The organism is Micromonospora sp. DT15 (genome assembly GCF_049841475.1).
Classification (GTDB): domain Bacteria; phylum Actinomycetota; class Actinomycetes; order Mycobacteriales; family Micromonosporaceae; genus Micromonospora.
The window spans coordinates 366601-480358 of record NZ_JBNCKJ010000004.1; the positions used below are offsets into that span (position 1 = coordinate 366601).

Genomic DNA, 113758 nt, shown 5'->3' on the forward strand with positions numbered 1-113758 from the left:
CCGGCGGCGGGGGGGGGGGCCTCTGTCCGCGGGACGGCGCCGCGGCGGGGGGGCCCCCCCCCCGGCCCCGCGACGCGTTCCGTCAGCGGGTTGCCGGCATGGTGGCGAACTCGCCGGCTAGCTCCGACTCGACGATCGTCGCGGCGGACGGCCGGCGACCGGCCGACGCCCGCCGGGCGGACGGGACGGCGAGGGCCGCGAGCGCGGCGGCCAGGGCGATCGCCGTGAGGACGAGAAACCCCGTCGTGAAGCCGGCCTCCCGGGGCAGACCGTTGGCCTGCGGGTGGGCGGTGATCACACCGCTGACCACTGCCGCGCCGATCGCGCCGCCGATGGTGCGGATGTTGGCGTTCATGCCGGTCGCCACGCCGGTCTGGCTGGCGGGCACGCTGGCGACGATCAGGTTGGCCATCGAGGCGAAGGCCAGGCCGATGCCGAGGCCGACCAGGCCGCCGGCGATGGCGACCTCCCAGCGGGTGTCGTGCGCGGTGGCGAGCATCGCGGCGGCGGCCACGTTGAGGGTGGCACCGGTGGTGAGCTGCGCCTTGGCGCTGAAGACGGCCTGCAGGCGGCCGGCCACGATGCCGGCGACGAACATCGCGACGAGCATCGGCAGCATGAGCAGACCAGCCTGGCTGATGCTGGCGCCGAAGCCGTAGCCGGCGACGGTGGGGGTCTGCACGAACTGGGGAAGGAACGCGTACACGGAGAACATCGACGCGCCGTAGAGCAGGGCAACCAGGTTGGTGGTCCAAACGCCGGGCAGGCGCATCATCCGCATGTCGATCAGCGGGTTGGCCGAGCGCACCTCGGTGACCAGCCAGCCGAACAGGAGCACCACGGCGAGCGCCAGCAGACCGAGCACCCGGGCGGAGGTCCAGCCCCACGCCGCGCCCTGGCTGATCGGCAGCAGCAACGCGACAAGCCAGCCGGAGAGCAGCAGTGTGGCGCGCCAGTCGATGCGACCGGGGGTGCGGACCGGCGACTCGGGCACGAACAGGTGCGCGGCCACGGCGGTCAGTCCGACCACGATCATCGGGATCCAGAACAGCCAGCGGTAGTCCAGGGTGCTGACGATCGGGCCGGCCAGCACGATGCCCAGGCCGCCGCCGACGGCGACGATGGCCGAGATGGCGGCCACCGCTGTGGAGACCCGGGCAGCCGGGAACTCGTCGCGGATGATGCCGAAGGACAGCGGGAAGACGGCCCCGCCGATGCCCTGCACGACCCGGGCGAGAATGAGGACGCTGATGTTCGGCGCGATGGCGGCCAGCAGGCAGCCGAGGGCGAGGGCGGCGAGCGAGACGACAAGCATCCGCTCCTTGCCGACCATGTCGCCGACGCGTCCGAGGATCGGCGTGAAGATCGACGCGCTGAGCAGGTAGGCGGTCAGGACCCAGGTCACTGTGTTCTGGGTGGTGTGCAGGTCCTGCTGGATGGTCGGCAGCACCGGGGTGATCAGCGACTGGAGCATCGCGAAGAACCCGGCGCCGGCCGCGAGCACGGTGAAGGTGAGCCGACGCGAGCTGCGCCGGGAGGTCACTGCCACGAGAGAAAACTCCCTGATTACGTACGGGAATGAAGGCTTGTCGCCCGTCGTCCGTGACGGGGTGGTCTGTCGGGGTCCGGGCGATCGGGGTGGCCAGGCGGCGATCGGGCGGGTCCCGAGGTAGAGTAACCGGAGGCAGGCCTCCGGGATTCCGGAGGGGTGCCTCCGCTAAGCTAGCGGAGGGCGTCCTCCGGATGCAAGCAGAGTGAGGTGACGCACGTCATGACCAGCCCGGGGCAGGCGCCCGAGGTCTTCGCCCAGCGGCCCAAGCGGGCCGACGCGCGGCGTAACTACGACGCCCTGATAGCGGCTGCGCGCGAGGCGTTCGCCGAGAACGGCGCCGCCGCCTCCCTGGAGGACGTGGCCCGCCGGGCCGGCGTGGGCATCGGCACGCTCTACCGCAACTTCCCGACCCGCCGGCACCTGTTCGAGGCCGTCTACGTCGAGGAGGTCCGGGCGCTGTGTCACTCCGCCGAGGGTCTGGCCGAGCTGCCACCCTGGGACGCGCTCGTCGCCTGGCTGCACCGCTTCGTCGCGTACGTCGCCACCAAGCGGGCGCTCGCCGAGCAACTGCTGCACGACTCCGAGATCTTCACCAGCTGCCGGGCGGAGATCTTCTCCGCCGGTGAGCCGCTGATGCGTCGCGCGCAGGTCGCCGGTGTGGTTCGTGACGACATCGGCTTCGACGACGTGGTGCGGCTGATCAGTGGCCTGACCATGGCCCAGTTCCCGTCACCCGAGCAGCGTGACCGGGTGCTCGGCGTGGCCCTGGACGGGCTGCGCCCGCCCGCCACACCGCGCTGACGCTCTGTCCGACCGCGCGGCGCTGACGCCTGACCCGAGCACGCCGCGCTGACGCCCCGCCGGATCGGGCGGCGCTGACCGCCCGCCCCGCCGATCAGCGGTCGACCAGCAGCAGCCACTCGTCGTCGAGGCGCTCCACTGTCGTGCCCTCCGGCCAGCGGTGGCCACTGTCGGCCACCGCCCGGGCCTGCTCGACCTGCGGTGGCCGGCTGAACTCGGTGTCACGGAAGCTGACCATGCTGTGGAACCGGGCCCGGCCGAAGTTCGCGGCGTCGACGAAGCGGGCCCTGTCGAACAGCGCCTCCGCGCCGAACACCGTCCAGCGGAACAGCGCCATGTTCGTGAAGCGGACGGCGTGGAAGCTTGCCGACCGGCCGAACTCGGTGTGCTCCATCGACAGGGCGCCCTCGAAGACGGCCTCCCGGAACGAGGTGACGTCCTCGAAGCGGGTCGCGTCGAAGCTGGTCGGCTGGCCGAAGGTCACCCGGCGGAACGAGGTCGGGCCGGTGAAGCCGGCTCGCCGGCAGGACAGACCGCCGGGAAAGGCGGCACCGTCGAAGCTGGCCTCGCCGCCGACGCGAATGCCGTCGAGGACGACCTCGCCGCCGGCCACGAGCCCGTCGAAGACCACCTCGTCGAAGGTCGCCGCACCGAACAGCAGCCGCCCCCGCGACGTCGCGCCCGCGAAGGTGGTCGTACCGGTGAACACCGCATCGCTGAAGGTCGCGTCGACGAGCGTGCAACCGGCGGCGTCGAAGTCGACGAGCGTGGCGCCGGCCAGGTCGAGCGTCAGCTCCGGCCAGTGGGCCGCGTCGTCCGCGCGCAGGTGCCGGGTCAGCACGCGCTGCGCGCTGCGCCGGACCTCCGTCTCGCGCGGCTCGGCGTCAGGCGCCGGCATCCGCAGGTACGCGCACAGCACCGCTGCGATGGTCGGGCGCTGCCCCGGGTTGTCCTGGCCGAGGCGTTCCAGCGCGTGCAGGCCGCCGAGGCGTACCGCCGCGCTGTCGTTGCCGAGCAGCTCGACCGCCCGGGTGTAGAGCTCGGTCAGTCTACGCTCCGCCGCGTCGTGCTCGGCGGCCCCGGACTGCCGGTCCTGGTGGCGCTGCGCGGCCTCGGCCACCGCTTCGGCGTGTGCCTGCACCCGGTCCCGGTGCACCTGGTCGCGTGCGGCGACGCTCTCCTCGTGCCGTTGCGCGCGTTCGGCGATCCACTGGCGGCGGGCGGCGAGCAGCAGTGCGAGCCCTCCGCCGGTGCCGGCGACGACGGTCAGGCCGGTGCGGATCGCGTCGATGCGCAGCGTGGCGCGGGTGTCCGGTTGGCTGGCCCGGTCGGCCTCGCTGAGCAGCAGGTCCAGCACCAGCCAGCCCAGGGCGATGGCGACCAGCAGGCCAACCAGGACCAGCCACCACGGCATTACCCGCAGCTCGCGCTCGGTGGGTTCATCGACAGCCACGGCGACAGCATGCCAGCGACCGGCAACGTCCGATATGGAGCGGAGCGGTATGACCGTTTACGCCCCCGCCGGAACAACGGGTTACCGGCGCGTAACAAGTCATTGACGTTTCTAAATTGTTGCGGGCATGATCGTCGCACGGTCGACCGGACACCCCCACCCACCTGCCCGGTTCGCCGGGTGCCTCCCCCCGGAGGTGCAGCCATGCTGCTCCGAAAGACCGCCCTCGTCCTGGCCCTCGCCACCGCCGCGCTTCTCGCGTCCACCGCCACGGCGACCGCCGCCCCCGCTTCCACCACCGCCACCAGCACGACGCCCTTCGCCGCCGCGGCGGCCAACCCCGTGATCGTGGTCGGCGGGCTCAGCGGCGTCGCCGTCGCGTACGAGCCGATCGCCGCCCGGCTGCGCGCCGACGGCTACCGCGCCTTCATCTACCAACTACCCGGGCTGGGCCTCGGTGACATCCCCACCTCGGCGCGCGCGTTCGCCAACTACGTCGACCAGGTACGCGCCACCACCGGTGCGGCAAGCGTGGACGTCGTCGCCCACTCCGAAGGGGGCCTGGTCAGCAGGTACTACCTCAAGCGGCTCGGCGGCACCGCCACCGTCGGTCGCTACGTCAGCCTGGGCACACCCCAGTACGGCACGTACGTCGCCAACATCGTGGCGTTCCTGGGCCTGGGCAGTTGCGCCGGCGTCGTGGCCTGCCAGCAGATGACAATCGGCTCGGCATTCCTCGCCGACCTCAACGCCGGCGACGACACCCCGGGCGCGGTGCGCTACACCACCATCCGCACCCTCCAGGACGAGTTGGTCCGCCCGACCGGAAACGCCGCCGTCAACGACGGCGCGACGAACGTGCTGATCCAGTCGTACTGCCCGCTGCGGGTGGTGGGGCACCTCGGTCTGGTGCTCGACGGCACCGCGTACACCATCGTGCGCGGCGCCCTGGTCGACGGCTCGGTGCGACCCAACTGCCTCGCGCTCTGACCCGCTCCGGTGCGGCGGTCCCGAAGGGGACCGCCGCACCGCACCCGCGACGCGGAGTGTCGGGTGCGCGACGATCCCCGGAAACGGTGTGGCAGACATCAGATGCCCTCGATAGCCTGCTCCGGCTGTCCATTCCCGACAGTGGACGACGCCCGCCGAGAAGGAGCAGCGCTCATGACCGAGCCGCCCACAGTGCCGCCGGAGAACACCCCGCCGACCGTGCCGCAGCTCGACGTCCGGGCCGCCCAACCGCCGTCGGCCGACACCCCGCCACCCACCGGCGGGTTCGCCGACCGCCCACCGGGCTACCCGAGCGCGCTGGTCTGGCTGCGTGCCGGGATCCTGCGGGACTGGCGCGGCGTGCTCGGCGCGTTCCTCGCCACCTGGTTCTACCTGCCGGTCGCGCTGCTCCTGGCGTTCTGGGGCGGTCTCACGTTCGGCGTCGTCGGGCTCTTCGCCGTCGGGACCGGCGCCGACGACCAGGTGCCCCAGGTGCTGCGCGACGTCCCGCTCATCGGCCCCCTGGTCGAGGCGTTCCTGACCCGCTCCGGCGGGATGCTCGGCGGCGTCGCCGGCTTCGCCATCGGCTTCCTGGTCGGCTTCCTCGCCGTGCTGGCCCTGCCCTGGATGGGCGTTGCCGACGAGCCCTTCGCGCTGCTCACCGGCCTGATCGGCACTGTCGTCGCGGCGGCGCTGATCGGGGTCCTCTACACGCTCTACCGGGTGCTGCTCGAACCCCGCCTGCTGGTCGTCTCTGGTGCGCGGCAGCCCAGCCGCCGTGAGTACGCGCGGCTTCGCCCCGTGCTCGACGACTGCGCCCGACGGCTCGGCCTGCCCAGCGTGCCCCGGCTGCTCATGGAGGACGACCCGGTCCTGAGCAACGCCCGCACGTACGCCCGGCACGTGGTGGTCACCACCGCCGTGCTGGCCGAACCGGACGACGAGGTGGCCGCGCTGCTCAGCCACGAACTGGTGCACTGGCGCACCGGGGACGAGATCACCAGCGCCTTCGTCCGCGGTGTCGGCCTGCCACTGACCCTCGCGCACGCCCTGCCGACCTGGCTGATGCGGACGTTCCCCCATCCGGGCACCAACTTCGTGGTCTTCGTGCTCTTCTGGCCGGTGCTGCTCACCATGCGGTACGTGGTGCTGCCGCTGCACGCCCGCGACGTGCGCGCGGCCGAGTACCGGGCCGACCTCGGCGCCGTGCTCACCGGGCACGCCGACGGGCTGCGGCGCATTCTGGAACGGCGGCTGTCCTTCGAGACCGGCCGCAGCGGCTGGGACGAGGCGGTCTGCGCCACCCACCCGCCGCACGAGCTGCGGCTCGACGCGTTGGAGCGGGCCTCGGTGGCCGGTACGCCCGCCGGCGCGACCGAGCCCGTCACCGTCGACCGGCTGTTCAACGACTCCGGCCCGGTCGGCACCCGCCGCACGTTGCTGCTGGTCGGCGCCGTCACCCTGGTCGCCTGCCTCGGCACCAGCGGCCTCGGCGTGGTGCAGTGGGCGTTCTTCCGCCCCCAGGCGGCGATCGACGGCTACTTTTCCGCGCTCGCCGACCGGGACAGCGAGGCCGCCCTCGGTTACCTGACCGACCAGGGCAACGGCACCGACCGCGACCTTCTCGCCAAACTGCTGCGCGGCAAGGGCTACCAACCACCGACCGACGTCGAGATCAGCTCGTTGGAGCGCGACGGCGACACCGCCACCGCCACCGTGGCGTACCGGCTGGGTGACGCGCGCCAGAGCAGCACCCTCACCCTGCGCCGCGAGGACGAGACCACCGCTGGCCTCTTCCACGGCTGGCGGTTGAGCGGTGGGCCCACCCCGCTCAACGCCGCGATCGCCGACCCCGGGGTGCGGCTCAACGGGGTGGAGCTGCCGGTCGCCACCGAAGGCCCGCCGCTGGTGCTGCTGCCCGGCGGCTACACCGCGACCGGCCCGTCCAGCGCGCTCAGCGAGACGCCGGGCGAGACAGTGCTGGTGGGCCCGGGGGAGACCGCCGCCACCCTGCAACTGGCGCCGGTGCTCAAGCCGGCGGCGATCGAAGCGGTCGAGGCCCGGGTACGCGCCTGGTTGGACGAGTGCGCGAAGCAGACCGTGGCCGCACCACCCGGCTGCCCGTTCCGCTACTACGGCGGCACCACGCAGAAGGTCACCTGGAAGATCCTGGAGTACCCGAAAATCGCCGTCGAACTGACCGGCCCGAGCACCGCCCGGGTGTCCACCCCGGTGGAGACCCAGGGCAGAGTGCAGGTCAGCGGCACCACCACGTACTTCGGCAGCAGCTCACCGTTCACCGACGACGACGCCCTGACCGTCACGGGCGTCGCCGCCGCCGACGGGGACGACGTCACCTTCCGACCCTCCGACAACTGACCGGGAGACAGACCGTGACCGACAGCGACGCCGCAGCCCGGCTGCCCGTCCGGCTGACCATCAACCCCCGGCAGCGGCAGTCTCCCTCGGTCGATCTGCTGACCTGGATCCACCGCCGCCCCGAATACCGGCCGGTGGTGCGCACGGCCGGCGGCGGCGGGGGCCGGCCGGGCTTCAGCGACGCGGTGATCATCGCGGTGCTGGCCCAGGGGCTGCTTCCGGGGCTGTTCAACCTGTTGCAGTCCTGGGTCGACCAGCAGCGCACCGAGGCCAGCATCCGGATCCAGGCCGGGGACACCGAAGTGGAATTGCAGGTGAGCGGGCGCACCGACTCGGCGCGGCTGCTGGCCCAGGCGACGGAGGCACTTCGCGCCGCCCGGGAGCCAGGCTCGGAGCCCGGCTCGGATGCCGCCGGCTGAACCGACGGCGTCCCGCTGCCCGGACGCCCCGGGCTGCCCCGGCACCGTCCCTCGGTCCGGACGCCGCCGGCTGACCCGGCGGCGTCCGGACCGGTTGGTCAGCTCGCCTTGGCGAGTGCCTCGAACTCGTCGTCGGTGAGCCGCACGTCGGCCGCGGCCACGTTCTCCTCCAGGTGCGCCACCGAGGACGTGCCGGGGATCGGCAGCATCACCGGCGAGCGGCGCAGCAGCCAGGCCAGCGCGAGCTGGGCGGGCGACGCGCCGTGCGCGTTGGAGATGGCGTCCAGTGGGCCGCCCGGGCGGGCCAGCTCACCGGTCGCGATCGGGAACCACGGGATGAACGCGAGGTCGTTGCGTTCGCAGAACTCCAGCACGTCCTCGGCGCTGCGGTTGGCGAGGTTGTACAGGTTCTGCACCGACGCGATAGTGGTGATCGCCTGGGACTCCTCGATCTGCGCGACGCTGACCTCGGACAGCCCGATGTGCTGGATCTTGCCTTCCTCCCGCAGCAGCGCCAGCTCGCCGAGCTGATCGGCGAGCGGCACCTTCGGGTCGATCCGGTGCAGCTGGTACAGCGGGATGCTGTCCAGGCCGAGGTGACGCAGGCTCAGCTCGCACTGCTGGCGCAGGTACTCCGGGCGGCCCAGCGCACGCCAGTCGCCGGGGCCGGAGCGGCTCAGCCCGGCCTTGGTCGCGATCACCAGGTCATCGGCGTACGGGTGCAGCGCCTCCCGGATCAACATCTCCGAGACGAACGGCCCGTACGAGTCGGCGGTGTCGATGAACGTCACGCCCAGCTCGACCGCACGGCGCAGCACGCGAACCGCCTCGGCCGGGTCCTTCGGGTCACCCCAGACACCCGGGCCGGTGATCTGCATGGCCCCGTAGCCGAGCCGGTTGACTGTGACATCGCCACCGATCCGGTACGTGCCGGACGCCTTCGCGGGCTGCTCACTGATATTTGTCGCCATTGCCCGATCCCCAATCGTCTCTTCGTGGCGGGCCTGGACAGCGCGGGCGTGAAGAGCCCACCCGCCACCGATGGATCATCCCCCGGAACCCTGCCGCCATGCCGCCAGTCGGCCGAGTGTGGGCGCGGACACGCCGTCAGCGCGCCGAAGCGAGTTGCCGGGAAGCGCCCGGTACGACCGGGGTGTCCGTGCGACGCTGGCCGGAGCCGGTGCGTTCCGGCGCGACGGCGGAGGGAGCACCCATGGGAGTGCCGCAGGTCAACTTCGCGCTCGACACGTACGAGTGCATCGTGATCTATCCCGGCGCGGCCGGGCGGGCCCTGCCCCCGGAGACCGTGCAACGGTTGCAGGCCGAGCACGCCGAACACATGCAGGCGTTGCAGCGACGCGGCATCGTCCTGGTCGCCGGCTCGGTGGACGGGCCGGCGCGCGAGCCGGATCCGCCGATCGGCTTCGGTCTGGCCCGTACCGGCAGCGTCGAGGATGTCCGCAGCGTGCTGGAGGCCGACCCGGCGGTGCAGGCCGGGCTGTACCGGGTGGAGGTGCTGACCTTCCTCTGCCCGGCCGGTTCCCTGGAGTTCCCGCTGGTCAAGGCGGACAGCTGAGCCGCCGGTCCATCGGTGGCTGTCGTGATGGCGACGGCGCTCGACCGCCTGCCGGTGCTACGGTCGCGCCCAGCGCGGGCCGCCGCCGGGGCGTACCCGGTGTCGTGGGTCGGCCCCGGTCGAGGAGTCGCCATGATCTCCGCCGCCACCCCCGATGTCGCGTCGGCCGCCGCCCGACTGCGTGCCCTGCTCGGCGACCGGCTGCACGAGCCGGGCGATCCCGGTTACGCCGTCACCACCCAGCTCTGGAACGGCGCTGTGGCCCGCACACCCGCGCTGGTCGCCGCAATTCGGGACTCCGACGAGGTGGCCGAGGCGGTCTGCATCGCCACCCGGTGCCACCTGCCCCTCTCGGTCCGCTCCGGAGGCCACGACTGGGCCGGCCGGGCGCTGCGCGACGGCGCTCTGGCGCTCGATCTGACCGGGCTGCGCGCCGTCCGGGTCGACCCGAACGCGGCCACTGTGACCATCGGCGGCGGCGTCACGGCGGCCGAGCTGCTCGCCGCCGCCCGCGAGTACGACCTGGTGGTCCCCACCGGCGTGGTCGGCGCCGTGGGGATGGCCGGGCTCACCCTCGCCGGCGGGTACGGCCCGCTGTGCGGCAGGTTCGGTCTGGCCCTGGACAACCTGCTCGGCGCGGAGGTGGTTCTCGCCGACGGCCGCCGGGTCACCGCCGACTCCCGGCACGACGCCGAGCTGTACTGGGCGTTGCGGGGCGGCGGTGGCAACCTCGGCATCGTCACCGAGCTGCGCTTCCGCGCGCACCGGCTGCCCGGCGTGCTGGCCGGGATGATCATGTTCGCGCTCTCCGAGGCGCCGGCCGTGCTGCGCGGCTATGGCGCGCTGGTCGCCGAGGCTCCGGACGAGCTGACCGTGATGGCCGGCTTCCTGCCCGGCCCGGCCGGCGAGCCGGTGATCTTCGTCTGCCCGTTCTACAGCGGCTCCGACCTGGACGCCGGGGCGCCGTGGATGGACCGGCTGCGCGCGCTGGGCACCCCGCTGGTCGACCAGATCGGCCCGATGCCGTACGCGGACGCGCTGCGGATGTTCGACGGTGGGATGGTCGACGGCAACCACTACCTGCTGCGGACCCGGTGGTTGCCCGCGCTCACCGACGGCGCTGTGGACACGCTCGTCGACGCGGCCCGGCAGGTCACCTCGCCGTTCTCCGCGCTGGCCGTGCACCACTTCCACGGCGCGGCCACCCGGGTCCGATCCGCCGACACGGCGTTCGGGCTGCGGGCCGATCACCTGATGGCCGAGATCATCGCGGTGTGGGCGCCCGGCGCCGACGCCGGTCCGCACCGCGAGTGGGCCGAGCGGACCTCCGCGGCGCTCGCCCCGCACGCCCTGCCCGGCGGTTACCCCAACCTGCTCGCCCCGGAGGAGACCGACCGGGTCCGGCTCGCCTACGGCGCGAACTGGGCACGGCTGCGCCGGGCCAAGCGCCGCTACGACCCCCGCCACCTGCTGCACGCGGTGCCCACCCTGCCACCCCCGGAGCACCCCGAATGAGCAGCCGCCCGCGGTATCCCGAGGTACCCGGAACGAGCCGCCGCCTGCCCTCCCCGGGGCACCCGGAATGAGCCGCCGCCGGGAGCACCCCGACAGCGCACGCCGACGGAGGCGTACGATTCCCGGCGCGCGGTCGCTGATGCCCGTCGCCACAACGTTCCCGGTGCGGTTCCGCCCGCCGGCCCGACGCGCGCCGCGCGTCGTTGGACAACTGTTCCGCTGCCTGCAAGGGGTCGGCCCCGAGTCCGACCTGAAGGAGAGACTAGCCTGATGGGCGTGACACGCCGCGTAAAGATCGTCTGCACTCTGGGTCCCGCCACCTCGTCCCCGGAGCGCATCCGGGGTCTTGTCGAGGCCGGCATGAACGTGGCGAGGCTCAACTTCAGCCACGGCAGTCACGCCGACCACGAGGCGGTCTACCGACTGGTCCGGGAGGCGTCGGAGGCAACGGGAAAGCCGGTCGCCGTCCTCGCCGACCTGCAGGGCCCCAAGATCCGGCTCGGTCGGTTCGCCGACGGCCCCCACGAGTGGCGCACCGGTGACACCGTCGTCATCACCGGCGACGACGTCCTCGGCACCAAGGAGCGGGTCTCCTGCACCTACCGCAAGCTGCCGCAGGAGGTGAAGCCCGGTGACCGCCTGCTGATCGACGACGGTCGGGTCGCCGTCGAGGTCACCGACGTCACCGGCAACGACATCCGCTGCCTCGTCACCGAGGGCGGCCCGGTCTCCAACAACAAGGGCGTGTCGCTGCCCAACGTGGCGGTCAGCGTGCCCGCCATGTCGGACAAGGACGCCGAGGACCTGCGCTTCTCCCTCGGTCTCGGTGTCGACCTGGTGGCGCTCTCCTTCGTCCGCTCGGCCGAGGACATCAAGCTCGTGCACGGGATCATGGCCGAGGAAGGCGTGTTCCGGCCGGTGCTCGCCAAGGTGGAGAAGCCGGAGGCGGTCGAGCACCTGGAGGCCATCGTGCTAGCCTTCGACGGCGTCATGGTCGCCCGCGGTGACCTCGGTGTCGAGATGCCGCTGGACGAGGTCCCGCTGGTGCAGAAGCGCGCCGTGCAGCTGTGCCGGGAGAACGCCAAGCCCGTCATCGTGGCCACCCAGATGCTCGACTCCATGATCGAGAACTCCCGCCCCACCCGCGCGGAGGCCTCCGACGTCGCCAACGCGGTGCTCGACGGCGCGGACGCGGTCATGCTCTCCGGCGAGACCAGCGTCGGCAAGTATCCGGTGCTCACCGTCAGCACCATGGCCAAGATCGTGACGACCACCGAAGCCGGTTCCATCGGGGTGCCGCGCCTTCAGCACGACCCGCGTACCCACGGTGGCGCCCTCACGGTGGCCGCCTCGTCGATCGCCCGGGCCATCAACGCCAAGGCGCTCGTCGCGTTCTCGCAGACCGGCGACACCGTGCGACGGCTGTCCCGCCTGCACTGCGACCTGCCGCTGCTGGCCTTCACGCCGGTCCCCGAGGTGCGCGACCAGCTCGCCCTCACCTGGGGCGTGGAGACCTTCCTGATGCCGTTCGTGCAGCACACCGACGACATGTTCCGCCAGGTCGACCAGGCGCTGCTCGGCCTCGACCGGGCCAACCCCGGTGACTACGTGGTCATCGTGGCGGGTAGCCCGCCCGGCACTCCCGGTTCGACCAACACGCTGCGCGTACACCAGCTCGGCTCGCTGGTCGACGCCGCGTCGGCTCGGGCCCTGCAGTGAGCGACGGTCGGGTCGCGGTCGGCCAGGCGGCGGTTGACCAGCTGCTGGAGGTGCTGGACCTCGACCCGACCGGCGAGATGACCTTCCGGGGGATGAGCCCCCAGGTCGGCCCACAACGGGTGTACGGCGGCCAGGTCGCCGGTCAGGCACTGGTCGCCGCCGGCCGCACCGTCGACCCGGAGCGGTTCGTGCACTCGCTGCACGGCTACTTCGTCCGCCCCGGCGACCCGGTCGAACCGATCGCGTACGAGGTGGAGAACATCCGCGACGGCCGGTCCTTCTCGGTCCGCCGCGCGGTGGCCCTCCAGCACGGCAAGCCGATCTTCTTCATGTCGGCGTCGTTCCAGCGGGCCGAGGAGGGCTTGGACCACCAGGCCCCGGCCCCGCTGGACGTACCCCCGCCGCAGGACGTGCCGACGATGACCGACCGGCTCTCCCGCTACCCGGAGCGGCTGGGCATCTGGGGCCAGATCCCACGACCGATCGACGTGCGCTACGTGGGTGAGCCCGGCTGGGTCCGCCCCGGCGACCGGCCCGCCGACCCGCACCAGCGCGTCTGGATGCGCATCGACGGCAAACTGCCCGACGACCCCCTGCTGCACGCCTGCGCGCTCACCTACGCCTCGGACCTCACCCTGCTGGACTCGGTGCTCTCCGCGCACGGCGAGGTGTGGGGGCCGGGCGGGTTGGTCGGCGCGAGCCTGGACCACGCGCTGTGGTTCCACCGGCCGTTCCGGGCCGACGAGTGGTTCCTCTACGACTGCCTGAGCCCGTCGGCGTCCGGGGCGCGCGGGCTGGCCACCGGCCGGATGTTCACCACGGACGGCCGGCAGATCGCCAGCGCCGTCCAGGAGGGTCTGCTGCGCCGCGTCGGCGCCTGACGCTGTCGCTCGGCCTCGCCGGGTGGTTGTCGCTCAATCCCGTCGCTCGTCCCCGCCAGGCAACTGGCGGGGATGACGTGGTTCAGGCCTGATAGATGGCCTCGCCGGCGATCTCGATCTGCACCGTCTTGCCGACCAGCACCCCGCCGCTCTCCAGGACGACATTCCAGAGCAGACCGTAGTCCTCACGGTTCATCTCGGCCGTCGCGCTGAATCCGAAGATGTTCTGCCCGTACGGATCCTGACGGGCACCACCAAAATTCACCACCAGGTCGACGGGCCGGGTGATCCCCTTCACTGTCAACTCACCGGTGAGGACGAATCGTCCGGGAATGCCGTCGGACTGCGGCGGAACAATGTGACTTCGGCCTCGCCCGCCCAACCGATGGTTGCGCAGGCGCGCCCACTGGAATATAGGGTCCTCGTTGCCCTGCCACTTAATGCCGGTGCTTCGATATTCGAGGGTGGGAAAACGCTCCACGTCGAGGAAGTCGGCACTCTTCAGATGCGTGTCCCGGTCGACACTTCCGGTGGTGATGCTGGCCGACATGATGGTGGCCGTCACCGAGGAGAGCAGCGGGTCCTCCGCCACGAAGATCTCCGCCGTGGCCTCGGCGAACTCGCCGCGCACCGGGCTGACCATCATGTGCCGGGACAGAAAACCGATCCGCTTGTGCGCCTGATCGAGAAGATAGGTGCCGGCCACCGGGATGGTCATGCCGTCCCAGGTGCGTGTGGCGATATCGGTCATCGTGTTGCCTTCCCCCCGAGCGCACCCGGGTGTTTATCAATATGTTGCTGGCGGCCGGGTAAACGGCCAGACATTCGTACTCACGCCCAGCATAGGGACGCTCCGGAACGGCATTTCCGCCGCCACCGCACGGTGGATCATGACGGACTTCAGCAGTCCCGACCGGCGGCCGTCCAACGGTCTCGGCCGGGTTCCAGCGGCGCTACTTCCCATCGATGCGTGGCCGATCGGCCGAGGGTCGCCCGCCCGCCCGGTTGACCAGCGACTAACCTTGCCGACATGCGCCTCTCCGCTCGGGTCGACTACGCCCTCCGCGCGGCCGCCGAACTCGCCGCGACGGCCAGCGGCCCCGGGCGCGGCCGGCCGGTGACGGCCGACCAGATCGCCCGCGCCCAGGAGATCCCGCCGAAGTTCCTGGAGAGCATCCTTCTCCAACTGCGCCGGGGCGGCATCGTGCACGCGCAGCGTGGCCCGGAGGGCGGCTACTGGCTGGCCCGCCCCGCCGAGGAGATCTCCCTCGCCGAGGTCATCCGGGTGATCGACGGGCCCCTCGCCCACGTACGCGGGCAACGCCCCGAGCAGCTCGGCTACCACGGCCCGGCACAGGCCCTCCAGGAAGTCTGGATCGCGCTACGGGCAAGCGAGCGGGAGATCCTGGAACTGGTCAGCGTCGCTGACGTCGCCGCCGGCAACCTGCCCGCGCGGGTCACCGAGCTGGCCGCCGACCCGCGCGCCTGGATCTGAGCGCCGGCTCGCCTCACGGCCACACGTCCGCGTCCCATCCACCGATCGGGGGCTTGACCCTGGCTGCCCCATCCCGCATTGTCGACCAAGTCGATAGGAGATGCCGAAAAGTCTGGGGGCGCTCGTGCGCAAGCTGTTGGTCCTCGCTCTGGTCGGGCTCGTCGCGCAACTGATCGATGGTTCGCTCGGCATGGCATACGGCTTGACCTCGTCCACTCTGCTGCTGGTCGCCGGGGTCGCCCCGGCCGCCGCCTCGGCCTCGGTGCACCTGGCCGAGATCGGCACCACGCTCGCCGCAGGGGTAGCGCACTGGCGGTTCGGCAACGTCGACTGGCGGGTGGTGACCCGCATCGCCCTACCCGGCGCTGTCGGCGCCTTCGCCGGAGCCACCCTGCTCAGCTCCATCTCCACCGAAGCCGCCGCACCGTGGATGGCCGGCATCCTCTTCACGCTCGGCGCGTACCTCCTGATCCGCTTCGCCCGACCACTGCGCACCGACCGGGTCGGCGGACGGCTCCGCGGTCGTTTCCTCGGCCCCCTGGGCCTGGTCGCCGGCTTCGTCGACGCGACCGGCGGCGGCGGATGGGGCCCGGTGGCCACCCCCGCGCTGCTGGTCTCCGGCCGCATGGAACCCCGCAAGGTGATCGGTTCCGTGGACACCGCCGAGTTCGTCGTGGCCGGCGCGGCCAGCATCGGCTTCCTGATCGGGCTGGGCTCGGAGGGATTCCTGCTCCCCACCGTCGCCGCACTGCTCATCGGCGGCCTCATCGCCGCCCCGCTGGCCGCCTGGCTGGTGCGAATCGTGCCCGCCCAACTGCTCGGCGCGGCAGTCGGCGGCGTGATCGTGCTGACCAACGCCCGCACCCTGATCCGCTCCGCCGAACTGGACGGTCCGGCCCGCCCCGCCCTGTACGCCCTGCTGGCCGCCGGCTGGCTGGCCGCCCTGGTGTTGGCCGTCCGTGCCCTACGCCGTACCCGCCGCGCCCGCGCCGAAGCCGCCGCCGCTCCCGCCGCCGCTCCCGCCATCGCTGTCGGTGTTCCCGCCGAGGCCTCCGACGCTGCATCCGTCGGCGAGGTCCCTGCCGATCTGGCCGCAACGGGTACGCCCACCCCACGCTGAACCGCGCGTTGCGCCCGTCCACCCGCCGATGCCGGCTCGAACGTCGTCATCGGCGCGACTGACTCACCAAGATCGCGCAACATCCTGGATGTAGTGGCATCCCAGCTCGTCGTGGCCACTACATCCAGGATCGAGCGTGACCTTGACGGCGGTGGGCGCCCTAAATCCCCGGCCCCGGTTGGTCGGGCACGGTGTTCGTCCCCAAGATCCGCACAACATCAGGGATGTTGCTGCCTCTCGCGCGGCGGAGGCAGCAACATCAGCGAAGTTGCGCAGACCTTGGCGTGGGCGCGCGGCGTGGGCGCGGGCGGGGGAGCGCGTGGGGCGAGGGCGGGTCAGGGGTGAGCAGGGTGGTGGCAGTCTCGGAGAGCAAAGTCCAGGCTTCGTCGGTGTGCGCTTCGGTGGTCTGGGGCGAGCCGACCGCCAGCCGCAGCGTGTAGCGGCCGGCGACCCGGGTGTGCGTCAGGTGCACGCGTCCCGTGGCGTTCACCGAGGCCAGCAACGCCGCGTTGGTGTCGTCGTCGGCCAGCAGTCGGAAGCAGACCAGTGAGAACGGGTGCGCCGCGACCACCTCGAACCGGTCGTCGGCGCGGACTCGCTCGGCGAACCGTTCGGCCAGCGCCATCCCGGAGCGGATGTGTGCCCGCAGGCCTTCGGCGCCGTACCAGCGCAGCACGAACCACAGCTTGAGGGACCGGAACCGCCGGCCGAGCGGAACCTGCCAGTCCCGGTAGTCGATCACCGCGCCGGATTCGGAGGCCGCGTTGCGCAGGAACTCCGGCAGTACGGTCAGCGCCTCGATCAGTTCGGCCCGGTCGGCCACCCAGAACGCGTCGCAGTCGAAGCCGGTGAGCAGCCACTTGTGCGGGTCGAAGCAGTAGGAGTCGGCGTACTCCAGGCCGGCGTGCGTCCACCGTAGTTCGGGGCAGACGGCGGCGGCGCCCGCGTACGCGGCGTCCACGTGCAGCCAGATCCCGTACTCGGCGCAGATGGCTCCGATTTCCGGCAGCGGGTCGATGGCGGTGGTGGAGGTGGTGCCGATGGTCGCCACCACGATGGCCGGCACGTCACCGGCGACCAGGTCGGCTTCGATGGCGGCCCGCAACGCGCCTGGCAGCATCGCCTCGGTGTCCGGGTCCACCTCGACCGACCGGGTTCCGTCGCTGCCCAGCCCGGCGATCCGCACCGCCTTCTCGATGGACGAGTGCCCGTGGATGGAGGTGTAGGCGCGGTAGCGCCGGTCGATGCCGGTGTGCCGCCAGCGTCCGCCGCTGGCCCGGTGCAGTGCGGCCAGGGTGGCGACCAGCGTCGCTGAGGACGCCGAGTCCTGGATGACCCCACCGCCGGCGCCGGTGGAGCGGAACCGCTGTGGCAGGTCCATCAGGTGGGCCAGCCAGTCCATCATCACCGTTTCCAGCTCGGTGCAGGCCGGGCTGGAGGCCCAGAGCATGCCCTGTACGCCAAGCCCGGAGCTGACCAGGTCGCCGAGCACGCTCGGGCCGGAGGTGTTGGCAGGGAAGTAGCCGAAGAAGCCCGGGTGCTGCCAGTGGGTCAGCCCTGGTACGACGATCGAGTCAAGGTCGGCGAGGATCGCCTCGACCGGTTCGCCGCCGGTGGTGGGGGGCTCGCTGGGCAGGGCAGCGGCCACTGTGCCCGGGGGGTCGGCCGGGGCGACCGGTCGTTGCTCCACTGTCGCCCAGTAGTCGGCGATCCAGTCGACGACGGCGTGGCCGGCGCGACGGAACTCGTCGGGATCCATGTGCGGCGCCATCTGATCAGTTGATCATGCTGGCGTGCTCGAAACAAGGGGTCTGCCGGATCGATGCTCATAACACATGACATCCGCCATCGCCACTCCCCTGTAACGCCGACATCGATATGCCCGGGCGGTTGACCTTGCAGAAAGTTCACGCTAGGTTCGGTGTCCAAGAAGGTTTGTTTCATGGAAGGAAGGCAATAGCTAATGGCGAAAAATCGGGGGATTGCTCGGCTGGTGACGGCGGGGTTCTTGACGACTGCGGCGGTGGCTGCTGCGTCACTTTTCGGCGCTGGCCCGGCGCTGGCCGGCAACTGTTCAATCGCGGGCTGTGGCGTCGTGCGCAATGATTCTGCACACCCGGTGTCTATCGCGGACTGGTGCGACGGGACTGGCTCCTGCGGCAAGACTTACCTGCTCAAGCCAGGTGAAGTGTCCACCAAGTACAAGAAGGACACTGACACGTTCGCTTTGCAGTGCACCGGCAACTACTACCGTTACACCGGTGACTTGCTGCAGACTTCGGCCGCCTACAAATGGATCCGGATCTCCGATGGCAACTCCGCGCGCATCGTCAATCAGAACTGCTGACTAACGCGATTTAGAAGATGCCCGGCTCGACGGATGAAGTGTCCGAGGGCCGGGCTTTGCGTGTGCTCTGATCAGATATGCTGATGTGGCGGTCGACAATTCTGGTCGACTTCCTGGCACTGTAGTCGACTCTCTGTGCGGTGGGCTGGGTCCCATGCTCGTCCGTGTCGATTCCTCAGGACGCCCCTCGTCCCGCCAACGGCAGTCGCCACGTGCAACGATGTGACAGGCATCGATGTTGCGTCTCGGAAAGCGCTTGCCATACGATGCGCGGTGAGTCGGATCCGTGAGTTCCAGGGCGTTCCACCCCGATCAGATCGCCGTCCGCCGTCGTCGCGGTTGGTTGGTCCACTGTGCTTCCCGGGCAGGGCCGGTGGGTCGTGGCGATCATCACCGGATCCCCGGAGGCAGCGCATGCACCCGTCCAGACATCGGCTGATCCTGCTCGCGGCCACGACGGCGGCCACCGTCGTGGCCGGCACCCTCGGCGCGGTCGTCGCCTCGGCCGCCGCCGTCGGCTGCCGGGTCGACTATCAGATCACCAACCAGTGGCAGGGCGGCTTCGGCGCCAACGTCACAGTCACCAACCTCGGCGACCCGGTCAACGGGTGGGCCGTCACCTGGTCGTACGCCGCGGGCCAGCAGGTCACCCAGGCGTGGAACGCCGCCGTCACCCAGTCCGGCGCCCAGGTGACCGCGCGCAATGTCGACCACAACACCGCCATCGCCACGAACGGCAGCGCGTCGTTCGGCTTCAACGGTTCGTGGACCGGCAGTAACCCGGTGCCGGGCAGCTTCGCGCTCAACGGCGCCACCTGCACCGGAGCCCCACCCACCGACGAGCCGACCACGCCGCCACCGACCACCCCACCCCCGACCACGCCGCCACCCACCACGCCGCCACCCACCACCCCACCCCCGACCACGCCTCCGCCGTCGGCCGGCGTGGTGCAGATGGAGAAGCTGGACCGAGGGCTGGTCAGCGTCCGCTCCGGCAGCGGCAACCTGGTCTCCTGGCGGCTGCTCGGCACCGAGACCACCGGGGTGGAGTTCAACCTCTACCGGGGAGCCACCAAGGTCAACGCCACCCCGATCACCGGTGCCACCAACTACCTCGACAGCGGTGCGGCGGCCGGCTCGGCGTACACGGTGCGGGCTGTGGTGGGCGGCGTCGAGCAGGCGGCGTCGGCGCCGGCGTTGCAGTTCGGCGCGGGCTACCTGGACGTGCCGTTGCAGGTCCCGGCCGGGGGCACCACCCCGAGCGGGGAGAGCTACTCGTACAGCGCCAACGACGCCTCGGTGGGTGACCTCAACGGCGACGGCAGCTACGAGATCGTGCTCAAGTGGGACCCGTCGAACGCCAAGGACAACTCCCAGTCCGGCTACACCGGCAACGTCTACGTCGACGCGTACACGCTCACCGGCACCCGGTTGTGGCGCATCGACCTGGGCCGCAACATCCGGGCCGGCGCCCACTACACCCAGTTCCAGGTGTACGACTACGACGGCGACGGCCGTGCCGAGGTGGCCATGAAGACCGCCGACGGCACCCGCTCCGGCACCGGTCAGCTCATCGGCTCGTCGTCGGCGGACTACCGCAACTCCAGCGGCTACGTGCTCAGTGGCCCGGAGTACCTGACCATGTTCAACGGGCAGACCGGCGCGATCGCCTCCACCGTCAGCTACGACCCGCCGCGCGGCACCGTGTCGTCCTGGGGCGACTCGTACGGCAACCGGGTGGACCGGTTCCTCGCCGGCACGGCGTACCTGGACGGGCAGCGCCCCTCGCTGATCATGGCCCGGGGTTACTACACGCGCGCGGTGATCGCCGCCTGGGACTTCCGCAACGGCGCGCTGACCAAGCGCTGGACGTTCGACTCGAACTCCTCCGGCAACGGCGCCGCCGCGGGTCAGGGCAACCACCAGCTCTCGGTGGCCGACGTCGACGCCGACGGTCGCCAGGAGATCGTGTACGGGGCCGCCACCATCGACGACAACGGCCGGCTGCTCCACTCGACCGGCAACGGTCACGGCGACGCCATGCACGTGGGGGACCTTGACCCGGGCCGCGCCGGCCTGGAGGTGTTCAAGGTCGACGAGGACGCCAGCAAGCCCAGCTCGTACTTCGCCGACGCCCGTACCGGTCAGGTCCTCTGGTCCACGCCCGCGTCCGGCGACAACGGCCGGGGCGTCTCCGCGGACATCTGGGCCGGCAGCCCCGGTGCGGAGTCGTGGTCGTCAGCGGTCGCCGGACTGGCCAACACCAGGGGGCAGAACGTGGGACGCAAACCGTCCTCGGCCAACTTCCTCGCCTGGTGGGACGGCGACCCGGTGCGGGAACTGCTCGACGGCACGAAGATCGACAAGTACGGCACCGGCGGCGAGACCCGGCTGCTCGACGGCAGCGGGGTGGCGTCCAACAACGGCACCAAGTCCACGCCGGCGCTCTCCGGCGACATCCTGGGCGACTGGCGCGAGGAGGTGATCTGGCGGACCACCGACAGTCGGGCGCTGCGCATCTACAGCACACCCACCCCGACCAGCACCCGGATCTACACCCTGATGCACGACCCGCAGTATCGGGTGGCGATCGCGTGGCAGAACACCGCCTACAACCAACCGCCGCACCCGGGGTTCTTCATCGGCAACGGAATGAACACGCCACCCACGCCGGACATTCACCTACGTTGATGAGAAGCCCTGGCGGTCCCGAGCGGGGTCGCCTAGGGTGGCAGGCACCGGGCCGCAGCCGCGGAATCCGCTCAGCTCCGGCCCGGTGCGCCACACCGCGGCATTCCCAACCCGTCCCGACCGGGAATGCCGTACCACCACCGGAACCAACATTAGGCACCGTCCGGGTCGGCGGGGTGACGCTGACGTGAAGATCGTGTTTCACGCGCCCTGGCGTAGACCGCCCGCCACCTGCTCGGCGATCAATTCGTACGACCGCACCCGGTCCTGCACGTCGTACACCAGCGTGGTCAGCATCAGCTCGTCCGCGCCGGTGCGCTCCACCAGGTCGGTCAGCTGCCGACGCACCGTCTCCGGCGAGCCCATCGCCTGACCGTCACGGCGCGACACGACGAACTCCCGCTCGATCTCCGAGTACGGGTAGGCCGCCGCCTCGTCGGGCGTGGACAGCGGCTCCGGCCGCCCGGAGCGCAACTTCAAGAACGACAGCGCGCTCGGCCCGGCCAACCACTCGGCCCGCTCGTCGGTCTCCGCGCACACCGCGTTGACCGCCACCATCGCGTACGGCTTGTCCAGCCACTGCGACGGCCGGAAGTTCTGCCGGTACAGGGCCAACGCCGGCAGGGTGTTCTGGGAGCTGAAGTGGTGCGCGAAGGAGAACGGCAGACCGAGCAGACCGGCGAGCTGGGCGCTGAAACCGCTGGAGCCCAACAGCCACACGGCCGGCTGCTCACCACGACCCGGCGTGGCGATGATCTGCCCCGGCTTCTCCCCGCTGAAGTAGTTCATCAGGTCCGTCAGCTCGCGCGGGAAACCCTCCGCCGACAGGCCCTCCATGGTGCGCCGCAACGCCAGCGCGGTCACCTGGTCGGTTCCCGGCGCCCGCCCGATGCCCAGGTCGATCCGACCCGGGTGCAACGCCTCCAGTGTGCCGAACTGCTCGGCCACCACCAGCGGCGCGTGGTTGGGCAGCATCACCCCACCCGAGCCCAGCCGGATCGTCGAGGTGTTCGCCGCCAGGTGCGCCAGCAGCACCGCGGGGGCGGAGCTGGCGATCGCCGGCATGTTGTGGTGCTCGGCCACCCAGAACCGGTGGTAGCCCAACTCCTCGGTGCGGCGGGCCAGCTCGGTGGTGGCCTGCAGCGCCGCGCCAGCGGTGGTGCCCTTGGCGACCGGGGCAAGATCAAGAACAGACAACGGTACGGTGATCACACGGTCAGCCAACCCGCCACCGACCGGCTTTGTTCCACCATGCGGGTTTTCGTCGGCCACCTCACCTACCGCTCAGCCCATCCCGCGCGCCTGCTCGAAGATCAGACTGGTCTGCGTGTGCTGCACCACCGGGTCCACCGCCAGATGGTCCAGCACGAAGTCCCGCAACGCGTCACCGGACGCCGCCCGGACATGCAGCACGTAATCCTCCGCGCCGGCCACGTGGAACACCGACACCACCCCCGGCAGCCGCACCGACCGCGCCCGGAACCCGTCCACCGCCGCCCGCTCGTGCGCTGTCAACCGCACCGACACCAACGCCTGCAACGGCAGACCGAGCGCCGCCGGATCCACCTCGGCGTGAAAACCACGGATCGCGCCGCGCTCACGCAGCGCCCGGGTACGCGTCAGGCACGTCGACGGCGCCACACCCACCCGCTCGGCGAGGGCATTGTTCGGCAGTCGACCGTCCGCCGCCAACTCGGTCAGGATCGCGCGGTCCACCTCGTCCACCGCCGAATACGGCCGCAGATCATTCGGTTCAAGGGGCATGACACCATCCTCGCCCGAACCCAACGCGGAAACCAACCCGATTCGCAGAATGATATGCCAATCTATTGCCTACCAGGCGGCAGATATTCGACGCTACCGACCATGACACCGATGGACACCCGGGCCGTACACGCCGGCCGCGACGACCTCCGCACCCTCGGCGTGCACGTACCACCCATCGACCTGTCAACCACCAACCCGCTGCCCTCCGTCGACGACGGCGGCACCGCGTACGAACAACTCGCCACCGGCGGCACGCTCCCCGCCGACGGCAGCGCCGTCTACCAACGGCTCTGGAACCCCACCGTCGCCCGCTTCGAAACCGCCCTCGCCGAGCTGGAAGGCACCACCCAGGCCGTTGCCTTCGCCAGCGGAATGGCCGCCCTCACCGCCACCCTGCTCGCCGCCACCCGCGACGACCGCCGCCACGTCGTCGCCGTCCGACCCCTCTACGGCGGCACCGACCACGTCCTCGCCACCGGCCTGCTCGGCACCACCGTCACCTGGACGCGCCCCGACGAGGTCGCCACCGCCATCCGCCCCGACACCGCACTGGTCATCGTCGAGACACCCGCCAACCCCACCCTCGACCTGGTCGACATCGCCGCCCTCGCCGCCGCGGCCGGCCACATCCCACTGCTTGTCGACAACACCGTCGCCACCCCCGTACTGCAACAACCCGCCCGGCACGGCGCCACCCTCGTCCTGCACAGCGCCACCAAGAGCATCGGCGGACACGGCGACGTCCTCGCCGGCGTCGTCGCCTGCGACGACACCTGGGCCGTGCGCCTACGCCAGGTCCGCGCGGTCACCGGCGCGATCCTGCACCCCCTCGGCGGCTACCTGCTGCACCGCGGCCTGCAAACCCTGCCGCTGCGGGTCCGCGCCCAACAGGCAACCGCCGAGAAACTCGCCGGCTGGCTCGCCGACCACCCCGCCGTACACCGGGTGCACCACCCCTCGGTGGACGACCCGGCGGCGCTGGTCGGGCGGCAGATGTCCGGACCCGGCAGCCTGCTCGCCTTCGAGGTACGCGGCGGCGCGCCCGCTGCCGCCGCCGTCGCCGGTGCCTGCCGGCTCATCACCCACGCGGTATCCCTCGGCGGCGTCGACACCCTCATCCAGCACCCCGCCTCCCTCACCCACCGGCCGGTCGAAGGCGACGCCAAACCCGCCGCCGCGCTGCTGCGCCTCTCGGTCGGCCTCGAAGACCCCGAAGACCTGCGCGCCGACCTGGCCCAGGCCCTCGACACGATCGCCTGACCGTCAGCGCAGCTCGCGGTTGCCCAACACCCGCACCGGCGAACCCTGCCGAGCCACCCGCAACATCGCCCGACCGATCCCGTCGGTGGTGGTGACCTGGTTCGGCAGCAACCGACGCAGCACCGGAAACAGCGGGCGGGTGACCGCATACCCGAGCCGGTACCACCGCGTCTTCGACACCGCCCCGTACGTCGGCTGGATGAACCCCGGCCGCGCCGCGTAACCGTTGGGCAGCAGATCCATGATCGCGTTCTCGGCACGCCCCTTGACCCGCGCCCACATCACCCGACCCTGACCCGACGAGTCGGTCCCCTGCCCCGAGACGTAGACGAATGTGACCTGCGGGCTCACCTCGGCCAACAACCGTGCCGCAGCGAGGGGGTAGTCGTAGCTGACCCGGGTGTACGCGGCCTCGTCCAGACCCAGTGACGACACTCCGAGGCAGTAGAAACACGCGTCGACACCTGTCAACTCGGCCCGCACCGCGTCCAACTCGCCCACGTCCGCGACCGTCAGCTCCCGCAGCTTCGGGTCCCGCGTACCAGTCGGCCGCCGACCCACAGTCAGCACCTCGCGCACGTCATCGGCGAGCAGGCACTCGCGCAACACACCCTGACCGACCATCCCGGTCGCACCGAACACAACCACCCGCATCAGATCGCACCCCTGTCGCCGCCACCGCCACCGGCCGTCCGGAGGCGCGTCAGCCAGGCTGCCACCTGCGGCGTGATGTGCGCGGTGCCGGTCAGGACTTGGGACCGACGTGCCGGTCCAACGTGGTGACTGCGTCGCGCCGCGCCACCGACAGCGAGTTGCGTCGGTTCATCCGCCAGGTGACGCCGAGCAGGTCGAGGCTCCACTGGCAGAGCCGCATGATGTCGGCCGACTCGTTGACGAACATGTAGCGCGGGTAGATGTAAAGCCGGTCTCTCGTCGTGACCCGGTTGGCGACGCGGCAGCCGTCGGAGTGGAACAGCCCGCGCAGGAAGTCGCCGGGGTGCTGTTCGAGGATCGGTCGCTGCCAGTCGGCGAGGACGATGGGTCGCTCGTGCTTCTTGCCGGGACCGTGCTGCGGGAGGAGGCAGGGCCAGTGCACCCCACTGCTTTCGACCGAGACGCAGCCCTGCTTGGTGATCCTTTGAACGCGCGCGGCGAGCACCGCGAGCATGGCGGCCTCGCACGCGTCAATGAGATCCGGATACGTGGCCGTACAAGCAATCCGCAGCACCGGGACCTTCGGTGAGACGGCCAGATGACCGTCGCCCAGGTAGAGACCGAGCAGGTAGGCGTAGGCGGCGGGGTCGGTCGGATTCTCGACATCCGACCGGCACCGGAAGCACCGAAGCTCCGTGCCGCGCTTCACCGGTTCCGGTCGATCGACACACCAGTGCCAGACGGTCGCGTACGGCAGCGAGAGCGTGCGAGCTACTGCGTGGATGTTGTGTCCGCGAGCGTGGAGGGCGCGGGCCTGTGCCCGCATCTGCGGTGGATGCACGCCCACATCGTCGAACACGTGTATGACAAAGTGCCGGGAGCGGGATTCGAACCCGCAAGCCCTTTCGGGCAGAAGTGTTTGAGACTTCCGTGTATGCCGTTCCACCATCCCGGCGGGTGGCGCCTACTGTACCCGACTACTCTCATGCGGGAGCATGGGTGGTAGCCGTGCAGTGATCGATGGTGGGGGTAGGGCTGGTGGCTGAGACGCCGACGGATGCCGAGCGTAGGCGCGTACTGATCGCCGAGGACGAGGCGCTGATCCGGCTGGACCTCGCCGAGATGCTCGTCGAAGAGGGTTACGAGGTGGTGGGGGAGGCCGGTGACGGCGAGACAGCCGTACGCCTCGCCGAGGAGCTGAAGCCCGACCTCGTCATCCTCGACATCAAGATGCCGATCATGGATGGGCTGGCCGCCGCCGAGCGCATCGCCGGCGCCCGGATCGCCCCGGTGATCATCCTGACCGCGTTCAGCCAGCGCGATCTGGTGGAGCGGGCGCGGGCGGCGGGCGCGATGGCGTACCTCGTGAAGCCCTTCCAGAAGAGCGACCTGGTCCCGGCGGTGGAGATCGCGCTGTCGCGTTACTCGGAGGTCGCGGCCCTGGAGGCGGAGGTCGCGAGCCTGACCGACCGCCTGGAGATCCGTAAGTCGGTGGAGCGCGCCAAGGGCGCGCTGATGACCACGTACGGGATGACCGAGCCGCAGGCGTTCAAGTGGATCCAGCGCACGGCGATGGACCACCGGATGACCATGAAAGAGGTTGCCGAGCGGATCCTCGCGGAGACCGCCGGCGGCGAGGTGACTCTGCCGGCACCCTGACCGGCATCGACCCGTGTCGAGGCGGATGGGGGCAGCGCTCGGCGTTCTCGCCGTGTTGGTGGCGGCCTGTGGGTCCTCGGCCTGTCCCGACTGTCCGGAGCCGTTGCCGGTCCGGCCGGCCTGGCAGTCGGTGGTCCTGCCGGACGCGCCGGGTGTGCTGGGTCGACCGGTGCTGCGCGACGCCACGGCCTGTGCGGGCCGGTGGTACGTGGTCGGGGGTGTGGTCGATCCGGCCGGGGAGACCCACCCGGCCGCCTGGACCAGCCCGGACGCCAGTTCCTGGGTGCCGCTGCCGCTGGCGTCGGTGACGTTCTACGGCCGACAGCACGTGCTCTCCGCGGCGGCCTGCCGGGACGGACGGTTGGCGGCGGTCGGGGCGAAGAACGGGGGTGCGCACGGCAATCCCCGCACCGGCACCTGGAGGCAGGCGTCGGACGGCACGCTGCAGGAGGTGGACGCGCCCTTCGAGCGGTACGCCGGGCCGCGGGCGGTCAACGTGGCCCGGTTGGCGGCGGGGCCGCGGGGCTGGTTGATCGCCGGTAGTCGGATCGACGGTGCGGCGGTCTGGATCTCCCCGGACGCGGCCGCGTTCGCGCTGGTGGAGGGCGCGCCGGAGCTGGCTGGTGACGAGCGGGGGCGGACGGCGGCGTACGACGCGGTCGCCGTGCCGTCGGGTTGGCTGATGGTGGGTTCGTTGCTGCCGCCCGGGGGTACGGCGCTGGTGCCGCTGGCCTGGTCGTCGGCGGACGGCCGGAGTTGGCGACGGGCTGCCCTGCCGGTGGTGGATGGGCGGGGGCAGGCGCAACGGGTGGCAGTGGCTGGCGGCGTACCGGTGGCGGTCGGGCCGGTGCGGGCTGGATTCGGCAGTTGGCGGCTGACGGCGCAGGGCTGGCGGCCGGCGGGCGGGTTCGGGGCGGTCGGACCAGGTGTGGCGTCGGCGGCCGGGCTGGTGGCCGTCGGGCAGAGGTTGGTGGCGGTGACGAGGGACGGGGACCGTCACGCACTGTGGCTCTCGGTCGATATGGGCGAGTCGTGGCGGGCGGTGAGCATGCCGCGGTCCGTACCGGACAGCGGAGATACTGCGGTCTCGGTGACCTCGACTGGAGATCGACTGCTGTTGGTGACCGACGATGGTAAAACGTCGCGTGCCTGGTGGGCCGGGGTGTCGGACCTTGATCGGTAGCTGATGGAAGCCCTTTGGCCGGCGCCGACGAAACGAAGGTGAAAAAGCTTCACAACCGAAGGTTCTTACAGGGATCGTTTCCAATCCGCCACGGCGTGTAACGGTTCGGTCAACCCGCTCGCTTGGGGCTTACGTCACAGCTCCACGGTGGGATAACGTCCGGCCCCAGACCGGCGACGACGGTCTGGTTCGTCCGCCCCCGCAAGGGCCAATAGCCAGCGGGTGGTTCGGACCATGGGACGAGGAGGGTTCGGGCCTTGAGGCAAAAGCTCGCGCGCGTTATCGGTGGGGTCGCCATGGTGGCGCTCGTCGCCGGCGGAACCGCATGCTCCAGTGGCGACGATTCGGCAGGCGGCGGCGGTGACGCCTGCGGCAGCAAGATCGCGTTCTTCGGCGCGCTGACCGGCAGCTCGGCCGCGCTCGGCATCAACGAAAACAACGGTGTCAAGCTCGCCGTCGACAAGTACAACAAGGAAAACGCCGACTGCAAGGTCGAGCTGGCCGCCCTGGACTCGCAGGGCAGCCCCGACCAGGCGCCTGGTCTGGCGCAGAAGGCGATCGACGACACCAAGATCCTTGGCATCGTCGGCCCGGCGTACTCGGGTGAGTCCGAGGCGGCCGGCCCGCTGTTCAACGAGGCCGGCCTGGTGACCATCACCCCGTCCGCGACCCGGCCCAGCCTGGCCGACCAGAAGTGGAAGACCTTCTTCCGCGCGGTCGGCAACGACTTCAGCCAGGGCCCGGCGGCCGGCAACTACATTAAGAACGTGATGAAGGCCGACAAGGTCTACGTCATCGACGACCAGTCCGCGTACGGCGCCGGCCTGGCCGACGAGGTCAAGAAGGTCCTCGGCTCGACGGTCGTCGGCTCGGACAAGGTCCAGGGCGAGGGCAAGCAGGTCGAGTTCTCCGGTGTGGTCACCAAGGTCAAGGCCGCCAACGTGAAGGCGATCTTCTACGGCGGTTACTACCAGGAGGCCGGCCTGATCCGTAAGCAGCTCACCGCTGCCGGGGTCACCGCGCCGCTGGTCGCCGGCGACGGCGTCAACGACGGTGCGTACATCACCTCCGCCGGTCAGGCGGCAGCCGAGGGCACCATCCTCACCTGCCCGTGCCAGCCGGCCGCCGAGGCCCGGGGCACGTTCGTGCAGGAGTTCAAGGCGCTCCACGGCACCGACCCGGGCACCTACAGCGACACCGCCTACGACGCGGCGAACATCCTGCTGGCCGGCATCAAGGCTGGCAAGACCACCCGTGAGGGCCTGCTGGAGTTCGTGAAGGGCTACAGCGGCGAGGGTGTCGCGGCGAGCTACAAGTTCACCGAGACCGGCGAGCTGGACCCGGCACAGGTCAAGGTCTGGGCCTTCAAGGTCACGGGCGGCAAGGTTGTCCCGGACCAGGAGATCCCCAAGTCCTGATGTTGGTCGCTGCTACGGCGATTGAGTTGTGATCGCGGGTGCGGCCGGGAGCTGCTCGCTCCCGGCCGCGCCCCATTTTTCTCTCCAGACCTGATGGAGCGTCCCTCCCTTGGACTTCAATGGACTGTTCTCCAACTTCGGAGAACTCACCACGACCGGCCTGACCCAGGGCGCGATCTACGCCCTGGTCGCGCTCGGCTACACGCTGGTCTACGGCGTGCTGAGACTCATCAACTTCGCTCACTCCGAGGTCTTCATCGCCGGCGCGTTCGCGGCGATCTGGACCTGGAACGGCTTTGGACTCGACCAGAACTCACAGGTCAGCGGGATCGGCTCGATCCTGTTCTACCTGCTGGTGGCGATGATCGTCGCCGCCATCGCTTCGGCGGGCACCGCGACGGTGATCGAGCGGGTGGCGTACCGGCCGTTGCGTAAGCGCAACGCCCCGCCGCTGGCCTTCCTGATCACCGCGATCGGCGCCTCGATTGCGATTTCCGAGGCCTTCGGCATCTGGACCCGCCGACTGCCGGAGGGCGCGCCCAGCCTGGTGAGCAGCAAGCCGCTGTTCCACCTCTTCGGCGTGCCGATCGACTCGGTGCAGCTGCTGACGATTGGCGCGGCGCTGCTGATGATGGTCCTGCTGGACCTCTTCATCAACCGCAGCCGTACCGGTCGGGGTATCCGGGCCGTGGCCCAGGACGCCAACACCGCCGCGCTGATGGGTGTGAACAAGGACCGGATCATCCTGATGGTCTTCATCACCGGTGGTGCCATGGCCGGCGTGGCCGGTCTGCTGTACGACGTGCGGATCCAGACCCTGACCTACAGCGTCGGCTTCCTGCTGGGCCTCAAGGCCTTCACCGCCGCGGTGCTGGGTGGTATCGGCAACCTGCGCGGCGCGCTGATCGGTGGCCTGCTGCTGGGCGTGGTGGAGAACTACGCCGCCGGTCTGTTCGGCAGTCAGTGGAAGGACTTCGCTGCCTTCGCGGTGTTGGTGGTGCTGCTGATGTTCCGGCCGACCGGTCTGCTGGGCGAATCGCTGGGGAGGGCACGGGCATGACGACCGTCCTGGAGAGGGTGCGTTCCGGCCGCGAGGCGGCCGGAGAACGGTGGCGTGGCGCGCCGCGCTGGGTGCGCTGGGCGCTGCTGGTCGCGGTGATCGCGTTCTTCTACGCGCTGCCGAACAGGGAGTTCTACCAGTATCTCGGGCCGATCCCGACCCCCGGTGCGAACTTCACGCAGGTGCTGTTCACCGTCTCGATCTACGTGCTGCTGGCCGTCGGGTTGAACATCGTGGTCGGTTTCGCCGGCCTGCTCGACCTGGGCTACTTCGGCTTCTTCGCCGTCGGCGCGTACACCGTCGCGGTGCTGACGTCGCCGAGCAGCAACCTCAAGACGCTCTGGCCGTGGCTGCTCGTGGTGCCGCTGGCGATCGGGCTGACCATGCTCTCGGGTGTGATGCTCGGTACGCCGACGCTGCGTCTGCGCGGTGACTACCTGGCGATCGTGACGCTCGGCTTCGCCGAGATGATCCGGATCGCCGCGGTGAGCTCGGAGTTCCTCAAGGGACAGCGGGGCTTCAACCAGATCCCGCACCCGCCCGGCAAGTACGCCGACGGCAAGCCGTTCTTCGGCGTGTTGGACGCCCGGCCGTACTACTGGCTGGTGCTCACGCTGATCATCCTGGTGGTGATCGGTGTGCGGAACCTGACGCACAGTCGGGTCGGTCGGGCCTGGATCTCGATCCGGGAGGACGAGGACGCCGCGCAGCTGATGGGTGTGCCGACGTTCAAGTTCAAGCTCTGGGCGTTCGCCTCGGGTGCCGCGATCGCCGGCCTGGCCGGCGCGCTCTTCGCGGGTAAGCAGAACTTCGTCAACTCGCAGAACTTCGAGCTGCTCAACTCGATCATCATCCTGGCGGCGGTGATCTTCGGTGGTTCGGGCAACATCGTGGGCGCGATCGTCGGTGGTGGCCTGGTGGCGTACATGATCGAGCGGTTCCGCGGCATCGAGCTGTTCGGCGTGGAGCTGTACGAGTACCGGTTCCTGATCTTCGGTCTGGTCCTCGTGGTGATGATGATCTTCCGGCCGGAAGGCCTGATTCCGAACCGACGACGGGCGGCGGAGTTCAAAGACCGTCGCAAGGAGGTGATCGTCGGTGAGTGACACCGATCAGACGCCGGCTGTTCCGGCGCAGGCCGGCGCGCCGGCGGTGGAGGCGGTCCCCAACCGGGAGCCGCTGCTGGAGGTCGACGACGTCACGCTGCGCTTCGGCGGCGTGGTCGCGCTCGACAACGTCAACTTCACCCTCTACAAGGGGGAGATCCTCGGGCTGATCGGCCCGAACGGCGCTGGCAAGACCACCTGCTTCAACGCGATGACCGGCATCTACCAGCCCACCAAGGGTGAGATCCGGTTCCGTGGCGGCAAGATCAGCGGGAAGAAGCGCCACCAGATCACCCAGATGGGTATGGCCCGGACGTTCCAGAACATCCGCCTGTTCCCGGAGATGACCGCCCTGGAGAACGTCCAGGTCGGCGCGGACGCGCACCACAAGACCAGCGTGATCTCCGCTCTGTTCCGGTTGCCTCGGCACCGGCGCGAGGAGCGTGAGGGACGGGAGAAGGCCGAGCGGCTGCTGGAGTTCGTCGGCATCCGGCACCGGCTGCACGAGTTCGCCCGCAACCTCTCCTACGGGGAGCAGCGGCGGCTGGAGATCGCCCGGGCGCTGGCCACCGATCCGGTGCTGCTCTGCCTGGACGAGCCGGCAGCCGGCTTCAACCCGGCGGAGAAGGAGGAGCTGCTCCAGCTCATCCGGCAGGTCCGGGACACCGGCGTGACCGTGCTGCTGATCGAGCACGACATGCGCCTGGTCATGGGCGTCACTGACCGGATCGTCGTGCTGGAGTTCGGAAAGAAGATCGCCGAAGGGCTGCCCGCCGAGGTGCGGGACAACCCGAAGGTGGTCGCGGCGTACCTGGGGGTGCCGGACGATGTTGCTTGAGATCGACGATGTGAGCCTGCTCTACGGGCGGATCCAGGCGTTGCACGGCATCAGCCTGACCGTGGCCGAGGGTGAGATCGTCGCGCTGATCGGCGCCAACGGCGCCGGGAAGTCGACCACCATGCGGGCTATCTCCGGGATTCGGCCGATCGCCACCGGCAGCATCCGCTTCGAGGGTGAGGACATCTCCAAGCTCCGAGCCGACCTGCGAGTCCGGCGAGGGCTCTGCCAGGCGCCCGAGGGTCGGGGGATCTTCCCCGGCATGTCGGTGCTCGAGAATCTGGACATGGGGGCGTACACCCGGCGCGACCGCGCCGGGATCGCCGAGGACCTGGCCCGGGTGCTCGACCTCTTCCCCCGGCTGGCGGAGCGACGTAAGCAGGCCGGCGGTACCCTGTCCGGCGGCGAGCAGCAGATGCTGGCCGTCGGCAGGGCGTTGATGAGCCGGCCCAAGCTGCTGTTGCTCGACGAGCCCTCGATGGGGTTGGCGCCGATGCTGATCCAGCAGATCTTCGACATCATCAAGGAGATCAACGAGCAGGGCACCACCGTCCTGCTGGTGGAGCAGAACGCGCAGCAGGCGCTGGCCCGAGCGCACCGGGCGTACGTGCTCGAGACCGGCAGGATCGTCAAGACCGGAACCGGTGCCGAGCTGCTGCACGACCCGGCGGTCAAAGAGGCATACCTCGGCGTGGCCTGAGCGGCCGTCACACCCCTCACGCAAGGAGTGCAGAAATGTTCATTACCAACGGTGCCCGGCGGGCGGCGCTCGGCGCCGCCAGTGCGGCGCTGATCGCCCTCTCGCTGACGGCGTGTGGGGAGAAGGAGAACAGCGGCTCACCCGGTGCCGGCCCGACCGTCACGGCGGCGGCCGACTCGGCGCTGGCCGGGAAGGTGCCCGACGCCATCAAGTCCGACGGTGTGATCAAGGTCGGCACCGACTCGACGTACGCCCCGGCGGAGTTCCTCGACGCCGACGGCAAGACGGTGGTCGGCTTCGACGTCGAGCTGTTCAACGCGGTGGCGCAGAAGCTCGGTCTCAAGGCCGAGTACGAGTCGTCGCCGTTCGACGCGATCCTGCCCGGTGTCGACTCCGGCAAGTACGAGATCGGCGTGTCGTCGTTCACGATCAACGCCGAGCGTCTCAAGAGCGTCAACATGGTGAGCTACTTCTCCGCCGGCACTCAGTGGGTGACCAAGGCCGGCAACGCGGCCAAGATCGACATTGACAACGCCTGCGGCAAGAAGATCGCCGTGCAGACCGGCACCGTGCAGTTCGACGACATCACCGCCCGGTCGAAGAAGTGCACCACCGGCGGCAAGCCGGCGATCGCCATCGACCAGTACCAGGCGCAGAGCGACGCCACGGCCGCCGTGTTCAGCGGCAAGAACGACGCCATGCTGGCCGACTCGCCGGTCGGGGCGTACGCGGTGAAGCAGAGCAACGGCTCGCTGGAGCTGATCGGCGACATCTACGAGTCCGCCCCGTACGGCTACGCCGTCAAGAAGGACCAGACCGCCTTCGCCGAGGTGCTCAAGGAAGCCGTCCAAGCGGTCATCGCTGACGGCTCGTACCAGACCGCGTTGAAGAAGTGGGGCGTCGAGGGTGGCGCCATCACCTCTTCGGCGCTGAACCCCGCCAACTGACGCATGTCGTCGGAAACGGACACAACCGAACGGGCGCGGCCGGAACCCATCCAGGCCGTGCCCGTCCGGCATCCCGGGCGTTGGGTAGCGGTCGCCGTGATCGGGGTGCTGGTGGCCATGTTCGTCCACCTGCTGGTGACGAACAAGGCGTTCAACTGGGCTTTCATGGTCGACGAGATGTTCCGGCCGCCGATCATGGAGGGTCTGCGCGGCACGCTCGCGCTGACCGTGCTCGCGATGCTGATCGGCGTCAGTCTCGGCGTTGTCGTCGCCATCATGCGGTTGTCGGAGAACCCGATCCTGCGGGGCGTCTCCTGGGCGTACACCTGGTTCTTCCGGGCCGTGCCCCGGCTGGTGCTGGCGATCCTCTTCGGCAACCTCGGCATCCTCTGGGCCCGGATCGAGTTCGGCCTCCCGTTCGATCGGCAGATCGGCGCGCTCTTCGGCGTCGACGACTTCGAGGCACGTCTGTTCGGCTTCTCCGCGCTGGAGATCCTCACGGGATTCGTCGCCGGCATGCTGGCGCTCGGGCTCTCCGAGGCGGCGTACATGGCCGAGATCGTCCGGGCCGGGATCCAGTCGGTGGACGAGGGGCAGACCGAGGCGGCGCAGGCGCTGGGCCTGAGCCGTACCCAGATCCTGCGCCGGATCGTGCTGCCGCAGGCGATGCGGGTGATCATCCCGCCGACCGGCAACGAGACCATCGCGATGCTCAAGGACACCTCGCTGGTGGCCTTCGTGCCGGTCTCCACCGAGCTGTTCTTCCAGCTCAAGGCCGTGGGTAACCGGACCTTCCAGGTCTTCCCGATGTACGTGGCGGCCTGCCTGTGGTACCTGCTGCTGACCAGCGTGCTGCTCGTCGGGCAGTACTACCTGGAGCGACACTTCTCCAAGGGGTTCGGCAGGAGCGCCCAAGCCAAGATCAGACTGCGCGGGATCACCGCTGAGGCCGGCGGCAGCGCGAGCGAGGCGGGTCGGTTATGACGCAGGTGACGACATCGGCGGAGGCCGCGGAGACGGCCGCCGACGGCGTGATGGTCCGCGCCGAGCAGGTGCACAAGTCGTTCGGGCCGGTGGAGGTGCTCAAGGGCATCGACCTGGAGGTCCGCAGCGGCGAGGTCTGTTGTCTGCTCGGGCCCTCCGGCTCGGGCAAGTCGACGTTCCTGCGCTGCATCAACCATCTGGAGAAGATCAACGCTGGCCGGATCCGGGTGGACGGCGACCTGATCGGCTACCGGGAACGCGGTGGCAAGCTGCACGAGATGCGGGAGAAGGAGATCGCCGCCCAGCGCCGCGCGATCGGCATGGTGTTCCAGCGGTTCAACCTCTTTCCGCACATGACCGCCCTGCAGAACGTCGCCGAGGCGCCGGTGCTGTTGGGCCGGGAGCGCAAGGCCGCCGCCCGGGAGCGGGCCGCCGCGCTGCTCGAGCGGGTCGGGCTCGGCGACAAGCTGGGCAACTACCCTGGGCAGCTCTCCGGCGGGCAGCAGCAGCGCGTCGCCATCGCCCGGGCGTTGGCGATGCAGCCGAAGCTGATGCTCTTCGACGAGCCCACCAGCGCGCTGGACCCGGAGCTGGTCGGCGAGGTGCTCGACGTGATGAAGGACCTTGCCCGCGACGGCATGACGATGATCGTGGTGACCCATGAGATCGGCTTCGCCCGGGAGGTCGGGGACTCGCTGGTGTTCATGGACGACGGTGTGGTGGTGGAGTCCGGCGCGCCGCGCGAGGTGATCGCCAACCCCCGGCACGACCGGACGAAGGCATTCCTGGCCAAGGTGCTCTGAGTCGGTGCCCGGCGTGGCCGTTCCGTTCGGCCGCGCCGGGCGTCGTGCCGGTGTCCCGTCCTGTCGTAGCGGCGGACTAGAGTCGCTGCCGTGACAGCTACGACGCCGCGCCTGCTTCTCGTTGACGGACATTCCATGGCATATCGGGCGTTTTTCGCCCTGCCCGTGGAAAACTTCTCCACCACGACGGGGCAGCCGACCAACGCGGTGTACGGGTTCACCTCAATGCTGATCAACGTGTTGCGCGACGAGCAGCCCACCCACATCGTGGTGGCCTTCGACGTCTCCCGCCACTCCTTCCGCACCGACAAGTACGCGGAGTACAAGGCCGGCCGCAGCGAGACCCCGACCGACTTCAAGGGCCAGGTCAGCCTGGTCAAGGAGGTCCTGGCAGCCCTGCAGATCCCCGTGGTGGAGAAAGAGGGCTTCGAAGCCGACGACGTCATCGCCACCCTCGCCTGCCAAGCCCGCGACCAGGGCATGTCGGTGCTGATCAGCAGCGGTGACCGCGACGCGTTCCAGCTGGTCGACGATCAGATCACCGTCCTCTACCCGCGCAAGGGCGTCTCCGACCTGGCCCGGATGGACCCCGCGGCGATCGAGGCGAAGTACGGCGTTACGCCACAGCAGTACCGGGACCTCGCCGCGCTGGTCGGCGAGACCAGTGACAACCTGCCCGGCATCCCGGGCGTCGGCCCGAAGACCGCCGCCAAGTGGATCACCACGTACGGCGGGGTGGAGGGCGTCATCGCCCGGGCCGACGAGATCAAGGGCAAGGCCGGCGACAGCCTGCGGGAGCGGCTCGCCGACGTGATCCGCAACTACGAGATCAACCGCCTCGTCTCCGACCTGGATCTGCCGCTACGCCCGGAGGACAGCCGCTGGACAGGTTGGGACCGGGAGGCGGTGCACCAGGTCTTCGACACCCTGGAGTTCCGCATCCTGCGCGACCGCCTCTACCAATATCTGGAGGCGGTCGAGCCGGAGGCCGAGTCCGGCTTCGACCTCACCGGCGAGGTGCTCACCGAGCCCGGCGCGCTGGCCGGGTGGCTGACCACGCACGTCCCGACCGGCACCCCGGTCGGGCTGGCGGTCAAACTCGACACCGGCCCCAACCGCCGGCACACCGCCTCGATCACCGGTCTCGCGCTGGCCACCGCCGGCGGCGCGGCGGCCTGGGTCGACCCGGCAAGGCTCGACCCGACCGACGAGGGCGCCCTGGGCAGCTGGTTGGCCGACGAGCAGCGCCCCAAGGTGCTGCACGACAGCAAGCCGGCTGTGCTGGCCTGCGCCGCACACGGCTGGCATCTCGCCGGCATCGTCCGGGACACCCAGATCGCCGCGTACCTGGCCCGCCCCGATCAGCGGTCCTACGACCTGACCGACCTGGCGCTGCGCTACCTGCACCGGGAGCTGCGGGTGGACGTCCCGGAGTCCGGCCAGCTCACCCTCGACGGCCTCGGGGACGAAGGGGTGGTCGAGCAGAACCTGATGCTCCAGGCCCGCGCCACCCTCGACCTGGCCGACGCGATCGACGCCGAGCTGTCCCGCGACGGCGAGCAGTCGGCCCGGCTGATGGCCGGCGTGGAGCTGCCGCTGATGCGGGTGCTGGCCACCATGGAGAGCACCGGCATCGCCGCCGACACCGACTATCTCTCCGAGCTGGAGGCCCACTTCGCCGCCGAGGTGAAGGCCGCCGCGCAGGGCGCGTACGAGGCGGTGGGTCGGGAGTTCAACCTCGGCTCGCCCAAGCAGCTGCAGGAGATCCTCTTCACCGAACTGGGTCTGCCGAAGACCAAGAAGATCAAGACGGGCTACACCACCGACGCCGACGCTCTGCAGTGGCTCTACGCGCAGCAGCCGCACCCGGTGCTGGCCCACCTGCTGCGTCACCGCGACGTTGCCAAGCTCAAGTCGACAGTCGACGGGCTGCTGAAGTCGGTCTCCGACGACGGCCGGATCCACACCACCTTCAACCAGACCGTGGCGGCCACCGGTCGGCTCTCCTCCACCGAGCCCAACCTGCAGAACATCCCGATCCGCACCGAGGAGGGCCGTCGGATCCGTCGGGCCTTCGTGGTGGGAGACGGCTACGAGTCTCTGCTCACCGCCGACTACAGCCAGATCGAGATGCGCATCATGGCGCACCTCAGCTCGGACGACGCGCTGATCGACGCGTTCAACTCCGGCGCCGACTTCCACGCCGCCACCGCCTCGTCGGTCTTCGGGGTGCCGCTCGGCGAGGTCACCCCCGACCAGCGCCGCAAGATCAAGGCCATGAACTACGGCCTGGCGTACGGCCTGAGCGCCTTCGGCCTGTCCCAACAGCTCAGCATCAGCACCGAAGAGGCGCGCGGGCTGATGGAGAACTACTTCGCCGGCTTCGGTGGGGTGCGCGACTACCTCCAGCAGGTGGTCGCCCGGGCCCGCCAGGACGGCTACACCTCCACCATCCTCGGCCGACGTCGCTACCTGCCCGACCTGGTCAGCGACAACCGGCAGCGCCGTGACATCGCGGAGCGGATGGCGCTCAACGCCCCCATCCAGGGCTCCGCCGCCGACATCATCAAGGTGGCGATGCTGCACGTCGACACCGCGCTCCGCGAGGCTGGGCTGGGCTCACGGATGCTGTTGCAGGTGCACGACGAGTTGGTCTTCGAGGTCGCGCCGGGTGAGCGGGAGGCGTTGGAGGCCCTGGTCCGGCGGGAGATGGGCGAGGCTCACCCGTTGTCGGTGCCGCTGGAGGTGTCGGTCGGTCTGGGCCGGGACTGGAACAGCGCCGATCACTGATCTTTGTGCTGGCGGTGGTGGGGGTTGCGGTGCGGGGTTCCGGGGCAGCCCGACCCACTCCGGGCGGTCAGGCTTGATCCCTGCGTGGGTCGGGCTGCCCCGGAACCCCTGACCTGGTCGCGGCAGCTGGCGTGGTTGGCACTCGCCGACGGGCGCTATTTCACGATCTGCGCAAGTCGGGGACAGTGCGATCGTGGCGTTCTGAGCGACCAACGCCACCGACGTTGCGCTGATCGTGCGACGCGCTGACCGGCTACTTCATGGGGTCGTGGCCCCAGTTCATGAGCGACCAGCGCCACTTGGTGTCGCGGACGTTGCCGGAGGGGCGCTGCGCCATGTGCCGGCGTACGTAGCCGACGACCTTGCGCATGTGCTTGTAGTCGCCCTCGGACAGATCGCCGCGTTTGCGACGGAGCAAGTTGATGATCTTCCGGCCGGACTCGTGCCCGACGGACTCGCCACCACCCGCACGACCGCCCTTGTGCCAGCCGACCTGCTTCGACTCGTCGGTCTCCAGCCACGTGGACAGCTCGCCGGGCTTCATGTTCACCGCCTGGGTGAACTCCCGGTAGGTGTCCCGGCCCTCGTCACTCTTACTCATGGCGCAGCGCCCCGGGGCGGTGGGCCACGTCGCGGCCCGTGCCGTCACTGCGGACCCGGTACTGCGGGTCGTCGGGGGCCGCGTTCACCGCCCGCCCGCTGACCCTGGTCCGCTCGGTGATCGTCTCCTGCACCACGCCGTACGCGCGGCTGCCGTGGGCCGACCAGGAGACATGGTCGCCCTTGTGAAATCTCGGTTCGGCCATGGTCCTCGGCTACCCGACCCGGCTGGGGTGAAACGGCTACGGCGTGATCTCGGCGACCGGCAGCTTGATGTCGAACGGCTCAGCCAACTCGATCACGTCGGCACCGTCGGCGACCAGCTCGTACTGCCGCTCACCGCCCGGCCCCACCCGATCGCCGATCCGGTACGCGTACACGTGCACCGGGTCCTGCTCGATTCGCCAGTAGAACGGGATGCCCGCGGCGGCGTACTCACCCGGTTTCGCGAACCGGTCGATCCGTCGCGTTCCCGGCGAGACGATTTCCACGGCGAGCAGGACGTCTGACGGCCGCAGGATGGATTGGACGGACTTCACGCCGGCACGGTGCAACAGCACGTCGGGCTGCCGGCTCGTGTTGTGGCTGAGCCTGACACCGATGGCCTGGGCGGCGCCCAGGTGTCGCGGCGCGCGGTTGTGCAACCAGAGCCAAAGCAGGCTGGAAATGTTCTGATGGCCCAGGGTTGGGGAGGGTGTCACCTGGATAACTCCGTCGACGAGTTCGACGCGGGGGGCGTCGTCCGGCAAGGTGAGCAGGTCCTCCAGCGTGTAGTCGGCACGCTGCTGCCGCATCGGATCCGGACACCAGGGGCCAGGTGATGTCGGGACGGGCTCGGCGCTCATGGGCACGAGCCTACCGGCGGTCGATGGCTCGCACGGCGGACAACGGGTGCGGCGCTCAGTCGGCGGGCTTCTCGGTGACGAAGATGGCGGTGCCGGGGAAGAGTCGTCCGCGCAGCGGGCTCCACTGCCCCCAGATCCCCTCGTGTCCCTCCGGCCACTCCGGCTCCACCAGGTCCAACAGCCGGAACCCGGCACCGACCAGCTCACGGATCCGGTCACCGAGTGTGCGGTGCTGCTCGACGTAGGTGGCCACGCCGGTCTCGTCCTGCTCGACGTACGGGGAGCGGTCGAAGTACGAGTGCACGGCCGTCAGGCCGCCCTCGCCGGGGTCGTCGAGGAAGATCCACCGCATCGGGTGGGTCACCGAGAACACCCACCGGCCACCCGGGCGCAGCACCCGGTACACCTCGGCGAGCAGCGCCGCCGAGTCGTCCACGAACGGGATCGCGCCGAACGCGGTACAGGCGACGTCGAACGACCGGTCGGCGAACGGCAGGGCGAGCGCGTCGGCCTGCACCAGCGGTACGCGTACCCCGGTGCGGTCGGCGGCCTCGGCGGCGTGCCGCAACATGCCGGCGGACAGGTCGAAGGCGACCGGCCGGGCGCCCTGGGTGGCGAGCCAGCGGGCGGCGGCCGCGGCGCCGGCGCCCACCTCCAGCACCCGCCGCCCCGACACGTCGCCGAGCAGCCGGGCGTCGGCCTCGCGCAGGCCCTCGGGGCACCACACGAAGTCCACGTCGCCGAGGAACGCACCGTGTTCGGCCTGGTAGTCGTCGGCGTCGGTGTCCCACCAGCCGCGGTTGGCGCGCCGGGCCTCGGCGTCACCCACCCGGCGCCGGGTAACCCGGCTGTCGTCATCCACGCGCTCACGCTAGGCCCCACCCAGCCCATTGGGCACGGCGGCGCGTCCAGGATCTGCGCGACTCCTCGCGCGCTGGGCTTGATCGACCCGGCTTCGGTGACGTCGCGGTGTCCGAGCCGCTTCAACCGTGCCGGCGGGCCGCAGCGATACCCGGGGAGCCGGGGCGACCAAGCGCGGCCCGTGGTGCGCGCCGACGGGGCGGGAGGGGCTGCTGTGACGCAGGAGACAGCAGCGGTGTTTTCCGGGCGATTGTTCGGCTTTCGCAGGTCATCGCACGAAGAGAACCCGGGAGGGCTTGCACGCTGTGGTAATGCGCACGGTAGGCTAGACGATGCGCTCGCGGATCGCGTTGCCTCGGCAGGGAGCAGGTGCGCGGTCGACGGAGCCACATCATGATCTCACTAGGCGATCGTTCGGTGTGCCCGGCGACGGATCCGCTGGCGCGAACAGGTCACTGCGACACACCAGCCTGCTGTGACAACCCACCGACCGGAGCAACCGCCCACATGACGAGCAGCATCGAGGCCCCCTCGAGCGCCACCCGGGTCACCCACGACGATCTCGGTTCCGAGGAGGCATTCCTCGCCGCGATCGACGAGACCATCAAGTACTTCAACGACGGCGACATTGTCGAAGGCACCGTCGTCAAGGTCGATCGGGACGAGGTCCTGCTCGACATCGGCTACAAGACCGAGGGTGTCATCCCCTCTCGGGAGTTGTCGATCAAGCACGACGTGGACCCCGCCGAGGTTGTGACGGTTGGCGACCACATCGAGGCCCTGGTCCTCCAGAAGGAGGACAAGGAGGGTCGTCTGATCCTCTCCAAGAAGCGGGCACAGTACGAGCGGGCCTGGGGCACGATCGAGAAGATCAAGGACGAGGACGGCGTCGTCCGCGGTTCGGTCATCGAGGTGGTCAAGGGCGGCCTCATCCTCGACATCGGGCTGCGCGGCTTCCTGCCCGCGTCCCTGGTCGAGATGCGTCGTGTGCGCGACCTGCAGCCGTACGTCGGGCGGGAGCTCGAAGCCAAGATCATCGAGCTGGACAAGAACCGCAACAACGTGGTCCTGTCCCGCCGGGCCTGGCTGGAGCAGACGCAGTCCGAGGTGCGCACCGAGTTCCTCAACAAGCTGCAGAAGGGCCAGGTCCGCAAGGGCGTCGTGTCCTCGATCGTCAACTTCGGCGCCTTCGTGGACCTGGGCGGCGTCGACGGTCTGGTGCACGTCTCCGAGCTGTCCTGGAAGCACATCGACCACCCGTCCGAGGTCGTCGAGGTCGGCCAGGAGGTCGAGGTCGAGGTCCTGGACGTCGACCTGGACCGCGAGCGGGTCTCGCTGTCGCTGAAGGCGACCCAGGAAGACCCGTGGCGGCAGTTCGCCCGCACCCACGCGATCCAGCAGATCGTGCCGGGTAAGGTCACCAAGCTGGTTCCGTTCGGTGCGTTCGTCCGCGTGGACGACGGCATCGAGGGTCTGGTCCACATCTCCGAGCTGGCCGAGCGCCACGTGGAGATCCCGGAGCAGGTCGTCCAGGTTGGCTCCGAGGTCATGGTCAAGGTCATCGACATCGACCTGGAGCGTCGCCGGATCTCGCTGTCGCTCAAGCAGGCCAACGAGGGCTTCGTCGAGGGCGAGGAGCACTTCGACCCGACCCTCTACGGCATGGCCGCGACGTACGACACCGAGGGCAACTACATCTACCCCGAGGGCTTCGACCCGGAGACGGGCGAGTGGCTCGAGGGGTACGACAAGCAGCGCGAGACCTGGGAGAACCAGTACGCCGAGGCTCGTCTGCGCTGGGAGGCCCACACCAAGCAGGTGCAGACCTCTCGGGCCGCCGACGCCGAGGCTGCCGCCAACCCGACTCCGGCCGTTCCGGCCGCTGCCGGCGGCGGTGGCGGTGGCACCACCTCCTCGTCCAGCCCGGCCCCGAGCCGGCAGGCCGAGGAGCCGGCCGGCACGCTGGCCACCGACGAGGCGCTCGCCGCACTGCGGGAGAAGCTCGCCGGCGGTAAGTGACCCGCTGAACGACGACGGGCCCCGTCCCCGCGATCTCCGGATCGCTGGGGGCGGGGCCCTCGCCGTATCCGCGGTACGCCCCGCCGCCCGCCCGACCGCCCCGCCGACCGCCCGGCCGCCCCGCCGACCGCCCGGCCGCCCCGCCGACCGCCCGGCCGCCCCGCCGACCGCCCGCCCGCTCGCTGGCCCGCCCGCTCGCTGGCCCGCCCGCTCGCTGGCCCGCCCGCTCGCTGGCCCGCCCGCTCGCTGGCCCGCCAGCTCGCCAAGATCGTGCTCGATCCATGATGTAGGGGCCTCCCGACCGCCGTAGACCACTACATCCTGGTTCGAGCACGATCTTGGCGGTCGTGGGCGTCCCGAACCCCGCTCCCGGTGTCTCCGAGGGCGGGGTTCGTCGTCCTGATCCGCGCAACAACATCAGGGCTGTTGCTGTCTCGCGCGCGTCGGAGGCAGCAACATCCCTGATGTTGCGGTGATCTTGGCGCGGGCGCGGGCGCGGGCGCGGGCGCGGGCGCGGGCGCGGGCGCGGGCGCGGGCGTGGGGCGCGGGGGAAGGGTGCGGGCGCGGGCAGGGGTGAGGGTGTGGGGTGCGGGCGTGGGGTGGGAAATGCGGGACGCGGGTGCGGTGCGTAGGTGGCCCGTGTGGGTGCGGCGGGGGCCGGTCGAAGCGGGCGCGGGCGGAGTCCCGGGGTGGGGTGGTGGCCAGGTCGCCGGGCTGTGGGTGGGTTGGCGGCGGGCTTGTCGATCCGGTTGACTGTGCGGGTGCTGAGGGTGGGGTTGACCGGCGGGATCGGGTCAGGAAAGAGCTCGGTGGCCGCGCGGCTCGTCGAGCGGGGCGCGGTGCTGATTGACGCCGACCGGGTGGCCCGGGAGGTGGTGGCGCCGGGTACGGACGGGCTGGCCGAGATCGTCGCCGCCTTCTCCGACGCGGTGGTGGACGCCGACGGCGCACTGGACCGTGCCGCACTGGGAGCGGTGGTGTTCGCTGACGAGACCGCCCGTCGTCGGCTGGAGGCGATCACCCACCCCCGGGTCCGGGCCCGCACCGCGGAACTGGCCGCCGCGGCGGCACCCGACGCGATAGTCGTCAACGACGTACCGCTGCTGGTCGAGGTGGGTCTCGCGCCGACGTACCACCTGGTGGTCGTGGTGCAGACGGCCGTGGCGACCCGACTGCAGCGGCTGGCGCGTGACCGGGGGATGGGTCGCGCGGAGGCCGAGCGGAGGATCGCCGCCCAGGCCGACGACGCCCGCCGCCGGGCGGCGGCGGACGTGGTGCTGACCAACGACGGGAGCCTGACGGCGCTGCACGACGCCGTCGACCTGCTCTGGGAGCAGCGGTTGGTGCCCTACGAGGACAATCTGCGCCAGCGGCGGGTGGTCGCGCCCGACGAGGCCGAGTTGGCCTGGGCCGACGCGAGCTGGCCGGAGCAGTACGCGCGGCTGGCCGCCCGGATCCAGCACGCGCTCGGCTCGAGTGCCCTCCGGATCGATCACATCGGTTCGACGGCGGTTCCCGGCCTGGCCACGCAGAACGTCATCGACGTGCAGGTGGCGGTCGCCAGCCTCGCCGACGCCGACGGGCCGTTGGCCGATCGGCTGGCGAGCGCCGGGTTCCCACGGGTGCCGGGGCAGTGGTGGGACGATCCGCGTCCGGCCGGCAGGGGCCGCTGGGAGAAGCGGTTGCACGGTAGTGCGGACCCGGCCCGCCCCGTTCGTCTGCACGTGCGGGTGGCGGATTCGCCGGGTTGGCGGTACGCGCTGTTGATGCGCGACCACCTGCGTGCCGACCCGGATCAGCGAGCCACGTATCTGCTGCTCAAGCGGGATCTCATCGACGCGGCCCCGGTGGCCGGCGATTCCGGGACGGGCCGCAACCCGTGGTTCGACGAGGAGTACCTGCGGGCCGAGCAGTGGGCCGCGCAAACCGGCTGGCGTCCCTGAGGAATCGGTCAGCGGGCACCGGGCCGAGGGGCCGAAGGTCGAGGGGCCGGGGGCCGAGGGTTGGCAGCCAGTCGGGGCACGACGGCGGGCTGGAGATCCAGGTGTGCCCACGCGCCGGAGTCGGTCTGCAACTCGAGCCGGCGGAGCGACCCGTCCCGGTCGAGCCAGTAACGCAGCCGCGCGTCGGCCGGGCCCGACTCGATGACGTCCACTGTTCGTCCGGCAATGACGTCCTCGCGTACCCGCACGGCCACGCCCCGCTGCCCGACCGACCCGGCGGCTATCGCGGCGTCGACCAGCACACTCAGGTCGTCTCGGGCGGACCGGGAGACGCGCCACCCCCCGGTCGGGGGCGGAAGCGGCGGCCGGGCCGGGGCCTCCGCGGTGCCGCCGCCACCGTCGGCCGCGGGCAGGTCCGCCCGGGCCAGGCCGGCGGCGTCGCGGCGCAGCAGGGTCCGGCGATCCGGTACGCCCAGGTCGGCGACCGCGAGGTACGCGCTGCGCGCGGTCCAGCTCAACCAGCCAGCGCCCCGCAGATTCGTCTCAGTGCCCATCGGTGCGGTCAGCGTCACGGTGGCACCGCCGTGGGCGCGGAGCCGGGTCGGCAGCCGGTCGAGCCGACGTTGCTCGGCGTCGGTCAGCGCGCGGGGCAGACCGGGGCGACCGCCGAGCGCGTCCACCGGTCGTAGTGTCGGCCGGTCCTCGCGGTTGAAGATCATGGTGACCGGCCCGGTGCCGGGCAGCACGGTTACCAGCTTGTGCAGGCGGGCGTCCTGATCGAGCCAGTACCGGGTCTGTCCGTCCGGGGCGGGCGTCGCGGCGCTGGGGGTGCCGATGGTCGTGCTGGCGGCTGGCGTGCCGCTGGGCAGTGGTGCCTGTATGACGTCCAGTGGGCCGGCCGGGACGGCCTCGCGGGCGATCCAGCGCGGCCCGTCGGACGGTGCCGTCCGGGTCGTGGTGTCGGGGCGGTCGGCGGCGAGATCGAGGAGCAGGTCGAGCACCGGTGTCAGGTGCGCCCCGGGTGCCGGTCGGTGCAGCTGCCACCGGTCCGTAGGGGGCATCAGTGGTGGTGCGGCGGGAGTGGGCACCGCCGCCGGATCGGGCCGGATCACCAGCACCGGACCGCTCTTCTGCAACAGCCCGCGTTCGGCACCCGCTCCCGGCCCGCCCACGTCGAGGTAGAGCAGTGACCGGGACCAGTCCACCCAGCCCACCAGTTCGAGGCGGGCGGCGCCGGTACCGGCCGTGACCCGTACGCCGGCGCGCAGGTCCCGCAGGTTGGTGACCCGCACGGCGGCCAGCCGCTCACCTTCCGCCAGGGTCAGCGGCCGGGCCGGCTCGGGCGGGTCGGGCGCCCAGCTCAACAGCCCGAGCACCAGCGCCGTCGCGGACGTCACCGCCGTCAGACCGAGCAACAGCAGCACCGTACGCCGACGACGGCCGGCCGAGGGCGGCCCGGCGGTGTCTGTGGTGTCCGGGGTGTCGCCGCTGCGGGTGGTCTCGCGGTTCTCCGCGAGGCTTCGCTCGGCGGCGGCCCGCCGCGTGTCGTTGGTCCTGTGGCCGGCGGTGGCTCGGGGCGCGCCGCCAGCGGACCGGTCGGCTGTGGGCCTGTTACCGGTGTCGGTGGTTCGGCTGGCCGTGGACGTGTTCCTGGCGTCGTCGGTTCGCCCGGCCGCCGGAGTGTTGCCGGCCGGGCCGGTGCGGTGCCGCCCGCTGCCGCCGACCGCGCCCTTGCCGCTGGCCGTGACCTTGCCGGTGCTTGGGCTCTTGCCGGTGCTCGGGCCGCTGCCGCTGCCGCTGCCGCTGCCACTGGCCGGGCCCTTGCCGGTGCTCGGGTCGTCGGGCGAGGGTGTGGCGGTGCGGGCGGTGTCGGGCGCCGGGGTCGGAGAGGTGTCCACGGAGATGAAACGGGCGGGGAGGCGCCGGGGTGACGAGCAGGGGCGCTCGCGGCGGCCGGTCTGCGCCTCGAGCGCGACCACACGGGTGCGCACGCCGGACGAGCCGGGTGCTGCGACCGCAGTGCCGGGGGCGACCGGCCGTGATGTTGGCCTGGCCACCGGCCCGGTCGGCCGCCGCGAGCGGCCTACATGAAGAGGGTAGTCCCGGTGACATGGGCCACACAATGGGAATATTGAAGCCGATCACGTACCTGGCGTGACGGCCGTTCCTGTCGGACCTCCGGCGTACCGTTGATGGCATGGCGCTCGACATTCCCCGGCTGGACAGCCGCTTCCAGGTCGTCAGTGACTTCCAGCCGGCCGGCGACCAACCAGCGGCCATCGATGATCTTGAGCGCCGGGTTCGGCGCGGCGACCGCAACACGGTGCTGCTCGGCGCGACCGGCACCGGCAAGAGCGCCACCACGGCGTGGCTGATCGAGCGGCTGCAACGCCCCACCCTGGTGCTCGCCCCGAACAAGACGCTCTGCGCACAGCTGGCCAAGGAGTTCAGCGAGCTGCTGCCGCACAACGCGGTCGAATACTTCGTCTCGTACTACGACTACTACCAGCCCGAGGCGTACATCCCGCAGACCGACACCTACATCGAGAAGGACTCCTCGATCAACGAGGAGGTGGAGCGGCTACGGCACTCGGCGACGATGTCGCTGCTCACCCGCCGCGACGTGATCGTGGTGGCGACCGTCTCGGCGATCTACGGCCTGGGCACCCCGGAGGAGTACCTCAACCGGGCGGTGAAGGTGCAGATCGGGCAGGAGCTCGACCGCGACCAGTTGCTGCGCCGGCTGGTCGACATCCAGTACACCCGCAACGACATGGCCTTCCAGCGGGGCACCTTCCGGGTTCGCGGCGACACGCTGGAGATCATCCCGGCGTACGAGGAGCTGGCGATCCGGATCGAGCTGTTCGGTGACGAGGTGGAGAAGCTCTACTACCTCAACCCGTTGACCGGTGACGTGGTCCGCGAGGTCGACCAGCTGGTGATCTTCCCGGCCACCCACTACGCGGCCGGCCCGGAGCGGATGGAACGGGCGATCCGTGACATTGAGGTCGAGCTGGCCGAGCGCCTCGCCGAGCTGGAGCGGCAGGGCAAGCTGCTGGAGGCGCAGCGGCTGCGGATGCGCACCACCTACGACATCGAGATGATGCGGCAGGTGGGCTTCTGCTCCGGCATCGAGAACTACTCGATGCACATGGACGGGCGGCTGCCCGGCAGCCCGCCGCACGCCCTGCTCGACTACTTCCCCGACGACTTCCTCACGGTGGTCGACGAGTCGCACGTGACCATTCCGCAGATCGGCGGCATGTACGAGGGCGACGCGTCCCGCAAGCGGATGCTCATCGACCACGGCTTCCGGCTGCCCAGCGCTGCCGACAACCGGCCGCTGCGCTTCGACGAGTTCCTGGAGCGGGTCGGCCAGATGGTCTACCTCTCCGCGACCCCCGGCACCTGGGAGATGGAGCAGGCTCAGGGCGAGTTCGTCGAGCAGGTGATCCGACCCACCGGTCTGGTCGACCCGGAGGTCGTGATCAAGCCGACCAAGGGCCAGATCGACGACCTGATGCACGAGATCAAGCTGCGGACCGACCGGGACGAGCGGGTGCTGGTCACCACGCTGACCAAGAAGATGGCCGAGGACCTGTCCGACTACCTCCTGGAGAACGGCATCCGGGTGCGTTACCTGCACTCGGAGGTCGACACGTTGCGCCGGGTGGAGCTGCTGCGTGAGCTTCGCAAGGGTGACTACGACGTGCTCGTCGGCATCAACCTGCTCCGCGAAGGTCTGGACCTGCCCGAGGTGTCGCTGGTGGCGATCCTCGACGCCGACAAGGAAGGCTTCCTGCGCAGCGGCCGGTCGCTGATCCAGACCATCGGGCGGGCCGCCCGTAACGTCTCCGGCCAGGTGCACATGTACGCCGACAAGATCACCCCGTCGATGGCGGCGGCGATCGACGAGACCGATCGGCGTCGGGCCAAGCAGATCGCGCACAACGAGGCGCACGGCATCAGCCCGGAGCCGCTGCGTAAGAAGATCCACGACATCCTGGACGACATCTACCGCGAGGCGGAGGACACCGAAAACTCCCGGGTCGGCGGCGCGGTGCGTCAGCTTTCCCGAGGCAAGGCGCCGGTCAAGGAGACCCGCAGCCGTAGCCGGTCCGCCGCGACCGTCACCTCACGGGAGGGGATGGCCCGCGCCGACCTCGCCCAGCTCATCCAGGAGCTCAACGACCAGATGCTGGCTGCCGCCCGCGAGCTCCAGTTCGAGTTGGCGGCCCGGATCCGCGACGAGGTCTCCGACCTGAAGAAGGAGCTGCGCGGCATGGACGCCGCCGGCGTGAAGTGACGGCCACCCGGTCGGCCCCGCCCAGCGCACCGCTCGGGCTCGGCCGACCGGGGCACGCGAAGGGCGGGCACTGTTGACGGCGGTGGCGCAGATCGGCGAGATGGTCTTCGGGCTGCCCGACGCCAGCCTGCGTCCGTTCGTCGACAGGTACGTGGGCTACCGGGAACGGGCGGACGTGCCACTGGTCCGCCGGGAGTCGGCGGGCGTCTTCGTGGTGCTGATACTGGGTTGGGGCGCTCCGCTGGACGTGACCGACCGCCGTAGCGCCGAGCGTGGTGTCACCGCTGTCGACTCGTTCGTGGCCGGCACTTTCGACAGTTGGTGCACCACGCGCACCGTGGGCGTGGGGGAGGGCGTCCAGTTGCTGCTCGCCCCCCTGGCCGCCCGCCGGCTTCTCGATCTGCCCCTGGGTGAGCTGACCAATCGGGCCGTCGGCGTCGGGCAGCTCCCGGGCCGTTGGCTGGATCGGCTGCGCGACCGGCTCGCCGAGGCCAGCGGCTGGTCGGAGCGGTTCGACCTCCTCGACCGGGTGCTCGCCGCCCGGCTGTCGGCGTCCCCGCCGGTGGACCCGCGGCTCGACTGGGCGTGGCGGTGGCTGGCCGCCAGCGGTGGGCGGGGGAGCGTCGGTGTGCTCGCCGACGAGTTGGGCTGGAGCCGCCGGCACCTCGCGTCCCGATTCCGGCAGGAGGTCGGGCTGCCGCCCAAGATGGCCGCCCGGCTGCTGCGTTTCCAGCAGGCTCAGGCCGCGTCGACCCAGGCCGGCGAGGCCGGGCGGGGAGTCGACTGGGCCGCCGTGGCGGCGGGCTGCGGTTACTACGACCAGTCCCACCTGATTCGGGACTTCCACGAGTTCGCGGGGGCCACGCCGGCCGCGCTGCTCTCCGGCCGCTGACGGCCGCCGGCCGACCCGAGCCGGTTCGGCGACCCGCCGAGGTCACATTCGTCCAATCCGGAGCCGCGCCACCGGCCGCAGAATCGGGTCATGCGAACCATCTATCCGATCTTCCGTTATCCCGATCCCCGCGCCGCGATCGACTGGCTCGGTGCCGCCTTCGGTTTCCGGGTGCACGCCGTGCACGAGGCACCGGACGGTGCGGTCGCGCACGCCGAGCTGGTCCTCGACACTGGCATGATCATGCTGAGTGGTCGGGCCGACGCCCCGCCCCGGCCGGCCGACGACGGCTGGTCGGTCTACGTGGCCGTGCCGGACGTCGACGCCCACTGCGCCCAGGCCCGCGCGGCCGGCGCCGAGATCATCCGCGAGCCGTTCGACACCGACTACGGCTCCCGTGACTACGCGGCCCGCGATCTGGCCGGTTACGTCTGGTCCTTCGGCACCTACCGACCCTGAGTCCGGCCACGCCGATCGGGGACGGACGGCCCGCCGGGACCAGCCTTCGCGACCCGCAACCGCGCTGACCTGCGGAAACGATCTGCTCCGGCGAGCCGGTCCGGCCAGCGGCGTCGAATACCCTGATTGCGGTGCGCGAGCGAGCTATTGCACTGGGTGATCGTCCTGCGTAGTCTCCCTCGGTGGGGAGGCCGGGATGCCGCTGCCAACAAGTCCTGTCATTCGACGTGCACGTCTCGGCGCAGAGCTGCGCCAACTCCGTCGGCGCGAGTCGCTGACCCTGGAGCAGGTCTGCGACCGGCTGGGCTGGGCCTCGACGTCGAAGCTGTCCCGCATCGAGCTGGGTCAGAGTCGCCCGGACCTCGCCGACGTGCTCGACCTGCTGGACGTCTACAAGGTGCCCACGCCCGCGCGGGAGGCGCTGATCGTCATCGCCCGGGACGCGGCGACCAGCCGAGGCTGGTGGAAGACGCTGGGCGAGATGAGCGAACGGCAGCGCACCTACGCCGAGTTGGAGGCGGGCGCCGCCGACATCGTCGAGTACCAGCCATCGGTGGTGCCGGGGCTGCTCCAGACGCCCGCGTACGCCCGGGTGTTGGTCAGCGCCGGCGTCCAGCTCACGCCGGACGTCGATGTGGAGGCCGAGGTGCGCGCGCGGGCACTGCGGCAGGAGGTGCTTCGGCGGGCCTACCCGCCGCGCTACACGGCGGTGCTCGCCGAGGCCGTCTGCGACCCGGGTGACCTGCCGGTGGCGGTCTGGCGTGAACAGTTGCGTCACCTGGTCGCCGTGACCGGCCTGTCCCACGTGACGGTGCGGTTGTTGCCACGCGGAGCGGCCGGTGGCGGGCTGCATCCGCTCACACCGTATTCCTGCTACGCCTTTCCCGACCCGGCGGACCCGCGCACTGTCATGCTCGAGGCGTTGACCACCGACGTCCGGTTGGCCACCGTGCTCGACGTCGACCGCTACGAGCGGATGACAGCGGCGCTGCTGGCCGCGGCGCTGTCACCGGAGGAGACGGTCACCGTGCTGGCCCGCCGTGTCGGCGAGTGAGGGTTGCTTGTGCCGACGGTGACGCGCCGCGCGGCCACCGGACCCGGCGCCCCCGAGCCCGTCGGGGCCGGCGGCCGGCGCGTGCGCCCGGCACGATAACCGCGGGGTACGACAGCTCGGCTCAGGCCGGTACGTCGAGGAAGTGTTCGACAATGGGCGGTCCCGCGAAGTGCGGCCCGATCAGCGCCCGCCACGCGTCGAACCGTTCGGTGGCCCGGAAGTTGTTCTCGTGCGCCTCGACCGAGTCCCATTCGACGAGCAGCACGAACCGGGTCGGTGACTCGATTCCTCGGGTCATCCGCACGGACCGGCAGCCGGTCGCTCCGGCGAGCACCGGGTGACCCTCGGCGTACGCGGCGGCGAATGCGTCCTCGTGTCCGGGTAGTACGTCGATCAACGCGACCTCAAGCACCATGTCGGACAGCCTCCCACGGCGGTCGGGCCGGTCGGTGTCGCGGGTCCGTGCCGGACCACTGCCTGGACTCCGCCTCGGCTCGACAGAGGGCGTTGACACGGACCCTAGGGTGGCCTCGTGATCATCGACTGGCTCACCGGCACCGCGTTTCGGGTGGCCGGGACGGGCACCACCTGGGCGGAGCTGCTGGGGTTCGGGACCGGTGTGCTCAACGTGTGGTTGGTGGCCCGGCAGAAGATCGCCAACTGGCCGATCGGCATCGCCAACGTGCTGCTGCTCATGGTGCTGTTCTGGACCGCCGGGCTGTACGCCGACGCGGGGCTCCAGGTCGTCTACGTCGCGCTCGGCTGCTACGGCTGGTGGCACTGGCTGTTCGGGGGCGAGCGGCGTACCCGGCTCACTGTCAGCCGGACGGGGCGGCGGGAGTGGCTGGGGCTGGCCGCCGCCGGGCTGCTGCTCACCGGGGCGCTCTGGGTCCTGCTGGACCGGGCCACCGACTCGACAGTGCCGCTGCCGGACGCGTTGACCACGGCGCTGTCCCTGCTGGCGACGTACGGGCAGACCCGAAAGCGGGTGGAGAGCTGGTGGCTCTGGATCGCCGCCGACCTGATCTACATCCCGCTGTACGCGTACAAGGGGCTGCACCTGACGGCCGTGCTCTACCTCGTCTTCCTCGCCCTGTGCATGCTCGGGTTGCGGGCCTGGCGCGCCGATCTGCGTGGGGCCGACCGGCCGAGCGCGGTTCCGCCGGGCCCGGCCCCGGTCACCGCGTGAACCCCGCGACATCCGGCCGGCCGCCGGCACCACGCGGGCCGGCACGTCGGTCCACCGCCGAGTTCGGGCACGGGATGGTGGTGGGCAAGTTCTATCCGCCGCACGCCGGGCACCACGCGCTGATCCGGGCCGCCGCCGCCCGCTGCGCCGAGGTGACCGTCGTCGTGGCGCCCTCGCGTCGGGAGTCCATTCCGCTTCCGCTGCGCCTCGACTGGCTGCGCGAGGTGCACGCGGACACGCCGTGGGTCCGCGTCGTCGGCCGGTACGACGACCACCCGGTGGACTACGCCGATCCGGCGGTCTGGGACGCGCACTGCGCGGTGTTCCGCGAGGCGGTCGGGTCGGTGTCGGTGGACGCGGTCTTCTCCTCCGAGGCGTACGGCGTCGAGCTGGCGCGCCGCTTCCACGCCGTACCCGTGTCGGTTGATCCGGACCGGCGGACCGTGCCGGTGTCCGGGACGGCCGTGCGCGCGGACCCGGCGGGTCACTGGCGGTGGCTGAGCCCGCCGGTGCGGGCGTGGTTCGCCCGGCGGGTGGTGCTGGTCGGGGCCGAGTCGACCGGGACCACGACGATGGCGGCGGCGCTCGCCGGGCACTACGGCACGTCCTGGGTGCCGGAGTACGGCCGGGAGTTGACCGCTCGCAAGCTGGCCCGGCTGCGGGAACGAGCGCCGGAGGCGACCGTCTTCGACGTCACCTGGGACCGGGACGACTTCCGCGCGGTGGTGCGCGAGCAGCAGGCGGCCGAGGACGCGGCGGCCCGGACGAGCGGGCCGCTGCTGGTTTGCGACACCGACGCGCGGGCGACGGCGGTGTGGGAGGAGCGCTACCTGGGCAGCGCTTCCGAGGAGGTACGGGTGGCGGCCCGCAGGCCGGCGCTGTATCTGCTGACGGATCACCGGGGGGTGCCGTTCACGGATGACGGGCTGCGCGACGGTGAGCACCTGCGGGCCTGGATGACCGAGCGTTTCCGGGCCGAGCTGGCCGGGTGTGGCGTGCCGGTGGTGGAGTTGACCGGGCCGCACGCCGACCGGTTGGCCGCGGCGGTGCGGGCCTGCGACGACCTGCTCGCTGCCGGCTGGTCGCTCGCCGACCCGATCGCCGCACCCGACGTGCACTAGCCTCCTAGGAAGCCCTAGCGGGTGTGCGGTGGGACGCATCGAGTGGTGTCTGGCGCCACCGGGTGCCCGGGGTGTGATCACGGGGCGTGGTGGGCAACAATGGTCATTGAGGAGGGGAGTATTCCCCCGCAACGGAGTCGTCAGCACGGTCGATCGCCGGAACCACGGCGCCCGACCCGGCCCCGTAGGTCGCCGCCCCCAGGGGCGGCGGCGGAAGAGACCTCCGACAGTCACCAGAGTGAGCGACAGCGGCACGCCGGCTCCCGCAGGGGCGTACGGTGTGCCCGACGCCGCGTGTCTGCCGGAGGAATGAACGTTGGACGTGTCCGGATTGGTGTGGGCGGGGACGCTTGTCGCACTGACTGCGGTCCTGCTCGTCGATCTGTTGATCATCGGTCGGCGCCCGCACGAGCCGAGTGTGCGGGAGTCGAGCCTCTGGGTCGCCTTCTACGTCGGCCTCGCCCTGCTCTTCGGTGTGGGTGTCTGGCTGACCTCGGGGGCCAGCGCGGCCGGCCAGTTCTACACCGGCTGGCTCACCGAGTACAGCCTCTCGGTGGACAACCTCTTCGTCTTCGTGATCATCATGGCGCGCTTCGGGGTGCCTCGGCAGTACCAGCAGAAGGTGCTGCTCGTCGGCATCGTGCTGGCGCTGGTGATGCGCGGCGGGTTCATCGCCGCGGGTGCGGCGCTGATCACGCAGTTCTCCTGGGTCTTCTACATCTTCGGCGCGTTCCTGATCTACACCGCGGTGAACCTGGCCCGGCAGGGTGAGCCGGACGAGGACGAGTTCTCCGAGAACGTACTGATCCGGTGGAGCCGCAAGGCGTTGCCGATCTCGAAGGACTACGACGGCGCGAAGCTGACCACCCAGGTGGCCGGCAAGCGGCTGTTCACCCCGATGTTGATCGTGATGATCGCGATCGGCACCACCGACCTGATCTTCGCGTTGGACTCGATCCCAGCGATCTTCGGCATCACCCAGGAGCCGTACCTGGTCTTCACCGCTAACGTCTTCGCGCTGATGGGCCTCCGGCAGCTCTACTTCCTGCTCGGTGGCCTGCTGGACCGGCTGATCTACCTGAGCTACGGCCTGGCCGTCGTGCTCGGGTTCATCGGTGTCAAGCTGGTGCTGGAGGCACTGGCCGACAACAACCTGCCGTTCATCAACGGTGGCGAGCACGTCGGCTGGGCGCCGCACATCCCGATCTGGTTGTCGCTGCTGGTCATCATCGGCACCCTGGGCATCGCCACCGCCGCGAGCCTGGTGAAGTCCTCCCGAGACCGGCGTCGCGAGTTGGCCGACGCCCGACGCTGACCGGTCACCGGCCGGGTGCCGACAGGCGCCCGGCCGGTGTCGGAAGTGCTGGCCGGCCTGCGCCGGGCCCAGATGCCTGGGCTCCGGCTCGGGTCGACCGAGACAGGCCCTAGACCCGGTGCGCGCCCACCAGTGTGGCGGTCCGGTCTGCCGGCAGTTCCTCTTCGATGACCCGCCGCCGCCGGTAGCAGGCGTGCAGCATCCGACGCTGGCCGCCGTCGCTCGGAGCGGCGGTGACGATGCCGATGTGGTGGATCCTGCGGCCCGGTCGGGCGAAGAAGTAGAGATCGCCGGGGCGTTCCGCGCCCAACGACAGTGGGGTGGTGGCCACCGCCTGATCGTCGGCGTCGCGGGGCAGCAGCACCCCGAACCGCCGCCAGGCCAGATGCACCAGCCCTGAGCAGTCGATGCCGTGCGCGGAGAGACCGCCCCAGATGTAGACCACGTCCAGCAGGCGCTGTGCCACCGCGAGCGCCTGCGCGGCGGCCGGCGACGCGACCGCCGACGACACGAGGTGGCGGTCGGGCAGCCAGAGCGGGGTGGCCCGACCGGGGACGTGCACCGGCCGCCAGTCGTCGAGCGCGGGGCCGGCCGGGACGAGCCGGGTGCCGACGACGACGCCGGGCAGCACCACCGGCCCGTTCGGGGCGGCGTGCAGACCGGTGACCGTGGCGTCCACCACCAGCGGGTGGTCGGTGCCGGTGTGGGTCGGGTCGAGAACGGCCAACTGCTCGGCGGGAAGCCACCCCGGGTAGCCGCGGGGATCCAGCTTGGCCGCTGGTTGTTCGACGGCGACGACCCGGGCCCAGCCGTCCGGGCGTACCTCACTGACGAGGACCCGTTCGCCGAGCAGGAGTTGGCTCAGCACGCAGTCGCCGACCTGCTGGTCGGTGTCCATCCCGGAGACCCAGGTCGGGATGTCGACGCCGGCGGTCAGCGCCGGACGGTCGACCGGGCGGACGGCCTCGGGGGAGGTCCACAGCGTCGCCACGGCGACCCGGACGACGGCCTCGCGGCCCGGTTGCAGCTCCACGTCAACCCCCAGATCGTGTCGGCTGTCCAGGGGAACCCTATGAAAGAAACCGACAGCCATCAACCATGGGCCTGCACTTTTGCTTCAGCGAGGCCGGAGATGCCCAGGCCAGGGGCATCCGGCAGAACCACCGTCGCCCCGTCGTAACGGATGCCGCCCTGCACCGGTGACCAGGCCAGCCACCAGGCGGCGTCCAGGTCGGGAACCGCTGTGGTGCCGTACGCGGCGACCAGGCTCGCGGCCGCCCCGATGCCGACCTGGCTCTCCATCATCGAGCCGACCACAGTGCCGAGGCCGTGCGCGGAGGCCAGGTCGAGGAGGGTGCGGGCCGGGTGCAGGCCACCGCACTTGGCCAGTTTGACGTTGACCAGGTCGGCGGCCCGGCGGCGGATCACCTCCACCAGGTCACGCACCCCGAAGACCGCCTCGTCGGCCAGGATCGGCACGGACACCCGGTCGCTGACCCAGGCCAGCCCGTCCAGGTCCCAGCGGGCCACCGGCTGCTCGACCAACTCCACGTCGAGCCCGGCGTCCTCGATGCCGCGGATCACCCGGACCGCCTCCCGGGGCGTCCAGCCCTGGTTGGCGTCCAGCCGGATCCGGGTGCCGGGGCCGACGGCCGCCCGGACCGCGCGTACCCGGTCCAGGTCACCGGCCGCGTCGGTGCCGACCTTCAACTTGAGCACGCCGAAGCCGTCGGCCTGGCGCTGCCGTGCCGCGGTCGCCAGGTCCACCGCGTCGCCTGCGGCGAGGGTGACGTCCGTCGGGACCCGCAGCGTGGTGCCCCCGAGCAACCGCACCAGGGGTACGCCCAGTCGCCGCGCGGCGAGGTCGTGCAGGGCGACGTCCACCGCCGCCTTCGCGGCCTCGTTGCCGACCACGGCGCGCTGCACCTCGGCGCACCGGGTCACCAGGTCGTCCGGGTCACGGCCGATCAGCCGTGGGCCGAGCAGCTCGCGGACGCACGCCTGCGCCCCGGCGACCGACGCGCCGGTGACCTGCCAGACCTGCGGCGCCTCACCGAAGCCGGACCGGCCGTCGCTGTCGACGAGTTCGACGACCAGGGTGTCCACTGTGGTGGTGCGACGTAGCGCGGTGACGAACGGGGTGTGTAAGGGGGCGGAAACCCGGTGGGTGCGTACCGCCGAGATCGTCATGTCAGGCACCCTATACGGAGGTTCACCTTCGGAGGGGAGACCGCATGACCGGGCAGGGCTGGGAGTTGGTGGGTGCGCCGAACGCGCGTGACCTGGGCGGGCTCGTCGGCGCGGACGGGCGGAGGGTCCGGGTCGGCCAGTTGATCCGCACTCCGGCTCTGGGTCGGCTGACCGACGAGGACCTGCCGGTCCTGGCGAAGCTGGGGCCCGCGTGCGTGGTGGATCTGCGCGACGCCTCGGAAATCGCGGTCGCGCCGGAGGACCGCTTCGCCGGTGAACCACGGGTGGTGCGCCTGCCGGTGCACGACGCGGAGCACCCGGTCTTCACGTACGTCTCGGCGGTGCTGCTCGGACACGACCTGAACGCGTACGCCGAGCTGGCCCGGCAGGGCACGGCGGGAGCGATGGAGGCGATCTACCGCTGGTTCGTCACCGGTGAGTCGGCGCGGGTCGGTTTCGCCGAGGCGGTGCGGCTGGCGTCCCGCCCGGAAAATCTGCCGCTGCTCTACCACTGCTCCGCCGGCAAGGACCGCACCGGTTGGCTGACCGTCATCCTGTTGACGGCGCTCGGGGTGGACGAGGCTGCCGTTCGCGCCGACTACCTGCGCAACAACGAGCTGACCGACAGCCTGCGGGCGGTGATCGTCGAGGCGATGCGTCGGCGGAATCCCGAGCTGGACGTCGACGTGGTGGTGCCGGTGCTGGAGGTCCGCGCCGAGTATCTCGACGCCGGTTACGCCGAGGTGCGTCGGGTGCACGGCTCGTTCGACGCGTACCTGCGCGACGGGCTGGGGCTCACCGACTCCGACCTCAGGGCGTTGCGGGCGCAGTTGCTGGAGTGACCGGCGCGTCGGTGGGTGTGCCGGCGCGGGCGGCGCAGCCGGTGACGATCAGTGCCTGGCCGGCGGCGTAGGTCGCCATGACCAGCACCGGCGCGCCGGGTGGTTGGGCCACCTCGGCCACCCCGGCGGCGATCAGCAGGTCGGAGCCGAGGAAGAGCGCCGCGCCGACACCGACCCGCCAGCCCTGGGTGGCGGCGGCGCTGGCCATGGCGGCCAGCGCGATCGCGTAACCGGCCACCGGTACGGCCAGCCCGGCATCGGAGAGCCCGGCCCACATCCAGGTCAGCGCGATGACGGTCAGCGCCGCGTACCCCAGGGGGACGGCGACCAGCGGCGTACGGCGCAGCGCGGTCGCGGCGCCGCGTCGGGTGAAGGCCGCGAGGTAGCAGAGGTGCGTGCCGAGGAAGCTGGCCATCCCGGCGAGGAACCAGCCGGTGCCGTCGAACATCAGGGCGATGTCGCCGCCGGTGGCGAAGGCCAGCGCAGCGAGCAGCAGCCGGTCCGGTCGGGCCGCGCGTTCGGCGCTGACCCGCCAGAGGTACGCGGCCAGCAGCGGCATCAGCAGCGGCTTGGTGAGCAGGAAGGCCAGGCCGCCGCCGGTGGCGTTGGCCAGCAGGTTCGCGGCCGTCACGACGAGGAAGGCGATCAGCACGGTACGACTGCGGGGCATCGGCGGCTCCGGGGTGGGGGTGCGAGCAGCGTAGCCGCAGTCGGCGGCGCTGGCATCACCGCCGAGGCTGTCGGGTCAGAGGTGGTGGCGGGCGGCCCAGACCTGCGCCGAGATGTGCGCGAGCAGCAGGCAGGCGTCGTCCTCCACCTGGTCGTCGCCGTCGGCCAGGTCGGTGGTGGTGCAGACGGCGATCAGGTACGGCGGGGCGTCGTCGGGCAGCACCACGCCGGCGGCGTGGCGGACGCCGCGTACCCAACCGTTCTTGTGCGCGATGCGGGTGCCAGTGGGCAGGCCGGCGGCGAGGTCCTCGCGGTGTTCCTGGGCGAGCAGGACGTCCAGCATGGCGGTGCAGGCCGCCGGTGAGGCGACTGGGCCGGGGGTGTCGGCCCCGGTGCCCAGTGCGCCGAGCAGGGCGGCCAGGTCGGCGGCGGTGACCGTGTTGGTGATGCCGGCCTCGCGGGCGGCGAAGTCCTCGATGCCGCGGCCGGTGACGCTGTTGCGGGCGCCGGCGAGCGCCCAGACCTCGGCGACCGCGGGCAGCCCGACGTGGCCGAGGACAAGGTTGGTGGCGAGATTGCTGGAGCGCACGATCATGCGGTCGGCCAGCCAGCGCAGCGTCGCGGTGCCGCCGATGCGGTCCCAGACCGCGTCGTCGTTGTCGTAGGGCTGCGCGTTGGCGAAGCGGGGTGCGCCGGGCCGGGCGGAGGCGAAGTCGTTGACGACCGGGACCGGGGCGTCCAGGTCCAGGGTGCCGGCCTCGGCGGCGCGGTGCAGCGCGGCGAGCACCGCCACCTTCATGGTGCTCGCCGCGTAGTGGCCGGCGTCCGCGTGGCGGGTCCAGGTCGGCGGCGCGTCGAGGCGCCCCACGTACGCGGAGACGGTGCCGGGCACCCTGTCCAGGTGGGCGTCGAGATCATCCCAGGTCATGCCGGTGACCGTAGCGGATCAGGTGCGGGTGGGCTCGCGTACCCGTCGGGGGGAAAGCGACCGGGCGCGCCGACCGCGAGCGGTCGACGCGCCCGGTGCCGGGTGCTGGGTGGGTCAGCCGGCGTGCTTGCGGCGGGCGGCGGCGCGGCCCCGCTGCTGCTGGTCGAGCACCACCTTGCGGATGCGTACGGCGGTCGGGGTGACCTCGACGCACTCGTCCTCGCGGCAGAACTCCAGGGCCTGCTCCAGGGAGAGCTTGCGCGGCGGGATCAGCTTCTCCGTCTCGTCGGAGGTCGACGCCCGCATGTTGGTGAGCTTCTTCTCCTTGGTGATGTTGACGTCCATGTCGTCGGAGCGGGAGTTCTCCCCGACGATCATGCCCTCGTACACCTCGGTGGTGGGGTCGACGAAGAGCTGGCCGCGTTCCTGAAGGTTGATCATCGCGAAGGCGGTGACCGCGCCGGACCGGTCGGCGACGAGCGAACCGTTGTTGCGGGTACGCAGCTCACCGAACCACGGCTCGTAGGACTCGAAGACGTGGTGCAGGATGCCGGTGCCCCGGGTGTCGGTGAGGAACTCGGTGCGGAAGCCGATCAGGCCGCGCGCCGGCACCAGCCACTCCATCCGGATCCAGCCGGTGCCGTGGTTGACCAGCTGCTCCATCCGGCCCTTGCGGGTGGCGAGGAGCTGGGTGATCGCGCCCAGGTATTCCTCCGGGGCGTCGATGGTCAGCCGCTCGACCGGCTCGCAGGTCTTGCCGTCGATTTCCCGGGTGACCACCTGCGGCTTGCCGACGGTCAGCTCGTAGCTCTCCCGGCGCATCTGCTCGACCAGGATGGCCAGCGCCAGCTCACCGCGGCCCTGCACCTCCCAGGCGTCCGGCCGCTCGGTCGGCAGGACCCGCAGGGACACGTTGCCGATCAGCTCCTTGTCGAGCCGGTCCTTGACCATCCGCGCGGTGACCTTGGAGCCCTTGACCCGGCCGACCAGCGGCGAGGTGTTGGTGCCGATGGTCATCGAGATGGCCGGCTCGTCAACGGTGATCAGCGGCAGCGCGACCGGGTTCTCGACGTCGGCGAGGGTCTCACCGATCATGATCTCCGGGATGCCGGCGACGGCGATGATGTCGCCCGGGCCGGCGGTCTCGGCCGACGTGCGCTCCAGGCCCTCGGTCATCAGCATCTCGGAGATGCGGACCCGCTGGGTGCTGCCGTCGGTGCGGCACCAGGCCACCGTCTGACCCTTGTTGATGGTGCCCTGGCGGACCCGGCACAGCGCGAGCCGGCCGAGGAACGGCGAGGCGTCCAGGTTGGTGACGTGCGCCTGCAACGGCGCGCCGTCCTCGTACGAGGGTGCCGGGATGGTGTCCAGCAGGGTGCGGAACAGCGGCTCCAGGGAGGTGCTGTCGTCGGGCACCGAGCCGTCGGCGGGCTGGGTCAGCGAGGCGATGCCGTCGCGGGCGCAGGCGTAGACGATCGGGAAGTCGATCTGCTCCTCGTCGGCGTCCAGGTCGAGGAAGAGCTCGTAGGTGTCGTCCACGACCTCCTTGATCCGGGCGTCCGGACGGTCCACCTTGTTGATCACCAGGATGATCGGCATCCGGGCCCGCAGCGCCTTGCGCAGCACGAAACGGGTCTGCGGCAGCGGGCCCTCACTGGCGTCGACGAGCAGCACCACACCGTCGACCATGGTCAGGCCGCGCTCCACCTCGCCACCGAAGTCGGCGTGGCCGGGGGTGTCGATGATGTTGATGGTGACCGGGTCGGAGCCGTCGGCCGGCAGGTACCGCACACCGGTGTTCTTGGCCAGGATCGTGATGCCCTTTTCCCGCTCCAGGTCACCGGAGTCCATCACCCGCTCGGTGTTCTCGCCGCGTGCGCCGTACGCGCCGGCCTGCCGCAACATGGCGTCGACCAGGGTGGTCTTGCCGTGGTCGACGTGAGCGATAATGGCGACGTTGCGGAGGTCGGTGCGAAGCTGCATACCCTCTATCCTTCCGCCTGCGCTCGCGCAGGCTGCGTCGGGGTCACCCCCAGGTGCCCCTGATCTATGGTGAAACCGCTGTGCCGGTGGTTCCCCCGGCTGGCATGCTGGCTCCCGTGTCCTGGGGGCCTGAGTGCACGACCTGCTGACCTGGGTGCAGGGTCTGCCCACCCTGTGGATCTACCTGGTCGCCGCGCTGATCGTGGCGGGCGAGACCGCGGTGATCTTCGGCCTGCTCGTGCCGGGTGAGGCTACCCTGCTGCTCGTCGGCTTCCTCACCTACAACGGTACCTTGCGGCTCGGGCCGGCGTTGCTCGCGATGATCGTCGCGGCGGTCCTCGGCGATGGGCTGGCCTTTCGGGCCGGGCGGCGGTACGGCTCCCGGCTGCGCGCCGGGCTGGGTCACCGGGTCGGGCCGCAGCGGTGGGCCCGCGCCGACGCCATGCTTGCCCGCCTGGGTGGGCGGGGGGTGTTCGCCGCCCGATGGGTGGCTTTCGCCCGGACCCTGGTGCCCCGGCTGGCCGGTGCGGCCGGTATGCCGTACCGGCGGTTCGCCCTCTGGAACCTGGCCGGGGTGGTGACCTGGGTGGGCGGCTCGGTGCTGCTCGGTCACCTCGCCGGTGAGTCGTACGACACGGTCTCCCGGCTCCTGGGCCGGGCCACCGGGGTGGCGTTCCTGCTGCTGGCCGGCCTGGTGGGTGTGGTGCTCGTGGGTCGGTGGCTGGGCCGCAACCCCGACCCGGCGCGCGCGCTGCTGTCCCGGGCCGGCGCTCTGCCCCCGGTGCGGTGGCTCACCGCCCGCTACGGGGTGCTGTTCTTCCTGCTGGCCATGCGGATCGGCCCGGCCTGGACGCTGCTGCTCAATCTGGCCGCCGGGTTGCTGCTCCTGTTCGCCGCCGGGCTCGCCATCGCCGGTCTGCTCGCGCTGGCGGTCCGCAACAGTGGTCTGGCCGCGCTGGACGGCGCTGTCGCGGGGTGGTTCGCGGCTCGGCGTACCCCGGACGCCGCCGACGCCACACTGGTCGTGGTGTCGGTGGTACGCGGGTCGGTGCTGATCCTGTTGGTGGCGCTGGTGGCGGCGGTGCTGGCGTGGCGCAACCGACCCTGGCGTGCTGATCTGCTCAGCGTGGTCGGTACGGCGGGCGCGTTCGTGCCGCTGGTGGTGCTGGCCGTGGTGGCCGAGCTGACCGGCCCGCACGGGACCGCCCCGGGCGGCGGTGAGGTGGCTGCGCTCTCCACCCAGAGCGCCGTGGTCGCCGCGAGTTTCTGCACCCTGGCGTGGCTGGTGTCGCGCAGCGCCCGCTGGCCGGTGGCGGTGGCTGCCTGGACCGCCGCTGCGGCGGGGGTGCTCGGGATCGGCGGCGCGCGGCTCTATCTCGGACTGGAAACGGCGAGCGGGACGGCCGCGGCGGTGCTGCTCGGGGTGCTCTGGACCGTGGTGTTCATGGTCGCCTGGGCGACCCGGGACCGTGCGGTGGGCAATGGTCAGTCCCCGGTGGACCAGGCCCCCCGGCGGCCGTCGCAGGGGCAACGCCGCCCGGTCGAACCTTGTTAGGGTGCGGCGACAATCACACGGGGGAGGCAAAGGCATGGTTCGACGCACCGATCGGCTGGGCGCCGCAGTGCTCGCCGGGCTTGTGCTGGCGGGCGCGCTCGTCGGCTGCGCCGCCAAGGGGGAGAGCCCATCGGGCGTGGCCGCGCCGGTCGCCATCACCGACGGGCCGACCGATGCCCCGTCCGACGAGGTCGACGGGGAGCCGAGCCCGTCGGTGAGCGCCGTGGAATCGATGGGTTCCGCGCCGAGTCGGAGCGCTACCCCGAAGCCGAAGACGACGAAGAAGCCGACCCGGGCGGCGCCGAAGCCCCGCGCGGTGCCGAAGCCGCCCACCGAGACCGAGGTTCCACCGGCGCCGCCGAAGCCGGCGCCGACCTCCTGCAAGCCGACCTACAAGGGCAGCCAGGCGTCCCGGTCCGAGGTGAAGGCGGCGCTGACCGACGCGGCCAGCCGCACCTACTGGCCGTCGTCGGCACCGGACATCAAGATCCCGCTCAACCTGCTCAAGGCCACCGCGTGGCAGGAGAGCGGCTGGCAGTCCAACATCTACGCCTGCGACGGTGGGGTCGGGCTGTTGCAGGTGATGCCGGACACCGCGACGTGGATGAACCAGCGGTTCGAGAAGAGCTACAAGATCGACGCGTACCAGGACAACGCCTACCTCGGCGCCACCTACCTGGCCTGGGCGACGAAGTACATCGGCGACATGTACTTCGAGTCAGACTTCCGGCTCGACCCGGCACTGTGCTCCAGCGAGCTTAATTCCTGCCTGCTCAACGCCGTCATCGCCGCGTACAACTTCGGGCACGGTGCGGTGGCTCAGGAGGGGAAGCCGCTGACGATCCCCAACCCGTCGTACGTGCGCAACGTGCGGGCACTGATGAACGAGTGCGTCTGCCTGGCGTACTGACCCTCGCCGGGGCCGTGGCGGGTTCGCCGCGGCCCCGACGGGTCGGTCAGTCGTGCGCGGCGACCGGCTCGGGCGAGCGCGGGGTCGCCCGCGCCGGGTCGGGCGTGATGCGGCCGGGCCACCAGAAGCGGTCGCCGAGCAGGAACGCCAGCGCCGGCACCAGGACCGTCCGGACCAGCAGGGTGTCGAGCAGCACACCGATGCAGACGATGATCCCGATCTGGGTCAGGGTGATCAGCGGCAGCACACCGAGCACGGCGAAGACCGCGGCCAGCAGCACTCCGGCGCTGGTGATCACACCGCCGGTGACCCGCAGGGCGGAGAGCATCCCGGCGCGGGTGCCGGCGCTGCGCGCGTCCTCCCGGGCCCGGGTGACCAGGAAGATGTTGTAGTCCACCCCGAGCGCCACCAGGAACACGAAGGCGAGCAGCAGCACACCGCTGTCCAGCGCCGGGAAGCCCAGCACGTGGTCGAAGAGCAGCCAGGCCGCGCCGAGGCTGGCGAAGTATGAGGCGATCACGGTGAGCACCAGCAGCAGCGGCGCGAGCAGACCGCGCAGCAGCAGCACGAGCACGCCGCCGACCAGCAGCAGGATGATCGGCAGGATGAGCCGTAGGTCCCGGTCGTTGGCCTCGTCGGAGTCGTACGTGGCGGCCACGGAGCCACCGACGATCGCCCCGGACGGGGCGTCGGCGCCGGCGGCGGCCGGCGGCGCGGAGTCGGGAACGGCGGCGACCGCCGCGCGCAGCGCCTCGATCGCGCGGTCCGAGGCGGTGGTGCCGGGTTCGGCGTCGAGGACCACGTCGACCTGGGCGACGGCCGCGCCGGCGTCGCCGGGGCGCGCCGAGGCGACACCGGGTACCGCTGTGGCGGCGTCGGTGACCGCCCGCACCGCCGCCGGGGTGGTGATCACGGCGACGGGCTGGGTGCTGCCGGCGGGGAAGGCCCTGGCCAGGGTCTGTGCGCCGGTCACCGCCTCGGGCTCGGCCCGGAACTGTTCGGTCTCGGACAGGCCGGTACGGATGCCGAGCCCACCCAGCGCCAGGCCGCCGAGCAGCACAGTGGCCAGCGTCGCGACCACCACCGGGCGGCGTTGCACGGCGGCGCCGAGTCGACCCCAGAGCCGACCCTCGCGTACCGGGCCGCCGACCCGGGGCACGAACGGCCAGAACAGGCCCCGACCGAAGAGCACCAGCACGGCGGGGAGCACGAACAGGGCCGAGAGCATGGCGAAGACCACACCGGTGGCGCAGGCCACGGCCAGTGCCCGGTTGGTTTCCTGCTCGCTGAGCAGCAGGGTGAGCACGCCGAGCACGACGGTGCCGCCGCTGGCGAGGATCGGCTCCGCGGTGCGGCGCAACGCGGAGCGCATCGCCGCGAACCGGTCCTCCTCGCGGCGCAGCTCCTCCCGGTAGCGGGCGATGAGCAGCAGCGCGTAGTCGGTGGCGGCGCCGAAGACCAGCACGCTGGCGATGCCGGTGACCTGACCCTGCTGGAGGTTGATGCCGACACCCGGCACGATGACGTCCACCGCGCGCAGGGTGAGCTGCTCGGTGGCGGCGACCACGACCAGCGGCACGATCCACAGGAACGGGCTGCGGTAGGTGATCAGCAGCAGCAGCGCGACCACGGCGGCGGTCACCACGAGCAGGGTGACGTCGGCGCCGTCGAACACCGAGGAGAGGTCGGCGGTGAACGCCGGGGAGCCGGTCACCTCGGCGGTCAGCCCGTCGGGCAGGTCCGCCAGGGTGGCGCGCAGCTGGGTCACCGCGTCGGTGACGACCTCCTGCCCGCCGGCGGTGTCCAGCGGCACGGCGACCAGGGCCACCGCGCCGTCCGGGGAGACCTGGGCGGGGCTGACCTGCCCACCCACGGCGAAGCGGCGCAGGTCGTCGGCGCGAGCGCCGACGGTCGCCCGGTCGGTTTCGCTCAGCGCGCCGCCGTCACCGCGACTGATCACCACGATGGCCGGCTGCACGTCGCTGGAGGGCAGCTGATCCTGCAGACGTTGCACCTGGGTCGACTGCCACTGCACGGACAGGCCGGTGGCGGAGACCGGTGCCGGGTTGTCCGGCTGGGGTGTCCCGAAGACGGCCGCGCCCACGACGATCGCGGCGGCCACTGTGAGCCAGGCGGCCAGCCGGCCACGAGCGACTCTGGTGAACACAGACATCAGGTGACCTCAAGGTCCTTCGGAAGTCGAGTATCTTGATAGCCGAGATTATCCGGGGCTGTTCTATGCTGCAACCCGGGGGATCAACGACGGGAAGAGCGGCGCGAGGTGGCGACTCACGGCATGTACCGACGGCGCGACACGCGCCGCGAGCAGCTGGCCGCGGAGATCACCAACAACCTCCGGCGGTACGCGGCGGACGCCCAGCAGGTCGGCCACGCCTTCGCCAACCTGCACGGCCTCAACCCGACCGACCTGCAGGCGTTGATCGCGGTGATGGACGCCGAGCTGCTCGGTGACCCGATCACCCCGGGCCGTCTCGGCGAGCAGCTGAACCTCTCCTCCGGCTCGGTCACGGCCCTGATCGACAGGCTGGAACGGGCCGGGCACATCCGCCGCGACCGGGACACCGTCGACCGGCGCAAGGTGCTGCTGCACTACGCCGACCAGGGCGCCACGCTGGCCATGGAGTTCTTCCGGCCGCTGGGCGCCCGTACCGACACGGTGATGGCCCGCTTCAGCGAGGACGAGCTGGAGGTGGTGCACCGGTTCATGGAGGAGATGAGCGAGTCGCTGCGCGGGCACCGCGACGCGGTGCGCGCCACCCGGCCGGAGTCACCCCGCCGCCCGACGGGCTGACCGGTGCCGCACCTCGTCACCCGCCTCGCCAGCGCCGCGCTGCGCCTAACCCCGACCCGCCCCGGCCCGGTGCGGGTCAGCCGTGACCTCGCGGTGCGGGCCCGCGACGGCGTGGTGCTGCGCACCGACCACTACGCCCCGGCCGTCCGCGGTGCGCCGACAGTGCTGATCCGCACCCCCTACGGGCGGGGTGGGCCGCTGCGGCTGCTCGGTCGGCTGCTCGCCGCCCGGGGTCGACACGCGGTGATCCAGTCGTGCCGGGGCACCGGCGGCTCCGGTGGAACGTTCGCCCCGCTGGTGCACGAGCGCGACGACGGCGCGGACACGCTGGACTGGCTGCGTCGCCAGCCCTGGTGGTCCGGGCAACTCGGCATGTTCGGGGTCAGCTACCAGGGCTTCGCCCAGTGGGCCCTGGCCGCCGACGCCGATGAGGAGCTGCGCGCCATGGTCGCGGTGGTGACCGCCTCGGCCACCCGCGACTCGACGTACGCGGGGGAGTCCTTCGCCCTGGACACCGTGCTGACCTGGGCGGAGCTGCTGCACGCGCAGACCGTGCCGTGGCTGGCCCGGCAATGGGAACTCAAACGTGGGCAACCCCGGCTGGCCGCCGCGCTGGAGCACCTCCCGCTGGCCGAGGCTGACCGGGTGGCCACCGGCGTGACCATCCCGTTCTTCCAGGAGTGGCTACGCCACCACACACCGCAGGCCGCTTACTGGCGGACCCGGGTCTTCGCCGACCAGGTCGCGAAAGTGCGGGCGCCGGTGGTCATGGTCACCGGTTGGCACGACATCTTCCTGCCCGCCCAGCTCGACGACCACGCCGTGCTGCGCGCCGCCGGCACACCGCCGCGCCTGGTCATCGGCCCATGGACGCATGGCAGCCCCGGGCTGTTCGTGGGCGCGCTGCGCGAGGGGTTGGCCTGGCTCGACGAGCATCTGCCGGCCACGACCCGATCGCGCGGCCCGGCGGGACCAGCCCGGCCGCCCGTGCGCATCCACGTCGGCGGTGCCAGCGGCGGCTGGCGGGACCTGCCGGACTGGCCACCCCCGGCAATCCAGACCGCCTGGCACCTGCAACCCGGTGGCGCGCTGGCGGCACGCACACCTGTCGTGTCGACACCGGACGCGTTCCGCTACGACCCCGCCGACCCCACCCCGTCGCTCGGCGGTCCACTGCTCGTCGCCCAACGGGCCGGCCCGGTCGACAACCGGCGGGTCGAGGCCCGCCCCGACGTGCTGACCTACACCAGCGCCCCGCTGGCCGCGCCGGTCGAGGTGATCGGCCCGGTCCGCGCCGAGATCCACCTGCGCAGCGATCTGCCCTACCTGGACGTGTTCGTTCGTCTGTGCGACGTGGACCGCCGGGGTCGCTCGTGGAACGTGTGCGACGGTCTGGTGCGGGTCACGCCCGAGCGCTTCCCGGCCGACCCTTCCGGGGCGCTGCGGATTCCGGTGCCGCTCTGGCCGACCGCGTACCGCTTCGCCGCCGGGCACCGACTGCGGGTGCAGGTCTCCGGCGGCGCCCATCCACGGTGGGCGCGCAACCCCGGCACCGGCGAGCCGCTCGGCACGGCGGTGACGCTACGTGCCGGTTGGCGGCAGGTTCTGCACGACCCGGCGCACCCCTCGGCGCTGCTGCTGCCGATCGTCCACTCTGCCCCGCACCAACCTCCAATCTGAACAGACCCCTCCTGAGCTGGGCGTTTATCGAAAATGCGGGCTATGGTGGAGTCAACGCCCGGCGCCGTGCACCAGTAGGCCGGGCTCGCCCGAAGCCCAGCACCGCGTACGCGGTGTGACGTCGTGCCCGGTCCCCGCCTCTCGGAAAGGGGGACCCCATGACCCGGGCCCCGGCTAACCTTCTGGCCGTCCGAAGTCTGCTCCTCACTCACCTCGACAACGCTCCCGGGCCCGACGACCTGGATCCGGGCGAGGTCGGCATCGTCGGTGACTCGTCCCACCGGGGCGGCTACCACTGCGGATCGGACCGGGTGGTCCCCAACGACTACTCGGTGGTCGAGTCGCCTCGGGACCGGGCCGGGCTGACCCTCGACGCGGCGGCGCTGGACGTCGGACAGTTCGATGTCCGTTCCGGTGGCCGATCGAACACCCTGCCCAGCTTCTCGGTCTGGTGCGTCGCGCAGTGCGCCGCGAACGCGGCCGACACCCGGGACATCCGGGAGATCATCTACAGCCCCGACGGCAGCACTGTGAAGCGGTGGGATCGCCTCGGCAAGCGCACCACCGGCGACAGCTCACACCGTTGGCACACCCACTTCAGCTTCTTCCGCGACGCCATCAAGGCGGGCCGCGACCAGCGGCCCCTGTTCCGCCGCTACCTCAGTTCCATCGGACTCCTGGAGGACGACGACATGACCCCCGAAGAGCACAACTGGCTGGCCACCGTCCACAAGAACCTCACCGTCCTGGACGGCCGCAACCCGATCGGGCAGATCTACACCCGGATGGCGATGGGTGAGGACGCCACCGTTCCGAACTTCAGGTCGGCCCACCCGACCCTGAAGTCGCTCGGTTTGCAGGTCACCGCCCTGCAGGCCGCGCTGACGGAGTTGTCCAACCGGGACTTCACCGACGAGGAGGCGATCATCCAGGGCGTGCTGGCCGGGCTGACCCCGGAGGAGATCGCCGCCGCGATCCCGCCCACGATCGCCAAGCAGGTGGCCGACGAGTTGGCCCGCCGGCTCGTCGCCTGAGCGAGGGGCGGTTCGTAGCCGCCGGGCCGCCCCTCTTGACGCAATCCGCAACGACTGTTGGGCAATAAGTGTTGCGCAACAGTCGTTGTGGATGTCAGGCTGTCGACATGAACAGCCCCGACGTACGCCAGGTCACCGACTCCCGGGTGCTGGCCGCCATGTCCCACCCGCTGCGCCGCCGGCTGATGGACGTGTTCAAGGTCCACGGGCCCTCCACCGTCGGGCTGCTCGCCGAGCGCACCGACCAGGCCCCCGCGAACGTCAGCCACCACCTCAAGGTCCTCGCCGCCGCCGACCTGGTCGCCGAGGCGCCCGAACTGGCCCGGGACCGGCGCGAGCGGTGGTGGCGCCTGGTGACCAGGGGGTTGCGCTGGTCCAACGCCGACTTCGACGCCGACCCGGCCTCCCGCGCGGTCGCCGACGCCGCCACCTCGCTCAACCTCGACCGGCACGTCGCACTGGCCCGGGCATGGCACGCCGCCGATGAGGCCGAGCAGGCATCCTGGCGCGACGCCGCGTTCTCCACCGACCACTGGCTGCGCCTCACGCCCGAGGAACTGGCCGAGCTGAGCCGCGAGATGATCGGCATCCTCTCGCGCTGGGCCAACCGGGACCTGCCCGACGACGACGCCGAGCGCCGACCGGTCTTCGTGTTCGTCCACGGCGTGCCGGCGCGACCGTGACCGCCGCCACCCGCAGCGACCCGACCCCCGTGCGCCGTGCCGGCGGGCTGCTGCGGCACCGCGACTTCCGGCTGCTCTGGGCCGGCCAGGCGGTCAGCAGCGTCGGCAGCAACGTGACCACTGTCGCGCTGCCCCTGGTCGCGGTCGCCGTCCTCGACGCCGGCACCTTCCAGGTGGCGGTGCTCACGGCCGCGGCCTGGCTGCCCTGGCTGCTGATCGGCCTGCCGGCCGGCGCGTGGGTCGACCGACTGCCCCGCCGACCGGTGATGGTGATCTGCGACCTGCTCTGCGCGGTGGCCTTCCTCAGCGTGCCGCTGGCCGCCGTGCTGGGCCGGCTCACCGTCGCGCAACTGCTGGTGGTTGCCCTCAGCGCGGGCGCCGCGCGGGTCTTCTTCGAAACCGCCGACCAGGTCTACCTGCCGGTGCTGCTGCGACCCGGGCAACTGCCGGAGGGCAACGCCAAGCTCCAGGCAACCCAGACCGCGAGCTACGTCGTCGGACCCGGCCTCGCCGGTCTGATCGCCCAGCTCGTCGGCGCCGTCGCCGCACTGCTGCTGGACGCGCTCACATTCCTGCTCTCCGCGATGTGCCTGTTGCGCATCCGCACCCGCGAACCGCGCGTACGACCCTCACAGCGGTCCCGATCGCTGCGCCGGGACATCACCGAAGGGCTGCGTTTCGTCATCAGGGACCCGTACCTGCGGGTGCTCACGCTCTTCGGCGCGGCCAGCAACATCGGGCTGACCGGCTACCAGGCCGTCCTGGTGGTCTTCCTGGTCCGTGAACTGCGTCTCGAACCGGGCCTGGTGGGTGGGCTCGTCGGTGTCATGAGCGCCGGCGGGATCATCGGCGCGCTGCTCGCCACCACTGTGGCCCGGCGCTGCGGCACCGCACGGGCGGTATTGATCGCGGCGGCGCTCACCGGCCCGCCCGCGCTGCTCATCCCGCTCGCCGCGCCCGGCGTCGGGCTGGCCTGGCCAGCCCTCGGGGGCCTGCTGATCGGTCTCGGGGTGGCCATCGGCAACGTGGTCAAGGGTGCCTTCCGGCAGACCTACACGCCGCACCACCTGCTGGGCCGAGTGACGGTGAGCATGCATCTGCTCAACTACGGCACGATCCCGCTGGCGGCCGTGCTGGCCGGTGCCATCGGCGCACGTTACGGCGTCGAGACGGCAATTGTCGTGATGACCGCCTGGCTGGCGCTCACCCCGTTGATTCTGCTTGTCGGACCAATCCGGAGGCGGCGGGACCTGCCCGCCGCCCCGGCGGCGTCTTGAGTGCGCTGCGACGGCGGCCGGAGAACCGGCCGCCGTCACCGGCACGGAGCTACATCGGGCGGACGTTGTCCGCCTGCGGACCCTTCTGCCCCTGGGTCACCTCGAACTCGACCTTCTGGCCCTCGTTGAGCTCCCGGTAGCCGCTCGAAGCGATGGCGGAGTAGTGGACGAACACGTCCGGCCCTCCACCGTCCTGCTCGATGAAGCCGAAGCCCTTTTCCGAGTTGAACCACTTAACCGTGCCGGTTGCCATGCATCTCTCCCTGTTCAAAGCGGCTGACCCTCGGCCTCTGGCCGATGATCGCCCGTACCTGTTCGACAGTAACGGGCAAAACCCCGATCCGCTGGCCGAAGTGCCGTAGGTATTTGACTGAACTCGGGTGAACTCTGCGCGGCGGCATGTGAAACCCGCCCCGACCAACCGTCGCTGCGGCATGCTTGCGCCGATGAGTGATGCCGCAGCCGACGCGCTGACCGAGCTGGAACGCGAAATCCACGCGCCCGGTGCTGGTCTGGACCGGCTCCGGTTGATGCCCACCCCGTTCGTCCCCGAGGTGCGGCTGCACCTGGCCGAGGACGCGATCGTCTGGTGGGCCCGGATGGAGGCCGCCGCCGGACGCGCGCTGCCCGCGCCGTACTGGGCATCCGCCTGGGCCGGGGGACAGGCCCTGGCCCGCCACCTCCTGGACCACCCGGAGCTGGCCGCCGGGCGCCGGGTGCTCGACCTCGCCGCCGGGTCCGGGCTGGTAGCCATCGCCGCCGCGCTCGCCGGCGCCGCGGAGGTGATCGCCAACGACATCGACCCGTACGCCGTCGCCGCCGTCACCCTCAACGCGCGGGCCAACCACGTCGCCGTCGACGCCACCGGGGACGACCTGCTCGACAGCACCGAAGCGAAGGTCGACCTGGTCGTCGCCGGAGACGTCTTCTACGACCGCGCGATGGCCGACCGGATGCTGCCCTTCCTGCAGCGGGCCGCCGCCGCGGGTGCCGACGTGCTGGTCGGCGACCCCGGCCGCGGGCACCTGCCGACGGACCGCCTGACCGTGCTGGCCGACTACCCGGTACCCACCACCGAACCGTCGGTCGACTCGTCGCTACGCCACGTGCAGGTGCTGCGCCCCGCCTGAGGCGCACCCCCGACTCAGGGGCGACCCCGAGGCGGATACCAGGGGTCACTGGGGGCTACGACCGGATGTCCGAAGTGGCGCCACGGCCATAGCGTCGACGCATGACGCAATGGCTGGCCCAGATCGGAGAACTACCGGTTCTGCTGCTGATGGGCGCGCTCGGGCTCGTCATGCTCTTCGACGCCGTACCCCTGCTGGGTGTCCTGGTCCCCGGCGACGTCGCGATCCTCGCCGCTGTCGGCGTGGGCCGCCCGAGCACCGGGCTGGCCACCTTCACCGCGGTGCTGATCGGTTGCCTGGCCGGATGGTCACTGAGCTTCCTGGTCGGCCGTCGCTACTCCGACCGACTGCGCGACAGCCGCGTCGGTGGCTGGATCGGCGAGGCCCGCTGGACAGCGGCCGAAGGAATCCTGCGTCGCGGCGGCGGCCGGATGATGGTGGTCGCGCCGTTCCTGCCGGTCTTCAACGCGCTACTGCCACTGGCCGCCGGCGGGCTGCGGATGTCGTACCGCCGATTTCTCGGCTGCGCGACGATCGGCGCGGCCGCCTGGGCCGGTCTCTACCTCGCCCTGGGCACCGCGTCGCGGTCGGTGGCCGCGCTGCTGCCGGGCGACCCCAGCCCTCTGCTGGTCACGATGGGGGTCGGGCTGGTGTTGGCTTCCGTCGCGTTGCTGGGGGCGCGGCGGCGGTTGTTCGCCGTCGTGAGCTGAGGCTGTTCTTCGCTCTGGGGGGTGTGGGGGGCCCTGGGGCCGGGTTGCGGTGGGTGGGGCGGGGGGCCCCCCGGGGGGGGGGGGGGGTGGGGGGGTGGGTGGCCCAGGGCGGGCGGTGGGGGTCATGGGGGGTGGTGGGGTGACCGGCGAGGGGGTGGGCGAGGGGGGGGGGGGGGGGCGCCCCGGGGGGCCGGGCCGGGGCGGTCGGGGTCCCCCCCGGGCGCGCGGGCGCCGGGCCCCCCGCCCCCGTCGTGGTTCCGGGTCGTGCGGGGGGCGCCGCGGTCGTCGGTGGGGTATTGATCTTGGTGGCCCCTGGTCGACGGTTGGTGATCTTGGTTGTTGGTGGGTTACCAGCCTCTGGCTTTCCACTGGGGGAGGGCCGGGCGCTCGGCGCCCAGGGTGCTGTCCTTGCCGTGGCCCGGGTAGAACCAGGTGTCGTCCGGGAGTTGGTCGAACAGCTTGTGCTCGACGTCACCGATCAGCGCCGCGAAGCGCTCCGGGTCCTTGTCGGTGTTGCCCACCCCACCAGGGAAGAGACTGTCGCCGGTGAAGAGGTGCGGAGTGCCTGACGGGTCGCGGTAGAGCAGCGCGATCGAACCCGGGGTGTGCCCCTTGATGTGGATGACCTCCAACGCGCAGTCGCCGACCGCCACGGTGTCGCCGTCGGCCAGCCGCTCCGCCTCGATCGGCAACCCCGACGCGTCGTCGGCGTGCACCAACGCCCGGGCGCCGGTCTTGGCGACGACCTCCTCCAGCGCCACCCAGTGATCCATGTGCTGGTGGGTCGTCACCACGGCGGTGAGCCCACCGTCACCGATCAGCTCGAGCAGCCGGGGTGCCTCGTTCGCGGCGTCGATGAGCACCTGATCACCGGTGCCCGTGCAGCGCAGCAGGTAGGCGTTGTTGTCCATCGGACCCACCGACAGCTTGCTGATGGTCAGCCCGTCCAGCTCCCGAACCGCCGGTGGGCCGCCGTGCGTGACGTCTCCGCTGTATGTCATGACGTTTCTATATCCATTCCGGTGGAGTAGGCAGGGGACCGTCAGGGGTGACGGAGAGCAGGGTGCCGTCGGCGCGGCCGATCAGCCAGACGGCGAGGTCGGGGGCGGAGCCGGCGACGACCGGAGCGCCGACGCGCTCCCCGATCACCACCTCGTGCTCACTGCCGTCGAGGCGCAGCACCATCGACGGCGGTGTCGGCCCCGTGGCGTGATGACTGGCGGCCTCCCGCAGCAGTCGGTGGGCGAACGTCTCCGACCAGTCCGCGGCCCGGTAGTCGGCGGCCAGATCGAGGTGGTGCACCTCGATCTCCCGCAGCCGACCCCAGACCAGCAGCGCCGCCGGCCAGGGACCCTTACGCGCCTGCACCGTCGCCGCCCAGGCGTCGGCCGGCATCGCCGCGACCGCCTCGGCGAACAGGTCCGCGGTGCGTCGCAGGTCGTCCAGGTGCGCGGCGGGTGGCCGGCTCGAACCGGCTTCGATGTCGGCGGTGCGGGCGTCCAGCGAGGCGTACATCGGCAGCGCCGCCCCGGTGCGGGCCGCGGTGAGCAGGTTGACGAAACCGTCGGCGTTGCGCGCCACGTGCGCCAGGACGTGGCCGCGCGTCCAGCCCGGCAGCAGCGACGCGGCGGCCAGGTCCGCGGCGTCGAAAGAAGCGGCGGTACGCAGTAGTCGCCTGGTGGCCGCGTCCACCTCGCCCATCAGCAACAGCGGATCCGTGGTCACCCGTCGACCCTAGCGGTCCGCCGTCGCGCCGTCGCCGGGGAAATCGCTTTCGGCGCGTCGGCGCGCGACCTACCGTCAGCGGCAGACGCGGCACCGGGACATCGGACGGAGGTGGTGATCATGCCGGACGTGGCACGCGTGTTCCGCCATCACCAGCTTCGACACCGATGAGGATGCCATGACGATCGATTTGACCGCCCTCGGCTGGGACGCCGAGCGGACGGCGTACGCCGCGCGCCGCGGCGAGCACCAGCCGGGTCGGGTGGCCCGGGTGGACCGGGGGGTCTGCACGGTCCTCACCGCAGGTGGCCCGGTCCGGGCCAGTCTGGGTGGGGCGGTGCTGACCGTCGCCGCCCGGGACCCGTCCGCGCTGCCCTGCGCCGGGGACTGGGTGCTGCTCACCCACTGGCCGGACCGCCGCGTCACCGTCGAGGCCGTGCTGCCACGGCGGGGAGCGCTGATCCGACGTACCGCCGGCAAGGACGCCAGTGGTCAGGTGCTGGCCGCCAACCTCGACGCCGCCGCCGTGGTGGAGCCGGTGCACCCCGAGCCGGACGTGGGCCGGATCGAGCGGCTGCTCTCCCTGGCCCACGAGTCCGGCGCCCGGCCACTTGTCGTACTGACCAAGGCGGACCTCGCGGCCGACCCGGCCGCGCTGGCCCGCCAGCTGGCCGCCGTCGCGCCCGGGGTGCCCGTGCTGCCGGTCAGCGCCGAACGTGGCCTCGGGCTGGCACCACTGCGCGCCGAGGTGACGCCCGGCCGCACGCTCGGTCTGCTCGGCCCCTCCGGTGCCGGCAAGTCGAGCCTCGTCAACGCCCTCGTCGGGGCGGTGATGATGCCCACCCAGGCGATCCGGCGCGTCGACGGCAAGGGTCGGCACACCACCACCTGGCGGGCGCTCGTACCGATCCCCGGTGGCGGTGCGGTGATCGACACGCCCGGTGTCCGGGCGGTCGGCCTGCTGGACGGCGCGGCCGGGCTCGACCGGGCGTTCGCCGACATCGTCGGGCTGGCCGAGGGCTGCCGGTACGCCGACTGCGGTCACGACGGCGAGCCGGCCTGCGCGGTCCGGGAGGCGGTACACACCGGCGAGCTCTCCACCCGTCGGTGGGAGAGCTGGCGACGGCTGCAGGGCGAGGTGGCCCACGAGAGCCGACGGCGGGAGGCCCGGATGGCGGCGGAGCGACGCGGCGGGTGGCGTTCGGCCCGGCGTCGGGCCGCGCGTCCGCCGGCGCCCGGCGGCTACTGACCGGGCACCCGCCGGCGCGTGGCCGACCAGGCTCGCGGGCGGCGCGGCCGACCGGGCTGAGCTGGGGGAATGTGCGGGCGAGGGAAACTGTCGTACCTCGGGGCTAGAGTTGCCGAGGCGCGTTTTCCGCGCCCGCACGACCGCTCAAGACCACCCAGAGCGGGACAGATCCTTTGCTTCATCTTCTCCCGGGAGTACACGCACCGTGGCCGACCGACTGATCATCCGTGGCGCGCGCGAGCACAACCTGCGTGACGTCAGTCTCGACCTGCCCCGGGACGCGCTCATCGTGTTCACCGGGCTGTCCGGGTCGGGCAAGTCGAGCCTGGCCTTCGACACGATCTTCGCCGAGGGGCAGCGCCGCTACGTCGAGTCGCTCTCGTCGTACGCCCGGCAGTTCCTCGGCCAGATGGACAAGCCAGACGTCGACTTCATCGAGGGCCTGAGCCCGGCCGTCTCGATCGACCAGAAATCCACCTCGCGCAACCCGCGCTCAACGGTCGGCACCATCACCGAGGTCTACGACTACCTGCGTCTGCTCTACGCCCGCATCGGTGAACCGCACTGCCCGGTCTGTGGTGAGCGCATCTCCCGGCAGAGCCCCCAGCAGATCGTCGACCGGGTCCTCGCCATGGCCGAGGGCACCAAGTTCATGGTGCTCGCCCCGGTGATCCGTGGCCGCAAGGGCGAATATGTCGACCTCTTCGCCGAGCTACAGGCCAAGGGCTACGCCCGGGCCCGGGTCGACGGCGTGGTTCACCCGCTGACCGAGCCGCCGAAGCTCAAGAAGCAGGAGAAGCACACCATCGAGGTGGTGATCGACCGGCTCACCGTCAAGCCGAGCGCCAAGCAGCGGCTCACCGACTCGGTCGAGGCCGCACTGGGCCTGTCCAGCGGCCTGGTCCTGCTCGACTTCGTCGACCTTCCCGAGGACGACCCGGACCGCGAGCGCCGCTACTCCGAGCACCTTGCCTGCCCCAACGACCACCCGCTCGCCATCGAGGATCTCGAGCCTCGGGTCTTCTCCTTCAACGCGCCCTACGGCGCCTGCCCGGAGTGCACCGGCCTGGGCACCAAGAAGGAGGTCGACCCGGAGCTGCTGGTCCCCGACCCGGAGCGCAGCCTGCGCGAGGGCGCCATCCAGCCCTGGTCCACCGGGCACAACCTGGAATACTTCCTGCGCCTGCTCGAGGCGCTCGGCGAGGCCCAGCACTTCGACATCGACACCCCCTGGCGGGCGTTGCCGGCGCGGGCACAGAAGACGATCCTCCACGGCTCCGACGACCAGGTTCACGTGCGCTACCGCAACAAGTACGGCCGCGAGCGCTCCTACTACACCGGCTTCGAGGGCGTGGTGCAGTGGATCGAGCGCCGGCACTCCGACACCGAATCCGAGTGGTCCCGCGACAAGTACGAGGGCTACATGCGCGACGTGCCCTGCGCGGCGTGCGGCGGTGCCCGGCTCAAGCCCGAAGTCCTCGCGGTCACGTTGGCCGGCAAGAGCATCGCCGAGGTCTGCAACCTCTCCGTGGGGGAGTGCGCCGACCTGCTCGCCGGCATCGAGCTGACCGACCGGCAGAAGATGATCGCCGAGCGGGTCCTCAAGGAGATCAACGCCCGGCTGCGGTTCCTGCTCGACGTCGGCCTGGACTACCTCTCCCTGGACCGCCCAGCCGGCACGCTCTCCGGCGGCGAGGCACAGCGCATCCGGCTGGCCACCCAGATCGGCTCCGGCCTGGTGGGCGTGCTCTACGTGCTCGACGAACCGTCGATCGGGCTGCACCAGCGCGACAACCACCGGCTGATCGAGACCTTGATCCGGCTGCGTGGGCTCGGCAACACGCTGATCGTGGTGGAGCACGACGAGGACACCATCCGCACCGCCGACTGGATCGTCGACATCGGTCCCGGCGCGGGTGAGCACGGCGGCAAGATCGTGCACAGCGGCTCGGTGCCGGCGCTGCTGAAGAACAAGGAGTCGATCACCGGGGCGTACCTGTCCGGTCGGCGGTCGATCCCAACGCCGACGGGCCGCCGCCCGCAGGACCCGGCCCGCGAGCTGGTGGTGCACGGCGCGCGGGAGCACAACCTGCGCAACCTGACCGTCTCGTTCCCGCTGGGCCAGCTGATCGCTGTCACCGGGGTCAGCGGCTCGGGCAAGTCGACGCTGGTCAACGACATCCTGTACGCGGTGCTGGCCAACCAGATCAACGGCGCCCGGCTGGTGCCCGGCCGGCACACCCGCGTCTCCGGGCTGGAGCACGTGGACAAGGTCGTCGGCGTGGACCAGTCGCCGATCGGCCGCACGCCGCGCTCCAACCCGGCCACCTACACCGGCGTCTGGGACCACGTCCGCAAGCTCTTCGCCGAGACCACCGAGGCGAAGGTGCGCGGGTACGGCCCGGGTCGGTTCTCCTTCAACGTCAAGGGCGGACGCTGCGAGGCGTGCTCCGGTGACGGCACCATCAAGATCGAGATGAACTTCCTCCCCGACGTGTACGTCCCCTGCGAGGTCTGCAAGGGCGCCCGGTACAACCGGGAGACCCTGGAGGTGCACTACAAGGGCAAGACCGTCTCGGACGTGCTGGAGATGCCGATCGAGGAGGCCGCCGAGTTCTTCTCCGCGATCCCGGCCATCCACCGGCACCTGAAGACCCTCGTCGACGTCGGCCTGGGCTACGTCCGTCTCGGTCAGCCCGCGCCCACCCTCTCCGGCGGTGAGGCGCAGCGGGTCAAGCTCGCCTCCGAGCTGCAGAAGCGCTCCACCGGGCGGACGGTCTACGTGCTCGACGAGCCGACCACCGGTCTGCACTTCGAGGACATCCGCAAGCTCCTGATGGTGCTGGAAGGCCTGGTCGACAAGGGCAACACGGTGATCACGATCGAGCACAACCTCGACGTGATCAAGACCGCGGACTGGCTGATCGACATGGGTCCCGAGGGTGGCCACCGCGGCGGCACCGTGCTCGCCACCGGCACCCCCGAGGAGGTCGCCGAGGTGGCCGAGAGCCACACCGGCGAGTTCCTGCGCCAGGTGCTCAAGCTCGACGGCAAGGCCAAGGGTGCGGCTGCCGCCACCACCCGGGCCGCCAAGGCCAACGGCGTGACCAAGGCGCGGGCCAGCCGTAAGGTGCCAGCCGCCGCGCGCTGACCTCACTACGCGTGCTGATGGGGTGGGGCGGGTCGGATGACGACCTGCCCCACCCCATTTGTCGGGTCAAGCGGATGCCGTGGTGAACCATCCGGCACAGTTGCCCGTGTGGAGAAGTGTGGCCGGCTTTCGACCGGCAGCGGGCTAGAGAGAGGCGAGGCATGAGTGACGATCAAGCGCTGACCGGACCAGGTACGCAGACACGTCGTAACCTGCTCACCGGCGTCGGGGCGGTCGGCGCGGCCGTCGTCCTGGCTGCCTGCGGCAGTGACGACGGCGGCAGCAGCAGCGGTGCGCCCACAAGCGGTGGCCCTGCCGTACCCAGCACCGGCGACGCTGGCGGCGGTGACCGGCAGGATGCCCAGTCGCTGGCCACCACCGCCGACATCCCGGTCGGCGGCGGCAAGGTCCTCGCCGCCCAGGGTGTGGTCATCACCCAGCCCACGGCCGGCCAGTTCAAAGGCTTCAGCCCAATCTGTACGCACCAGAACTGCCCGGTGACGAACGTCGACGGCGGCACTATCAACTGCACCTGCCACAACAGCAAGTTCTCGATCGAGGACGGCTCGGTGAAGGCCGGCCCGGCCACCAAGCCGCTGCCGCCCAAGGAGATCAAGGTCACCGGCGACCAGATCTCGCTGGCCTGACCCGACGCGGGGCCGGTGGGCCGGCCCGGGCCGCACCTTGACCGGCCGGTCGCCCGGCGTCGCAGGATCGATCCGCGTTCGGAAAGTCGGGGTGTCAGCGGTGTGCCGACACCCCGACTTCCGGGGCACCGAGTGGATCACGCCTGCGGTGGGCTGTCAGTGCTGCGGACTAGGCTTGTTGGCGTGGCTGACCCCTCGACCTACCGCCCCGCACCCGGCACCATCCCGGAGCTACCAGGGGTCTACCGCTTTCGCGACGGCACCGGCCGGGTGATCTACGTCGGCAAGGCGCGAAATCTGCGCAGCCGACTCAACTCCTACTTCGGCGACGTCTGGAACCTGCACGAGCGCACCCGGCAGATGGTCACCACCGCCGAATCGGTGGACTGGATCACCGTCGGCACCGAGGTCGAGGCGCTCCAGCAGGAGTTCACCTGGATCAAGCAGTACGACCCGCGGTTCAACGTCCGCTACCGCGACGACAAGTCGTACCCCTATCTCGCTGTCACCCTCGACGAGGAGTACCCCCGGCTGCAGGTGATGCGCGGCGCCAAGCGCAAGGGCGTGCGTTACTTCGGTCCCTACTCGCATGCCTGGGCCATCCGGGAGACCCTCGACCTACTGCTGCGCGTGTTCCCCGCACGCACCTGTTCCGCCGGGGTGTTCAAGCGGGCCGGCCAGGTCGGTCGCCCCTGCCTGCTGGGCTACATCGGCAAGTGCTCGGCGCCGTGCGTGGGCACCGTCTCCGCCGACGAACACCGGGCCATCGTCGACGGGTTCTGCGACTTCATGGCCGGACGCACCGACACCATGGTCCGCAAGATCGAACGTGAGATGACCGAGGCGAGCGAGCAGCTGGAGTTCGAGCGGGCCGCCCGCCTGCGCGACGACGTGGCCGCGCTGCGCCGGGCCATGGAGAAGCAGACCGTTGTGCTCGGCGACGGCACCGACGCCGACGTCGTCGCGTTCGCCGACGACCCGCTCGAGGCGGCTGTGCAGGTCTTCCACGTCCGCGACGGCCGGGTCCGCGGCCAGCGCGGTTGGGTGGTGGAGAAGACCGAGGAGCTGACCACCGGGGACCTGGTGCACCACTTCTGCACCCAGGTGTACGGCGGCGAGCACGGCGAGGCCGACGTTCCTCGGGAACTACTGGTCCCCGAGCTGCCCGCAGACGCCGACGCGCTGGCCGAGTGGCTCTCCAACCACCGGGGCAGTCGGGTGTCGCTGCGGGTGCCGCAGCGTGGCGACAAACGCTCACTGATGGAGACGGTGGAGCGCAACGCCAAGGACGCGCTGGCCCGGCACAAGCTCAAGCGCTCCGGTGACCTGACCACCCGGGGCAAGGCACTGGACGAGATCAGCGAGGCGCTGGGCATGAGCACCTCGCCGCTGCGCATCGAGTGCTTCGACATCTCCCAGATCCAGGGCACCGACGTGGTCGCCAGCATGGTGGTCTTCGAGGACGGGTTGCCCCGCAAGAGCGAGTACCGGCGGTTCATCGTCCGGGGCGCCACCGACGACCTCTCCGCGATGTCCGAGGTGCTCCGTCGCCGCTTCGCCCGCTACCTGGACGCCAGGGCCGAGACGGGTGAGGTGGGCGTGGAGTCGGCCGACGATCCGGCCGCACCCGGAGGCGCCACGGATCCACAGGTCGGCATCCTGATCGACCCGACCACCGGCCGGCCCCGAAAATTCGCGTACCCGCCACAGCTGGTGGTCGTCGACGGCGGCGCCCCACAGGTCGCCGCCGCCGCGCAGGCCCTCGCCGACCTCGGCATCGACGACGTGGCCCTGTGCGGGCTGGCCAAGCGGCTGGAAGAGGTGTGGCTCCCGGACGACGAGTTCCCGGTCATCCTCCCGCGCACCTCGGAAGGGCTCTACCTGCTGCAACGGGTGCGTGACGAGGCCCACCGGTTCGCCATCACCTTCCACCGGCAGCGCCGCTCCAAGCGGATGACCGAATCAGCGCTGGACCACGTACCCGGCCTGGGCGAGGTACGTCGCAAGGCGCTGCTGCGGCACTTCGGCTCGCTCAAACGACTCTCGGCGGCAACGGTCGACGAGATCACCGAGGTGCCTGGGGTGGGGCGGCGCACCGCCGAGGCGATCCTGGCCGCCCTGGACAAGGACACCAAGGCCGGCGACGGCGCGGGCGCGAAGCCCAGCACCTGAGCACCGTCGCTCGCTCGCTGCCGGGCCGGAGGCGGCCGCTGGCTGTCCTCGCTCGCTCCGGTGATGGGCGGTCGCCCCATGATCGTGCTCGTTCCTGGATGTAGTGGCCTCGTTGCGCTGGGAGGGGCCTCTTTCCTGGATCGAGCACGATCTAGCGGGGGTTGCGGGCGCCGGGCTGCCCCCGGCCAGGCTGACCCGGCCGGCGCTCTGCCCGTGTGTCGGGCCGAACCCGCCCGGTCCGCCCCGTCTGTCCGATCCCGCCCCGCCCGCCCCGCCCGGTCCGCCCCGCCCGGCCCGCCCGGTCCGCCCGCTCCGGTCCGCCCGGTCCGCCCCGCCCGGCCCGCCTCCGCCCGGTCCGCCCCGCCCGGTCCGCCCCGCCCGCCCGGCGAGCCCGCTCGGCCCGCTCCGCTCGACCCGGCCCCGCCCGCCCCGGTCGGGTCTGGGGCGCAACGGACGAACGGTGCACGCAGGCATGATCCACTCGGGTTCCATGAGGTCGGGGGATCCTGGGCAGTGGGACACCGCGACTTCCAGGAACCCGAGTGGATCATGCTGGCCTGGCCGCCGTGTCGGGTTCGTTGGGCCGGCGAGGTGGGCGGTTTGTCGGGGTTCGGCGTCGCCTGTCGGGTGGTCGGGGCCAGTCCGGCGGCGGAATCGTGGGCCGGGCCGGGTCGTTATACCTGGCAGACCACCGCAACAGCCCGGGTCACCCCGGGCCGGCCGCCGGAACAGCCGCCGGGAACACCCGGCAGGCCCCCACGGTTACACCCCCGGAACGGCCGAGCACCACCACGGCCGACCCCCTGCGGGTAGGCGGAATGATCCGCCACCGGCACCGGTTACACCCCGTCCCGACGCCGACCCCTCGTTGCGGGTCGCCGGGCAGACGAACTTTCCCCCGCACCACCATCCACCCCCCTGGTGTGGTGTGGGTATCCCCCGAGGCAGAGGAGCACGCCATCATGCGTACCGATCTGATTCGTAAGACCGCCCTGACCGCCGCCGGCCTCGCGTTCACCGGCGGCGCCATCGCCGGCCCCGTCACCACCGCGTTCGCCGCACCCACCACCAGCACCAAGCCGGCCACCCAGACGCAGGCCGACCGCAAGGGTCACGGCGAGCGGGAGCTCGGTGTGCGCTACGAGGCGCAGCCGAACTTTTACTACTGCGGGCCCGCCGCGACCCGTAACGCTCTGAGTGTGCAGGGTAAGAACATCAACGTTGATGACATGGCCAAGGAGATGGGCACCACCGAGGCCGGCACCAACTCCATCAACGACATCACCCCGGTGCTGAACAAGGAGACCGGTAAGAACGACGCCTACCGGTCCGTCGAGATCAGCACGCCGGACGCTGATGCCAAGCAGACCGATCAGCTGCGCGCCGACATCGTCAAGACTGTTGACGACGGTAGGGCCGTGGTCGCGAACATCGCCGGGACCAGCACCGACACCAACGGTGTGAGCCACTCCTACGAGGGCGGGCACTACATCAGCGTCGTCGGCTACCGAGACAACGGCAGCACCGTCACCATCGCCGACTCCGCCGACCCCAACCAGGCCGCCTACCAGATCAGCGTCGAACACCTCGCCGACTGGATCGCCACCCGCGGCTACGCCACCAGCTGACCCACACCAGCACACCACGCACACACACCGAAGGGCCGGACCCCCACGAGGGTCCGGCCCTTCGGCATGACCTCAGTCGGTGGCGAGGACGGCCAGGATCTGCTCGCCGTACTTGGCGAGTTTGTTCTCGCCGACCCCGCTGACCTTGGACAGGTCGCCCAGCGTGCTGGGCGCGTCGCTGGCGATCTGTCGCAGTGTCGCGTCGTGGAAGATGACGTACGCCGGGACGCCCTGTTCCTTGGCGGTGGTCGCGCGCCAGGCTCGCAGCCGCTCGAACAGCGACGCGGCGGCCGGGGTCAGCTCGGCCACGACGGTGGACGCGCCGCGCGACTTCGATGTGCGGCTCGATGCCGGCTTCTCCGGCTCACGGCGCATGGTGACCGTACGGCGGCGAGCGAGGACGTCGGCGCTCGCCTCGGTCAGCGCCAGCGTGCCGTAGTCGCCCTCGACGGCGAGGAGCCCTTCGGCGAGCAGTTGTCGGACCACGCCCCGCCACTCGGCCTCGCTGAGCTCGGAGCCGATGCCGAAGACGGTCAGGGAGTCGTGACCGTACTGGCTGATCTTGTCGGTCTGCTTGCCGAGCAGGATGTCGATGCAGTGCCCGGCGCCGAAGCGCTGGTTGCGTTCGCGGTCGAGGCGGAAGACGGCGGAAAGCAACTTCTGGGCGGCGACGGTGCCGTCCCAGGTCTCCGGTGGGGTGAGGCAGGTGTCGCAGTTGCCGCACGCTGCCGTCGTCGTCTCGCCGAAGTATTCGAGCAGTTGGACCCGCCGGCAGCGCACCGTCTCGCAGAGGGCGAGCATCGCGTCCAGGTGTGCGGCCAGGTTGCGGCGGTGGGCGAGGTCCCCGTCGGACGTCTCGATCATCTTGCGTTGCTGAACCACGTCCTGAAGCCCGTACGCCAGCCAGGCGGTGGACGGCAGACCGTCACGGCCGGCGCGGCCGGTCTCCTGGTAGTAGCCCTCGACGGACTTGGGTAGGTCGAGGTGGGCGACGAACCGCACGTCGGGCTTGTCGATGCCCATGCCGAAGGCGATGGTGGCCACCATGACCAGGCCGTCTTCCCGCAGGAAGCGCTGCTGGTTGCGGGCGCGGGTGCCCGCGTCCAGCCCTGCGTGGTACGGCAGCGCGGCGACCCCGTTGGCGGTGAGGAACTCCGCCGTCTTGTCGACCGAGGCACGGGACAGGCAGTAGACGATGCCGGCGTCGCCGGGGTGCTCGTCGCGCAGCAGGGTCAGTAACTGCTTGCGGGGCTCGCGCTTGGGCACGATCCGGTACTGGATGTTGGGCCGGTCGAAACTGGCCACGAAGTGCCGGGCGTCGTCGAGGTTGAGCCGGGTCGCGATCTCGGTGCGGGTGGCGCTGGTCGCGGTGGCGGTCAGGGCGATGCGGGGCACCTGCGGCCAGCGTTCGTGCAGCATCGAGAGCGCGAGATAGTCGGGGCGGAAGTCGTGCCCCCACTGGGACACGCAGTGCGCCTCGTCGATCGCGAACAGGGAGATGCGGCCCCGGTCGAGCAGGGCGAGGGTGGATCTGACGCCGAGCGCCTCCGGGGCGAGGTAGAGCAGGTCCAGTTCGCCGGCCACGAAGGCGGCCTCCACCCGTCGCCGAGCGTCCAGGGTCTGGGTCGAGTTGAGGAACCCGGCGCGTACGCCGACCGCGGTGAGGGCGTCCACCTGGTCCTGCATGAGCGCGATCAGCGGGGACACGACGACGGCGACCCCGTCGCGGACCAGGGCCGGGATCTGGTAGCACAGGGACTTGCCGCCACCGGTGGGCATCAACACCAGCGCGTCGCCGCCATCGACCACGTGGTCGATCACGTCCTGCTGGAAACCGCGGAAGGCGTCGTAGCCGAACACCCGGCTCAGCACGTCCAGGGCGTCGGAGGCGGCCCGCAGGTCGGTGGGAGAAGCCATCCGGGGAGTCTACGAGCCCAGCCCGACAGCGCCCGCCCGGCGCACCCGGGTCGGGTGGGCCGGACGGGCGGGGCGGTCAGCCGGGCTGGCTGGACCGGTTGGCCAGGCCGCGCGGCGGGGCCTTCATCCCGATCACGATGTCGACGATCTCGATGTAGCGGGCCTTGTTGCCCATGCGGAAGGCGGTGGCCGCCGCGTTGATCTCCTCCAGGGTGTCGGCCTCGACCATGGTGACCTGGTCGTACGTGCCGTTCACCCCGGTGCAGACGACGTGGGTGAGCTGCTTGGCGAAGCGGCCCAGGTCACGGGCGTGCTCGGCGGAGATCTCGTGGATGCCCTCACGTCCGAGGGCGAAGTACTCGGGGTTGATCCGCGCGACCGCCGGGCGCTCGGTGTGCGCCGTCCGGCCACGGGTGCCGGGCGGGGACCGGGTGGCGGGATAGAGTCGCTGATTGACCAATCGCGGCCGAGGGCGGCCGCGGCGCCACGGCTTGGGGGTACGGGTGAGCGAGGCGCGCACAGCCGGGGACCGGATCGACGGCCCGGATGCCAATGACGAGCAGGTGGCGGCTGAGTCGGAGACCACACTGGTGGTGGTCACCGGCGTCTCCGGGGGTGGCCGCAGCACTGTGGCCCGGGCGTTGGAGAACGTCGGCTACTACGTCGTGGACAACCTGCCGCAGGCACTGATGCTGGACATGGCCGAGCTGGCGTTCAAGGCGGGCGGCGCGGCTCGGCGTACCGCGATGGTGCTGGACGTGCGGTCGCGGGCCTTCTCCACGGACCTGGCCGGGGCGATCCGGGAGCTCAAGGAGCGCGGATTCTCGCCCCGGGTGGTCTTCGTCGACGCCGACGACGAGGTGCTGATCCGGCGGTTCGAGAGCGTTCGCCGTTCGCATCCGTTGCAGGGTGACGGGCGGCTGGCCGACGGCATCGCCGTGGAGCGCGGCCTGCTGGAGGAGGCCCGTGACCAGGCCGACGTGATCATCGACACCAGCCACCTGAACGTCAACCAGCTCCGGCGCCGCATCGAGGAGCTGTTCGGCGGCGAGGACGCCCGCCGGCTGCGGGTCACCGTGTTGTCGTTCGGCTTCAAGTACGGCCTGCCGCCGGACGCCGACTTCGTGTTGGACGCCCGCTTCCTGCCCAATCCGTACTGGGTGCCGGAGCTGCGTGAGCACACCGGGCGGGAGGAGGCGGTCAGCGCGTACGTGCTGGGCCAGGAGGGCGCGGACGCCTTCGTCGCCTCGTACGCCGACCTGGTCAACGCCACCACGACCGGCTTCGAGCGGGAGGGCAAGCGGTACCTCACGGTCGCCGTGGGCTGCACCGGCGGCAAGCACCGCAGCGTGGCCATCGCCGAGGAGTTGGCCAGCCGACTGCGTCACTCGGGGTTGGCGGCGAACGCCCAGCACCGCGACCTGGGGCGGGAATGACGGCCCGGCGGGTGGTGGCGTTCGGCGGCGGGCACGGTCTGTCCGCCTCGTTGCGTGCGCTGCGCCACTGCGCCCCCGAACTCGACCTCGACATCACCGCAGTGGTCACGGTGGGTGACGACGGTGGTTCCAGTGGTCGGCTGCGGGCCGAGCGGGGTGGCCTGCCGCCGGGAGATCTGCGCCAGGCGTTGGTGGCCCTGGCCGGTGACCACCCGGCCACCCGGCGCAGCGCCGGGCTGTTCCAGCACCGCTTCGCCGCCGCGCCGGTGGGCGTACCCGGACCCGGCGCGACCGGCCGGGGCCTGGCGGCGGGCGACGACGCGGGCCGGGACGGCGCGGCTCCGCGCGGCACCGACGGGGCGTCTGCCGGCACCGACGGTCTGACCGGGCACGCGGTGGGCAACCTGGTGCTCTGCGGCCTCATGGAGCTGCTCGGCGACCCGGTGGCGGCGCTGGAGCACGCCGGCGCGATGCTCGGCGCGGTGGGCCGGGTGTTGCCGATGTCCCGCCAACCGGTCGGCATCGAGGCGCGGGTACGCGGCGCCGACCCGGCCGCCCCGGACGAGGTGTGCACGGTCAGTGGCCAGCACCAGGTGGCCGTGACCACCGGGCGGGTCGAGTCGCTGCGCCTCACCCCGAGCGCCCCACCGGCGTGCGCCGAGGCCATCGAGGCGATCCGGGCGGCCGATTGGTTGATCTTCGGGCCGGGCAGCTGGTACACGAGTGTGCTTCCGCACCTGCTGGTGCCGCAGTTGGCCGACGCGATCGTGTCCACCTCGGCCCGGCGGCTGGTCACGCTGAACCTCGCCGCGGAGAAGGAGACCCTGGGGCTCTCCGTCGCCGATCATCTCGCGGCACTGCACTGGTACCTGCCCGAACTCAAGGTCGATCTTGTGCTCGCCGACGCCAAGGCGGTGGGTGACCCCGAACCGGTCGAACGTGCGGCAGAATCGCTGGGTGCCCGCCTGGTCCTCGCCCCCGTCGCCGTTGTCGACGGGACTCCCCGCCATGATCCGGCTGCCCTGGGCGCCGCGCTGGTGCCTGTCCTGGGCGCCGATCGTTAGACACGTACGTAATCTCCGGCGACACGCCGGAACAGGTCCGTGAGGGGACGCACAATGGCGATGACGGCCGCGGTCAAGGACGAGCTGAGTCGGGTCGACGTGCCCAAGCCCTGCTGCCGGCGGGCGGAGATGGCCGCGCTGCTGCGCTTCGCCGGCGGGCTGCACATCGTCTCCGGCCGCGTGGTGGTGGAGGCGGAACTGGACACCGGGGCGGTCGCCCGGCGGCTGCGTCGGGAGGTCGCCGAGGTCTACGGCTACCCCAGCGAGATCCACGTGCTGGCCTCCGGTGGGCTGCGCAAGGGCAGCCACTTCATCGTGCGGGTGGTCAAGGACGGCGAGGCCCTCGCGCGGCAGACCGGCCTGCTCGACGTGCGGGGTCGCCCGGTGCGAGGGCTGCCCCCACACGTGGTGGCGGCCAACGTCTGCTGCGCGGTCTCCGCGTGGCGGGGCGCGTTCATGGCCCACGGCTCGCTCACCGAGCCCGGCCGCTCCAGCGCGCTGGAGATCACCTGCCCGGGGCCGGAGTCCGCGCTGGCGCTGGTCGGCGCGGCCCGCCGCATCGGCATCACCGCGAAGAACCGCGAGGTACGCGGGGTGGACCGGGTGGTCGTCAAGGACGGCGACGCGATCGCCGCGCTGCTCACCCGGATCGGCGCGCACTCCAGCGTGCTGGCCTGGGAGGAGCGTCGGGTACGCCGCGAGGTGCGCGCCACCGCCAACCGGCTCGCCAACTTCGACGACGCCAACCTGCGCCGCTCGGCGCGGGCGGCGGTCGCCGCGGCCGCCCGGGTCACCCGTGCGCTGGAGATCCTCGCCGACGAGGCGCCCAACCACCTGACCGACGCCGGTCGGCTGCGTCTGGAGCACCGGCAGGCGTCGCTGGAGGAACTGGGCGCCCTGGCCGACCCCCCGCTGACCAAGGACGCCATCGCGGGACGGATCCGCAGGCTCCTGGCGCTGGCCGACAAGCGGGCCCGCGACCTTGGCATCCCGGATACGGAAGCGGCAGTCACGCCCGACATGCTCGTGGTCTGATAGGACGGTGGGGCCGCACGGTGCGCCCGGGAGCGCGACCCGGCGCAGCGTGGTCTCGCACGCTCGGATAAGGTCGCTGAGTACGGCAAGGGGGCCGACACCGGCCTTTCTCGTCGTGCCCACCGCCTCGGGCGGTCAGGTCCTCAGACCGCGCGGCGGGGTGGCCGAGATGAACCGTCGACGGCCGGCTCCAACGGTCGGCGCACACCATTCCCGCCGGCCCGTTGTCTGAAGCCGGCGGACCAGAACGCGAGGAGATGGGACCTGTGACCATCCGGGTTGGCATCAACGGCTTTGGCCGAATCGGCCGTAACTTCTTCCGGGCAGTGCTGGCGTCTGACGCCGACATCGAGGTCGTGGCGGTGAACGACCTGACCGACAACGCCACGCTCGCCCACCTGCTCAAGTACGACAGCATCCTCGGTCGCCTGCCGTACGAGGTCAAGGCCAACTCCGACGAGATCACCGTCGGTGGCAAGACCATCAAGGCGTACGCCGAGAAGGACCCGTCGAAGCTGCCGTGGGGCGAGGTCGGCGCCGACGTCGTCATCGAGTCGACCGGCTTCTTCACCGACGCCACCAAGGCCAAGGCGCACGTCGACGGTGGGGCCAAGAAGGTCATCATCTCCGCCCCGGCGAAGAACGAGGACGTCACCGTCGTCATGGGTGTCAACCACGACACCTACGACCCGGCGAAGCACACCATCATCTCCAACGCTTCGTGCACCACCAACTGCCTCGCGCCGATGGCGAAGGTCCTGCACGACACGTTCGGCATCCAGCACGGTCTGATGACGACGATCCACGCGTACACCCAGGACCAGAACCTCCAGGACGCGCCGCACTCGGATCTGCGTCGTGCCCGGGCCGCCGCGCTGAACATCGTTCCGACCTCGACCGGCGCCGCCAAGGCGATCGGCCTGGTCCTGCCGGACCTCAAGGGCAAGCTCGACGGCTACGCCCTGCGGGTGCCGATCCCGACCGGCTCGGTCACCGACCTCACCGTCAACGTGGGTCGCGAGACCACCGTGGACGAGGTCAACGCCGCGCTGAAGGCCGCCGCGGACGGCCCGCTCAAGGGCATCCTGGTCTACAACGAGGACCCGATCGTCTCCACCGACATCGTGACCGACCCGGCGTCGTGCATCTTCGACGCGCCGCTGACCAAGGTCGTCGGCAACCAGGTCAAGGTCGTCGGCTGGTACGACAACGAGTGGGGCTACTCCAACCGCCTCGTCGACCTCGTCAAGCTGGTCGGTTCGTCGCTGTGAGCATCCGGACCCTCGACGACCTGCTCGCCGAGGGGGTGTCGGGTCGGCGCGTGCTGGTGCGCGCCGACCTGAACGTCCCGCTCGACAAGCAGACCGGTGCCATCACCGACGACGGGCGCATCCGCGCGGTGCTGCCGACCCTCGGCGCGCTGGTCGAGGCCGGCGCGAAGGTGGTCGTCTGCTCGCACCTGGGCCGCCCGAAGGGCGCTCCGGACCCGCAGTTCAGCCTGGGCCCGGTCGCCGGGCGGCTCGGTGAGCTGCTGGGCGCGCCGGTGCACTTCGCCACCGACACCGTGGGTGAGTCGGCCCGCGCCACCGTCGCCGACCTGGCCGACGGCCAGGTCGCCCTGCTGGAGAACCTGCGTTTCAACGCGGGCGAGACCAGCAAGGACGAGGCCGAGCGGGGTGCCTTCGCCGACCAGCTCGCCGCGTTCGGCGACGCGTACGTGGACGACGCGTTCGGTGCCGTGCACCGCAAGCACGCCAGCGTCTTCGACGTGCCGGCCCGGTTGCCGCACGTCGCGGGTCGGCTGGTGCTGCGTGAGGTCGAGGTGCTCTCCAAGCTCACCGGTGACCCCGAGCGCCCGTACGTCGTGGTGCTCGGTGGGTCGAAGGTGTCCGACAAGCTCGCCGTGATCGAGGCTCTGCTGCCCACTGTCGACCGGCTGCTCATCGGTGGCGGGATGTGTTTCACGTTCCTCAAGGCCCAGGGCCTGGAGGTGGGCACCTCGCTGCTCGAGAAGGACATGGTCGACACCTGCCGCAACCTGCTGGAGCGGTCCGACGGCAAGATCATGCTGCCGGTCGACGTGGTGGTGGCGGACGCGTTCGCTCCGGACGCGGCGCACGACACGGTGCGGGTCGACGGCATCCCGAGCCACCGGCTCGGCCTGGATGTCGGCCCGGAGACGGTGGCTGGCTTCAGCGCCGCGCTGTCCCAGGCGAAGACGATCTTCTGGAACGGCCCGATGGGCGTGTTCGAGATGCCGGCCTTCGCTGCGGGCACCCGGGGGATCGCCGAGGCGATCACCAAGGCCGACGCGTTCAGCGTCGTCGGTGGCGGTGACTCCGCCGCGGCCGTCCGTGCCCTGGGGCTGGACGAGTCGTCCTTCGGGCACATCTCCACCGGTGGTGGCGCCTCCCTGGAATACCTCGAGGGCAAGACCCTCCCCGGCATCGCGGCCCTGGAGAACTGAATGTCGAGCACCACCCGCCGGCCGCTGATGGCCGGTAACTGGAAGATGAACCTCAACCACCTCGAGGCCAACCTGCTGGTGCAGAAGCTGGCGGCGAGCCTCACCGAGAAGCAGCTCACCGCCGTCGAGACGGTAGTGCTGCCACCCTTCACCGACCTGCGCACCGTGCAGACCGCGGTGGACGGGGACAAGCTGCTGATCGGCTACGGCGGGCAGGACCTCTCCCCGCACGCGTCCGGCGCGTACACCGGGGACATCTCCGGGCCGATGCTGGCCAAGCTCGGCTGCACGTACGTGGTGGTCGGGCACTCCGAGCGGCGGGCCTACCACCACGAGGACGACGCGCTGGTCAACGCCAAGGTCAAGGCGGCGCTGACGCACGGCCTGACCCCGATCCTGTGCGTGGGGGAGGGGCTTGACGTCCGCGAGCAGGGCACCCACGTGGCGCACTGCTCCGACCAGCTCGACGGGGGCCTCGCCGGGCTCACCCCCGAGCAGGTGCGGCAGGTCGTGATCGCGTACGAGCCGGTCTGGGCGATCGGCACCGGCAAGACCGCGACCCCGGACGACGCCCAGGAGGTCTGCGGGGCGGTGCGCCAGCGACTGGCGGAACGCTTCGACCAGGAGACCGCCGACCAGGTTCGGGTTCTCTACGGCGGGTCGGTCAAGGCGTCCAACGTCGCCTCGATCATGGCCCAACCGGACGTGGACGGGGGCCTGGTGGGGGGCGCCAGCCTGGACGCCGAGGAATTCGCTCAGATCTGCAGGTTCCCGGAGCACCTCGCCCGCTGATCGCTCGGTATCCTTGACACCGCCCGTCCGCCGGTCGGTGCCGCCGTGCCCGATCAGACCGGGCGAGGATCGCTACGAGAGGAACTGACCCCAGCCATGCCGATCTGGTTCGCATACACGTTGATCGTGTTGCTGGTCATCACGAGCATTCTGCTCACCCTGCTGATCCTGCTGCACCGTGGCAAGGGTGGCGGTCTGTCGAGCATGTTCGGCGGTGGCGTCAGCTCCAGCCTCGCCGGCTCCTCGGTCGCCGAGAAGAACCTGGACCGCTACACCGTTCTGGTGAGCGTCGTCTGGTTCGCCGCCATCATCGGGCTCGGGCTCTGGCTGCGCCTCCAAATGAACAGCGGCGCCTGAGCAGGCTCAGTAAGTCGTACAATCTGCGCGCGGTTCGTCACTCGACGGGCCGCGCGCAGGCTTTTCTCCGCTGCACCGCGTCGCCCGCCGCTCCACCCCCGAAGACGGCGGGTCCCCTCCGACGACAGGAGCGAGCAGCCGTGCCGAATGGCAACGTTATCCGGGGAGCCCGGGTCGGGTCCGCACCGATGCGCCCCGACGAGCGGCACCAACCCGCCCCCCGACAGGACGTCACCTACTGGTGCCGTAACGACCACCGGGTCGACATTCGGATCGCCGCGGACGTCGAACCGCCACCCCTGTGGGACTGCCCCCGCTGTGGCCTACCCGCCGGTCGGGACGCCCAGAACCCGCCAGGTCGGGTCCGCGCCGAACCGTACAAGAGCCATCTGGCGTACGTGAAGGAGCGCCGTACCGCCGAGGAGGGCGAGGCCCTGCTCGCCGAGGCGCTCGCCGCACTGCGCCGTCGACGCGGCGAGTAGCGGGCTCCTCCGCCCGCTCAGCGCAGACTGCGCAGTCGGACAGGCACATCGGCTGCGGCCGTCCGGTCCAGCAACCAGCGGGTGCGGTTCACGCCGTGCACGCCGGCTGCCGGCAACTGCACCGGGCCTGCGCCGGCCAACGCCATACCCACCGCGCGAGCCTTGTCGGCGCCGGCGGCCACCAGCCAGACCTCCTCGGCGGTGTTGATCGCCGGGAGGGTGAGGGTGGTCCGCGTCGGCGGCGGCTTGGGGCTGCCCCGCACCGCGCTCACCGGCCGGGTCTCGTAGCCCACCGGGTGCTCGGGGAAGACCGAGGCCACGTGGCCGTCCTCGCCGACGCCCAGCATCAGCACGTCGAAGTGCGGCAGTGTGGCGTGCCCGGGCCGGGCGGCGCGGGCCAGCTCCTGCGCGTACTCGGCAGCCGCCGCCTCGGGGTCGTTGCCGGCCGGGCCGTCCGAAGCCGGCATCGGGTGCACCCGGGCCGGGTCCAGTGGCACCACGTCCAGCAGGGCGGCCCGGGCCTGCGTCTCGTTGCGGTCCGGATCACCGGCGGGCAGGAACCGTTCGTCGCCCCACCACACGTCGACCCGGGACCAGTCCACCGCGTCGCGGGCCGGCAGCGTCGCCACCGCCCGGTAGACGGCCGCCGCGACCCGACCTCCGGTGAGCACCACCGAGGCTTCGCCCCGGTCGGCCTGGGCGTCGAGCAGCTTCACCAGCAACCGGGCCGCCACGGCCTGCGCCAGCAGGTCGGCGTCGGCGTGGACGGCGACACTCGCCTCACTCATGGTTGCGCCTTCGTTCGAGGACCGCGAGGCGGTCGCTGTCGTGCCCGGGGCGGTGTGCCCGAGGTGGTGGGGCGAAAACCCCGGAGATTGCGGGGCAGGGCCGGTGTGTACCGGCCCTGCCCGACGTTGTGCCCCGGCTGGGCTCAGCCCTCGCCGCTCGTGCCGACGTGCGCGGTCACCCCGGCCTCGGCGCGCTGCGCGGTGGCCGGATCCTTCCAGACGTGGACCCGCTGCGCGGGGCGCTGATCCAGCCCTCGCAGCCCGACAGTCGCGCCCAGCGCCTCCGCGTACACCTGGTCGGCGTCCAGCCGGCGCAGCTCCTCGGCCAGCTCGTCGCCGAGCGGGCGGCGCACCAGCGGCAGGGCCCGGTCGTCCTGGCCCGTGCGCCGGAACACGGCCATGCTGTCCTCGCGGGTCAGCGTCAGCTGATCGCCGTTGGCGCAGCTGAGCTGCACCTCCCGCATCCGGGGGAACTCGTTGCTGTCCACCCGGCGTGGGGTGATGCCGAGCCGGCTGGACAGCCAACCGGCCATCAGCGCCGCCGTCGGATCAGTGGGAGGCGCGACGATCGTCGCCTCGGTGACCTGGGCGTTGGTGGTGTCGAACGCCCCGGCGACCAGGGTGCGCCACGGGGTGATCCGGGTCCACGCCAGGTCGGTGTCGCCCGGGGCGTAGTCCCGGGCCCGCTGCCGCAGCGCCTCCAACGGGTCGGCGGCCTGCGCAGAGTCGGTGATCCTCCGGTCGGCCACCACCCCGAGGAAGTCGGTGGCGATCTCCGCCGGCGGCTCGCCGTGCCACCAGGTGACCACCGGTACGTCGGGAACGAGCAGCGGCATCACCACCGACTCGGCGTGCAGGGACAACCGGCCGTACATCCGGGTGACCACCGCCTCGCACGGGCCGAGCCGGCCACCGACCACGATCTCCGCGTCCAGTCGGTTGCGGTCCCGCTCGATCTCCGAGCGGACCACCACCACGAGGCGGCACGGGTGCGCCGCGGCGGCGATCGTCGCGGCGGCCTCAGCCTCCCGGACCCGCTTCTCGTCCACCACCACGATGAGGGTGAGCGCCATGCCGCTGGCCACCCCGCCGGCGCTGCGCCGCTCGGCGGCGAGCGCCTTGACCACCTCGTTGCCGGTGGTGTCCCACAGCCCGATCATGCTCGTCTCCAGGCGCGGCCCTCGCGGGCCAGCATCTCGTCGGAGGCCCGGGGGCCCCACTCGCCGGCCCGGTACGGCTCCGGGGTGGTGCCCTCCCAGGCGTGCTCCAGGGGGTCGATCACCTGCCAGCTCTGCTCGACCTCGGCCGCGTCCGGGAACAGGGTGCGGTCGCCGATCAGCACGTCCAGCACCAGACGCTCGTACGCCTCGGGGCTGGACTCGGTGAACGCCTCGCCGTACTGGAAGTCCATCGCGATGTCGCGGACCTCCATGGTCGTGCCCGGCACCTTCGAGCCGAACTTGAGCACCACGCCCTCGTCCGGCTGCACCCGGATGACCAGCTGGTTGTTGCCCAGCGACTCCATGTCGGCGTCGTTGAACGGCAGGTGCGGCGCCTTCTTGAACATGATGGCGACCTCGGTGACCCGCCGGGGCAGCCGCTTGCCGGCCCGGATGTAGAACGGCACCTCCGCCCAGCGGCGGTTCTGGATGCCCAACCGCACCGCCACGTACGTCTCAGTGGTGGAGTCGGCGGGGACGTCCCGCTCTTCCAGGTAACCGACAGCGCGTTCGCCGCCGACCCAGCCCGGCAGGTACTGACCGCGGACGGTGTCCCGGGCGACGTCCTTCGGCAGGGTGATGGCCTTGAGCACCTTCAGCTTCTCAGCCCGGATCTCGTCGGCGTCGAAGCTGGTCGGCTCCTCCATCGCCACCAGGGCGAGGAGTTGGAGAAGGTGGTTCTGCAGCACGTCGCGGGCGGTGCCGACGGTGTCGTAGAAGCCGGCGCGGCTGCCGATGCCGACGTCCTCCGCCATGGTGATCTGCACCGAGTCGACGTACTTCGAGTTCCACAGCGGCTCGAACAGGTTGTTGGCGAACCGCAGGGCGAGGATGTTCTGAACCGTCTCCTTGCCCAGGTAGTGGTCGATCCGGAAGACGTCCTCCCGGGTGAACACGTCGTCGACGAGGTCGTTGAGGGCCTTCGCCGAGGGCAGGTCGTTACCGAACGGCTTCTCCACCACGACCCGGCGCCAACCGCCGGACTTGTTGTTGTCGGCCATCCCGGTGCGGGCCAACTGCTTGAGCACGACAGGGAACGCGGCCGGCGGGATGGAGAAGTAGAACGCCGCGTTGCCGGTGATGCCGTGGGTCTGGCGCAGATCGTCAAGCGTCGAGGCGAGGGTGTCGAAGGCGGCGTCGTCGTCGAACGAACCGCCAACGAACTTGATGTTGCCGGCCAGCCGCGCCCACACCTCGTCCCGCCACGGCGTGCGGGCGTGCTTGCGGGCAGCCTCGCAGGCCAACGTCTCGAAGTCGCCGTCACCCCAGTCCCGGCGCGCGAAACCGAGCACCACGAAGCCCGGCGGCAACAGCCCCCGGTTGGCCAGGTCGTAGACCGCAGGGAGCAGCTTCTTGCGGGCCAGGTCGCCGGTCACCCCGAAGATCACCAGAGCACAGGGCTCCGGGATCCGGGGCAACCGGCGGTCCTGCGGGTCGCGCAGCGGGTTCACCGAACCGCCTCCTCGCTCCGCCTCAGTCACGTCGTCCATCCTCACGCCCGCAGATCACCTGCCGCGTCCAGTAGTTGGGCGACACCGGCGGCCCGGTCGGTGAGGTGCAACCGCAGCAACGGCCGCTCCCGACCGGCGAGAGCCTGCCGGTCACCGGCGGCCTGCGCCGCCTGCAACTCACCGAAGGTGTACGGCTTGCCCGGCACCGCGAGGTCCTCGGCGACCGCGCCGGTCACCTGGAGGTAGCTGCCCACCTGCGGGCCGCCCTTGTGGTACTGGCCAGTCGAGTGCAGGAAGCGCGGACCCCAGCCGAAGGTGACCGGTCGGCCACCCGCCTGCGCCAGCAGCGACCGCAGCTTGGCCGTGTCGGCGTCGGCGAACCGGTCGAGGTACGCCATCACCGCGAGGTAACCGTCGTCGCCCAGCCCGTCGAGCAGCCAGCGCAGCACACCGGCCAGGTCGCCGGGGGCGCCCTGCGGGGCGTACACCTCGATCGCGCCCTCGGTGAACGACGGCGTCTCCGCCGGCAGGCCCGAGGCCAGGATCTTGTTGGTGTTCTCCTTGGACTCGGTGACGTTGGGCTGGTTGAACGGGTCGATGCCGAGCACCACACCGGCCACCGCGGTGGCGTACTCCCAGGCCAGGAACTGCGCGCCCAGCGGGCCGTTGACGGCCACGTCCGGGGTGGCCCCGCCGCCCGGCATGTCACCGGGGGCCAGCGCGCCGCCGTAGCTGATCGTCAGCACGTCCGCGCCGGTGGCGCCGGGGCTCTGCGGAGACTCCACGACCACCGGCAGGATGCCCACCCCGGCCTTGCCCGTCGACTCGGCGATCAGCTGCTCGGCCCAGTCGCCGAGCCCGTCGATGCCGGTGCCGTCGGACACCAGGGCGACCTTGTCCCGGGCGAGCGTTGCCGCCGCGCCCAGAGCGGCGCCCAGCGCCAGCGCCGGGTTGTTCTGATCCGCGCCGAGCGACGTGAACAGCGCGTCGGCCTGGTCGAGCAGCTCCGCGACCTCGACCCCGGCCAGCGCCGAGGGCACCAGGCCGAACGCGGTGAGCGCCGAGTAGCGGCCGCCGACGTTCGGGTCGGCGAGCACCGTGAACGCGCCCATCTCGGCCGCGGTGGCCTCCAGCGGCGAACCCGGGTCGGTGACGATGACGAAGTGCCGGCCGGCCTCCGCCTCGGTCATCCCGGCGTCCAGGAACGCCTGCCAGTACGCGCGCCGGTGGCTGTCGGTCTCCACCGTCGACCCGGACTTGCTCGCCACCACCACGACGGTGCGCTCCAGCCGGTCACCGAGCGCCGCCCGGACCTGGCCCGGGTCGGTGGTGTCCAGCACCGTCAACGGGCGTCCGAGCGTCTGGGTGATCACCTCGGGCGCGAGCGAAGAGCCGCCCATGCCGGCGAGCACCACGTGATCCAGGTCGGCCAGCTCCGCGCTCAGCTCGGCCAACTGGACGAGCAGCTCGCGGCTGCGCCGGTGGGTGTCCACCCAGCCCAGCCGGATCTTGGCCTCGGCCTCGGCGTCCGGACCCCACAGGCTGGCGTCCTTGCCCGCCAGCCTGCCCGGGACGCCGGCCTTGACCAGCGCGTCCCGGGTCGAGGCAGGCGCGGCCTTGTCGACCGCGTCCGCGCCGTACACGGCCAGCCCGGCGGCTGCCTCCACCGGCCCCGCAAGCAGGTCGCTCATGCGCCACCAGCCTTGTCGGCGGCCTTGGCGTTGCCCTTGGCGGCCTTGTTCGGCGCGCCGGTGCCCTGCGCCGCGGCCTTCAGCGACTTGGTCACCCCGTCGAGCAGCTCCTGCCAGCTGACCTCGAACTTCTCCACGCCCTCGCGCTCCAGGGTGACGATCACGTCGGCCATGTCCACCCCGACCGACTCCAGGTCCGCGAAGACCTTCCGGGCCGCGTCGTAGGCCCCGGTGACGGTGTCACCGCGGGTCTCGCCATGATCGGCGTACGCGTTGACGACGGACTCCGGCATGGTGTTGACAGTGCCGGGGGCGATCAGCTCCTCGACGTAGATGGTGTCCTTGTAGTCAGGGTTCTTCGTCGAGGTGGACGCCCACAGCGGCCGCTGCGGGTGCGCGCCTGCTGCGGCGAGCGCCTTCCAGCGGTCCGAGGCGAACACCTCGGTGTAGCGCTCGTACGCCAGTTGGGCGTTGGCGACGGCGGCCTTACCCCTGAGCGACTTGGCCTGCTCGGAGCCGATCTTCTCCAGCCGCTTGTCGACCTCGGCGTCGACCCGGGACACGAAGAAGGACGCGACCGAGCCGATCTTCGACAGGTCGTGGCCGTTGGCCTTGGCCTGCTCCAGGCCGGCGAGGAACGCCTCCATGACCGCCGAGTAGCGGTCCAGACCGAAGATCAGCGTCACGTTCACGCTGATCCCCTCGGCGAGCGTGTCGGTGATCGCCGACAGGCCCTCCTCGGTGGCCGGGATCTTGATGTAGAGGTTGGGCCGGTCGACAAGCCACCACAGCGCCTTGGCCTCGGCGACGGTCTTGTCCGCGTCGTGCGCGCTGCGGGGGTCCACCTCGATCGAGACGCGGCCGTCGACGCCGTCGCTGCCGTCGTACGACGGGCGCATCACGTCGCAGGCCCACCGCACGTCGTACGTGGTGAGCATGCGGACGGCCTCTTCCACGTCCACGTCACGAATAGCGAGGTCGCGCAGTTGCCAGTTGTACTCGTCGGCGTCGCTCAGGGCCTTGGCGAAGATCGTCGGGTTGGTGGTGACACCGGCCACGTGCTTCTCGCGGCGGAGCTGGTCCAGCCCGCCGGAGCTCAGTCGTACCCGGGAAAGGTCGTCGAGCCAGACCGCCACGCCCGCGGCGGTCAGCTCATTCAGCTTGTCGGTCATGCCGTCCACGCTCCCTCAGTTGCCGGTCGTGAAACCGGTGATGTCGCCCACCCGGGCCAGCGAGGCGTGTGCCGCCGCCACGATCCGGTCACCGGTGAACCCGAACTGCTCGAAGAGCACGGTGTGCGGGGCGCTCGCGCCGTAGTGCTCGATGCTGACGCTCTCGCCCAGGTCACCGACGATGCCGCGCCAGGACATCGCGATGCCCGCCTCCACGCTCACCCGTGCCTTTACCCCGCGGGGGAGCACCGATTCCCGGTACGCCTCGTCCTGCTCGTAGAACCACTCCTGGCACGGCATCGAGACGACCCGGGTCGGGGTGCCGTCGGCCTCCAGCCGCTCCCAGGCGGTCAGGCAGAGCTGCACCTCGGAGCCGGTGCCCACGATGATCACCTGGGGCTTGCCGTTGGACGCCTCGGCCAACACGTAACCGCCCTTGGTCACGCCCTCCGCGCTGCCCAGGACGTCGCGGTCCAGGGTCGGAAGCGGCTGACGACTCAACGCCAGCGCGGTGGGCCGGTCGGTGTGCTCCAGCGCCTGCCGCCACGCCCAGGCGGTCTCGTTGGCGTCGGCCGGGCGGACCACGTCCAGGCCGGGAATGGCGCGCAGCGCGGTCAGGTGCTCCACCGGCTGGTGGGTCGGGCCGTCCTCGCCGAGGCCGATCGAGTCGTGCGTCCAGACGTAGGTCACCGGCAGCTTCATCAGCGCGGCCAGCCGCACCGACGGACGCATGTAGTCGCTGAACACCAGGAACGTGCCGCCGTAGGGGCGGGTGCCGCCGTGCAGGGCGATGCCGTTGAGGATCGCGCCCATGGCGTGCTCACGGATGCCGAAGTGCAGCGTGCGGCCGTACTCGTGGCCGGGGAAGTCCTTGGTGGCGTGGGCGGCCGGGATGAACGACGGCTCGCCCTTCATCGTGGTGTTGTTGCTCTCAGCCAGGTCGGCCGAGCCGCCCCACAGCTCCGGGAGCACCGGCGCGAGCGCCTCCAGCACCTTGCCGGAAGCGGCCCGGGTGGCCACACCCTTGGCGTCCGCGGGGAAGACCGGCAACGCGTCGGTCCAGCCGTCGGGGAGTACGCGGCCAGCCAACCGCTCGTAGAGCGCGGTGCGCTCCGGGTTGGCCTTCTTCCAGGCGTCGAACGCGGCGGTCCACTCCTGCTCGGCCGCGTCGCCGCGCCCCATCACGGTGCGGGCGTGGCTGAGCACCTCCTCGTCGACCTGGAAGGTCTGCTCCGGGTCGAAGTCGAGGATCCGCTTGGTGGCCTTCACCTCATCGGCGCCGAGCGCCGAACCGTGGATCTTGCCGGTGTTCTGCTTGTTCGGCGCGGGCCAGCCGATGATGGTGCGCAGCGCGATGAAGGAGGGACGAGCGGTCTCCGCCTTGGCGGCCACCAGCGCCGCGTACAGCGCCTCGGCGTCCTCGTGGTAGTCGCCCTGGTCGGCGTCGCCGCTGCGCCAGTCGACGGTCTGCACGTGCCAGCCGTACGCCTCGTAGCGGGCGGCCACGTCCTCGCTCTTGGCGATCCGGGTGTCGTCCTCGATGGAGATCTCGTTGTCGTCGTAGATCACTGTGAGGTTGCCCAGCTGCTGGTGCCCGGCGAGGGCGCTGGCCTCGTGGCTGATGCCCTCCTCGATGTCACCGTCGGAGACGATGCACCAGATGTCGTGGTCGAAGACGGACGCGCCCAGCTCGGCCTCGGGGTCGAACAGGCCGCGCTCGCGGCGGGCCGCCATGGCCATGCCGACCGCGTTGCCCAGACCCTGCCCGAGCGGGCCGGTGGTGGTCTCCACGCCCGGCGTGTGCCCGTGCTCGGGGTGCCCCGGCGTCTGCGAGCCCCACTGCCGCAGCGACTTGAGGTCGTCCAGGCTCAGCGGGTAACCGGAGAGGAACAGCTGGATGTAGAGCGTCAGGCTGGAGTGCCCGGCGGAGAGAACGAACCGGTCGCGGCCGGGCCAGTTCGGGTCGGCCGGGTTGTGCCGCATGACGCGGTTGAAGAGGAGGTACGCCGCGGGCGCGAGGCTCATCGCGGTGCCCGGGTGGCCGTTGCCGGATTTCTCTACGGCGTCCATGGCCAGCACGCGGACGGTGTCGACGGCCCGGCGATCGAGGTCGGACCAGTTCAGTGCGGGGTGCTCGGGTCGTTTAACAGCCACGATGGTTGTGCTCCTCGGCAGATGGGCGGAACCCTCACCGATGACCTTATCGAGCGTCCCTAAACATGCGCCCGGGGATCTGCGCATGGTGTGCGCTACGTGACCATCCGGATGCTCGGTTCAACCCGGTGGTGTGACGGCCCGCACCGTTGTCGGGTCGGCCGGGCAGCCAAAACGACGACGCGTAGTGTGTGGGGCGGTATGCGGATCCGTGCGGTCCCGACCAATCCGATCTCCCCGTGCCCGATGCCGGAAGGTGGCAATCCGTGAGCATGATCACCGAGCGCCCCGCGAGCAACCCGGCCGGGCCACACCCGGCGCGGGCGGCCGAGGGCCCGGTGGCCCGACGGGACGTACGCGCCGTTGTCTCGGCGTACGTGTCGCTCACCAAGCCGCGGATCGTCGAGTTGCTGCTGGTCACCACCATCCCGGCGATGATGCTCGCCGAGGGTGGGCTGCCGTCGCTGTGGCTGATGGCCATCGTGCTGATCGGCGGCTCGCTCGCCGCCGGCGCGGCAAGCGTCCTCAACTGCTACATCGACCGCGACATCGACCAGCTGATGCGGCGTACCAAGCGTCGGCCGCTGCCGGCACACACCGTGTCGCCGCGGAGCGCGCTGATCTTCGGTCTGGTGCTGGCGGCGGTGTCGGTGGCCCTGATGGCGGCGTTCACCAACCTGCTGGCCGCCGGGCTGACCCTCGCCGCGATCGCTTACTACGACCTCGTCTACACCCTGTGGCTCAAGCGTTCCACCCCGACGAACACCTTCTGGGGCGGCGCCTGCGGGGCGGCACCGGTGCTGATCGGGTGGGCTGCGGTGACCGGCTCACTGGCGCCGGCCGCCTGGGGGCTCTTCGCTGTGGTCTTCTTCTGGCAGATGCCGCACTTCTACCCGCTCGCCATGAAGTACAAGGATGACTACGCCCGGGCCGGCATCCCGATGCTGCCGGTGGTGGCCTCGACTCGCCGGGTGAACGCCGAGATCCTGATCTTCGCGTGGCTCACCGTGCTCACCTCCCTGGCCGTCTGGCCCCTGGGGCTCAGCGCGATCTACGGGGTGCCGACCCTGGTGGTGGGTGCCATCTTCATCCTCGAGGCACACCGACTCTGCCGGCGCGCGACGCGCGGCGAGGCGATCAAGCCGATGCGGCTGTTCCACTGGTCGACGACGTACCTGACGATTGTCTTCGTGGCCGTCGCGCTCGACGCGCTGATCTGACCCGTCCCGGCCGACTCCGCGCCCCGCTCTCCGCGTGCGGAGGCCCTGCGCCCGTCGGCTCCGCTAGCTGCCTTCCGCCGCGCCGCGTTCGGCTTTCCGGCCCTCGCGATGTCCGTCTGCCGCGTGTCCGTGCGGCCGCGCTGTCAGCCCAGGTGGCACCCAGCGGCTCGGGTCGGCGGCGATCGATGCCGCTGATCTACTGACTAATCACGGACGTGGATGAGTTGTCCGGGTTTAACGTCACATCAGAGTAACTTTCTACATGAGTCGGATCGGCTCAACCTGGGAGGGTTCGAAGGCGATTTGCCGGCGCGCTTTGGGCGTAAAAGTCGGTAAATAACCGGACAGCAAACCTGTGGTCGTCCTTAAACCTGTAGGTAATTGGCATCACAAAAGGTTCATGGTTCTCGCCCGACGGGGTGCAAGTCTGCTTAGGCTTCGCGTCATGGCAGATGGTTCCGATACGACGCTGACCGCTGAGCAGACCGCCGGCGAGCAGGCGCCCCAAGGCCTGGTTGCGGGTCTCAAGGCGTTCGCCGCAGAACACGGCGGCGCGAAGGCGGTCATCGAGTACGTCGGCAAGCGCGGCGCGCGAATCGTCCTGGTAGGTGCCGACGGTGAGTGGGGCGACCAGTTCGCCGACGACACCGTCACCGCCCGGGAGGCGTGCGCCAAGGCGGGAGTCACCGTCGAGAACGCCTGGGAGCGTGAACTGATGGACCAGATGCGTCCGAGCAACGACCTCTGGCGGTCGATGGCCCGGCGCACGATGGCCCGCTGAACAGACAGCTGAATTGACCACATATCACCAGTCGACCCGGGGGGAACCCCGGGTCGCTCTCGTCACCTGCTCCGACCTGGCCGACCTCGACCCGGACGACCGGCTGGTCCTCGCCCCGCTCGCCGCCCGTGGCGTCGCCGTCCAGGCCGTCGTCTGGGACGACCCCGACGTCGACTGGTCGTCCTACGACCTGGTCGTGCTCCGCTCACCCTGGGACTACGCGCTGCGCCGCGACGAGTTCGTGTCCTGGGCGTCGACAGTGCCGACGCTCGTCAACCCGGCCGACGTAGTCCGCTGGAACACCGACAAGCGCTACCTCGCCGAGCTGAGCGCCGCCGGCGTGCCAACCGTGCCGACAGCCTGGGTCATGCCGGGGGAGAGCTGGCAGCCGCCCGCCGAGACCGGCGAGTACGTGCTCAAACCCGCCGTCAGCGCCGGCAGTCAGGACACCGGCCGGTACGACCTGGCCGACCCGGAGCACCGCGACCTTGCCGCCGCACACGTTCGCCGACTCTCCGAGGCCGGCCGGGTCACCATGGTCCAGCCGTACCTGCGGGCCGTCGACACCGAAGGCGAGACGGCTCTGCTCTTCCTGGCCGGTCCCGAAGGGCTCGCGTTCAGCCACGCGATCCGCAAGGGTCCGATGCTGTCCGGGCCGGATTTCGGTCCGGACGGGCTGTACAAGGCCGAGGAGATCACCGCCCGTACCGCTCGCCCCGAGCAGTTGGCGGTGGCCGAGCAGACCCTCGCGACGGTGCCCGGCGGCACCCGACAGCTGCTCTACGCCCGGGTCGACCTGATCCCCGGCGCGGACGGCGAGCCGGTCCTGGTCGAACTGGAGCTGACCGAGCCGTCGCTCTTCATCGGGTACGCGAACGGCGCGCCCGAGCGCCTCGCCACCGCGATCACCACTCACCTGGCCCGCAACGCCTAACCACTCACACAACAAGCAACTCCCGAACGGCCGCCCGCGCCGCGCGCTCCTGCGTCCGGCTGCCGCGCTGCCGTCCTGCCGTCCTGCCGTCCTGCCGTCCTGCCGTCCTGCCGTCCTGCCGTCCTGCCGTCCTGCCGCGCTGCCGCCGGCAAGATCGCGCAACATCCTGGTTCTAGTGGCTTCCCGGCGTTCCGTGACCACTACATCCTGGTTCGAGTGCGATCTTGGTGGCCCGGGGCGCCAAGGCCGGGGTTCCGATCTCCAAAGGGGCGGCGTTCGTCGTCAAGATCGGCGCAGGATCAGGAATGTTGCTGTCTCCGGCGTGGTGGAGGCAGCAACATCGGGGATGTTGCGCGGATCTTGGGCGCGGGGCGCGGGGCGCGGGGCGCGGGGCGCGGGGCGCGGGGCGGGGCGCGGGGCGGGGCGCGGGGCGGGGCGCGGGGCGCGGGGCGCGCGGCGAACGAAGGGGCGCGCGGGCGGTCAGGCGGTGACTGGTACCGGGGCGGCGGCGTCGGTCGGGGTGGCCTGGGGGGCCGGCGTGACCGGGCGGCGTTCCCGGGTGGACCACTGCACCGACAGCGCGGCCAGCAGTACCAGGCAGGAGCCGAGCATGTGTGCGCCGACCAGGAACGCCGGCACGTGGGTGAAGTACTGCACGAAGCCGATCAGGCCCTGGCCCAACTCCACGGCGACCAGGATGATCGCGGCGCGGGTGGCCTGCTGCGCACCGACGGCGCGGAACGCGAAGATCAGCGCCACCGACAGGCCGATCAGCAGGAAGACCCCGTCCGCGTGCACCTGGGAGATCGTCTCCGGGTCGAGCCCGTTGCGGGCGGCGCCGTGGTCGCCGGCGTGCGGGCCGCTGCCGGTGACCCAGGTGCCGACGACCAGCACGGCGACGGTGACGCCGGTGGTGACTCGGGCCAGCGCGCGCAGCGGTGCGGGCACCACGGCCACGGTCGGGCCGTCGGGGTCGCCGATGCGTCGCCAGAGGGCGTACGCGGCGGCGATCACGGCCATCGAGGCGAGGAAGTGCAGCCCGACCACCCACGGGTTGAGGTTGGTCAGCACGGTGATGCCACCAAGGACCGCCTGGGCGGGGATGCCCAGGAAGACCACCACGGCCAGTGCGAGGAGCCCGGGTCGGCGGGGCCGGTGCAGCAGTACGGCCAGCACCGTGGCCAGCGCGATCAGACCCACCGCGAAGGTCAGCATCCGGTTGCCGAACTCGATGACGCCGTACACGCCCATCTCCGGCGTGGTGACGTAGGAATCGTCTGTGCACCGGGGCCAGGTGGGGCAGCCGAGGCCCGAGGCGGTCAGTCGGACGGCCCCGCCGGTGACGACGATGCCCACGTTCGCGATGATCGAGGCGAGCGCGAGGCGGCGCAGCAGGATGCCGGAGACCGGACGGACGATTCGGTTCACGGCGCAAATCCTACGCACCGTAGTGATCGAGGTTCGTCCGACTCCGTCAGTGCGGTGGTTGGGATCACCGGGGCCCGGGTTTGCGACCCTCCGGGTAATTACGTAACGTTGGCGTTGTGAAAAACGCGGCGGCGCTCTCCGGGCACCAGCCGACGGCCGTGCCGGCCGTCGGCGCGTCCGCGTCCGCGCCTGCCGTGACCACGCCGGTCGGCCCCGCCGGGCCGGCGGCGGCCGAGGTCTCCACCCGGGATCGGGTCACCCAGTTGCTGTTGGAGCAGGGTGCCACCACCGCCGCGCAGCTAGGCGCGGCGCTCGGGCTCAGCCCGGCGGCGATCCGCCGACACCTCGACGCGATGCTTGCGGATGGTGACGTGTACGCCCGCGAGCAGCCCGTGCAGGGCAGTCGCGGTCGGGGCCGCCCGGCGAAGGTGTTCCTGCTGACCGAGGCCGCCCGGGTCCGCTGTGGCACACACCACTACGACAACATGGCCACCGCCGCGCTGCGCTGGATCGCCCGCAGCGGCGGCCCGGACGCGGTGGAGGCGTTCGCCACCGAGCAGGTGTCCGCTCTCGAGTCGCGCTGTCGGGCGGCCATGGAGGATGCGGGCGACGACCCTCTCGCGCGAGCCGAGGCACTTGCCGCAGCGCTCACGGGCGAGGGTTACGCTGCCAATGCGACCACGATCGCCTCTGGCGGCCAGCTCTGTCAGCACCACTGCCCGGTGGCGCACGTGGCCGCCGAGTTTCCTCAGCTGTGCGAGGCCGAGACCGCGGTCATCTCCCGTCTGGTCGGCACCCACGTGCAGCGTCTGGCCACCATCGCGCACGGCGACGGGGTGTGCACCACGCACATCCCGACCCAGCCGGGCCGTGCTCAATCCGGTAATCCCGTAACCACTGTGAGGACAGATAGATGACCGAGCAGATCGTCCAGCCCCTGACCCAGGAAGAGCAGCTCGCCGCCCTGGGCCGGTACGAGTACGGCTGGTCCGACCCGGACGCCGCCGGGGCTGTCGCCCAGCGTGGCATCAACGAGGCGGTGGTGCGGGACATCTCGGCCAAGAAGAACGAGCCGGCGTGGATGCTCGACCTGCGGCTGAAGGGCCTGCGGCTGTTCGGCCGTAAGCCGATGCCGGCGTGGGGCGCGGACCTTACCGGGATCGACTTCGACAACATCAAGTACTTCGTCCGGTCGACCGAGAAGCAGGCCACCAGCTGGGAGGACCTGCCCGAGGACATCAAGAACACCTACGACCGGCTGGGCATCCCGGAGGCGGAGAAGCAGCGGCTGGTCGCCGGTGTCGCGGCGCAGTACGAGTCCGAGGTCGTCTACCACAAGATCCGCGAGGACCTTGAGGAGCAGGGCGTCCTCTTCCTGGACACCGACACGGCGCTGCGCGAGCACGAGGACGTCTTCAAGGAGTACTTCGGCACCGTGATCCCGGTCGGCGACAACAAGTTCGCCGCCCTGAACACCTCGGTGTGGTCCGGTGGCTCGTTCATCTACGTGCCGAAGGGCGTGCACGTCGAGATCCCGCTGCAGGCCTACTTCCGGATCAACACGGAGAACATGGGCCAGTTCGAGCGGACGCTGATCATCGTCGACGAGGGTGCGTACGTGCACTACGTCGAGGGCTGCACCGCGCCGCTCTACTCCTCCGACTCGCTGCACAGCGCGGTCGTGGAGATCATCGTCAAGAAGAACGCGCGTTGCCGCTACACGACCATCCAGAACTGGTCGAACAACGTCTACAACCTGGTCACCAAGCGCGCCGTCTGCCACGAGGGCGCGACCATGGAGTGGGTCGACGGCAACATCGGCTCCAAGGTGACCATGAAGTACCCGGCGGTCTACATGACCGGCGAGCACGCCAAGGGCGAGGTGCTCTCGGTGGCGATGGCCGGCGAGGGTCAGCACCAGGACGCCGGCGCCAAGATGGTGCACGCCGCGCCGCACACCTCCTCGACCATCGTGTCGAAGTCGATCGCCCGTGGCGGCGGCCGCACCTCGTACCGGGGTCTGGTGCAGGTGCTGGAGGGTTCGCACCACAGCCGGAGCACCGTCAAGTGCGACGCACTGCTCGTCGACACGATCTCCCGCTCGGACACCTACCCGTACGTCGACATCCGTGAGGACGACGTGTCGATGGGGCACGAGGCGACCGTCTCCAAGATCAGTGATGACCAGCTCTTCTACCTGATGAGCCGGGGCCTGAGCGAGGACGAGGCGATGGCGATGATCGTGCGCGGCTTCATTGAGCCGATCGCCAAGGAGCTCCCGATGGAGTACGCCCTGGAGCTCAACCGCCTGATCGAGCTTCAGATGGAGGGCGCGGTCGGCTGACGCCGCCGTTCCCCCGTGACGGGCCGGAACCTCGGCCCGTCACACCCGGCCCCAACTCGTCGTCACGGAACAGACAGACCAAGGAAGACATGACTACCCAGGCTTCCGCGCCGCCGCCCAGCACCAAGTCGCAGGCGCTGCGCTCGTACGACGTCGCCGACTTCCCGGCCCTCACCGGCCTGGAGGAGGAGTGGCGCTTCACCCCGCTCAAGCGCCTGCGCGGCCTTACCGGTTACGCGCCGGCCGCTACCGGCGCGGTCCGACACGAGTACGGTGACCTGCCCGAGGGCGTTGCCATCACCCGGGTCGGCCGTGACGACGAGCGCGTCGGCAGCGTGCTGATCCCGGTCGACCGGGTCAGCGCGTTGGCTTACGGTGCCGCCGCGGACGCACTGCTGCTGCGGGTGGACCCCGACGTGGTGCTCGGCGAGGCGGTACGGCTGCAGGTGGTCGGCGAGGGCGTCGAGCAGCCGGCGTTCGGTCACACCTTCGTAGAGGTGGGCCGGTTCGCCGAGGCGACAGTGGTGCTGGAGCACGTCGGGTCGGCCACCCTGGCCGACAACGTCGAGGTCGCCGTGGCCGATGGCGCGAAGCTGACGCTGGTCACGGTCGCCGACTGGGCCGACGACGCGGTCCAGGTCCAGCACCTGAAGATCAAGCTGGGTCGGGACGCCAAGGTCATCCACATCCAGGTCTCCCTGGGTGGCGACCTGGTCCGGCAGTTCACCAGCGTGGAATACACCGGGCGCGGGGGCGAGGCCGAGCTGTACGGCGTCTACTTCGCCGACTCCGGCCAGCACCTGGAGCACCGGCAGTTGGTCGACCACAATGTGCCGGACTGCCGCAGCTACGTCGGCTACCGGGGCGCTCTGCAGGGCGAGAGCGCGCACACCGTCTGGGTGGGCGACGTGCTCATCCAGGCCGAGGCGACCGGCACCGACACGTACGAGATCAACCGGAACCTGCTGCTCACCGACGGCGCGCGGGCGGACTCCGTACCCAATCTGGAGATCGAGACCGGCGAGATCGCCGGCGCCGGTCACGCCAGCGCGACCGGCCGCTTCGACGACGAGCAGCTGTTCTACCTGATGGCCCGGGGCATCCCGGAGAGTGAGGCCCGCCGGCTGGTGGTCCGTGGCTTCTTCGCCGAGCTGATCAACAAGATCCCGGTGGAGTCGCTGCGGGAGAGCCTCGGCGACGCGATCGAGGCCCGGCTGACCAAGGCCGGCGCTTGATGATCCGGCTCTGCTCCACCGAGGACGTGCCGAAGGGCACCGCGATCCGCGCGGACGTCGAGGGCACTCCGATCGCCCTGGTGCACGGCGAGGACGGCAACTTCTACGCCGCGTACGACGAGTGCTCGCACGCCGCTGTCGCGCTCTCCGAGGGCGAGGTCGACGGCTGCACGCTCGAGTGCTGGTTGCACGGCTCGCGCTTCGACCTGCGCACCGGCGAGCCGACCGGCCTGCCCGCCACCGAACCCGTCCCCGTCTACCCCGTCGAAGTCCGCGACGGCGACATCTACCTCAGCCTGACGCCGAGTAATGGAGTGACCCGATAATGAGCACCCTGGAGATCCGCGACCTGAAGGTGTCGGTCAAGCTGCCCGAGGGTGAGCTCAAGCCGATCCTGGCCGGCGTCGACCTGACCGTGAAGTCGGGCGAGACCCACGCGATCATGGGCCCGAACGGTTCCGGCAAGTCCACCCTGGCGTACTCGATCGCCGGCCACCCCAAGTACGAGATCACCGGCGGTACGGTGACCCTCGACGGCGAGGACGTGCTGGCGATGACTGTCGACGAGCGCGCCCGCGCCGGTCTCTTCCTGGCCATGCAGTACCCGGTCGAGGTGCCCGGCGTCTCGGTGGCGAACTTCCTGCGGACCGCGAAGACCGCCATCGACGGCGAGGCGCCGAAGCTCCGTACCTGGGGTGGCGAGCTGCGCGGCGCTATGGAGCGCCTCCAGATGGACCCGGCGTTCGCCCAGCGCAACGTCAACGAGGGCTTCTCCGGTGGTGAGAAGAAGCGGCACGAGATCGTCCAGCTGGAGCTTCTCAAGCCGAAGATCGCGATCCTCGACGAGACCGACTCCGGTCTCGACGTGGACGCGCTGCGCGTGGTCAGCGAGGGCGTCAACCGGGTCCGCGACACCGGCGACACCGGCGTGCTGCTGATCACCCACTACACCCGGATCCTGCGCTACATCAAGCCGGACTTCGTGCACGTCTTCGTGGCCGGCCGGATCGTCGAGCAGGGCGGCCCGGAGCTGGCCGACAAGCTCGAGGCCGAGGGCTACGAGCGGTACGCCGCCGGGGCCGGCACGGCCAAGGCCTGAGCGAAAGAGGCGCTGCCGAGATGACCAGCATCGCGATCCCCGAGGGGATGCCGCAGTACGACGACGTGCCGCGTTTCGACGTGGCCCGGGTGCGCGCCGATTTCCCGATCCTGGACCGGGAGATCAACGGGCACCCGCTGGTCTACCTCGACAGCGCCAACACCTCCCACAAACCGCGCCAGGTGCTCGACGTGCTCGACGAGCACTACGCGCGGCACAACGCGAACGTGTCGCGGTCGGTGCACACCCTGGGCACCGAGGCCACCGAGGCGTACGAGGGGGCGCGGGCGAAGGTCGCCGCGTTCATCAACGCGCCGAGCGTCGACGAGGTGGTGTTCACCAAGAACTCCACCGAAGCGATCAACATCGTGGCGTACGCCTTCTCGAACGCCTCGCTGCGCGCGGACGCCGACCCCCGGTTCCGGCTCGGTCCCGGCGACGAGGTGGTGATCTCCGAGATGGAGCACCACTCGAACATCGTCCCGTGGCAGCTGCTCTGTGAGCGGACCGGCGCGACCCTGCGCTGGTTCCCGGTCACCGACCAGGGCCGGCTGGACGAGTCGGGCCTGGAGGACCTGGTCACCGAACGGACGAAGATCGTCTCGTTGGTGCACGTGTCGAACATCCTGGGCACTGTCAACGCGACCTCCCGGATCACCGCTCGGGTCCGCGAGGTGGGCGCGCTGCTGCTGCTGGACTGCTCGCAGTCGGCGCCGCACCTGCCCCTCGACGTGGTCGACCTGGACGCCGACTACATCGTGTTCACCGGCCACAAGATGTGCGGCCCGACCGGCATCGGTGTGCTCTGGGGCCGGGCCGAGCTGCTGGCGGCCATGCCGCCGGTGATGGGCGGCGGCTCGATGATCGAGACGGTCACCATGGGCCGCTCGACGTTCGCCGCCCCGCCGGCCCGGTTCGAGGCCGGCACCCCGCCCATCGCCGAGGCGGTCGCGTTGGGCGCGGCGGTGGACTACCTGACCGGCGTCGGGATGCGAGCCATCCAGTGGCACGAGAAGGAGCTGACGGCGTACGCGCTGGACGCCTTCGGCTCGGTGCCGGACCTGCGGATCTTCGGCCCGACAGTGCCGGTGGGCCGGGGCGGCACCATCTCGTTCGCGCTCGGTGACGTGCACCCGCACGACGTGGGTCAGGTGCTCGACTCGCTCGGCGTGCAGGTGCGGGTGGGTCACCACTGTGCCAAGCCGGTGTGCAGCCGGTTCGGCGTCCCCGCCATGACCCGGGCCTCGTTCTACCTCTACACCACCACCGAGGAGATCGACGCTCTGGTGGCCGGTCTGGAGCAGGTACGGAAGGTGTTCGACTGATGCAGCTCGACCAGCTCTACCAGGAGATCATCCTGGACCACTACAAGCGCCCGCACGGGCGTGGCCTGCGCGATGCCGACGACCCGGGCGACCAGGTCGCGGAGGCGCACCACGTCAACCCCACCTGCGGTGACGAGGTCACCGTCCGGGTGGCCACCGACGGCACAGTGCTGCACGACATCTCGTACGACGGGATGGGCTGCTCGATCAGCCAGGCGTCGGCGAGTGTGCTGCACGAGTTGCTGCGTGGTCGGGGCGCCGGGGAAGCATTCGAGGTGCACGAGGCGTTCGTGGAGTTGATGTCCGGACGTGGCCAGGTCACGCCGGACGAGGACGTGCTCGGTGACGGGGTTGCTTTCGCGGGTGTGGCCCGTTACCCCGCCCGGGTCAAGTGCGCGCTGCTGCCGTGGATGGCGTTCAAGGACGCCGCGGCACGCGCCGGTGTGGGCGTGAGCCCGGAGGTGAAGGCGTGAGCGAGCGTCAGCGAGCGAATGACACAGTGGTGCCTTGCGGCATCACGCAGCGAAGCGGAGGGACGGCATGAGCGAGCACATCGCTGCTACTGAGGCGACGCCGGAGGCCGGTGACACCACTGTGGTGCCGCAGACCGACGCCGCGGCGACCGACGGCACCTCTGACGCCGCCGCTCCTGCGGGCGGCGTCAGCAAGGCCATGATCGCCGACATCGAGGAGGCGATGAAGGACGTCGTCGACCCGGAGCTCGGCATCAACGTGGTCGACCTTGGCCTCGTGTACGGCGTCCACGTCGACGACGAGAACGTCGCCACCCTGGACATGACGCTCACCTCGGCGGCCTGCCCGCTGACCGACGTCATCGAGGACCAGACCCGGCAGGCGCTGACCACCGGCCCCGGCGGTGGCCTGGTCAACGACATCCGGATCAACTGGGTGTGGCTCCCGCCGTGGGGCCCGGACAAGATCACTGACGAGGGTCGGGACCAGCTTCGCTCCCTCGGCTTCAACGTCTGAACCGATCCCACTTCGTCGAGCGCGGTACCCGTCCGGGTGCCGCGCTCGACGCGTTTCCAGACCAGCCCCGGAAGTAGTGGAATGGATCATTCCAGTCTGCTGCGCTCAATCATAAAACGGAGCGGAATATTCCGCTCTGGTAGCGAGTGGGTCAGCTCGCTGGAAGCCGGCGGAGAGGGCAGAACAATGAGCGGGATGGCGGGGGGCAGTGGCGGACCGTGCTCGATAAGGCGCACGCGGCGCTTCGGACGGCAGTCGAGGGAGTTTCGGCCGACGCCTGTGAGCGGCCCACCCCCTGCGAGCGGTGGAACGTCACCCAGGTGCTTCAGCACGCGGTCGGCGACCAGCTCGCGACCCCCGACTGACCGCCTGAAGTTCGGCTCCGCTCCCTCGGCCGATCCCAGAACACCCCAAGATCGCGCTCGATCCTCGATGTAGTGGCCTCGGTGCGTCGCCGAGGCCACTACATCCTGGTTCGAGTGCGATCTTGGTGGCCGGGGGCCGCCAGGGGCGGGGGTCCGATCTCCAAAGGGGGGCGGCGTTCGTCGTCAAGATCTGCGCAGGATCAGGGATGTTGGTGTCTCCGGCGTGTCGGAGGCAGCAACATCCGGGAAGTTGCTCGGATCTTGGGCGCGGGGCGCGGGGCGCGGGGCGCGGGGCGCGGGGCGCGGGGCGCGGGGCGCGGGGCGC

Annotated in this window: 100 protein-coding genes, 1 tRNA gene and 1 pseudogene; 68 read left to right on the forward strand and 34 right to left on the reverse strand. The window is 71.0% G+C overall.

The features are described from left to right. Positions 1-82: 82 nt before the first annotated feature. The gene (locus ACLQ3F_RS11925) at positions 83-1549 is read right to left on the reverse strand and encodes an MFS transporter (RefSeq protein WP_425848614.1); all 1467 of its coding nucleotides are present in this window, start codon (positions 1547-1549) and stop codon (positions 83-85) included. A gap of 222 nt (positions 1550-1771) precedes the next feature. Between ACLQ3F_RS11925 and ACLQ3F_RS11930 the strand changes: the two genes are divergently transcribed. Then, entirely contained in the window at positions 1772-2353 is a 582-nt protein-coding gene (locus tag ACLQ3F_RS11930; protein WP_366613268.1) for a TetR/AcrR family transcriptional regulator, read from the forward strand. Between the two features lie 94 nt (positions 2354-2447). Here ACLQ3F_RS11930 and ACLQ3F_RS11935 read toward each other — a convergent pair whose 3' ends face one another. Then, positions 2448-3806: a pentapeptide repeat-containing protein gene (locus ACLQ3F_RS11935; RefSeq protein ID WP_425848615.1), complete on the reverse strand. Its 1359-nt coding sequence runs from the start codon at positions 3804-3806 to the stop codon at positions 2448-2450. 204 nt (positions 3807-4010) lie between these two features. Between ACLQ3F_RS11935 and ACLQ3F_RS11940 the strand changes: the two genes are divergently transcribed. The 3 genes from ACLQ3F_RS11940 to ACLQ3F_RS11950 all read left to right on the forward strand — a co-directional run bounded on the left by ACLQ3F_RS11940 (position 4011) and on the right by ACLQ3F_RS11950 (position 7594). Beyond that, positions 4011-4796: an esterase/lipase family protein gene (locus tag ACLQ3F_RS11940; RefSeq protein WP_357207652.1), complete on the forward strand. Its 786-nt coding sequence runs from the start codon at positions 4011-4013 to the stop codon at positions 4794-4796. Between the two features lie 174 nt (positions 4797-4970). Then, entirely contained in the window at positions 4971-7175 is a 2205-nt protein-coding gene (locus ACLQ3F_RS11945; protein ID WP_425848617.1) for a M48 family metalloprotease, read from the forward strand. A gap of 14 nt (positions 7176-7189) precedes the next feature. Then, the gene (locus tag ACLQ3F_RS11950; protein WP_357207656.1) at positions 7190-7594 is read left to right on the forward strand and encodes an effector-associated constant component EACC1; all 405 of its coding nucleotides are present in this window, start codon (positions 7190-7192) and stop codon (positions 7592-7594) included. A 98-nt stretch (positions 7595-7692) separates the two neighbouring features. Here the strand turns inward: ACLQ3F_RS11950 and ACLQ3F_RS11955 are convergent, their stop codons facing one another. Beyond that, entirely contained in the window at positions 7693-8565 is an 873-nt protein-coding gene (locus tag ACLQ3F_RS11955) for an aldo/keto reductase (protein ID WP_357208511.1), read from the reverse strand. 242 nt (positions 8566-8807) lie between these two features. Between ACLQ3F_RS11955 and ACLQ3F_RS11960 the strand changes: the two genes are divergently transcribed. The 4 genes from ACLQ3F_RS11960 (at position 8808) to ACLQ3F_RS11975 (ending at position 13285) form a co-directional block, all read left to right on the forward strand. After that, positions 8808-9170: a YciI family protein gene (locus ACLQ3F_RS11960; RefSeq protein ID WP_355007613.1), complete on the forward strand. Its 363-nt coding sequence runs from the start codon at positions 8808-8810 to the stop codon at positions 9168-9170. Between the two features lie 132 nt (positions 9171-9302). Continuing rightward, on the forward strand, positions 9303-10685 hold the full coding sequence (locus ACLQ3F_RS11965) for an FAD-binding oxidoreductase (RefSeq protein WP_425848619.1): 1383 nt from the start codon (positions 9303-9305) through the stop codon (positions 10683-10685). Between the two features lie 270 nt (positions 10686-10955). Further along, entirely contained in the window at positions 10956-12404 is a 1449-nt protein-coding gene (gene pyk / locus ACLQ3F_RS11970; protein ID WP_357199496.1) for a pyruvate kinase, read from the forward strand. Continuing rightward, entirely contained in the window at positions 12401-13285 is an 885-nt protein-coding gene (locus ACLQ3F_RS11975) for an acyl-CoA thioesterase (RefSeq protein WP_425848621.1), read from the forward strand. The genes pyk and ACLQ3F_RS11975 overlap by 4 nt, the downstream gene beginning before the upstream one ends. Positions 13286-13367: 82 nt before the next feature. Here the strand turns inward: ACLQ3F_RS11975 and ACLQ3F_RS11980 are convergent, their stop codons facing one another. Beyond that, on the reverse strand, positions 13368-14036 hold the full coding sequence (locus ACLQ3F_RS11980; protein ID WP_355007609.1) for a YceI family protein: 669 nt from the start codon (positions 14034-14036) through the stop codon (positions 13368-13370). A gap of 279 nt (positions 14037-14315) precedes the next feature. Between ACLQ3F_RS11980 and ACLQ3F_RS11985 the strand changes: the two genes are divergently transcribed. Then, positions 14316-14780 carry an RrF2 family transcriptional regulator gene (locus ACLQ3F_RS11985; protein ID WP_355007608.1) on the forward strand — a complete coding sequence of 155 codons (465 nt, stop codon included), beginning with the start codon at positions 14316-14318 and terminating at the stop codon, positions 14778-14780. Positions 14781-14904: 124 nt separating this feature from the next. Then, positions 14905-15900 (forward strand): sulfite exporter TauE/SafE family protein, encoded by a 996-nt coding sequence (locus ACLQ3F_RS11990; protein WP_425848738.1) that lies wholly within the window; start codon positions 14905-14907, stop codon positions 15898-15900. A 259-nt stretch (positions 15901-16159) separates the two neighbouring features. On the opposite strand, the gene ACLQ3F_RS11995 is transcribed toward ACLQ3F_RS11990, so the two are convergent. After that, positions 16160-17671 (reverse strand): pyridoxal-dependent decarboxylase, encoded by a 1512-nt coding sequence (locus ACLQ3F_RS11995; protein WP_425848623.1) that lies wholly within the window; start codon positions 17669-17671, stop codon positions 16160-16162. A gap of 192 nt (positions 17672-17863) precedes the next feature. Here ACLQ3F_RS11995 and ACLQ3F_RS12000 point away from each other — a divergent pair, with 192 nt between their 5' ends. Together ACLQ3F_RS12000 and ACLQ3F_RS12005 are read left to right on the forward strand one after the other, a co-directional pair. Next, a complete protein-coding gene (locus tag ACLQ3F_RS12000; protein WP_357199486.1) occupies positions 17864-18247 on the forward strand; it encodes a hypothetical protein in 384 nt (127 codons plus the stop codon). Between the two features lie 414 nt (positions 18248-18661). Next, complete coding sequence (locus tag ACLQ3F_RS12005; RefSeq protein ID WP_425848624.1) at positions 18662-20938, forward strand: cellulose binding domain-containing protein; 2277 nt, start codon at positions 18662-18664, stop codon at positions 20936-20938. 201 nt (positions 20939-21139) lie between these two features. Here the strand turns inward: ACLQ3F_RS12005 and ACLQ3F_RS12010 are convergent, their stop codons facing one another. Both ACLQ3F_RS12010 and ACLQ3F_RS12015 read right to left on the reverse strand, forming a co-directional pair. Beyond that, entirely contained in the window at positions 21140-22150 is a 1011-nt protein-coding gene (locus tag ACLQ3F_RS12010; protein ID WP_357264496.1) for an LLM class flavin-dependent oxidoreductase, read from the reverse strand. Between the two features lie 72 nt (positions 22151-22222). Next, positions 22223-22702 carry an Lrp/AsnC family transcriptional regulator gene (locus tag ACLQ3F_RS12015; RefSeq protein WP_357199477.1) on the reverse strand — a complete coding sequence of 160 codons (480 nt, stop codon included), beginning with the start codon at positions 22700-22702 and terminating at the stop codon, positions 22223-22225. 111 nt (positions 22703-22813) lie between these two features. Here ACLQ3F_RS12015 and ACLQ3F_RS12020 point away from each other — a divergent pair, with 111 nt between their 5' ends. Beyond that, entirely contained in the window at positions 22814-23965 is a 1152-nt protein-coding gene (locus ACLQ3F_RS12020) for a trans-sulfuration enzyme family protein (protein WP_425848740.1), read from the forward strand. Positions 23966-23968: 3 nt separating this feature from the next. On the opposite strand, the gene ACLQ3F_RS12025 is transcribed toward ACLQ3F_RS12020, so the two are convergent. From ACLQ3F_RS12025 to ACLQ3F_RS12035, 3 genes are all read right to left on the reverse strand, one after another. After that, a complete protein-coding gene (locus tag ACLQ3F_RS12025) occupies positions 23969-24619 on the reverse strand; it encodes an NAD-dependent epimerase/dehydratase family protein (RefSeq protein ID WP_425848626.1) in 651 nt (216 codons plus the stop codon). A gap of 91 nt (positions 24620-24710) precedes the next feature. Beyond that, positions 24711-25460 (reverse strand): transcriptional regulator, encoded by a 750-nt coding sequence (locus ACLQ3F_RS12030; protein ID WP_425848627.1) that lies wholly within the window; start codon positions 25458-25460, stop codon positions 24711-24713. Positions 25461-25491: 31 nt separating this feature from the next. Further along, positions 25492-25574 (reverse strand) — tRNA-Leu (locus ACLQ3F_RS12035). Positions 25575-25657: 83 nt separating this feature from the next. Between ACLQ3F_RS12035 and ACLQ3F_RS12040 the strand changes: the two genes are divergently transcribed. The 11 genes from ACLQ3F_RS12040 (at position 25658) to polA (ending at position 38107) form a co-directional block, all read left to right on the forward strand. Continuing rightward, the gene (locus tag ACLQ3F_RS12040; protein WP_091408093.1) at positions 25658-26278 is read left to right on the forward strand and encodes an ANTAR domain-containing response regulator; all 621 of its coding nucleotides are present in this window, start codon (positions 25658-25660) and stop codon (positions 26276-26278) included. Positions 26279-26291: 13 nt separating this feature from the next. Beyond that, the gene (locus ACLQ3F_RS12045; RefSeq protein WP_425848629.1) at positions 26292-27461 is read left to right on the forward strand and encodes a hypothetical protein; all 1170 of its coding nucleotides are present in this window, start codon (positions 26292-26294) and stop codon (positions 27459-27461) included. A 257-nt stretch (positions 27462-27718) separates the two neighbouring features. Beyond that, the gene (locus tag ACLQ3F_RS12050) at positions 27719-28879 is read left to right on the forward strand and encodes a branched-chain amino acid ABC transporter substrate-binding protein (protein WP_425848632.1); all 1161 of its coding nucleotides are present in this window, start codon (positions 27719-27721) and stop codon (positions 28877-28879) included. A gap of 109 nt (positions 28880-28988) precedes the next feature. Continuing rightward, a complete protein-coding gene (locus ACLQ3F_RS12055) occupies positions 28989-29939 on the forward strand; it encodes a branched-chain amino acid ABC transporter permease (RefSeq protein ID WP_091407906.1) in 951 nt (316 codons plus the stop codon). Further along, positions 29936-31045: a branched-chain amino acid ABC transporter permease gene (locus ACLQ3F_RS12060; RefSeq protein WP_091407909.1), complete on the forward strand. Its 1110-nt coding sequence runs from the start codon at positions 29936-29938 to the stop codon at positions 31043-31045. Before ACLQ3F_RS12055 ends, ACLQ3F_RS12060 begins: the two co-directional genes overlap by 4 nt. Further along, positions 31038-31883: an ABC transporter ATP-binding protein gene (locus tag ACLQ3F_RS12065; RefSeq protein ID WP_387354297.1), complete on the forward strand. Its 846-nt coding sequence runs from the start codon at positions 31038-31040 to the stop codon at positions 31881-31883. The genes ACLQ3F_RS12060 and ACLQ3F_RS12065 overlap by 8 nt, the downstream gene beginning before the upstream one ends. Beyond that, positions 31873-32583, forward strand: a complete 711-nt coding sequence (locus tag ACLQ3F_RS12070; protein WP_355007597.1) for an ABC transporter ATP-binding protein — start codon at positions 31873-31875, stop codon at positions 32581-32583. The genes ACLQ3F_RS12065 and ACLQ3F_RS12070 overlap by 11 nt, the downstream gene beginning before the upstream one ends. A gap of 35 nt (positions 32584-32618) precedes the next feature. Continuing rightward, positions 32619-33530 carry an ABC transporter substrate-binding protein gene (locus tag ACLQ3F_RS12075; RefSeq protein ID WP_357199459.1) on the forward strand — a complete coding sequence of 304 codons (912 nt, stop codon included), beginning with the start codon at positions 32619-32621 and terminating at the stop codon, positions 33528-33530. Positions 33531-33533: 3 nt separating this feature from the next. Then, a complete protein-coding gene (locus ACLQ3F_RS12080) occupies positions 33534-34514 on the forward strand; it encodes an amino acid ABC transporter permease (RefSeq protein ID WP_425848634.1) in 981 nt (326 codons plus the stop codon). After that, complete coding sequence (locus ACLQ3F_RS12085) at positions 34511-35317, forward strand: amino acid ABC transporter ATP-binding protein (RefSeq protein WP_355007594.1); 807 nt, start codon at positions 34511-34513, stop codon at positions 35315-35317. The genes ACLQ3F_RS12080 and ACLQ3F_RS12085 overlap by 4 nt, the downstream gene beginning before the upstream one ends. Before the next feature lie 90 nt (positions 35318-35407). Continuing rightward, entirely contained in the window at positions 35408-38107 is a 2700-nt protein-coding gene (gene polA / locus ACLQ3F_RS12090; protein WP_425848637.1) for a DNA polymerase I, read from the forward strand. Positions 38108-38363: 256 nt separating this feature from the next. Here polA and ACLQ3F_RS12095 read toward each other — a convergent pair. The 4 genes and pseudogenes from ACLQ3F_RS12095 to ACLQ3F_RS12110 all read right to left on the reverse strand — a co-directional run. Beyond that, positions 38364-38708 (reverse strand): annotated as a pseudogene (locus ACLQ3F_RS12095) (DUF3140 domain-containing protein); the annotation flags it as partial. Continuing rightward, on the reverse strand, positions 38701-38913 hold the full coding sequence (locus ACLQ3F_RS12100; RefSeq protein WP_357199453.1) for a DUF2945 domain-containing protein: 213 nt from the start codon (positions 38911-38913) through the stop codon (positions 38701-38703). The pseudogene ACLQ3F_RS12095 and the gene ACLQ3F_RS12100, both read right to left, overlap by 8 nt. A gap of 36 nt (positions 38914-38949) precedes the next feature. After that, a complete protein-coding gene (locus ACLQ3F_RS12105; protein ID WP_425848639.1) occupies positions 38950-39501 on the reverse strand; it encodes a Uma2 family endonuclease in 552 nt (183 codons plus the stop codon). Positions 39502-39607: 106 nt separating this feature from the next. Then, entirely contained in the window at positions 39608-40414 is an 807-nt protein-coding gene (locus ACLQ3F_RS12110) for a class I SAM-dependent methyltransferase (RefSeq protein WP_425848641.1), read from the reverse strand. A gap of 506 nt (positions 40415-40920) precedes the next feature. Between ACLQ3F_RS12110 and rpsA the strand changes: the two genes are divergently transcribed. Both rpsA and coaE read left to right on the forward strand, forming a co-directional pair. Beyond that, a complete protein-coding gene (gene rpsA, locus ACLQ3F_RS12115; protein WP_091407939.1) occupies positions 40921-42432 on the forward strand; it encodes a 30S ribosomal protein S1 in 1512 nt (503 codons plus the stop codon). Between the two features lie 761 nt (positions 42433-43193). Beyond that, positions 43194-44375: a dephospho-CoA kinase gene (gene coaE, locus ACLQ3F_RS12120; protein WP_425848643.1), complete on the forward strand. Its 1182-nt coding sequence runs from the start codon at positions 43194-43196 to the stop codon at positions 44373-44375. An 8-nt stretch (positions 44376-44383) separates the two neighbouring features. On the opposite strand, the gene ACLQ3F_RS12125 is transcribed toward coaE, so the two are convergent. Further along, positions 44384-46366, reverse strand: a complete 1983-nt coding sequence (locus ACLQ3F_RS12125; RefSeq protein ID WP_425848645.1) for a hypothetical protein — start codon at positions 46364-46366, stop codon at positions 44384-44386. A 206-nt stretch (positions 46367-46572) separates the two neighbouring features. Between ACLQ3F_RS12125 and uvrB the strand changes: the two genes are divergently transcribed. The 4 genes from uvrB to ACLQ3F_RS12145 all read left to right on the forward strand — a co-directional run bounded on the left by uvrB (position 46573) and on the right by ACLQ3F_RS12145 (position 51086). Continuing rightward, positions 46573-48681 carry an excinuclease ABC subunit UvrB gene (uvrB, locus tag ACLQ3F_RS12130; protein WP_355010256.1) on the forward strand — a complete coding sequence of 703 codons (2109 nt, stop codon included), beginning with the start codon at positions 46573-46575 and terminating at the stop codon, positions 48679-48681. Between the two features lie 82 nt (positions 48682-48763). Then, the gene (locus tag ACLQ3F_RS12135) at positions 48764-49573 is read left to right on the forward strand and encodes a helix-turn-helix domain-containing protein (RefSeq protein WP_425848648.1); all 810 of its coding nucleotides are present in this window, start codon (positions 48764-48766) and stop codon (positions 49571-49573) included. Between the two features lie 90 nt (positions 49574-49663). Then, the gene (locus ACLQ3F_RS12140; protein WP_425848649.1) at positions 49664-50032 is read left to right on the forward strand and encodes a VOC family protein; all 369 of its coding nucleotides are present in this window, start codon (positions 49664-49666) and stop codon (positions 50030-50032) included. A 196-nt stretch (positions 50033-50228) separates the two neighbouring features. Further along, complete coding sequence (locus ACLQ3F_RS12145) at positions 50229-51086, forward strand: helix-turn-helix domain-containing protein (RefSeq protein ID WP_355010259.1); 858 nt, start codon at positions 50229-50231, stop codon at positions 51084-51086. 121 nt (positions 51087-51207) lie between these two features. Here the strand turns inward: ACLQ3F_RS12145 and ACLQ3F_RS12150 are convergent, their stop codons facing one another. After that, positions 51208-51501 (reverse strand): antibiotic biosynthesis monooxygenase family protein, encoded by a 294-nt coding sequence (locus tag ACLQ3F_RS12150; RefSeq protein ID WP_357200510.1) that lies wholly within the window; start codon positions 51499-51501, stop codon positions 51208-51210. Between the two features lie 117 nt (positions 51502-51618). Between ACLQ3F_RS12150 and pnuC the strand changes: the two genes are divergently transcribed. The 3 genes from pnuC to ACLQ3F_RS12165 all read left to right on the forward strand — a co-directional run bounded on the left by pnuC (position 51619) and on the right by ACLQ3F_RS12165 (position 54711). Continuing rightward, positions 51619-52275, forward strand: coding sequence for a nicotinamide riboside transporter PnuC (gene pnuC / locus ACLQ3F_RS12155; protein ID WP_425848652.1), 657 nt, complete (start codon positions 51619-51621; stop codon positions 52273-52275). After that, positions 52272-53396 (forward strand): AAA family ATPase, encoded by a 1125-nt coding sequence (locus ACLQ3F_RS12160; protein ID WP_425848655.1) that lies wholly within the window; start codon positions 52272-52274, stop codon positions 53394-53396. The genes pnuC and ACLQ3F_RS12160 overlap by 4 nt, the downstream gene beginning before the upstream one ends. 316 nt (positions 53397-53712) lie before the next feature. Then, the gene (locus ACLQ3F_RS12165) at positions 53713-54711 is read left to right on the forward strand and encodes a TerC family protein (protein ID WP_425848657.1); all 999 of its coding nucleotides are present in this window, start codon (positions 53713-53715) and stop codon (positions 54709-54711) included. Between the two features lie 109 nt (positions 54712-54820). Here the strand turns inward: ACLQ3F_RS12165 and ACLQ3F_RS12170 are convergent, their stop codons facing one another. Together ACLQ3F_RS12170 and ACLQ3F_RS12175 are read right to left on the reverse strand one after the other, a co-directional pair. Beyond that, the gene (locus ACLQ3F_RS12170) at positions 54821-55744 is read right to left on the reverse strand and encodes an NlpC/P60 family protein (RefSeq protein ID WP_425848658.1); all 924 of its coding nucleotides are present in this window, start codon (positions 55742-55744) and stop codon (positions 54821-54823) included. A 59-nt stretch (positions 55745-55803) separates the two neighbouring features. Further along, the gene (locus ACLQ3F_RS12175) at positions 55804-56901 is read right to left on the reverse strand and encodes a mandelate racemase/muconate lactonizing enzyme family protein (protein WP_357200521.1); all 1098 of its coding nucleotides are present in this window, start codon (positions 56899-56901) and stop codon (positions 55804-55806) included. A gap of 44 nt (positions 56902-56945) precedes the next feature. On the opposite strand from ACLQ3F_RS12175, the gene ACLQ3F_RS12180 reads away from it, so the two are divergent. Beyond that, the gene (locus tag ACLQ3F_RS12180; RefSeq protein WP_425848659.1) at positions 56946-57743 is read left to right on the forward strand and encodes a tyrosine-protein phosphatase; all 798 of its coding nucleotides are present in this window, start codon (positions 56946-56948) and stop codon (positions 57741-57743) included. On the opposite strand, the gene ACLQ3F_RS12185 is transcribed toward ACLQ3F_RS12180, so the two are convergent. The 3 genes from ACLQ3F_RS12185 to typA form a co-directional block, all read right to left on the reverse strand. After that, on the reverse strand, positions 57712-58413 hold the full coding sequence (locus ACLQ3F_RS12185) for a lysoplasmalogenase (protein ID WP_425848660.1): 702 nt from the start codon (positions 58411-58413) through the stop codon (positions 57712-57714). The two genes, ACLQ3F_RS12180 and ACLQ3F_RS12185, sit on opposite strands and share 32 nt — an antisense overlap. Before the next feature lie 75 nt (positions 58414-58488). After that, a complete protein-coding gene (locus ACLQ3F_RS12190; RefSeq protein WP_425848661.1) occupies positions 58489-59340 on the reverse strand; it encodes a serine hydrolase in 852 nt (283 codons plus the stop codon). Positions 59341-59454: 114 nt separating this feature from the next. Continuing rightward, the gene (gene typA / locus ACLQ3F_RS12195) at positions 59455-61323 is read right to left on the reverse strand and encodes a translational GTPase TypA (RefSeq protein ID WP_357200533.1); all 1869 of its coding nucleotides are present in this window, start codon (positions 61321-61323) and stop codon (positions 59455-59457) included. Positions 61324-61456: 133 nt separating this feature from the next. Between typA and ACLQ3F_RS12200 the strand changes: the two genes are divergently transcribed. Both ACLQ3F_RS12200 and ACLQ3F_RS12205 read left to right on the forward strand, forming a co-directional pair. Then, complete coding sequence (locus ACLQ3F_RS12200; protein ID WP_425848662.1) at positions 61457-62878, forward strand: DedA family protein; 1422 nt, start codon at positions 61457-61459, stop codon at positions 62876-62878. A gap of 34 nt (positions 62879-62912) precedes the next feature. After that, positions 62913-63788, forward strand: a complete 876-nt coding sequence (locus ACLQ3F_RS12205; protein WP_425848664.1) for a transglycosylase SLT domain-containing protein — start codon at positions 62913-62915, stop codon at positions 63786-63788. Between the two features lie 46 nt (positions 63789-63834). Here ACLQ3F_RS12205 and ACLQ3F_RS12210 read toward each other — a convergent pair whose 3' ends face one another. After that, a complete protein-coding gene (locus tag ACLQ3F_RS12210) occupies positions 63835-65961 on the reverse strand; it encodes an MMPL family transporter (protein ID WP_425848666.1) in 2127 nt (708 codons plus the stop codon). A gap of 123 nt (positions 65962-66084) precedes the next feature. Here ACLQ3F_RS12210 and ACLQ3F_RS12215 point away from each other — a divergent pair, with 123 nt between their 5' ends. From ACLQ3F_RS12215 to ACLQ3F_RS12235, 5 genes are all read left to right on the forward strand, one after another. Next, the gene (locus ACLQ3F_RS12215) at positions 66085-66600 is read left to right on the forward strand and encodes a MarR family winged helix-turn-helix transcriptional regulator (RefSeq protein WP_387354282.1); all 516 of its coding nucleotides are present in this window, start codon (positions 66085-66087) and stop codon (positions 66598-66600) included. Between the two features lie 3 nt (positions 66601-66603). Further along, positions 66604-68280: a CocE/NonD family hydrolase gene (locus ACLQ3F_RS12220; RefSeq protein WP_425848667.1), complete on the forward strand. Its 1677-nt coding sequence runs from the start codon at positions 66604-66606 to the stop codon at positions 68278-68280. A 158-nt stretch (positions 68281-68438) separates the two neighbouring features. Further along, a complete protein-coding gene (locus ACLQ3F_RS12225) occupies positions 68439-69314 on the forward strand; it encodes a hypothetical protein (protein WP_355010224.1) in 876 nt (291 codons plus the stop codon). 107 nt (positions 69315-69421) lie between these two features. Further along, positions 69422-69997, forward strand: a complete 576-nt coding sequence (locus ACLQ3F_RS12230) for an ArsR/SmtB family transcription factor (protein ID WP_357200548.1) — start codon at positions 69422-69424, stop codon at positions 69995-69997. Further along, positions 69994-71274: an MFS transporter gene (locus ACLQ3F_RS12235; protein ID WP_425848669.1), complete on the forward strand. Its 1281-nt coding sequence runs from the start codon at positions 69994-69996 to the stop codon at positions 71272-71274. The genes ACLQ3F_RS12230 and ACLQ3F_RS12235 overlap by 4 nt, the downstream gene beginning before the upstream one ends. Positions 71275-71323: 49 nt before the next feature. Here ACLQ3F_RS12235 and ACLQ3F_RS12240 read toward each other — a convergent pair whose 3' ends face one another. Continuing rightward, positions 71324-71527, reverse strand: a complete 204-nt coding sequence (locus ACLQ3F_RS12240; RefSeq protein WP_007462771.1) for a cold-shock protein — start codon at positions 71525-71527, stop codon at positions 71324-71326. A gap of 193 nt (positions 71528-71720) precedes the next feature. Between ACLQ3F_RS12240 and ACLQ3F_RS12245 the strand changes: the two genes are divergently transcribed. Together ACLQ3F_RS12245 and ACLQ3F_RS12250 are read left to right on the forward strand one after the other, a co-directional pair. Beyond that, entirely contained in the window at positions 71721-72404 is a 684-nt protein-coding gene (locus ACLQ3F_RS12245; RefSeq protein WP_357200554.1) for a class I SAM-dependent methyltransferase, read from the forward strand. 101 nt (positions 72405-72505) lie between these two features. Further along, positions 72506-73114 carry a DedA family protein gene (locus tag ACLQ3F_RS12250; protein ID WP_357200557.1) on the forward strand — a complete coding sequence of 203 codons (609 nt, stop codon included), beginning with the start codon at positions 72506-72508 and terminating at the stop codon, positions 73112-73114. A gap of 347 nt (positions 73115-73461) precedes the next feature. Here ACLQ3F_RS12250 and ACLQ3F_RS12255 read toward each other — a convergent pair whose 3' ends face one another. After that, positions 73462-74115, reverse strand: coding sequence for an MBL fold metallo-hydrolase (locus ACLQ3F_RS12255; RefSeq protein ID WP_425848671.1), 654 nt, complete (start codon positions 74113-74115; stop codon positions 73462-73464). Between the two features lie 7 nt (positions 74116-74122). Beyond that, positions 74123-74839: a maleylpyruvate isomerase family mycothiol-dependent enzyme gene (locus ACLQ3F_RS12260; RefSeq protein ID WP_357207189.1), complete on the reverse strand. Its 717-nt coding sequence runs from the start codon at positions 74837-74839 to the stop codon at positions 74123-74125. 178 nt (positions 74840-75017) lie between these two features. Here ACLQ3F_RS12260 and rsgA point away from each other — a divergent pair, with 178 nt between their 5' ends. From rsgA to ACLQ3F_RS12285, 5 genes are all read left to right on the forward strand, one after another. Then, complete coding sequence (gene rsgA / locus ACLQ3F_RS12265) at positions 75018-76088, forward strand: ribosome small subunit-dependent GTPase A (RefSeq protein ID WP_425848673.1); 1071 nt, start codon at positions 75018-75020, stop codon at positions 76086-76088. A 205-nt stretch (positions 76089-76293) separates the two neighbouring features. Next, positions 76294-79239: an excinuclease ABC subunit UvrA gene (uvrA, locus tag ACLQ3F_RS12270; protein WP_091408018.1), complete on the forward strand. Its 2946-nt coding sequence runs from the start codon at positions 76294-76296 to the stop codon at positions 79237-79239. A gap of 161 nt (positions 79240-79400) precedes the next feature. Further along, entirely contained in the window at positions 79401-79886 is a 486-nt protein-coding gene (locus tag ACLQ3F_RS12275) for a Rieske (2Fe-2S) protein (protein WP_355010215.1), read from the forward strand. A 183-nt stretch (positions 79887-80069) separates the two neighbouring features. Beyond that, positions 80070-82058: an excinuclease ABC subunit UvrC gene (gene uvrC / locus ACLQ3F_RS12280; protein WP_357207185.1), complete on the forward strand. Its 1989-nt coding sequence runs from the start codon at positions 80070-80072 to the stop codon at positions 82056-82058. Positions 82059-83020: 962 nt separating this feature from the next. Further along, the gene (locus tag ACLQ3F_RS12285) at positions 83021-83686 is read left to right on the forward strand and encodes a C39 family peptidase (protein WP_425848675.1); all 666 of its coding nucleotides are present in this window, start codon (positions 83021-83023) and stop codon (positions 83684-83686) included. Between the two features lie 72 nt (positions 83687-83758). Here ACLQ3F_RS12285 and recQ read toward each other — a convergent pair whose 3' ends face one another. Both recQ and ACLQ3F_RS12295 read right to left on the reverse strand, forming a co-directional pair. Continuing rightward, positions 83759-85603, reverse strand: coding sequence for a DNA helicase RecQ (gene recQ, locus ACLQ3F_RS12290; RefSeq protein ID WP_425848677.1), 1845 nt, complete (start codon positions 85601-85603; stop codon positions 83759-83761). 76 nt (positions 85604-85679) lie between these two features. Continuing rightward, positions 85680-86063: a hypothetical protein gene (locus ACLQ3F_RS12295; protein ID WP_425848679.1), complete on the reverse strand. Its 384-nt coding sequence runs from the start codon at positions 86061-86063 to the stop codon at positions 85680-85682. 73 nt (positions 86064-86136) lie between these two features. On the opposite strand from ACLQ3F_RS12295, the gene rapZ reads away from it, so the two are divergent. From rapZ to ACLQ3F_RS12335, 8 genes are all read left to right on the forward strand, one after another. Then, a complete protein-coding gene (gene rapZ / locus ACLQ3F_RS12300; RefSeq protein WP_355009982.1) occupies positions 86137-87039 on the forward strand; it encodes an RNase adapter RapZ in 903 nt (300 codons plus the stop codon). After that, entirely contained in the window at positions 87036-88103 is a 1068-nt protein-coding gene (locus ACLQ3F_RS12305; protein WP_357198559.1) for a gluconeogenesis factor YvcK family protein, read from the forward strand. The genes rapZ and ACLQ3F_RS12305 overlap by 4 nt, the downstream gene beginning before the upstream one ends. A gap of 54 nt (positions 88104-88157) precedes the next feature. Continuing rightward, on the forward strand, positions 88158-89138 hold the full coding sequence (gene whiA, locus ACLQ3F_RS12310; protein ID WP_210785006.1) for a DNA-binding protein WhiA: 981 nt from the start codon (positions 88158-88160) through the stop codon (positions 89136-89138). Between the two features lie 266 nt (positions 89139-89404). Next, positions 89405-90409, forward strand: coding sequence for a type I glyceraldehyde-3-phosphate dehydrogenase (gene gap, locus ACLQ3F_RS12315; RefSeq protein WP_357198555.1), 1005 nt, complete (start codon positions 89405-89407; stop codon positions 90407-90409). Further along, complete coding sequence (locus ACLQ3F_RS12320; RefSeq protein WP_357232530.1) at positions 90406-91605, forward strand: phosphoglycerate kinase; 1200 nt, start codon at positions 90406-90408, stop codon at positions 91603-91605. The genes gap and ACLQ3F_RS12320 overlap by 4 nt, the downstream gene beginning before the upstream one ends. Further along, a complete protein-coding gene (gene tpiA, locus ACLQ3F_RS12325; protein ID WP_425848684.1) occupies positions 91606-92397 on the forward strand; it encodes a triose-phosphate isomerase in 792 nt (263 codons plus the stop codon). It abuts the gene before it with no gap. A 96-nt stretch (positions 92398-92493) separates the two neighbouring features. Further along, positions 92494-92754 (forward strand): preprotein translocase subunit SecG, encoded by a 261-nt coding sequence (secG, locus tag ACLQ3F_RS12330; RefSeq protein WP_121653040.1) that lies wholly within the window; start codon positions 92494-92496, stop codon positions 92752-92754. A gap of 140 nt (positions 92755-92894) precedes the next feature. Next, complete coding sequence (locus tag ACLQ3F_RS12335; protein WP_124853953.1) at positions 92895-93236, forward strand: RNA polymerase-binding protein RbpA; 342 nt, start codon at positions 92895-92897, stop codon at positions 93234-93236. 17 nt (positions 93237-93253) lie between these two features. Here the strand turns inward: ACLQ3F_RS12335 and pgl are convergent, their stop codons facing one another. The 6 genes from pgl to tkt form a co-directional block, all read right to left on the reverse strand. Next, a complete protein-coding gene (pgl, locus tag ACLQ3F_RS12340) occupies positions 93254-94024 on the reverse strand; it encodes a 6-phosphogluconolactonase (RefSeq protein ID WP_425848686.1) in 771 nt (256 codons plus the stop codon). 143 nt (positions 94025-94167) lie between these two features. Further along, positions 94168-95184 (reverse strand): glucose-6-phosphate dehydrogenase assembly protein OpcA, encoded by a 1017-nt coding sequence (locus tag ACLQ3F_RS12345; protein WP_355009945.1) that lies wholly within the window; start codon positions 95182-95184, stop codon positions 94168-94170. Then, complete coding sequence (zwf, locus tag ACLQ3F_RS12350) at positions 95181-96734, reverse strand: glucose-6-phosphate dehydrogenase (RefSeq protein WP_357198541.1); 1554 nt, start codon at positions 96732-96734, stop codon at positions 95181-95183. Before zwf ends, ACLQ3F_RS12345 begins: the two co-directional genes overlap by 4 nt. Positions 96735-96736: 2 nt before the next feature. Continuing rightward, positions 96737-98386, reverse strand: coding sequence for a glucose-6-phosphate isomerase (locus ACLQ3F_RS12355; protein WP_425848689.1), 1650 nt, complete (start codon positions 98384-98386; stop codon positions 96737-96739). Then, positions 98383-99558 carry a transaldolase gene (gene tal, locus ACLQ3F_RS12360; RefSeq protein WP_425848691.1) on the reverse strand — a complete coding sequence of 392 codons (1176 nt, stop codon included), beginning with the start codon at positions 99556-99558 and terminating at the stop codon, positions 98383-98385. The genes ACLQ3F_RS12355 and tal overlap by 4 nt, the downstream gene beginning before the upstream one ends. A 15-nt stretch (positions 99559-99573) precedes the next feature. Further along, positions 99574-101712: a transketolase gene (tkt, locus tag ACLQ3F_RS12365; RefSeq protein WP_425848693.1), complete on the reverse strand. Its 2139-nt coding sequence runs from the start codon at positions 101710-101712 to the stop codon at positions 99574-99576. Positions 101713-101978: 266 nt separating this feature from the next. Between tkt and ACLQ3F_RS12370 the strand changes: the two genes are divergently transcribed. From ACLQ3F_RS12370 to ACLQ3F_RS12380, 3 genes are all read left to right on the forward strand, one after another. Continuing rightward, complete coding sequence (locus ACLQ3F_RS12370) at positions 101979-102932, forward strand: heme o synthase (RefSeq protein WP_357260570.1); 954 nt, start codon at positions 101979-101981, stop codon at positions 102930-102932. Between the two features lie 445 nt (positions 102933-103377). After that, positions 103378-103713: a hypothetical protein gene (locus ACLQ3F_RS12375; RefSeq protein WP_357198526.1), complete on the forward strand. Its 336-nt coding sequence runs from the start codon at positions 103378-103380 to the stop codon at positions 103711-103713. A gap of 13 nt (positions 103714-103726) precedes the next feature. Beyond that, positions 103727-104647: an ATP-grasp domain-containing protein gene (locus ACLQ3F_RS12380; protein ID WP_357260567.1), complete on the forward strand. Its 921-nt coding sequence runs from the start codon at positions 103727-103729 to the stop codon at positions 104645-104647. Between the two features lie 480 nt (positions 104648-105127). Here ACLQ3F_RS12380 and ACLQ3F_RS12385 read toward each other — a convergent pair whose 3' ends face one another. Beyond that, the gene (locus ACLQ3F_RS12385; protein ID WP_425848697.1) at positions 105128-106093 is read right to left on the reverse strand and encodes a COX15/CtaA family protein; all 966 of its coding nucleotides are present in this window, start codon (positions 106091-106093) and stop codon (positions 105128-105130) included. Positions 106094-106191: 98 nt separating this feature from the next. Here ACLQ3F_RS12385 and ACLQ3F_RS12390 point away from each other — a divergent pair, with 98 nt between their 5' ends. The 9 genes from ACLQ3F_RS12390 (at position 106192) to ACLQ3F_RS12430 (ending at position 113433) form a co-directional block, all read left to right on the forward strand. Beyond that, positions 106192-106992 (forward strand): helix-turn-helix transcriptional regulator, encoded by an 801-nt coding sequence (locus tag ACLQ3F_RS12390; RefSeq protein WP_387354268.1) that lies wholly within the window; start codon positions 106192-106194, stop codon positions 106990-106992. Further along, positions 106989-108419: a Fe-S cluster assembly protein SufB gene (gene sufB, locus ACLQ3F_RS12395; protein ID WP_074312771.1), complete on the forward strand. Its 1431-nt coding sequence runs from the start codon at positions 106989-106991 to the stop codon at positions 108417-108419. The genes ACLQ3F_RS12390 and sufB overlap by 4 nt, the downstream gene beginning before the upstream one ends. Before the next feature lie 89 nt (positions 108420-108508). Continuing rightward, positions 108509-109654, forward strand: coding sequence for a Fe-S cluster assembly protein SufD (sufD, locus tag ACLQ3F_RS12400; RefSeq protein WP_425848700.1), 1146 nt, complete (start codon positions 108509-108511; stop codon positions 109652-109654). Next, positions 109654-109980 carry a non-heme iron oxygenase ferredoxin subunit gene (locus tag ACLQ3F_RS12405; RefSeq protein WP_355009955.1) on the forward strand — a complete coding sequence of 109 codons (327 nt, stop codon included), beginning with the start codon at positions 109654-109656 and terminating at the stop codon, positions 109978-109980. Before sufD ends, ACLQ3F_RS12405 begins: the two co-directional genes overlap by 1 nt. Next, positions 109980-110753 carry a Fe-S cluster assembly ATPase SufC gene (sufC, locus tag ACLQ3F_RS12410; RefSeq protein WP_007462702.1) on the forward strand — a complete coding sequence of 258 codons (774 nt, stop codon included), beginning with the start codon at positions 109980-109982 and terminating at the stop codon, positions 110751-110753. Before ACLQ3F_RS12405 ends, sufC begins: the two co-directional genes overlap by 1 nt. Before the next feature lie 20 nt (positions 110754-110773). After that, positions 110774-112078 carry a cysteine desulfurase gene (locus ACLQ3F_RS12415; RefSeq protein ID WP_355009956.1) on the forward strand — a complete coding sequence of 435 codons (1305 nt, stop codon included), beginning with the start codon at positions 110774-110776 and terminating at the stop codon, positions 112076-112078. Further along, on the forward strand, positions 112078-112551 hold the full coding sequence (gene sufU, locus ACLQ3F_RS12420) for a Fe-S cluster assembly sulfur transfer protein SufU (RefSeq protein WP_091403700.1): 474 nt from the start codon (positions 112078-112080) through the stop codon (positions 112549-112551). Before ACLQ3F_RS12415 ends, sufU begins: the two co-directional genes overlap by 1 nt. A gap of 67 nt (positions 112552-112618) precedes the next feature. Then, a complete protein-coding gene (locus ACLQ3F_RS12425) occupies positions 112619-113068 on the forward strand; it encodes a metal-sulfur cluster assembly factor (RefSeq protein ID WP_425848703.1) in 450 nt (149 codons plus the stop codon). A 218-nt stretch (positions 113069-113286) separates the two neighbouring features. Next, positions 113287-113433, forward strand: a complete 147-nt coding sequence (locus ACLQ3F_RS12430) for a maleylpyruvate isomerase N-terminal domain-containing protein (RefSeq protein ID WP_425848706.1) — start codon at positions 113287-113289, stop codon at positions 113431-113433. Positions 113434-113758 lie beyond the last annotated feature (325 nt).

Bases quoted from the DNA above. Each gene is read 5' to 3' on its own strand.
- ACLQ3F_RS11930 (WP_366613268.1), top strand. From the start codon at position 1,772: ATGACCAGCCCGGGGCAGGCGCCCGAGGTCTTCGCCCAGCGGCCCAAG.
- ACLQ3F_RS11940 (WP_357207652.1), top strand. From the start codon at position 4,011: ATGCTGCTCCGAAAGACCGCCCTCGTCCTGGCCCTCGCCACCGCCGCG.
- ACLQ3F_RS11945 (WP_425848617.1), top strand. From the start codon at position 4,971: ATGACCGAGCCGCCCACAGTGCCGCCGGAGAACACCCCGCCGACCGTG.
- ACLQ3F_RS11955 (WP_357208511.1), bottom strand. From the start codon at position 8,565: ATGGCGACAAATATCAGTGAGCAGCCCGCGAAGGCGTCCGGCACGTAC.
- ACLQ3F_RS11960 (WP_355007613.1), top strand. From the start codon at position 8,808: ATGGGAGTGCCGCAGGTCAACTTCGCGCTCGACACGTACGAGTGCATC.
- ACLQ3F_RS11965 (WP_425848619.1), top strand. From the start codon at position 9,303: ATGATCTCCGCCGCCACCCCCGATGTCGCGTCGGCCGCCGCCCGACTG.
- pyk (WP_357199496.1), top strand. From the start codon at position 10,956: ATGGGCGTGACACGCCGCGTAAAGATCGTCTGCACTCTGGGTCCCGCC.
- ACLQ3F_RS11980 (WP_355007609.1), bottom strand. From the start codon at position 14,036: ATGACCGATATCGCCACACGCACCTGGGACGGCATGACCATCCCGGTG.
- ACLQ3F_RS11985 (WP_355007608.1), top strand. From the start codon at position 14,316: ATGCGCCTCTCCGCTCGGGTCGACTACGCCCTCCGCGCGGCCGCCGAA.
- ACLQ3F_RS11995 (WP_425848623.1), bottom strand. From the start codon at position 17,671: ATGGCGCCGCACATGGATCCCGACGAGTTCCGTCGCGCCGGCCACGCC.
- ACLQ3F_RS12000 (WP_357199486.1), top strand. From the start codon at position 17,864: ATGGCGAAAAATCGGGGGATTGCTCGGCTGGTGACGGCGGGGTTCTTG.
- ACLQ3F_RS12005 (WP_425848624.1), top strand. From the start codon at position 18,662: ATGCACCCGTCCAGACATCGGCTGATCCTGCTCGCGGCCACGACGGCG.
- ACLQ3F_RS12015 (WP_357199477.1), bottom strand. From the start codon at position 22,702: ATGCCCCTTGAACCGAATGATCTGCGGCCGTATTCGGCGGTGGACGAG.
- ACLQ3F_RS12020 (WP_425848740.1), top strand. From the start codon at position 22,814: ATGGACACCCGGGCCGTACACGCCGGCCGCGACGACCTCCGCACCCTC.
- ACLQ3F_RS12025 (WP_425848626.1), bottom strand. From the start codon at position 24,619: ATGCGGGTGGTTGTGTTCGGTGCGACCGGGATGGTCGGTCAGGGTGTG.
- ACLQ3F_RS12060 (WP_091407909.1), top strand. From the start codon at position 29,936: ATGACGACCGTCCTGGAGAGGGTGCGTTCCGGCCGCGAGGCGGCCGGA.
- ACLQ3F_RS12070 (WP_355007597.1), top strand. From the start codon at position 31,873: ATGTTGCTTGAGATCGACGATGTGAGCCTGCTCTACGGGCGGATCCAG.
- ACLQ3F_RS12075 (WP_357199459.1), top strand. From the start codon at position 32,619: ATGTTCATTACCAACGGTGCCCGGCGGGCGGCGCTCGGCGCCGCCAGT.
- ACLQ3F_RS12080 (WP_425848634.1), top strand. From the start codon at position 33,534: ATGTCGTCGGAAACGGACACAACCGAACGGGCGCGGCCGGAACCCATC.
- ACLQ3F_RS12085 (WP_355007594.1), top strand. From the start codon at position 34,511: ATGACGCAGGTGACGACATCGGCGGAGGCCGCGGAGACGGCCGCCGAC.
- ACLQ3F_RS12100 (WP_357199453.1), bottom strand. From the start codon at position 38,913: ATGGCCGAACCGAGATTTCACAAGGGCGACCATGTCTCCTGGTCGGCC.
- ACLQ3F_RS12105 (WP_425848639.1), bottom strand. From the start codon at position 39,501: ATGCGGCAGCAGCGTGCCGACTACACGCTGGAGGACCTGCTCACCTTG.
- rpsA (WP_091407939.1), top strand. From the start codon at position 40,921: ATGACGAGCAGCATCGAGGCCCCCTCGAGCGCCACCCGGGTCACCCAC.
- uvrB (WP_355010256.1), top strand. From the start codon at position 46,573: ATGGCGCTCGACATTCCCCGGCTGGACAGCCGCTTCCAGGTCGTCAGT.
- ACLQ3F_RS12140 (WP_425848649.1), top strand. From the start codon at position 49,664: ATGCGAACCATCTATCCGATCTTCCGTTATCCCGATCCCCGCGCCGCG.
- ACLQ3F_RS12145 (WP_355010259.1), top strand. From the start codon at position 50,229: ATGCCGCTGCCAACAAGTCCTGTCATTCGACGTGCACGTCTCGGCGCA.
- ACLQ3F_RS12150 (WP_357200510.1), bottom strand. From the start codon at position 51,501: ATGGTGCTTGAGGTCGCGTTGATCGACGTACTACCCGGACACGAGGAC.
- ACLQ3F_RS12175 (WP_357200521.1), bottom strand. From the start codon at position 56,901: ATGACGATCTCGGCGGTACGCACCCACCGGGTTTCCGCCCCCTTACAC.
- ACLQ3F_RS12180 (WP_425848659.1), top strand. From the start codon at position 56,946: ATGACCGGGCAGGGCTGGGAGTTGGTGGGTGCGCCGAACGCGCGTGAC.
- ACLQ3F_RS12185 (WP_425848660.1), bottom strand. From the start codon at position 58,413: ATGCCCCGCAGTCGTACCGTGCTGATCGCCTTCCTCGTCGTGACGGCC.
- ACLQ3F_RS12190 (WP_425848661.1), bottom strand. From the start codon at position 59,340: ATGACCTGGGATGATCTCGACGCCCACCTGGACAGGGTGCCCGGCACC.
- typA (WP_357200533.1), bottom strand. From the start codon at position 61,323: ATGCAGCTTCGCACCGACCTCCGCAACGTCGCCATTATCGCTCACGTC.
- ACLQ3F_RS12205 (WP_425848664.1), top strand. From the start codon at position 62,913: ATGGTTCGACGCACCGATCGGCTGGGCGCCGCAGTGCTCGCCGGGCTT.
- ACLQ3F_RS12210 (WP_425848666.1), bottom strand. From the start codon at position 65,961: ATGTCTGTGTTCACCAGAGTCGCTCGTGGCCGGCTGGCCGCCTGGCTC.
- ACLQ3F_RS12215 (WP_387354282.1), top strand. From the start codon at position 66,085: ATGTACCGACGGCGCGACACGCGCCGCGAGCAGCTGGCCGCGGAGATC.
- ACLQ3F_RS12225 (WP_355010224.1), top strand. From the start codon at position 68,439: ATGACCCGGGCCCCGGCTAACCTTCTGGCCGTCCGAAGTCTGCTCCTC.
- ACLQ3F_RS12230 (WP_357200548.1), top strand. From the start codon at position 69,422: ATGAACAGCCCCGACGTACGCCAGGTCACCGACTCCCGGGTGCTGGCC.
- ACLQ3F_RS12240 (WP_007462771.1), bottom strand. From the start codon at position 71,527: ATGGCAACCGGCACGGTTAAGTGGTTCAACTCGGAAAAGGGCTTCGGC.
- ACLQ3F_RS12245 (WP_357200554.1), top strand. From the start codon at position 71,721: ATGAGTGATGCCGCAGCCGACGCGCTGACCGAGCTGGAACGCGAAATC.
- ACLQ3F_RS12250 (WP_357200557.1), top strand. From the start codon at position 72,506: ATGACGCAATGGCTGGCCCAGATCGGAGAACTACCGGTTCTGCTGCTG.
- ACLQ3F_RS12255 (WP_425848671.1), bottom strand. From the start codon at position 74,115: ATGACATACAGCGGAGACGTCACGCACGGCGGCCCACCGGCGGTTCGG.
- rsgA (WP_425848673.1), top strand. From the start codon at position 75,018: ATGACGATCGATTTGACCGCCCTCGGCTGGGACGCCGAGCGGACGGCG.
- ACLQ3F_RS12275 (WP_355010215.1), top strand. From the start codon at position 79,401: ATGAGTGACGATCAAGCGCTGACCGGACCAGGTACGCAGACACGTCGT.
- ACLQ3F_RS12285 (WP_425848675.1), top strand. From the start codon at position 83,021: ATGCGTACCGATCTGATTCGTAAGACCGCCCTGACCGCCGCCGGCCTC.
- recQ (WP_425848677.1), bottom strand. From the start codon at position 85,603: ATGGCTTCTCCCACCGACCTGCGGGCCGCCTCCGACGCCCTGGACGTG.
- ACLQ3F_RS12305 (WP_357198559.1), top strand. From the start codon at position 87,036: ATGACGGCCCGGCGGGTGGTGGCGTTCGGCGGCGGGCACGGTCTGTCC.
- whiA (WP_210785006.1), top strand. From the start codon at position 88,158: ATGGCGATGACGGCCGCGGTCAAGGACGAGCTGAGTCGGGTCGACGTG.
- tpiA (WP_425848684.1), top strand. From the start codon at position 91,606: ATGTCGAGCACCACCCGCCGGCCGCTGATGGCCGGTAACTGGAAGATG.
- secG (WP_121653040.1), top strand. From the start codon at position 92,494: ATGCCGATCTGGTTCGCATACACGTTGATCGTGTTGCTGGTCATCACG.
- pgl (WP_425848686.1), bottom strand. From the start codon at position 94,024: ATGAGTGAGGCGAGTGTCGCCGTCCACGCCGACGCCGACCTGCTGGCG.
- ACLQ3F_RS12345 (WP_355009945.1), bottom strand. From the start codon at position 95,184: ATGATCGGGCTGTGGGACACCACCGGCAACGAGGTGGTCAAGGCGCTC.
- zwf (WP_357198541.1), bottom strand. From the start codon at position 96,734: ATGGACGACGTGACTGAGGCGGAGCGAGGAGGCGGTTCGGTGAACCCG.
- ACLQ3F_RS12355 (WP_425848689.1), bottom strand. From the start codon at position 98,386: ATGAGCGACCTGCTTGCGGGGCCGGTGGAGGCAGCCGCCGGGCTGGCC.
- tal (WP_425848691.1), bottom strand. From the start codon at position 99,558: ATGACCGACAAGCTGAATGAGCTGACCGCCGCGGGCGTGGCGGTCTGG.
- ACLQ3F_RS12375 (WP_357198526.1), top strand. From the start codon at position 103,378: ATGGCAGATGGTTCCGATACGACGCTGACCGCTGAGCAGACCGCCGGC.
- sufB (WP_074312771.1), top strand. From the start codon at position 106,989: ATGACCGAGCAGATCGTCCAGCCCCTGACCCAGGAAGAGCAGCTCGCC.
- sufD (WP_425848700.1), top strand. From the start codon at position 108,509: ATGACTACCCAGGCTTCCGCGCCGCCGCCCAGCACCAAGTCGCAGGCG.
- ACLQ3F_RS12405 (WP_355009955.1), top strand. From the start codon at position 109,654: ATGATCCGGCTCTGCTCCACCGAGGACGTGCCGAAGGGCACCGCGATC.
- sufC (WP_007462702.1), top strand. From the start codon at position 109,980: ATGAGCACCCTGGAGATCCGCGACCTGAAGGTGTCGGTCAAGCTGCCC.
- ACLQ3F_RS12415 (WP_355009956.1), top strand. From the start codon at position 110,774: ATGACCAGCATCGCGATCCCCGAGGGGATGCCGCAGTACGACGACGTG.
- sufU (WP_091403700.1), top strand. From the start codon at position 112,078: ATGCAGCTCGACCAGCTCTACCAGGAGATCATCCTGGACCACTACAAG.
- ACLQ3F_RS12425 (WP_425848703.1), top strand. From the start codon at position 112,619: ATGAGCGAGCACATCGCTGCTACTGAGGCGACGCCGGAGGCCGGTGAC.